Source organism: Mycobacterium sp. IDUB_5 (assembly GCF_055419565.1).
This window is the reverse complement of sequence record NZ_JBVAXX010000005.1, coordinates 562,033-674,848: the sequence shown is the minus strand read 5'-3', so window position 1 is coordinate 674,848 and position 112,816 is coordinate 562,033. Positions and strand designations below refer to the sequence as shown.

General features: G+C 66.2%; 96 protein-coding genes (1 of these 96 cut by a window edge). 49 read left to right on the top strand and 47 right to left on the bottom strand.

The window, feature by feature from the left end; translation table 11 throughout:
- From ACZY1G_RS19970 to ACZY1G_RS19955, 4 genes are all read right to left on the bottom strand, one after another.
- Positions 1 to 20,309, bottom strand: a 20,309-nt coding sequence (locus ACZY1G_RS19970; protein ID WP_463823400.1) for an amino acid adenylation domain-containing protein, incomplete at its 3' end; no start/stop codon positions are given.
- A 39-nt stretch (positions 20,310 to 20,348) separates the two neighbouring features.
- Positions 20,349 to 22,121, bottom strand: a complete 1,773-nt coding sequence (locus ACZY1G_RS19965; RefSeq protein WP_463816482.1) for an ABC transporter ATP-binding protein — start codon at positions 22,119 to 22,121, stop codon at positions 20,349 to 20,351.
- The gene (locus ACZY1G_RS19960; RefSeq protein ID WP_463823398.1) at positions 22,118 to 23,833 is read right to left on the bottom strand and encodes an ABC transporter ATP-binding protein; all 1,716 of its coding nucleotides are present in this window, start codon (positions 23,831 to 23,833) and stop codon (positions 22,118 to 22,120) included. Before ACZY1G_RS19960 ends, ACZY1G_RS19965 begins: the two co-directional genes overlap by 4 nt.
- Positions 23,830 to 24,069: an MbtH family protein gene (locus tag ACZY1G_RS19955; RefSeq protein WP_463816480.1), complete on the bottom strand. Its 240-nt coding sequence runs from the start codon at positions 24,067 to 24,069 to the stop codon at positions 23,830 to 23,832. Before ACZY1G_RS19955 ends, ACZY1G_RS19960 begins: the two co-directional genes overlap by 4 nt.
- Before the next feature lie 132 nt (positions 24,070 to 24,201).
- On the opposite strand from ACZY1G_RS19955, the gene ACZY1G_RS19950 reads away from it, so the two are divergent.
- The gene (locus ACZY1G_RS19950; RefSeq protein WP_463823397.1) at positions 24,202 to 25,146 is read left to right on the top strand and encodes a methionyl-tRNA formyltransferase; all 945 of its coding nucleotides are present in this window, start codon (positions 24,202 to 24,204) and stop codon (positions 25,144 to 25,146) included.
- On the opposite strand, the gene ACZY1G_RS19945 is transcribed toward ACZY1G_RS19950, so the two are convergent.
- Genes ACZY1G_RS19945 through ACZY1G_RS19930 form a run of 4 tightly spaced genes read right to left on the bottom strand, consistent with a single transcriptional unit; the run spans position 25,130 to position 28,906 of the window.
- Complete coding sequence (locus tag ACZY1G_RS19945; protein ID WP_463823396.1) at positions 25,130 to 25,936, bottom strand: ABC transporter ATP-binding protein; 807 nt, start codon at positions 25,934 to 25,936, stop codon at positions 25,130 to 25,132. The genes ACZY1G_RS19950 and ACZY1G_RS19945 overlap by 17 nt on opposite strands.
- Before the next feature lie 3 nt (positions 25,937 to 25,939).
- Complete coding sequence (locus ACZY1G_RS19940) at positions 25,940 to 26,995, bottom strand: FecCD family ABC transporter permease (RefSeq protein WP_463816477.1); 1,056 nt, start codon at positions 26,993 to 26,995, stop codon at positions 25,940 to 25,942.
- Positions 26,996 to 27,033: 38 nt separating this feature from the next.
- Positions 27,034 to 28,089 (bottom strand): FecCD family ABC transporter permease, encoded by a 1,056-nt coding sequence (locus ACZY1G_RS19935; RefSeq protein ID WP_463823395.1) that lies wholly within the window; start codon positions 28,087 to 28,089, stop codon positions 27,034 to 27,036.
- Between the two features lie 4 nt (positions 28,090 to 28,093).
- Entirely contained in the window at positions 28,094 to 28,906 is an 813-nt protein-coding gene (locus ACZY1G_RS19930) for a siderophore-interacting protein (RefSeq protein WP_463823394.1), read from the bottom strand.
- Positions 28,907 to 29,095: 189 nt separating this feature from the next.
- Between ACZY1G_RS19930 and ACZY1G_RS19925 the strand changes: the two genes are divergently transcribed.
- Positions 29,096 to 30,313, top strand: a complete 1,218-nt coding sequence (locus ACZY1G_RS19925; RefSeq protein WP_463823393.1) for an ankyrin repeat domain-containing protein — start codon at positions 29,096 to 29,098, stop codon at positions 30,311 to 30,313.
- Here the strand turns inward: ACZY1G_RS19925 and ACZY1G_RS19920 are convergent.
- Genes ACZY1G_RS19920 through ACZY1G_RS19910 form a run of 3 tightly spaced genes read right to left on the bottom strand, consistent with a single transcriptional unit; the run spans position 30,291 to position 33,786 of the window.
- Positions 30,291 to 31,271: an SIS domain-containing protein gene (locus ACZY1G_RS19920; protein WP_463823392.1), complete on the bottom strand. Its 981-nt coding sequence runs from the start codon at positions 31,269 to 31,271 to the stop codon at positions 30,291 to 30,293. The two genes, ACZY1G_RS19925 and ACZY1G_RS19920, sit on opposite strands and share 23 nt — an antisense overlap.
- The gene (locus ACZY1G_RS19915; RefSeq protein WP_463823391.1) at positions 31,268 to 32,485 is read right to left on the bottom strand and encodes a glucosamine kinase; all 1,218 of its coding nucleotides are present in this window, start codon (positions 32,483 to 32,485) and stop codon (positions 31,268 to 31,270) included. The genes ACZY1G_RS19920 and ACZY1G_RS19915 overlap by 4 nt, the downstream gene beginning before the upstream one ends.
- The gene (locus ACZY1G_RS19910; protein WP_463823390.1) at positions 32,482 to 33,786 is read right to left on the bottom strand and encodes a glycosyltransferase; all 1,305 of its coding nucleotides are present in this window, start codon (positions 33,784 to 33,786) and stop codon (positions 32,482 to 32,484) included. The genes ACZY1G_RS19915 and ACZY1G_RS19910 overlap by 4 nt, the downstream gene beginning before the upstream one ends.
- A gap of 171 nt (positions 33,787 to 33,957) precedes the next feature.
- On the opposite strand from ACZY1G_RS19910, the gene ACZY1G_RS19905 reads away from it, so the two are divergent.
- On the top strand, positions 33,958 to 34,782 hold the full coding sequence (locus ACZY1G_RS19905) for an alpha/beta fold hydrolase (RefSeq protein ID WP_463816470.1): 825 nt from the start codon (positions 33,958 to 33,960) through the stop codon (positions 34,780 to 34,782).
- Positions 34,783 to 34,882: 100 nt separating this feature from the next.
- Positions 34,883 to 35,188 carry a hypothetical protein gene (locus ACZY1G_RS19900; RefSeq protein ID WP_463816469.1) on the top strand — a complete coding sequence of 102 codons (306 nt, stop codon included), beginning with the start codon at positions 34,883 to 34,885 and terminating at the stop codon, positions 35,186 to 35,188.
- Positions 35,189 to 35,325: 137 nt separating this feature from the next.
- On the opposite strand, the gene ACZY1G_RS19895 is transcribed toward ACZY1G_RS19900, so the two are convergent.
- From ACZY1G_RS19895 to ACZY1G_RS19870, 6 genes are read right to left on the bottom strand one after another with little or no spacing between them, the layout of a single operon-like run.
- Complete coding sequence (locus ACZY1G_RS19895; RefSeq protein ID WP_463816468.1) at positions 35,326 to 35,841, bottom strand: DoxX family protein; 516 nt, start codon at positions 35,839 to 35,841, stop codon at positions 35,326 to 35,328.
- Positions 35,838 to 37,355 (bottom strand): acyl-CoA synthetase, encoded by a 1,518-nt coding sequence (locus ACZY1G_RS19890; protein ID WP_463816531.1) that lies wholly within the window; start codon positions 37,353 to 37,355, stop codon positions 35,838 to 35,840. Before ACZY1G_RS19890 ends, ACZY1G_RS19895 begins: the two co-directional genes overlap by 4 nt.
- Positions 37,352 to 38,125, bottom strand: a complete 774-nt coding sequence (locus tag ACZY1G_RS19885; protein ID WP_463816467.1) for an SDR family NAD(P)-dependent oxidoreductase — start codon at positions 38,123 to 38,125, stop codon at positions 37,352 to 37,354. The genes ACZY1G_RS19890 and ACZY1G_RS19885 overlap by 4 nt, the downstream gene beginning before the upstream one ends.
- 1 nt (position 38,126) lies before the next feature.
- Positions 38,127 to 39,707 (bottom strand): AMP-binding protein, encoded by a 1,581-nt coding sequence (locus ACZY1G_RS19880; protein WP_463823426.1) that lies wholly within the window; start codon positions 39,705 to 39,707, stop codon positions 38,127 to 38,129.
- 51 nt (positions 39,708 to 39,758) lie between these two features.
- Positions 39,759 to 40,496: a GntR family transcriptional regulator gene (locus ACZY1G_RS19875; RefSeq protein ID WP_463816466.1), complete on the bottom strand. Its 738-nt coding sequence runs from the start codon at positions 40,494 to 40,496 to the stop codon at positions 39,759 to 39,761.
- On the bottom strand, positions 40,493 to 42,070 hold the full coding sequence (locus ACZY1G_RS19870; RefSeq protein ID WP_463823425.1) for a virginiamycin B lyase family protein: 1,578 nt from the start codon (positions 42,068 to 42,070) through the stop codon (positions 40,493 to 40,495). Before ACZY1G_RS19870 ends, ACZY1G_RS19875 begins: the two co-directional genes overlap by 4 nt.
- Positions 42,071 to 42,270: 200 nt before the next feature.
- Between ACZY1G_RS19870 and ACZY1G_RS19865 the strand changes: the two genes are divergently transcribed.
- The 6 genes from ACZY1G_RS19865 to ACZY1G_RS19840 are packed head-to-tail and all read left to right on the top strand — an operon-like array spanning position 42,271 to position 49,625.
- The gene (locus ACZY1G_RS19865) at positions 42,271 to 43,116 is read left to right on the top strand and encodes an SDR family NAD(P)-dependent oxidoreductase (RefSeq protein ID WP_463816465.1); all 846 of its coding nucleotides are present in this window, start codon (positions 42,271 to 42,273) and stop codon (positions 43,114 to 43,116) included.
- A gap of 25 nt (positions 43,117 to 43,141) precedes the next feature.
- Positions 43,142 to 44,527 (top strand): aromatic ring-hydroxylating oxygenase subunit alpha, encoded by a 1,386-nt coding sequence (locus ACZY1G_RS19860; RefSeq protein ID WP_463823388.1) that lies wholly within the window; start codon positions 43,142 to 43,144, stop codon positions 44,525 to 44,527.
- A gap of 1 nt (position 44,528) precedes the next feature.
- Positions 44,529 to 45,710: an LLM class flavin-dependent oxidoreductase gene (locus ACZY1G_RS19855; protein ID WP_463816463.1), complete on the top strand. Its 1,182-nt coding sequence runs from the start codon at positions 44,529 to 44,531 to the stop codon at positions 45,708 to 45,710.
- Complete coding sequence (locus ACZY1G_RS19850) at positions 45,707 to 47,557, top strand: flavin-containing monooxygenase (RefSeq protein ID WP_463816462.1); 1,851 nt, start codon at positions 45,707 to 45,709, stop codon at positions 47,555 to 47,557. Before ACZY1G_RS19855 ends, ACZY1G_RS19850 begins: the two co-directional genes overlap by 4 nt.
- Positions 47,554 to 48,474: an SDR family NAD(P)-dependent oxidoreductase gene (locus ACZY1G_RS19845; RefSeq protein WP_463823386.1), complete on the top strand. Its 921-nt coding sequence runs from the start codon at positions 47,554 to 47,556 to the stop codon at positions 48,472 to 48,474. Before ACZY1G_RS19850 ends, ACZY1G_RS19845 begins: the two co-directional genes overlap by 4 nt.
- Positions 48,471 to 49,625, top strand: a complete 1,155-nt coding sequence (locus ACZY1G_RS19840; RefSeq protein WP_463823385.1) for a CaiB/BaiF CoA transferase family protein — start codon at positions 48,471 to 48,473, stop codon at positions 49,623 to 49,625. The genes ACZY1G_RS19845 and ACZY1G_RS19840 overlap by 4 nt, the downstream gene beginning before the upstream one ends.
- 4 nt (positions 49,626 to 49,629) lie before the next feature.
- Here the strand turns inward: ACZY1G_RS19840 and ACZY1G_RS19835 are convergent, their stop codons facing one another.
- The 4 genes from ACZY1G_RS19835 to ACZY1G_RS19820 are packed head-to-tail and all read right to left on the bottom strand — an operon-like array spanning position 49,630 to position 53,913.
- The gene (locus tag ACZY1G_RS19835; RefSeq protein ID WP_463816459.1) at positions 49,630 to 50,646 is read right to left on the bottom strand and encodes an acyl-CoA dehydrogenase family protein; all 1,017 of its coding nucleotides are present in this window, start codon (positions 50,644 to 50,646) and stop codon (positions 49,630 to 49,632) included.
- On the bottom strand, positions 50,643 to 51,833 hold the full coding sequence (locus tag ACZY1G_RS19830; protein ID WP_463816458.1) for an acyl-CoA dehydrogenase family protein: 1,191 nt from the start codon (positions 51,831 to 51,833) through the stop codon (positions 50,643 to 50,645). The genes ACZY1G_RS19835 and ACZY1G_RS19830 overlap by 4 nt, the downstream gene beginning before the upstream one ends.
- A complete protein-coding gene (locus ACZY1G_RS19825) occupies positions 51,830 to 52,768 on the bottom strand; it encodes an acyl-CoA dehydrogenase family protein (RefSeq protein WP_463816457.1) in 939 nt (312 codons plus the stop codon). The genes ACZY1G_RS19830 and ACZY1G_RS19825 overlap by 4 nt, the downstream gene beginning before the upstream one ends.
- Entirely contained in the window at positions 52,765 to 53,913 is a 1,149-nt protein-coding gene (locus tag ACZY1G_RS19820; RefSeq protein WP_463816456.1) for an acyl-CoA dehydrogenase family protein, read from the bottom strand. Before ACZY1G_RS19820 ends, ACZY1G_RS19825 begins: the two co-directional genes overlap by 4 nt.
- Before the next feature lie 45 nt (positions 53,914 to 53,958).
- Here ACZY1G_RS19820 and ACZY1G_RS19815 point away from each other — a divergent pair, with 45 nt between their 5' ends.
- Positions 53,959 to 54,762 carry a FadR/GntR family transcriptional regulator gene (locus ACZY1G_RS19815; protein ID WP_463816455.1) on the top strand — a complete coding sequence of 268 codons (804 nt, stop codon included), beginning with the start codon at positions 53,959 to 53,961 and terminating at the stop codon, positions 54,760 to 54,762.
- Here ACZY1G_RS19815 and ACZY1G_RS19810 read toward each other — a convergent pair.
- Positions 54,732 to 55,802 (bottom strand): NAD(P)H-dependent amine dehydrogenase family protein, encoded by a 1,071-nt coding sequence (locus tag ACZY1G_RS19810; protein ID WP_463816454.1) that lies wholly within the window; start codon positions 55,800 to 55,802, stop codon positions 54,732 to 54,734. The two genes, ACZY1G_RS19815 and ACZY1G_RS19810, sit on opposite strands and share 31 nt — an antisense overlap.
- A gap of 91 nt (positions 55,803 to 55,893) precedes the next feature.
- Between ACZY1G_RS19810 and ACZY1G_RS19805 the strand changes: the two genes are divergently transcribed.
- Positions 55,894 to 56,388, top strand: a complete 495-nt coding sequence (locus ACZY1G_RS19805; RefSeq protein WP_463816453.1) for a nuclear transport factor 2 family protein — start codon at positions 55,894 to 55,896, stop codon at positions 56,386 to 56,388.
- Positions 56,389 to 56,546: 158 nt separating this feature from the next.
- Complete coding sequence (locus tag ACZY1G_RS19800; protein WP_463816452.1) at positions 56,547 to 58,001, top strand: aldehyde dehydrogenase family protein; 1,455 nt, start codon at positions 56,547 to 56,549, stop codon at positions 57,999 to 58,001.
- A 26-nt stretch (positions 58,002 to 58,027) separates the two neighbouring features.
- Here the strand turns inward: ACZY1G_RS19800 and ACZY1G_RS19795 are convergent, their stop codons facing one another.
- The 3 genes from ACZY1G_RS19795 to ACZY1G_RS19785 are packed head-to-tail and all read right to left on the bottom strand — an operon-like array spanning position 58,028 to position 60,677.
- Entirely contained in the window at positions 58,028 to 58,330 is a 303-nt protein-coding gene (locus ACZY1G_RS19795) for a hypothetical protein (protein ID WP_463816451.1), read from the bottom strand.
- Positions 58,327 to 59,832 carry a class I adenylate-forming enzyme family protein gene (locus tag ACZY1G_RS19790; RefSeq protein WP_463823384.1) on the bottom strand — a complete coding sequence of 502 codons (1,506 nt, stop codon included), beginning with the start codon at positions 59,830 to 59,832 and terminating at the stop codon, positions 58,327 to 58,329. Before ACZY1G_RS19790 ends, ACZY1G_RS19795 begins: the two co-directional genes overlap by 4 nt.
- A complete protein-coding gene (locus ACZY1G_RS19785; RefSeq protein ID WP_463816449.1) occupies positions 59,829 to 60,677 on the bottom strand; it encodes an SDR family oxidoreductase in 849 nt (282 codons plus the stop codon). The genes ACZY1G_RS19790 and ACZY1G_RS19785 overlap by 4 nt, the downstream gene beginning before the upstream one ends.
- Positions 60,678 to 60,895: 218 nt before the next feature.
- Here ACZY1G_RS19785 and ACZY1G_RS19780 point away from each other — a divergent pair, with 218 nt between their 5' ends.
- From ACZY1G_RS19780 to ACZY1G_RS19765, 4 genes are all read left to right on the top strand, one after another.
- The gene (locus ACZY1G_RS19780) at positions 60,896 to 62,488 is read left to right on the top strand and encodes a methylmalonyl-CoA mutase family protein (protein WP_463823383.1); all 1,593 of its coding nucleotides are present in this window, start codon (positions 60,896 to 60,898) and stop codon (positions 62,486 to 62,488) included.
- 63 nt (positions 62,489 to 62,551) lie between these two features.
- Positions 62,552 to 62,953, top strand: a complete 402-nt coding sequence (locus tag ACZY1G_RS19775) for a cobalamin B12-binding domain-containing protein (protein WP_463816447.1) — start codon at positions 62,552 to 62,554, stop codon at positions 62,951 to 62,953.
- Positions 62,953 to 63,909: an LLM class F420-dependent oxidoreductase gene (locus ACZY1G_RS19770; protein WP_463816446.1), complete on the top strand. Its 957-nt coding sequence runs from the start codon at positions 62,953 to 62,955 to the stop codon at positions 63,907 to 63,909. The genes ACZY1G_RS19775 and ACZY1G_RS19770 overlap by 1 nt, the downstream gene beginning before the upstream one ends.
- Entirely contained in the window at positions 63,906 to 64,997 is a 1,092-nt protein-coding gene (locus ACZY1G_RS19765) for a CaiB/BaiF CoA transferase family protein (protein ID WP_463823382.1), read from the top strand. The genes ACZY1G_RS19770 and ACZY1G_RS19765 overlap by 4 nt, the downstream gene beginning before the upstream one ends.
- Here ACZY1G_RS19765 and ACZY1G_RS19760 read toward each other — a convergent pair.
- A complete protein-coding gene (locus ACZY1G_RS19760; protein ID WP_463816444.1) occupies positions 64,985 to 65,320 on the bottom strand; it encodes a 2Fe-2S iron-sulfur cluster-binding protein in 336 nt (111 codons plus the stop codon). The two genes, ACZY1G_RS19765 and ACZY1G_RS19760, sit on opposite strands and share 13 nt — an antisense overlap.
- Before the next feature lie 99 nt (positions 65,321 to 65,419).
- Here ACZY1G_RS19760 and ACZY1G_RS19755 point away from each other — a divergent pair, with 99 nt between their 5' ends.
- From ACZY1G_RS19755 to ACZY1G_RS19740, 4 genes are read left to right on the top strand one after another with little or no spacing between them, the layout of a single operon-like run.
- Positions 65,420 to 66,850 (top strand): class I adenylate-forming enzyme family protein, encoded by a 1,431-nt coding sequence (locus tag ACZY1G_RS19755; RefSeq protein WP_463816443.1) that lies wholly within the window; start codon positions 65,420 to 65,422, stop codon positions 66,848 to 66,850.
- Positions 66,835 to 67,650 carry an acyl-CoA dehydrogenase family protein gene (locus ACZY1G_RS19750; RefSeq protein ID WP_463816442.1) on the top strand — a complete coding sequence of 272 codons (816 nt, stop codon included), beginning with the start codon at positions 66,835 to 66,837 and terminating at the stop codon, positions 67,648 to 67,650. The genes ACZY1G_RS19755 and ACZY1G_RS19750 overlap by 16 nt, the downstream gene beginning before the upstream one ends.
- Positions 67,637 to 68,725 carry an acyl-CoA dehydrogenase family protein gene (locus ACZY1G_RS19745; RefSeq protein WP_463823381.1) on the top strand — a complete coding sequence of 363 codons (1,089 nt, stop codon included), beginning with the start codon at positions 67,637 to 67,639 and terminating at the stop codon, positions 68,723 to 68,725. Before ACZY1G_RS19750 ends, ACZY1G_RS19745 begins: the two co-directional genes overlap by 14 nt.
- 6 nt (positions 68,726 to 68,731) lie before the next feature.
- Complete coding sequence (locus tag ACZY1G_RS19740) at positions 68,732 to 69,496, top strand: enoyl-CoA hydratase/isomerase family protein (protein WP_463816440.1); 765 nt, start codon at positions 68,732 to 68,734, stop codon at positions 69,494 to 69,496.
- 10 nt (positions 69,497 to 69,506) lie between these two features.
- On the opposite strand, the gene ACZY1G_RS19735 is transcribed toward ACZY1G_RS19740, so the two are convergent.
- Positions 69,507 to 70,271 carry an SDR family NAD(P)-dependent oxidoreductase gene (locus ACZY1G_RS19735; protein WP_463816439.1) on the bottom strand — a complete coding sequence of 255 codons (765 nt, stop codon included), beginning with the start codon at positions 70,269 to 70,271 and terminating at the stop codon, positions 69,507 to 69,509.
- Positions 70,272 to 70,346: 75 nt separating this feature from the next.
- On the opposite strand from ACZY1G_RS19735, the gene ACZY1G_RS19730 reads away from it, so the two are divergent.
- The 5 genes from ACZY1G_RS19730 to ACZY1G_RS19710 all read left to right on the top strand — a co-directional run bounded on the left by ACZY1G_RS19730 (position 70,347) and on the right by ACZY1G_RS19710 (position 75,031).
- Positions 70,347 to 71,498: a thiolase family protein gene (locus tag ACZY1G_RS19730; protein ID WP_463823380.1), complete on the top strand. Its 1,152-nt coding sequence runs from the start codon at positions 70,347 to 70,349 to the stop codon at positions 71,496 to 71,498.
- A gap of 11 nt (positions 71,499 to 71,509) precedes the next feature.
- The gene (meaB, locus tag ACZY1G_RS19725) at positions 71,510 to 72,391 is read left to right on the top strand and encodes a methylmalonyl Co-A mutase-associated GTPase MeaB (protein ID WP_463823379.1); all 882 of its coding nucleotides are present in this window, start codon (positions 71,510 to 71,512) and stop codon (positions 72,389 to 72,391) included.
- A 79-nt stretch (positions 72,392 to 72,470) separates the two neighbouring features.
- On the top strand, positions 72,471 to 72,884 hold the full coding sequence (locus ACZY1G_RS19720; protein WP_463816436.1) for a Zn-ribbon domain-containing OB-fold protein: 414 nt from the start codon (positions 72,471 to 72,473) through the stop codon (positions 72,882 to 72,884).
- A gap of 43 nt (positions 72,885 to 72,927) precedes the next feature.
- Positions 72,928 to 74,073 (top strand): thiolase family protein, encoded by a 1,146-nt coding sequence (locus ACZY1G_RS19715; protein ID WP_463823378.1) that lies wholly within the window; start codon positions 72,928 to 72,930, stop codon positions 74,071 to 74,073.
- 55 nt (positions 74,074 to 74,128) lie between these two features.
- The gene (locus ACZY1G_RS19710; protein WP_463816434.1) at positions 74,129 to 75,031 is read left to right on the top strand and encodes an enoyl-CoA hydratase; all 903 of its coding nucleotides are present in this window, start codon (positions 74,129 to 74,131) and stop codon (positions 75,029 to 75,031) included.
- Positions 75,032 to 75,124: 93 nt separating this feature from the next.
- On the opposite strand, the gene ACZY1G_RS19705 is transcribed toward ACZY1G_RS19710, so the two are convergent.
- Positions 75,125 to 75,964 carry a mycofactocin-coupled SDR family oxidoreductase gene (locus ACZY1G_RS19705; protein WP_463816433.1) on the bottom strand — a complete coding sequence of 280 codons (840 nt, stop codon included), beginning with the start codon at positions 75,962 to 75,964 and terminating at the stop codon, positions 75,125 to 75,127.
- A 198-nt stretch (positions 75,965 to 76,162) separates the two neighbouring features.
- Positions 76,163 to 76,819: a TetR/AcrR family transcriptional regulator gene (locus ACZY1G_RS19700; RefSeq protein ID WP_463816432.1), complete on the bottom strand. Its 657-nt coding sequence runs from the start codon at positions 76,817 to 76,819 to the stop codon at positions 76,163 to 76,165.
- Positions 76,820 to 77,003: 184 nt separating this feature from the next.
- On the opposite strand from ACZY1G_RS19700, the gene ACZY1G_RS19695 reads away from it, so the two are divergent.
- Entirely contained in the window at positions 77,004 to 78,176 is a 1,173-nt protein-coding gene (locus tag ACZY1G_RS19695; protein ID WP_463816431.1) for an acyl-CoA dehydrogenase family protein, read from the top strand.
- Between the two features lie 27 nt (positions 78,177 to 78,203).
- Here the strand turns inward: ACZY1G_RS19695 and ACZY1G_RS19690 are convergent, their stop codons facing one another.
- The 7 genes from ACZY1G_RS19690 to ACZY1G_RS19660 are packed head-to-tail and all read right to left on the bottom strand — an operon-like array spanning position 78,204 to position 83,978.
- The gene (locus tag ACZY1G_RS19690; protein WP_463823424.1) at positions 78,204 to 78,977 is read right to left on the bottom strand and encodes an acyl-CoA dehydrogenase family protein; all 774 of its coding nucleotides are present in this window, start codon (positions 78,975 to 78,977) and stop codon (positions 78,204 to 78,206) included.
- A 23-nt stretch (positions 78,978 to 79,000) separates the two neighbouring features.
- Entirely contained in the window at positions 79,001 to 80,131 is a 1,131-nt protein-coding gene (locus ACZY1G_RS19685) for an acyl-CoA dehydrogenase family protein (protein WP_463823377.1), read from the bottom strand.
- Complete coding sequence (locus tag ACZY1G_RS19680) at positions 80,128 to 80,574, bottom strand: nuclear transport factor 2 family protein (protein WP_463816429.1); 447 nt, start codon at positions 80,572 to 80,574, stop codon at positions 80,128 to 80,130. Before ACZY1G_RS19680 ends, ACZY1G_RS19685 begins: the two co-directional genes overlap by 4 nt.
- Positions 80,561 to 81,790: a metal-dependent hydrolase family protein gene (locus ACZY1G_RS19675; RefSeq protein WP_463816428.1), complete on the bottom strand. Its 1,230-nt coding sequence runs from the start codon at positions 81,788 to 81,790 to the stop codon at positions 80,561 to 80,563. Before ACZY1G_RS19675 ends, ACZY1G_RS19680 begins: the two co-directional genes overlap by 14 nt.
- A gap of 2 nt (positions 81,791 to 81,792) precedes the next feature.
- Positions 81,793 to 82,122, bottom strand: coding sequence for a hypothetical protein (locus ACZY1G_RS19670; protein ID WP_463816427.1), 330 nt, complete (start codon positions 82,120 to 82,122; stop codon positions 81,793 to 81,795).
- Positions 82,115 to 83,446, bottom strand: coding sequence for an aromatic ring-hydroxylating oxygenase subunit alpha (locus ACZY1G_RS19665; protein ID WP_463823376.1), 1,332 nt, complete (start codon positions 83,444 to 83,446; stop codon positions 82,115 to 82,117). The genes ACZY1G_RS19670 and ACZY1G_RS19665 overlap by 8 nt, the downstream gene beginning before the upstream one ends.
- 4 nt (positions 83,447 to 83,450) lie before the next feature.
- On the bottom strand, positions 83,451 to 83,978 hold the full coding sequence (locus tag ACZY1G_RS19660; protein ID WP_463816425.1) for a carboxymuconolactone decarboxylase family protein: 528 nt from the start codon (positions 83,976 to 83,978) through the stop codon (positions 83,451 to 83,453).
- A gap of 338 nt (positions 83,979 to 84,316) precedes the next feature.
- Between ACZY1G_RS19660 and ACZY1G_RS19655 the strand changes: the two genes are divergently transcribed.
- From ACZY1G_RS19655 to ACZY1G_RS19620, 8 genes are all read left to right on the top strand, one after another.
- Positions 84,317 to 85,483, top strand: a complete 1,167-nt coding sequence (locus tag ACZY1G_RS19655) for an acyl-CoA dehydrogenase family protein (protein ID WP_463816527.1) — start codon at positions 84,317 to 84,319, stop codon at positions 85,481 to 85,483.
- Positions 85,483 to 86,247: an SDR family NAD(P)-dependent oxidoreductase gene (locus tag ACZY1G_RS19650; RefSeq protein WP_463816424.1), complete on the top strand. Its 765-nt coding sequence runs from the start codon at positions 85,483 to 85,485 to the stop codon at positions 86,245 to 86,247. The genes ACZY1G_RS19655 and ACZY1G_RS19650 overlap by 1 nt, the downstream gene beginning before the upstream one ends.
- Before the next feature lie 10 nt (positions 86,248 to 86,257).
- Positions 86,258 to 87,475, top strand: a complete 1,218-nt coding sequence (locus tag ACZY1G_RS19645) for a CaiB/BaiF CoA transferase family protein (RefSeq protein ID WP_463823375.1) — start codon at positions 86,258 to 86,260, stop codon at positions 87,473 to 87,475.
- Entirely contained in the window at positions 87,472 to 88,314 is an 843-nt protein-coding gene (locus ACZY1G_RS19640; protein WP_463823374.1) for an enoyl-CoA hydratase/isomerase family protein, read from the top strand. The genes ACZY1G_RS19645 and ACZY1G_RS19640 overlap by 4 nt, the downstream gene beginning before the upstream one ends.
- A complete protein-coding gene (locus tag ACZY1G_RS19635; protein ID WP_463823373.1) occupies positions 88,304 to 89,452 on the top strand; it encodes an acyl-CoA dehydrogenase family protein in 1,149 nt (382 codons plus the stop codon). Before ACZY1G_RS19640 ends, ACZY1G_RS19635 begins: the two co-directional genes overlap by 11 nt.
- A gap of 103 nt (positions 89,453 to 89,555) precedes the next feature.
- Positions 89,556 to 90,200, top strand: a complete 645-nt coding sequence (locus tag ACZY1G_RS19630) for a TetR/AcrR family transcriptional regulator (RefSeq protein WP_463816420.1) — start codon at positions 89,556 to 89,558, stop codon at positions 90,198 to 90,200.
- Positions 90,197 to 90,703: a hypothetical protein gene (locus tag ACZY1G_RS19625; protein ID WP_463816419.1), complete on the top strand. Its 507-nt coding sequence runs from the start codon at positions 90,197 to 90,199 to the stop codon at positions 90,701 to 90,703. Before ACZY1G_RS19630 ends, ACZY1G_RS19625 begins: the two co-directional genes overlap by 4 nt.
- Before the next feature lie 107 nt (positions 90,704 to 90,810).
- Positions 90,811 to 91,989, top strand: a complete 1,179-nt coding sequence (locus ACZY1G_RS19620; protein ID WP_463823372.1) for an acyl-CoA dehydrogenase family protein — start codon at positions 90,811 to 90,813, stop codon at positions 91,987 to 91,989.
- Here the strand turns inward: ACZY1G_RS19620 and ACZY1G_RS19615 are convergent.
- Together ACZY1G_RS19615 and ACZY1G_RS19610 are read right to left on the bottom strand one after the other, a co-directional pair.
- Positions 91,952 to 92,725: an emopamil-binding protein gene (locus tag ACZY1G_RS19615; RefSeq protein WP_463823423.1), complete on the bottom strand. Its 774-nt coding sequence runs from the start codon at positions 92,723 to 92,725 to the stop codon at positions 91,952 to 91,954. The genes ACZY1G_RS19620 and ACZY1G_RS19615 overlap by 38 nt on opposite strands.
- Positions 92,726 to 92,748: 23 nt before the next feature.
- Positions 92,749 to 94,203, bottom strand: coding sequence for an aldehyde dehydrogenase (locus ACZY1G_RS19610; protein ID WP_463816417.1), 1,455 nt, complete (start codon positions 94,201 to 94,203; stop codon positions 92,749 to 92,751).
- A gap of 191 nt (positions 94,204 to 94,394) precedes the next feature.
- On the opposite strand from ACZY1G_RS19610, the gene ACZY1G_RS19605 reads away from it, so the two are divergent.
- The 13 genes from ACZY1G_RS19605 to ACZY1G_RS19545 all read left to right on the top strand — a co-directional run bounded on the left by ACZY1G_RS19605 (position 94,395) and on the right by ACZY1G_RS19545 (position 104,474).
- Positions 94,395 to 95,660: an aromatic ring-hydroxylating oxygenase subunit alpha gene (locus ACZY1G_RS19605; RefSeq protein ID WP_463816416.1), complete on the top strand. Its 1,266-nt coding sequence runs from the start codon at positions 94,395 to 94,397 to the stop codon at positions 95,658 to 95,660.
- 5 nt (positions 95,661 to 95,665) lie between these two features.
- On the top strand, positions 95,666 to 95,998 hold the full coding sequence (locus ACZY1G_RS19600) for a hypothetical protein (protein WP_463816415.1): 333 nt from the start codon (positions 95,666 to 95,668) through the stop codon (positions 95,996 to 95,998).
- On the top strand, positions 95,995 to 97,233 hold the full coding sequence (locus tag ACZY1G_RS19595; protein WP_463823371.1) for a metal-dependent hydrolase family protein: 1,239 nt from the start codon (positions 95,995 to 95,997) through the stop codon (positions 97,231 to 97,233). The genes ACZY1G_RS19600 and ACZY1G_RS19595 overlap by 4 nt, the downstream gene beginning before the upstream one ends.
- 24 nt (positions 97,234 to 97,257) lie before the next feature.
- On the top strand, positions 97,258 to 97,707 hold the full coding sequence (locus tag ACZY1G_RS19590) for a MarR family winged helix-turn-helix transcriptional regulator (protein WP_463816413.1): 450 nt from the start codon (positions 97,258 to 97,260) through the stop codon (positions 97,705 to 97,707).
- Positions 97,708 to 97,778: 71 nt separating this feature from the next.
- The gene (locus ACZY1G_RS19585; protein WP_463823370.1) at positions 97,779 to 98,804 is read left to right on the top strand and encodes a 2Fe-2S iron-sulfur cluster-binding protein; all 1,026 of its coding nucleotides are present in this window, start codon (positions 97,779 to 97,781) and stop codon (positions 98,802 to 98,804) included.
- 9 nt (positions 98,805 to 98,813) lie between these two features.
- On the top strand, positions 98,814 to 99,560 hold the full coding sequence (locus ACZY1G_RS19580) for an SDR family NAD(P)-dependent oxidoreductase (RefSeq protein ID WP_463823369.1): 747 nt from the start codon (positions 98,814 to 98,816) through the stop codon (positions 99,558 to 99,560).
- A gap of 64 nt (positions 99,561 to 99,624) precedes the next feature.
- On the top strand, positions 99,625 to 100,884 hold the full coding sequence (locus ACZY1G_RS19575; RefSeq protein ID WP_463823368.1) for an aromatic ring-hydroxylating oxygenase subunit alpha: 1,260 nt from the start codon (positions 99,625 to 99,627) through the stop codon (positions 100,882 to 100,884).
- A complete protein-coding gene (locus ACZY1G_RS19570) occupies positions 100,881 to 101,219 on the top strand; it encodes a hypothetical protein (protein ID WP_463823367.1) in 339 nt (112 codons plus the stop codon). Before ACZY1G_RS19575 ends, ACZY1G_RS19570 begins: the two co-directional genes overlap by 4 nt.
- 17 nt (positions 101,220 to 101,236) lie before the next feature.
- Positions 101,237 to 102,082 (top strand): TauD/TfdA dioxygenase family protein, encoded by an 846-nt coding sequence (locus tag ACZY1G_RS19565; protein WP_463816408.1) that lies wholly within the window; start codon positions 101,237 to 101,239, stop codon positions 102,080 to 102,082.
- Positions 102,082 to 102,618, top strand: a complete 537-nt coding sequence (locus ACZY1G_RS19560; protein WP_463823366.1) for a carboxymuconolactone decarboxylase family protein — start codon at positions 102,082 to 102,084, stop codon at positions 102,616 to 102,618. Before ACZY1G_RS19565 ends, ACZY1G_RS19560 begins: the two co-directional genes overlap by 1 nt.
- Positions 102,619 to 102,699: 81 nt before the next feature.
- Positions 102,700 to 103,974, top strand: a complete 1,275-nt coding sequence (locus ACZY1G_RS19555; protein WP_463816406.1) for a cytochrome P450 — start codon at positions 102,700 to 102,702, stop codon at positions 103,972 to 103,974.
- Positions 103,971 to 104,162, top strand: a complete 192-nt coding sequence (locus ACZY1G_RS19550) for a ferredoxin (protein WP_463816405.1) — start codon at positions 103,971 to 103,973, stop codon at positions 104,160 to 104,162. Before ACZY1G_RS19555 ends, ACZY1G_RS19550 begins: the two co-directional genes overlap by 4 nt.
- 18 nt (positions 104,163 to 104,180) lie before the next feature.
- On the top strand, positions 104,181 to 104,474 hold the full coding sequence (locus ACZY1G_RS19545) for a DUF1330 domain-containing protein (RefSeq protein ID WP_463823365.1): 294 nt from the start codon (positions 104,181 to 104,183) through the stop codon (positions 104,472 to 104,474).
- On the opposite strand, the gene ACZY1G_RS19540 is transcribed toward ACZY1G_RS19545, so the two are convergent.
- From ACZY1G_RS19540 to ACZY1G_RS19515, 6 genes are read right to left on the bottom strand one after another with little or no spacing between them, the layout of a single operon-like run.
- Positions 104,458 to 105,264 (bottom strand): NAD(P)-dependent oxidoreductase, encoded by an 807-nt coding sequence (locus ACZY1G_RS19540; protein WP_463823364.1) that lies wholly within the window; start codon positions 105,262 to 105,264, stop codon positions 104,458 to 104,460. The two genes, ACZY1G_RS19545 and ACZY1G_RS19540, sit on opposite strands and share 17 nt — an antisense overlap.
- The gene (locus ACZY1G_RS19535; protein WP_463823363.1) at positions 105,264 to 106,082 is read right to left on the bottom strand and encodes an NAD(P)-dependent oxidoreductase; all 819 of its coding nucleotides are present in this window, start codon (positions 106,080 to 106,082) and stop codon (positions 105,264 to 105,266) included. Before ACZY1G_RS19535 ends, ACZY1G_RS19540 begins: the two co-directional genes overlap by 1 nt.
- Positions 106,082 to 106,972, bottom strand: a complete 891-nt coding sequence (locus ACZY1G_RS19530) for an alpha/beta hydrolase (protein WP_463823362.1) — start codon at positions 106,970 to 106,972, stop codon at positions 106,082 to 106,084. Before ACZY1G_RS19530 ends, ACZY1G_RS19535 begins: the two co-directional genes overlap by 1 nt.
- Positions 106,969 to 108,624, bottom strand: coding sequence for a thiolase C-terminal domain-containing protein (locus ACZY1G_RS19525; RefSeq protein ID WP_463823361.1), 1,656 nt, complete (start codon positions 108,622 to 108,624; stop codon positions 106,969 to 106,971). The genes ACZY1G_RS19530 and ACZY1G_RS19525 overlap by 4 nt, the downstream gene beginning before the upstream one ends.
- A 1-nt stretch (position 108,625) precedes the next feature.
- The gene (locus ACZY1G_RS19520; protein WP_463816400.1) at positions 108,626 to 108,841 is read right to left on the bottom strand and encodes a ferredoxin; all 216 of its coding nucleotides are present in this window, start codon (positions 108,839 to 108,841) and stop codon (positions 108,626 to 108,628) included.
- Positions 108,842 to 110,119 (bottom strand): NADH-ubiquinone oxidoreductase-F iron-sulfur binding region domain-containing protein, encoded by a 1,278-nt coding sequence (locus ACZY1G_RS19515; RefSeq protein WP_463823360.1) that lies wholly within the window; start codon positions 110,117 to 110,119, stop codon positions 108,842 to 108,844.
- Between the two features lie 39 nt (positions 110,120 to 110,158).
- Here ACZY1G_RS19515 and ACZY1G_RS19510 point away from each other — a divergent pair, with 39 nt between their 5' ends.
- The gene (locus tag ACZY1G_RS19510) at positions 110,159 to 110,641 is read left to right on the top strand and encodes a hypothetical protein (RefSeq protein ID WP_463823359.1); all 483 of its coding nucleotides are present in this window, start codon (positions 110,159 to 110,161) and stop codon (positions 110,639 to 110,641) included.
- Positions 110,642 to 110,650: 9 nt separating this feature from the next.
- Here ACZY1G_RS19510 and ACZY1G_RS19505 read toward each other — a convergent pair whose 3' ends face one another.
- The 3 genes from ACZY1G_RS19505 to ACZY1G_RS19495 form a co-directional block, all read right to left on the bottom strand.
- Positions 110,651 to 111,523, bottom strand: a complete 873-nt coding sequence (locus tag ACZY1G_RS19505; RefSeq protein WP_463816397.1) for an alpha/beta fold hydrolase — start codon at positions 111,521 to 111,523, stop codon at positions 110,651 to 110,653.
- 16 nt (positions 111,524 to 111,539) lie between these two features.
- Complete coding sequence (locus ACZY1G_RS19500) at positions 111,540 to 111,932, bottom strand: Rieske (2Fe-2S) protein (protein WP_463823358.1); 393 nt, start codon at positions 111,930 to 111,932, stop codon at positions 111,540 to 111,542.
- A gap of 112 nt (positions 111,933 to 112,044) precedes the next feature.
- A protein-coding gene (locus ACZY1G_RS19495) for an amidohydrolase family protein (protein WP_463816395.1) crosses the window boundary here: on the bottom strand, positions 112,045 to 112,816 show its 3' portion. It continues 371 nt past the right edge of the window; the window shows 772 of its 1,143 coding nt (coding positions 372–1,143); its start codon lies off the right edge, out of view; its stop codon occupies positions 112,045 to 112,047.

The window sequence follows — 112,816 nt, the reverse complement described above, 5'->3', positions numbered from 1 at the left end:
AGGGGTAGGAATGCTGCGCCGGTTTTGGTGGTGGCGATCAGGGCCACGATCAACTCGAGGGATCGGGGTAGTTGGATTCCGACGACGGTGCCGGGGCGGGCGCCGTGGGCGTGTAGGCGGGCGGCGTAGCGGTTCGACCATGCGTCGAGTTCGGCGTAGGTGACCTCGACACCCTCGAACGACAACGCAACAGCCCACGGTGTCCGAGCAGCCTGGGCAGACACCATCGCGGCCAGATCAGTTTGCGGCACAGTATGTTTCGTGTCGTTACGCTCGACGACGATGCGCGTCCGCTCCTGTGGAGAGAGGATGTCGATATCGCCGACACGGATGCCGGTGTCGCCTGCGACGGCGTCACACACCATCTTCAATCGTCGGCCGAGCGCGACCGCAGACTCCCGGTCGAACAGGTCGGCGCTGTACTCGACCGTCAGCGTCGCGCTGTCATCGGCGTGTTCTATCAGCGCCAGACCGAGATCGAACATCGCGGCACTGATCGCAGGTTCGTGCCAGCGGGCCGGGAGTCCGAAAGCCGTGGTGTCGTCATCAGTCCTGCGGTAATGACCGATGAAGACGTTGAACAGTGGGTTGCGGCCGGGAACGCGGGGTGGGTTCAGGGCTTCGACGATGCGGTCGAACGGCAGATCGGCGTGGGCGAACGCGTCGAGATCGTCGGTGCGGATGCGAGTGAGCAGCTCGGTGAAGGTCGGGTTACCCGAGACCTCGGTGCGCAGCACGACCGTGTTGACGAACAGGCCCACGAGATCGTCGAGTGCGGTGTCGTCGCGACCGGCCACCGGGGTTCCGACGACGATGTCGGTGCCAGCACCCAACCGGCGCAACAGAACCGCCACCGCCGCATGCAACACCATGAGCATGCTCGCGTGATGTGTTGCCGCGAGATCGCGCAGCGCGGCGGCGGTGTCGGCGCCCAACTCCACGGCAATGCTGCCGCCGGTGCCGGAGGGAGTGGCGGGGCGGGCGCGGTCGGTGGGGAGGGGGAGTTCGTCGGGGGCGTCGGCCAGGGTGTCGGTCCAGAACTGCAGATGTTCCTCGGCGGTCTGGTCGAGCAGGTGGTGTTGCCACAGGGCGTAGTCGGCGTACTGGACCGGTAGTGCTTCCCAGGTCGGTGACTGTCCGGAATGGCGTGACGTGTAGGCGTGTTCGAGATCTGTCAGCAGGGGTGCGTCCGACCATTCGTCGGTGGTGATGTGGTGCAGCAGCAGCACCACGGTGGTGGTGCGGTCGGGGTGGCGGATCACCGTGATGCGCAGCGGTGTCTCTCTACTGAGGTCGAACCGGTGGGCGGTGAGCCGCTCGATCTGCTCGTCGAGGGGTGTGGCGTCGTCGTCGAGGACCTCGACCGGAGCACCGGTGTCGGGGGCCAGGATGTGTTGGGCGAAGCCGGTGTCGTGTTCGGTGAACACCGTGCGCAGGCTCTCGTGCCGGGCGACCACATCGCCCACCGCGGCGACGAACGCCTCGACATCGAAGTCGGCCCCCACCGTGACAACCAGGGGATAGTTGTAGACCGTGCCGGTCTCGGCGAGCCGGTCGACGATCAGCATGCGTTCCTGGGCCGCCGAGACCGGCACGAGCGCCGGACGGTCCTGGGCGACCAGTTCCGGACGGATGCGCGCCCGGGCGGACGCACCGTCGATCAGGTCGGCCAACCCCGCCACCGTCGGATGGTCGAACACATCCCGCAGCGACAGCTCCACCCCGAACACCGACCGCACCCTGCTGATCAACCGAATACTCGACAACGAATGACCACCGAGTGCAAAGAAATCCGCGTAGACCCCGGCGATCGGAACCCCCAGGATCTCGGCGAAGCAGTCGCACAGGTCGTGCTCGGTTGCCGTATCGGGTGCGCGCCCGGCGTCGACCTCGGGAGCGATGTCGGGCAGCGCCCGCACGTCGAGTTTGCCGTTGTCGGTCAGCGGCAGGATGTCGACCACTCCGATGGCGGCAGGCACCATGTGTTGCGGCAGTAAGGTTTTCAGATGGTTCCGTAGTTGCGCGGGAACGTCCGCGGCGCCGGGTGCGACGACGTAGGCGATGAGCCGGTGCGACCCGGACGGGTCCGGGGTGGCGATCACCGCCGCCTGTGCGACGGCCGGGTGATCGTGCAGTGCGGCCTCGATCTCGCCGAGTTCGACACGGTAACCCCGGATCTTCACCTGGTCGTCGGACCTGCCGAGGTAGTCGATGTTTCCGTCCCGTCGACGACGGACGACGTCACCGGTGCGATACATGCGGTCGCCGGACCGGAACGGGTTCGCGACGAATCGCTGGGCCGTCAGGTCCGCCCGACCGCGGTACCCGTGTGCCAACCCTGCTCCCGAGATGTACAGCTCGCCGGCCACCTCGTCGGGCACCGGACGCATCCAGGCGTCGAGGACGTACACCCGGGTGTTCCAGATCGGTGCGCCGATCGTGGGTGTCGCGCTGTCGTCGGTGCCGGCGCCCAGGGTGTTGATCGTGTATTCGGTCGGTCCGTAGAGGTTGTACCCGTACGTGGTGTCGCTGTCGCGCAGTCGATTCCAGATCGTCGCCGATACCGCCTCGCCGCCCAGCAGCACGAGGACCGGTGGGTGCGGCGGATCGAGCAGACCCTGTTCGAAGAGCAGGCCCGCGTAGGTCGGTGTCACGTTGACGACGTCGATCTCGTGGTGCTGGCAGTACGCGACCAGAGCCTCGGCGTCACGGCGCAACTCCTCGTCGCAGATGTGGACTTCGTGCCCCTCGATCAGCCACAGGAGTTCCTCCCACGACATGTCGAACGAGAACGACACGGTGTGCGCGATGCGCATGCGCCGGCCGCCGGCCCTGGCGATCGCCGGGCCGAAGATCGCATCGCGGTGATTGAGGTGCATGTTGGTCAGGCCACGGTGCGGGGTCGACACCCCCTTGGGGGTGCCGGTCGAGCCCGAGGTGTAGATCAGGTAGGCCAACCCGTCGAGGGGCGGCGTGTAGCCGTCCCACTCTGCCTGTGCGCGAGCCACTGTCGTGGCGACAGCGGGATCGTCGAGTACCAGGTGTCGGCAGTTTCGCCCCGACAGCGCGCCGATCCGGTCAGCCACCGCGCTGGTGGTGAGCACGCAGGCGGGCCGGGCGTCGTCGAGCATCACCCGCAGCCGGTCATCGGGATAGTCCAATTCCAGTGGCAGGTACGCCGCACCGGTACGCAGGACGGCGAACAGGGCGACCACGGCGTCGATCGACCGAGGAATGGCGAGTGCCACCGTCGCGCCCTCGCCGATGTCGTTCTCACGCAGTGTCCACGCCAGCTGGTCGATCGCAGTCTGGAGGGTGCCGTAGTCGATGCGGCGATTCCCGCACACCAATGCGGTCAGCTCCGGCGACACCTGCGCCCGCTGCGCGAGGAGGTCGGTGACCGGTGCCGGCGGCAGCGGCCGATCTGTCGCGCTGTCAGCTGCCGAGAGCTGTGATCGCTCGTCGGTCAGCAGCAGCGGAACGCTGCCCAGGAGATCGGCTCCCCGCGCCAGTGCGAGGAATTCGAGCACCTGCTGCAACCGGTCGAGCAGTCGTTGGGCGTGATCACGGTCGACGACGTCCGGGCGGTACTCCAGCTTGACCCACAACCGTCTGCCCGGGGACGCAACCCAGGTCAGTGGGTAGTGCGAGGCGTCCACGGAGTCGTGTCCGACGATGCCGTGCTCGGTTTCCAGATCGGTGAAGGTGTCGTCATCGAGGAAGTTCTGCAATACGAACAGGCTGTCGAAAAGCGGTGTTCCCGAGGCGAACCCGTCCGCTGCGGACAGGGCGCGCTGGATGTCGCCCAGGCCGAGGTACTCGTGGTCCATCAGGGCCAGTCGGTCGGACTGCACAGCCTGCACGGCGTCGTCCAGTCGGCGCTCCGGAGACAGCCGCACCCGCGTGGGAACGGTGTTGAGGAACAGGCCGATGACGTCGGCGATCCCGTCGATCTCGGTCGGTCTGCCGGCGACAGTGGACCCGAACACCACGTCCGAGCTCGCTGTTTCGTAGCCGATCACCATCGCCAACGCAGTGCTGATGACCGCATTGAGCGTCACGCCGCATTCGCGTGCCCGGGCCCGCAGTGCACTGGTCTGGTCGGGGGACAGGAGGAATTCCAGCCGCAACGCGAGCGTCGGCTCGGTACCCACCGCGGACGGAACCAGCAACGAGGGGCCGTCCCGACCGGCCAGCGCTTGCACCCATCGACGAGTCGACTCGTCGGTGTCGCGCTCGGCGAGCCACGCCAGGTAGTCCGTGAAGTCGGCGGTGGCGACGGGGAGGTCGGCCGATTCGCCCTGGCGGGCCGCTGAATACGCGCTGAACAGTTCTCTGAGCAGCTGCTCGCGAGACCATCCGTCGAGAAGCAGGAAGTGATAGCTGAAGATCAGCCGGTCGCCACGCGCGGTGCGGACCACCGTGAACCGCGCCAGTGGTGGCGACGACAGGTCGAAGACGCGCTCGCGGTCCGCACGGGTGATGCGGTCCAGTTCCGAGTCGATATCCGCCGAGCTGGCCGCAGCGTCGGCCAGGTCGATCACCTCGACGGCCACCGGCGGATCGACGGCGATCGCGGCGACGGGTTCGGGCACCCCGTCGGCCCAGAATGCCGACCGGAGAACGGGATTGCGCTTCATCACCAGTGCGTAGGCGCTCTGCAGCGCGGCGACGTCGACAGGGTCGGCCATGTCGAAGACGTTCTGCACGATGTACACCGCGGCCGGTGAGTACCTCGCCTGGAAGTACACGCCCTGCTGCAGCGGCGACAGCGGCCAGATCGTCTCGACGGGGACGGGCACGGCGGTGAGTACCGCGTCGACCTGATCCTGGTCGAGTGTGACCAGCGGGAGGTCCGACGGCGTCACGGTGCGTTCGGCGCTCCCCGCAGCTTCGCCGAGCTCCTGCAGCACGCTGACCCAGTGGCCGGCGATGTCGGTGGCGTCGCGTTCGGAGAACTCTCCGTCGGCGTAGGTGAACACCGCACGCAACTGCGGGCCCGCCGCTGTGTCGTCGCAGTGGGCGTTGACCTCGAGCAGATACGGCGTGCCGAGGTCGGGGTCGGGATCGGTGCACAGTGTTTCCGGTGCCGGTTGCCAGTCGCCGTCCCCGTGCGACGACCGCCCGAGATAGTTGAGCAGCAGCTGGGGCGCCGGTAGCCGGCCCAGCGCGGCGGCGGTCCGCGGGTTGCAGTAGCGCAACAGCCCGAACCCGATGCCGCCGTCGGCGGCCGACCGCACCGCTTCCTTGACATCGCGCAGCGCCGTCACCAGATCGGTCTCGCCGCAGGGCAGTCGGACGGGTGCGATGGCGGTGAACCACCCGACGGTGCGGGACAGGTCGAGGTCCTGCCCCCAGCGGTCACGGCCGTGACGTTCGAGGTCGACGACCAGGGGTGCGTCGGCCACTCGACCGGTGGAACGCCGCCACCGGGTCACCGCGACCGCCAGGGCGGCCACCAGTGTCTCCGTCACGTCGGCGTTGGCCAGCGCGGGGACGGTGGTGAGAAGCGGCGCCGTCTCGGAGACGCCGAGTGTGACCTCGTGGTCGCGCGTCGCGCCCACCGTGAGTCCCACGGTCAGCGCATCGGGGTCGAGTTCCCCACCGGGAGCCAGCGTGGCGGACCAATGCTCGAACTCCGCGAGTCGAGACGCCCGCTGGGCCTCCTCGTTTACTGCGCGCGCATAGGCGCGGTACGTGGTCGGCACCTCGGGCAGCGCGTCGGCGCCGCGCCCGGGCTGGCGGCACGCTTCGGCGAGATCGTCGATCAGGATGTGCCAGGACACCGCGTCGACAGCCAGATGGTGGACCACGAGGACCAGGCGGCCCTGCGCGTCGGAGCCGCGGTCGAACCACACGGCCTGCAGGATCGCCGACGACTCAGGATCCAGGCGGTCAGCCGCGGCATTCGACTCGGCCGCGATGGCCTCGGCGAACTCGTCCTCGGTCAGGTCCGATGCATCGACGCGAGTGACTGGAGCGGCGCCGTCGGCGAGGGTCTCCAACGACCACAGGCTGGGTACCGGGCGCAGCAGGCGCATCCGAAGTGCGTCATGGCGGGCGACGACCGCGCGCAGGGCGGACTGCAGTACCTCGACGGTGAGGCCGGGCGGTGTCCGCAGTATTTCGCTCTGGTTGAAACGGGTGATGGTGCCGCCCAGTTCGGCCTGACGCATCACGATCGGTGTCAAGGGGACTTCGCCCGCCATCGCGGCCGGATCGACTGTCGCCGCCGGCGGTGCGTCTGGAGCAGCCACCTCGGCCAACGCTGCGGGGGTGCGTGCGGTGAACACCTGCTGGGGGGTGATGCGCATGCCGGCCCGTCGAGCGAGGTTGACGAGCTGGATGGCCACGATGCTGTCGCCGCCCATCGTGAAGAAGTCGTCGTGCACACCGACGGGCACGCGCAGGATCTGACTGCACAGGTCGGCGATCTGAGCCCCGGCTCCGCCCTGCCGCGCCTCGACTGCTCCGTTGGCGTGATGGGGAGCCGGCAATGCGGCGCGATCCAGCTTGCCGTTGACGGTCAAGGGGAGTTCCTCCAATGTGACAAACGTCGCGGGCACCATGTAACCCGGAATACTTTGTGCCAAAGCAGTTTTGATGTCCGTGATAGCGAGTGGTCGCGAAGTGACGAGGTATCCGACCAGAGTGGTCCGTCCCGAGTCGTCCGTGTGTACCGCGGCGGCGGCGTTACGGACCTCGGGCAGGGTCGCCAGTGCGGTCTCCACCTCCCCGAGCTCGATGCGATAACCGCGGATCTTCACCTGATGGTCCGAGCGCCCGACATAGATCAGCTCGCCGGTGGCAGTCCGCATCGCGGTGTCCCCGCTGCGGTAGAGCCGGCGGCCCCTGACGTCGTGCGGATCGGCGACGAACCGACTGGCGGTGAGACCAGGTCTGCCGACGTACCCGCGGGCGAGTTGAGCACCGGAGACGTAGATCTCACCGACGACGCCGACAGGCACGTGCCGTAGCTGCTCGTCGAGCAGGTGCATCGTCAGACCGGGAAGCGCGCCACCTATGACGCCGCGTTCGGCGGCATCCCGCGGTGTCAGACGACGGTGGGAGACGTGCACGCAGGTTTCGGTGATGCCGTACATGTTGACCAGCGCCGGCCCTGCGTCGTCACGGTCGAGCCATCCGCCCAGCCGCGAGGCGTCGAGCGCTTCGCCGCCGAAAATCACGTAACGCAGCGCCAACTCGGGGCGCAGCCGCTTCTCGGCGTCGACGAGTGGATAGAACGCCGACGGCGTCTGGTTCAGCACGGTCACCCGCTCCGCGGACAGCAATCGCAGGAAGCGTTCGGGGTCCCGTGCGTCAGCGCTGCCCACCAGGACCAGTCGGGCACCGTGGCGCAGGGCGCCCCACATCTCCCAGACGGAGAAGTCGAACGCCGCGGAGTGGAACATCGTCCAGACGTCGTCGGCGGTGAAGTCGAAACGCTGTGCTGCACCGGCGAAGAGCGCCGCGACGTTACGGTGGCTGACCTCGACTCCCTTGGGGGCACCCGTGGACCCGGAGGTGTAGATCACGTAGGCGGCATGATCGGCCAGTCCGGTCGCGGCAGCCGTGCCATGTGGTGGTGCGTCGTTCTCGGCGTCGGCGAGAACGACGGCAGGAACACCGACGTCGGGTAGTCGATGGTCTCCGACGGTCAGGACGCACACGGGCGCGGAGTCGCGGAGGATGTGACGCAGCCGCGGTTCGGGGGAGTCCGGATCCAGCGGAACGTACGCGCCGCCAGCCTTGGCGACGCCGACCAGCGCGACGATCAGATCACGCGAGCGCGGCAATGCCACGGCCACCCGCGATTCAGGGCGCACGCCCAGCCCCCTGAGGAAGGCCGCGACCCTGCTTGCCCGCGCGTCCAGTTCGGCGTAGGTCAGCGAACCGTCCTCATCGGTCACTGCGACGGCGTCGCTGTGCCGGTCGACCACATCCGAGAAGGTCTGGGCCAGTGTGTGTTCCGGTGCGTGGGTCGGCTCGGAAACAGTCTCGGTGACGGTACCCGGATCCAGCGCGGCGATCGGGGTGTCGGCGTCCTCGGCGCACGCGGCGAGGATCCGCTCGAGGTGATCGGCGTAGCGATCAGCCTGGTCGCGGTCGATCACCGTGGTGTCGTAGGAGATCTCGAAGGTCAGCTGGTCGCCGAGGTAGGCGACGACGGCCACCGGGTAGTGCGGGGCGTCGGCGCCGACGAAGCCGTCGAACGACAAGGCATCGGGGCCTGCCGACGATGCTGTGGCAGGGAAGTTCTCGACCACGACCAGGGTGTCGAACAGCTCCCGGGCGCCTGCGATTCTCGCCAGCTCGGTCAGCCCGAGATGGTGGGCGTCCAGCACGCCGCTCTGCCGGTCCTGCAGGTCGGTCAGCGCAGCACCGACCGTGGTGTCGTGCTGCCACGACATCACGACGGGAATGGTGTTGATCAGCAACCCGACCACGGACTCGACGCCCGGCAGATCACCGTCGCGACCCGAGACCGTGGATCCGAACACCACGTCGCGGCGATCGAGCAAGCGGCCCAACAGGATTCCCCAGGCGCCGTGCACGATCGCCGACATCGTGACGCCGCGGTCGCGGCCGAGGTGGGTGAGCGCGGCCGTGAGCTCGCCCGACAGATGCCGGGTGATGCTGCGGTGTTCGCCGCTCGCTGCTGCGCTCCGGTCGCCCAGCAGATGCGTGGGTGTCGCGTCGGCCAGCGTCTCGCTCCACACCGCGACGGCTGCGTCGTGGTCGCGAGCGAACACCGATTCGATGTGGTCGCGCAGCGTCACCGACACCGCCTCGAAGTCTGCCCGCTGCTCGACCACCGCGTTGTGCGCGGCCACGATGTCGCCGAATATCACCGGGTAGGACCACCCGTCGGCGATGATGTGGTGCATCGTCTGGATCAACCGGTGATCGTCGTCGGCCAGGGACACCAGGGTGTACCGCAGCAGCGGCGGCTGGGCCAAGTCGAAGGGGCGGTCCAGTTCCCGGCGGGCGATCTCGTCGAGATCTCCTGTCCTGGTCTGGATCTCGACCTCGACGTCGGACCAGATCACCTGTGCGAGACGGCCGTCCTCCAGCTCGGTGAAGCTGGCCCGCAACGCCTGGTGTCGGTCGACGACGCTCCGCACGGCCTGCCCCAGCGCGGCGGGATCGAGGGGCCCTGACAGCGTCGCGATCTGCTGGATGCGGTACGTGTCCACGGTGTCGGAAGAGGTCTCGGAGCCGCCGCCGAACATCGCGTGGAAGTACATGCCCTGCTGGAGCGGAAGAAGTGGCAGAACGTCCTGGACAGCGCCGCTCCGCTCCAGGGTGTCGACGTCGCTCTGGCTGAGCGCCACCAGCGGCAAGTCCGACGGGGTGCGGCCGGTGAGCGCCGAGCAGCGGGCGACGGCGTCAAGAGCGGCCCGCCACAGCTCGGCCAGCTCGCTGACGGCTTGCGCATCGAGTAGCTGCTCGGGGGAGGCCAGGGTGATGCCGAGCGATGGACCGTCGCTCGAATCCTCGGCGAGCACGGTGATCTCGAGAGCGACTGCAGGGTTCGTGGGGTCGACACCTTCCCGCAGTGCGCCGACGGCGGGCGCGGGGTCCCAGTCCCGGCCGGTCCCCCCGGCGAAGCGGCCGAGATAGTTGAACAGGATCTGCGGGGTCGGTGCGGTGAGCTCGGTGTCCGCATCCAGGTGGCGCAGCACGCCGTAGCCGATGCCGCGATCGGGGACGGTTCTGCGCTGTTCCTTGACGGCTTTCACCGCGGCGGCCAGGCGGTCGCCGGCGGCCAGCACGTCGGCCCACGCGAGATCGCCGGGATCCAGGCGCACCGGATAGATGGAGGTGAACCAGCCGATGGTGCGGGACAGATCCAGGGGGACGCCGACGGCGTCGGCTTCGCGGCCGTGTCCTTCGACGTTGATCACGGCGGCCGAGCCGGCAGCGCGACCGCGGGTGCGGCGCCACTGGTGCAGCGCCATCGCCAGAGTTGCGAGCAGTACGTCGTCGACAGCGCCGTGGAAGGCTGCCGGGACTGCCGACAGCACTGCGGCACTCGTACTCTCCGACAAGGAGTACGACTGTGTTGCCACGGTGTGCGCGAGGTCGACAGTCGGATCCAGTGGCCGCGAGCCCAGATCGGGGTCAGGGGTGGCGAGGACCTCGGCCCAGTACCCCGTCTGATCCGTGAAGGAGGCGGAGGTGCACAGCGCGTCGGCCCAGGTCCGGAACGGGGTCGGCTCGGCCTCGATGTGAATCGCCCCGCCGGACTGTGCCTGTGCCCATGCTTGGCGCAGATCGTCGGCCAGCACCCGCCACGACACGCCGTCGATGACGAGGTGGTGGATGACGAGCAGGAGCTGCCCGGGGTCAGACCCGGGGGCAGACCCGTCGTGCCAGACGGCCTGCACCATCACGCCGTCAGGGGGGGACAGCCGGGCTGCCGCGTCGGCGGTCACGGCGGCGATGGTGTTCTCGTCGAGTGCGGTGAAGGCGCGGCTGAGAATCGAGGCCGTGTCGGGCCCGCGCTCGGGAACGGTCAACTGCCAGCCGTCGGTGTGGTCCCGGAGTCGGGCCCGCAGCATGCCGTGCGCGTCGAGCAGGGCCGCGAGCATCTCGCGCAGGTGCGTCTCGGTCAGCGCGGGTGGAGTCGCCAGCACCATCGCCTGATAGAAGTTCGCCAACGGCGTTAGCGCCGAGGCGGTTTCGGCCAGCATCGGGGTCTGCGCGACATCACCGGTAACGACGACCGGGGTGGTGTCGACGGGACTTGCCGTGGCCTCGATGACCGCGGCGAGTGCGGCTACGGTGCGGCGCCGGAACACGTCGCGCGGAGTGACGTGCAGTCCCGCCGAGCGGGCCCGTCCGCACAGGGCGATCGAGGAGATGCTGTCGCCGCCCAGGGCGAAGAAATCGTCATCGGGGCCCACGGCGTCGAGATCCAGCACCGCCGCGACGATCTCGAGCAGCAACGCTTCACGCTCCGTGCGAGGCTCCCGGCTCTGAGTCCGGGTCGGAGCGACGGGCTCTGGCAGGGCAGAGGTGTCCAGTTTGCCGTTGACCGTCAGCGGCAGTGTGTCGACCACTCCGTAGCGGGTCGGCACCATGTAGGCGGGCAACACCGACGAGAGGTGTGCATGTAGTCGGCCCGCGAGTTCGACTGCGTCGATCGACGTGAGCGACGGAACGACATATGCGGCAAGTGTTTTCACCGGCGGGTCACCGGCTCGGGTGCGCACCACCACCGCGCAGCGGGCCACCTCGGGTGCGGCGGACAGCACGGTCTCGATCTCACCCAGTTCGATGCGATACCCGCGGATCTTCACCTGATCGTCGGCGCGGCCGAGATAGTCGAGCAGTCCGTCCTCGGGCCGATGCCGGACGAGGTCGCCGGTGCGGTACATCCGTCCGCCGGGAACGAACGGGTCGGCCAGCATCGAGGCCGCGGTGAGCGCAGGCCGGCGGTGATAGCCACGCGCCAACCCCGCGCCGGCGATGTAGAGCTCGCCGACGGTGCCGTCGGGCACCGGCCGTAGCGCACGGTCCAGCACGTAGGCGCGGGTGTTCCAGATCGGCCGACCCACGGTGGGTGTCACGCTCTCGTCGGTTCCGCCGCCGAGGGTGTTGATGGTGTATTCGGTGGGGCCGTAGAGGTTGTAGCCCGCGGTTCCCGGATGCTCACGAAGCACCGACCAGACGTGCTCGCTGACCGCCTCGCCGCCCAGCAGCACCAGCGCCGGGGTGTGGGTGTCGAGCAGCCCGGCGTCGAGTAGGTGGTGGGCATAGGTGGGGGTCACGTTGACGACGTCGATGGCGTGCTCGCGGCAGTAGTCGACCAGCGCAGGCGCGTCGCGCCGCAGATCTTCGTCGCAGATGTGCACGCGGTGTCCGTCGACGAGCCAGAACAGCTCCTCCCACGACATGTCGAAGGAGAACGAGACGGTGTGGGCGATGTCGAGCCGACTCCGACCGGCGCGGCGCACGGTCGGTGCGAAGATCGCGTCGCGATGGTTGAAGTACATGTTCGTCAACCCGGCGTACCCCGTGATGACGCCCTTGGGCGTGCCGGTGGAACCCGACGTGTAGATCAGGTAGGCCGGATGCTGCAGACGGTGCGCGCCGGTGGCGAAGTCGCCCAGTTCGGCGGCCGCGAGCGGATCCGATGATGTGGCCGTGAGGATGTCGCGCGTTGCATCGTCGTCGAGCACGACGACCTCAGCGCCGTGCTCGCGGCCGCACTCGGCGAGCTCGCGCTGGGCAGAGGTGGTGAGCAGCAGCGTGGGTCGGGCGTCGGCGACGACGGTGCGCAGCCGGCCAAGCGGCAGGTCGAGTTCCAGCGGCAGGTACGCCGCACCGGCCCGCAGCACGGCGAACAGCGCGACCACCATGTCCAGGGAACGGGGCAGGGCCAGCGCGACGAACGTCTCCGGGGCGGCACCGCGCTCGCGCAGGAAACGCGCCAGCTGGTTCACCCTCCGGTCGACGTCGCGGTAGGTCAGGTGCGCATCACCGAAGACGAGTGCGACGTCGTCTGGGCGCCGACGGGCCTGGTGCGCCAGTAGCTCGGCGATCGTGACCGGCTCGACAGGATTCGCGCCTCGATGGCCCTGTGGCGTCGCCGCGATCGGCACCTGACCCAGCGCGGTGGTGGGTGACTCGGCAAGTGTCTGCAGTACAGCCAGAAGGCGGTCGACCATCTCCTGGGCGCGCCGGTCGTCGACCACCCGGTATTCGAGTTTCACGGTCAGACGCCGACCCGGCGTCAGCACCCACGTCAGCGGGAAGTGGGTGGTGTCGTGGTAGTCGACGTCGACGATGCCGTGTGCGGCGTCCAGATCGACGAAGGTGCCCTCGCCGAGGAAGTTCTGCAGCACGACAAGGGAATCGAACAGCGCTGCACCGGAATCACCTGCCGCTCGCTGGATCTGACCCAGACCCAGGTGGTCATGGGCCATCATGGTCAGCCGCTGCTCGGCGATCGCACCGATCACGTCGGCCAGGGTCTTCGCGGGGGACAGGTCGACTCTGACCGGCACCGTGTTGAGGAACAATCCGATCGTCTCGTCGATACCGACGAGTTCGCCGGGTCGTCCGGCCACGGTGGTGCCGACGACGGTGTCGGTGGTGCCTGCGTGATACCCGGTCACCACGGCGACCGCGGCGGTCACAACGGCGTTGAGAGTGACTCCGAGAGCTGCCGCCGTGTCGGCCAATCCGGTCGTGACCCGCTCGTCGGCCGTGACGACGATGCGGCCCGGTTCGATGTCGGCGGGAGCTTCGGTGGGTCGGTGTCCGCTGGCCGACGTGGGTCCGTCGAGCCCCGAGAGCAGGTCGGCCCATGCGGTGAGCGCGCCGGTTTCACCGGTGCGTTCGAGCCAGCGCAGGTAGTCGGTGACCACACCCGGACGTGGCTCCAGGGCCCCCTGTTGTCCGTGAGAGTCGTACAGCGCGAACAGCTCTCGCAGCACCAGTTCTCGGGACCAACCGTCGAACAGGAGGAAGTGGTAGGTCAGCAGTATCCGGTCGTCGCCCCCGGGCAGGCGGACCACGGTGAGCCGCAGCAGCGGTGGGGCGCCGAGATCGAACGGCGTTGTCCTGTCTGCATCGATGACGGACTGCAGGGCGACGGCAGCGTCGGACGCGTCGCGGTCGGCCAGGTCCACCACGTTGATCGGCGAGGGGGGTTGGCTCAGCACGACCTGGACCACCGCGCTGGCATCGGCCGCGGGGCGGGCTTCGACGTGCTCGACGGTGCGAAACCCGGCCCGTAGCTGGGGATGGCGGGCGAGCAGCGCGGTGAACGCGGCCTGCATCGCCTCGACATCGATGCGGCGGTCGACGGTGAACACGTTCTGCGCGATGTAGGTGGAGGTGAGGTCATCGCCGAGCGTGCACTGGTAGTAGACACCGTGTTGCAGTGGCGAGAGCCCCCAGATGTCGTCGAGTGCCTCTGCCGCGGTCAGCTGTTGCAGGGTCGCTAGCGACAGGCGGACCGTTGCGAACGGTGGCGAGGAGTCCGTGTGTGTCGTCCCCTCGGCGGCCAGCGCGGCGATGCCGATTGCGGTGCGTCCCCGGAATACGTCCTCCGCGGTGACCGAAACGCCCTGGCGGGCAAGCCTGCTCGTCAGTCGGATCGCGGCGATGCTGTCGCCGCCTGCGGCGAAGAAGTCCGTGTCCGCCCCGAGCTCGGATGCGTCGGAGCCGAGGACACCGGCGATCGTCTCGACGATCACCTGCTGCCGCGCATCGGCGGCGACTGCTCGCGCGGCCGTCGACTGTGGTCGGGCCACCTCGCGAAGGGCCGCGTGGTCGCGTTTTCCGTTGGGCAGCAACGGGATGGCGGAAACGGCGGTGATAGTCGCGGGGACCAGATGAGCGGGGAGCTCACCGCGCAATGCTGCCTGCAGGTGTTCGGTATCCGGCGGCTCCGGCGTGAGGACGACCACCGCGGCCAGAATGGCACCGACACCGACGACGGCCGCATCGACCACGCCCTGCTGGCGCAGCAGCGCCGTCTCGATCTCGCCGGGCTCGACGCGGTGGCCGTTGATGCTGAGCTGATCGTCCGAGCGCCCCGCGAAGACCACGGTGCCGTCGGGCTGCCAGGCGCCCAGGTCGCCGGTGCGGTACACCCTCTGCCCGCCCGGCGCGGCGACGAACCGGGTTGCTGTCTGCGCCGGCCGATCCAGGTAGCCGCGCGCCAGTTGTGTTCCGCCTACGAAAATCTCGCCGATCACACCGCCGGGTAGCTCGCCCAGGTGCCGATCGAGGATGCGGACGAGCGCACCGGGTACCGGCGCTCCGAGGGTGACCGTGTCGGCGAGCTGCTCCCCGGCCAGAACGTCACCGGTCACCTCGGACGATCCGTAGGAGTTCACGACGGTCGCACCGGTACCGCGCAACGACGAGAGATCGGCGGCGGTGAGTGGCTCGCCGCTGACGATCCACCGGCGCACCGCGGCGACGTCGTCGCGGTGATCGTCGGCCAGGGCCGCCGCCAGCGACGGAACGGCGAGCATCTGGTGGACGTCGTGGTCGGCGATCAACCCGGCCAGAGCGCGCCCGTCACGAGCGGCGTGGTCGTCGGCGAGCACGGTGCACGCACCGGCCGCCAACCCTGCGAGCAGTTCGGTGGTGCCGTCGATGAACGACAGTGAACTCTTGGCCAGCCGACGCTCTGCCGGCCAGGCGCTCATCGCCCACCGCAGGCGGTTCGCCAGCGCCCCATGGGTACCGACGACCGCCTTGGGCTCCCCGGTCGAACCAGATGTGTACAGCACGGAGACCGCGTCGTGCGGACCGACCGGGGCGGGACTGACGTCGTGGTCCGACCGGTGGTCCGTCTCACCGACGGCGGCGACGTCGATCAGTGCGGTGGCCTGGGGCAGCGCGGGGTGGATGACGCCGCGACCGGCGGCGTCGACGAGCGCGGCGCGCGGGCGGGCGTGACCGATCATGAAAGCGATTCGCGCCGCGGGGTATCCGAGGTCGACGGGGAGGTAGGCCGCACCCGTCAACGTGATCGCCCACAGGCCTGCGACCAGGTCGGTGGACCGCGACATCGCCAGGGCCACCACGTCACCACGCCCCACGCCCGCCTCGAGCAAATGTGCGGCGATGGCGGCGGCACGGGAGCGCAGGGCGCCGAACGTCACAGCACCGTCGGCGGTCAGCAGCGCGACCTCGTGCCGACGCGTGCGTGCGGCGGCGTCCAGGAGCTCGGTGAGGGTGCCTGCGGCCTGCTCGGGTGACGAATCAGTTGCCGGGGCGATCGGGACACGGGCGCAGGGCACGTCAGGGTCGGCCGCCATGGCCGTCAGCACCTCGGCGAACACGGTCGCGACAGTGTCGGCGAAGTCGTCGGAGATGTCGCTGCGCGAGTTGGTGACGGTCATCGACAGCGCATCGCGCACGGTGATCATGACTGTCAGCGCGTAGTGGGGTGCTTCGATGACCCTGATCTCGCCGAAGCTCAGGTCACCACGGGAAAGGTCGGCGGAGCCGAGGTTCTCGATGACGACGAGCGAGTCGAAGAGTTCGTCGACGCCGGCGATGCGATGAGCCTCCGGCAGAGTGAGGTGATGGTGACCGAGCAGTGCCGCCTCCTGCTGGCCGAGGCGGGCGGCGACCGTACCGGCGGACTCCTCAGGTGCCCACGGGACGCGAACGGCGATGGTGTTCACCAGCAGCCCCACCATCTGCTCGATGCGGGGCAGATCTGCGTCGCGGCCGGACACCACCGAGCCGAACGTCACATCGGTGCGACCCGTCAGACGCCCGATGGTCAACGCCCACGCGGTGTGCAGGAACGTGCTGACGGTCACGCCGGCTGCGGAGGCGGCGGACGCGACGGTGTCGCGATCTCCCAGGCCACGCTCGCGCCGGCCGAATCCCATGGCGTCGTCGCCGGCCGTGCCATCAGCTGCCGCGACCCGGGTCGGCGCGTCGATGCCGGCCAGCACGGGCGCCCACGCGGCGTGATCGGCGACGGTGTCACGCTGAGCCAGCCACGTCGTGAAGTCCCTGAAAGATACTGCAGCAGTGGTGAACTCGGTGTCTTGGTAGGCAATGAGCAGGTCCCGTAGCACCAACGGCACCGACCACCCGTCGGCCACCAGATGGTGCACTGTCTGCACCATCGTGGTCCGCACGTCGTCGCGGCGCACGAGGGTGTACCGCGTCAGTGGCGGGCGGGTCAGGTCGAAGCCGCGGCGTCTGTCCGCGGCCGCGCACCGTTCGACCACGGCGTCGGCGTCTGCGCCGCGGGCGTCCACGACGCTGAAATCCGGTGCCGGAGTGTGGGCGTGCACGGCGACCGGCGTGCCGTCGGCGAGGGTGACGAACGCCGCGGACAGCGCGAGGTGGCGCGCAGCGACGACGTCGGTTGCCCGCTGGAAGCGTTCGACATCCAGTGGCCCGTGAATGTCGACGATCTGCTGCACGAGATACGGATCGGCGTGCCGGCTGAATGTCGAATGGAAATAGATGCCCTGCTGGACAGGCGTCAGCGGCAACACGTCGCGCAGCCCGGGATATCGCTGCTCCAAGTCGACGACGTCGGGATCGCTCAGTGCCACGCCGCCGAAATCCGACACGCTGTGACCGCGGACGTCGTCGCTGTCGGCGATTTGCTCCAGCAGCGTGATCCACCGCGTGGCCAGAGCATTCACCTCGGCGATGTCGAGCACGTGACCCGGCCAGCTGAAGGTGGCACGCAGCACCGGCCCGTCACCGGTGTCGGCGGCTTCGGCGTTGATTTCCAGTAGGCGCGGAAGCGGCATCGCGGGGTCGCGACCCTCCAGCACCCCGTGTTCGTCGAACGTCCACGGCCCGTCGGTGGCATCGAAGCGGCCGAGGTAGTTGAACAGAACCTGCGGTGTGGCCGCGAGCTCGGCCACGCCCCCAAGATGGCGCAGCACGCCGTAGCTCAGGCCGTGCGAGGGGACGGCACGCAGCTGGTCCTTGATCGAGCGCACCACCGCACCCAGGGCCGGGCCCCCGGCCAGCGCGGCGCGCCAGTCGGCACCGCCGTCGCCCAGCCGGACCGGATACAGCGTGGTGAACCAGCCGACGGTGTCGGACAGGTCGACATCACCGACCCGGCCGGCCTCGCGGCCGTGGCCTTCCATCTCGATCGTGACCGTGTCGGTGTCGTCGATCCCGCGGTCGGTGAGCCACTCGCGCAGCGCGAGGAACAGGGCGGCCACCAGTGCGTCGTTGACGTGGCCGTGGATCCGCTCGGGCACTGAGGAGAGCACCGCGTCGGTAGCTGCGGGGGACAGCGTGACGGTCAGGCCTTCTTCGGTGGCGACGGTGTCGCGCCGAGGGTCCAGAGGCACGACCGTCCAGCACTTTTCGTCAGCCGCATCGCCGGCGACGGTGTCGAGCCAGTAGTCGCGGTCGGCGTCGAACACACCGTGGGCGGTGGCCTCGGCGAGGTGTGTCGCCCAGGCGCGGAACGCGGTGCGGGTCGGTGGGAGTTCGAGCTCGGCGCCCGCGGCGAGCTGCCGGTGGCCGGCGGCGAAGTCATCGGCCAGGATGCGCAGCGAGATGCCGTCGACCACGACGTGGTGAGCGACGATGACGAGCCGGCCACTGGCGGTGCCGCAGGTCAGCCAACCGACCGCCACCATGATCCCGGCTGCCGGATCGAGAAGCTCGACCAGACGGTCGCGCATCGCCGGAACACCCTCTGCCAGAGGTGCGGTGAGGAGCGGGGTGCGCGGTGCGGTCGCGGGTATCTGGAGGCGGGCGGCCGCCCCGGGTGTCGACGCCCACAGCACCGGATGTCGGGCGAACACCGCGTCGACGAGCCGGCGGACGACGGCCTCGTCGAGATCGGGCGGGGTGATCAACGACATGCCTTGATAGAAGCCACGCATCGCCGTCGCGCCGGTTCCGCCGGTGTCGGCTACCTCGTCGAGCCAGTGCAGGATCGGCGTCGCGGGCAGGGGCCCGGTGGGGTCGATCGGCTCGACGTCGGCGGGCACCGGTGCTGCGTCGACGAGAAGCGGTGCGAGTGCGGCGACGGTGCGGTGGGTGAACAGGTCGCGGGGCCGCAGCGAGAAGCCATGCGCCCGGAGGCGGCCGACCACGCGGATCGCGACGATGCTGTCGCCGCCCAGTCCGAAGAAGTCGTCGTCGACGCCGATCTCGTCGAGGTCGAGAGCATCCGCGAAGGCCCGGCAGAGAACCTCTTCGCGGGGAGTGCGGGGTGCGCGCCGGCGGTGGTCCTCACGCACCGGCGGTGCGGGCAGCGCTGCGCGGTCGGTCTTTCCGTTGGCAGTCAGGGGGATCGCGTCGAGGGCGACGAAGTCGGTGGGCACCATGTACTCGGGCAGCCGGGACAGGCACCACCGGGACACCTCGCCGTGGAGGGCGGCATCGTGGACGGCGCCCGGTTCGGTGACCAGATAGCCGATGAGGCGGTCTGCGGCGCCCTGCCGGTGCACCGCCACCACGGCCCGCCGCACCGCGGGATGCTCGGCGAGGTGGGTTTCGATCTCTTCGAGTTCGATGCGACGACCCCGGATCTTGACCTGGTTGTCGGCGCGGCCGAGGAACTCCAGGGTGCCGTCGTCGGTCCAGCGGGCCAGGTCGCCGGTGCGATACATGCGTGCCCCGGTGGTGTCGAACGGGTTCGCGATGAATCGGGAAGCGGTCAGCGACGGGGCGTTGACGTATCCGCGGCCCAGCAGGAAGCCGGCGGCGTAGAGCTCGCCGCCGACTCCCGGCGGAACCGGTTGCAGCGCGTCGTCGAGGACGTAGAGCTGGGTGTGCGGGTTGGGTCTGCCGATAGAGGTCGCGATCCGTTCGGCGGTGTCCCGGTAGATCACATGCGAGACGCCGATGGTCGCCTCGGCCGGGCCGTACCCGTGGTAGAGCGTGGTGTCGAGCTGGCGCCGGAACCGGGCGAACAGGCCCGGAGTGAGGACCTCGCCGCCACACCACACGTGGCGCAGTGACGTCAGCGCCCCGGGCGCGCCGTCGGCGCTGTTGAGTCGGTCGAGTTCGAGCAGGGTGTCCAGCATCGAGGACACCAGGTAGACGAACGTCACCCGCTCGGTGGCGATCAGCTCGAGCAGATACTCCGGATCCTTCTCGGCGTCCGGGGCGGCGATCACCACGCGACCGCCGCTGATCAGAGGCAGCAGGATCTCGTTGACCGAGATGTCAAAGGACAGAGGTGCTTTGAACAGCGCGGCGTCATCGTGGCCGAATCCGAGGATGTGGTCACGCTGCCAGAGCAGGCGTTCGGCGATGGCCTCGTGGCGGATCATCGCCCCTTTGGGCTTGCCCGTCGACCCGGAGGTGAAGATCACGTAGGCGAGCCCGCCGGGCAGGATCGGCACGTCCGGGGGTGTCGTGGACTGGTCGTCGAGCCGCCGGTCGTGGAGGTCGAGCGTGACGGTGTCGACACCCCAGTCGCTGTGATCGGACGGGGTGATGACCGCGCATCGAACGCCGGCGTCGGCGAGCACCTGGCGGCGGCGCTGCGCTGGCCAGGTGGGGTCGACGGGAACGAAGGCCGCGCCTGCGATCATGGCGGCCAGCACGCAGACGACCATCTCGGCAGACCGCGGCAGACCGACGGCGACAACGTCTTCGGAGGTCACCCCGTGATCGAGCAGTGTGTGCGCCAGCGCGACGGTGCGCGCTTCGAGTTCGCGGTAGGTCAGCTGCCGGGTTCCGTCGACGACGGCCACCCTGTCCGGGGTCTGCGCCCACTGCGCGGTGATCAACGCGGGCACCGTCACACGCTGCTCCGGTGTCGTGTGGTTGTTCCACTGGTCGAGCAGATCGACGACGTCCAGCGACTCGGCGGTCACGAGGGCAACCTCTTCTTCGTGTGAGTGGTGCGGGTGGGTCTAGCTGTGGGCGCGCCAGGCGCGCCACAGCCGGGCATAGCGGCCGTCACGAGCCAGCAGTTCGTCGTGGGTGCCGCGCTCGACGATGCGCCCGCCGTCCATCACGAGAATCTGATCGGCAATGGCGGCCTGCGAGAGGCGATGCGCGACAACGAGTGTGGTTCGCCCTTCGGTGGCGGCCAGGGCGGCGGCATCGAGCTCTCCGGCGGCGGCGCTGCCGGCTTCTGCGGTCGCCTCGTCGAGCACGACGACGCGCGGGTCGGCGAGCACCAGTCGCGCCAACGCCAGATGTTGCGCCTGCGCTGCGGTCACGTCGATACCGTGTTCGCCGACGAGGGTGTCCAGCCCGTCGGCCAGTCCCTCGACCCAGTCGCGGGCGCCGACCCGGGCCAGCGCGTCGAGCACCTGCTCCCGGGTGGCCTCGGGTGCGGCCAACCGCAGGTCGTCGAGGATCGTGCCGGAGAACACGTGCACTTCCTGGGTGACCGTGGCCACCCAGCTGCGCAGCCGATCGTCGGGAATGTCGGCGACGCACACGCCACCGATGAGGGTCTGGCCTGTGTTCGGCACGAACAGCCCCGCGATGACCGCGGCCAGCGTGCTCTTGCCCGCACCAGTGGTGCCCACCAGCGCACATCGGGTCCCGGCCGGGATCGAGAGCGTCACATCCTGCAGGACAAGCGGGCCGGCTCCATACCGGAACGACACGTTGCGCACCTCGACGTCGGCCGAGGCCGGCTCGGCCGCCGGGACCGGCGGGGCGTCCTGGGGTGGGGGCTTCAGGTCGATCACTCCGACGAGACGGGCAAGGCACGCAGCGCCCGCCTGGATCTCGTCGAAGTTGTACATCATCATCCCGATCGGGTTGAAGAGCCGATGGAACATCAGCGCCGCGGCAGTCGTCTGCCCGACGGTGACGGTGCCGCTACGGACCAGCAGGAAGCCGACGATCAACGTGGCGCTCAGGCCGATGAATTCGGCTCGATTGACACGCCCTACGAACCTGGTGAACAGCCCGAAGACCGTGACTTCGACGTCGCGGGCGCGCGCCGAGGCGTTCTCGATGACGCGTAGATGCTCGTCGTGTACCTCGTAGGCGTCGATGGTGCGCGCCCCCTGAATGGACTCGACGGTGGCCTGGGCACGTTCGGCGAGCGCGATGCGCTGCTGTGCGTACAGCGGCGCCGATCTCGGCAGGTACCACAACAGTCCGGCGATGTAGGCCGGAATGCACAGTGCGCCAGCCACTCCCAGACGCCAATCGATTCCCGCCATCCCGATCACGGTCACGACACCGAGGAAGAAGGCATTGAGCATGTCCGGAAGTACCTGGGAGACGGCTTTGGCGACCGCGGCGACATCCGCGCCGACCCGGGACAGCAGATCTCCCCGGCCACTGTCCTCGATGGTCGTGGCCGGCAGGTCCAGTGCGTGGCGCAGCACGTCTTCTCGCAGGTCCGCGACGGCGGACTCACCCAGGCGGGCGATCAGGTAGGAGGACAGGCCCGTGCCGAGCCCGCCGATCACCGCGCTCACTCCGATCACCGCGGCCAGGCCGACGAGCCCGGCCGAGCGTCCCTCGTCGACGCGGTCGACCAGTGAGCCGAGGAGGTAGATCGGCACGGTCGCTGCTGCTGCCGCAGTCAGGCCGACCACAAGCGCTGCAGCGCTGGCCGCCTTGCGCCTGCCTGCTTCGCCGGCCAGCCACGTCCACGTCCGTCGCATCGTGGCGACGGGCAGGACCGGTGGTGTCGTCGAGGTGCTGATCGTCATCGGTGCACCAATTCCCGGTAACCGTGATGGGAGTCGACGAGATCCTCGTGGGTGCCTTCACCGCGCACCTGTCCGTCGTCGACGACGATCACCCTGTCGGCGGCCGCGAGTAGGGCCGGACTTGTGGTGAACACGATCGTGGTGCGCCGCCGCGCAACTCGCAGCGCGCGAATGCCGTCGGCGATCGCCTGTTCGGTCACCGCGTCGACAGCGGTGGTCGGGTCGTGCAGCACCAGGACGTCGGGGTCGGCAGCCAGGGCCCGGGCCAGTGTCCAGCGCTGGCGTTGTCCACCGGAGAGGCTCGCGCCCCGTTCGATCACCCGGTGTGCCAATCCGTCGGCGTGCTGGGCGACCACGTCGTGCGCGCACGATGCGGACAGCGCTGCGGCAATGATGTCGGGCTCGGCGTCGGCGCCTGACATCGCGAGATTGGATTGCAATGTGCCGCTGAAGAGATCACCGCGGTGAGCTTCGACGATCACGGCGCGGCGCCGCTGCCCGTACGGGATGTCAGACAGTGCACGGCCACCGACACGGACGGTGAGGCCTGCGCCGCGGTCGCGGTCGGCCAGCGCATCCAGCAACGTCGTCGCATCGCGCGGGTCGGCGGCCACAACCGCCACCATCTCGCCGTGCCGCGCACGGAACGTGAGGCGCCCGGCGTCGTCGAGAACGTCCAGCGCAGCGTCGTCGGAAGTGTCCGCGACGTCCGACACGGGGTCCTCAGATCGTCGGGCTGGTGCGGACAGGACGTCGGCGACCCGGTTGGCCGAGGCTCGAGCCTCGGCCACCGAACTCGGCAGGGTGGCCAGCAAGGTGAACGGCTCGGCCAGGAACTGGGCGAGGCCGACCACCGTGATCAGTTGGCCGAGGGTGAGGTCGCCGGAGAGGGCGAAATACGCGGCCGCGACGGCAACGGCCATCGCGCTGAGCGCGCCCGCGGCACCGGCCGCACCGGCGTGCGCGCTTTCCATGCGCGACGCGTGCAGCGTCGCCCGCAGCGAGCGCCGGCTCGCGACGCGGTATCGGTCTGCAGCATTGCGTTGCGCACCGATGCCCTGCAGGGGGCGCTGACCGCTGATCAGATCGGTGGCCAGCGCGGTGGCTCGGCCGATCTGCGACTGCTGCTCCTCGACGCGGCGCGCGATGATCGGTGCGGTGAGCTGCAACCCGATCATCACCACAGGCACCCCGACGAGCACCATCACGCCCAGGGGTGCATCGATGTGGAGAAGGACGGCACCGCACGCGATCGTGGCGACCGCCGCGCCGACCATGCGCGGCACGTAGTCGAGCAGATAGGCCGTTTCCTCGGCGTCGGTGGAAGAGATCGACAGCAGTTCTCCTGCTTGATAATCGGTGACCATGCCGCGGGGGTCGAGAATCCGGCGACACAGCTCGACGCGCAAGAGGTGGCCCTCCTGGGCTATGGCGGCCATCAGCAGGCGCGCACCCATGCGGTAGACGGAGGTCAGCACCACGAAGAGAGCGGCCAGCACCGCGATCCAGCTGACGATGGCGGTGACGGAGCCGGTCGCCACGGCGCGATCGACGATGACGCCGATCAGGATCGGGACGGCGACTTCGCAGAGCTGGTGCGCGGCGATGAGCACAGAACCGCCGGCCAGCCGCGTGCGCTGCCGTGTGACGGCGCGGCGCAGCACTGCAGGCCCCGACCACTGTGCGTCGCCGTCAGTCGACGGCGTACTCACGCCCGCGCGGACTCGGCGCGGTCCATCTGCTCGCGCAGCGATTTGGGTCGCATGTCGGTCCAGTTCTCCTCGACGTAGGTCAGTGCGCTGTCGCGATCGGTGCCGTCAGGCCCACCGAACACCGTGCGCCACCCGGCGGGCACCTCGGCGAACGTCGGCCACAGCGAATACTGTTCCTCGTCGTTGATCAGGACCACGAAGCGGCCGTTCGGATCGTCGAAAGGATTGCTGGACAACGTGTTCTCTCTCTCTGCGAAGATCCCTGTATCGGTTGGCGGCCGCACCGGTAGGGTGCGGGAACCGACCGACGGCATGCTATCAAAGGTTAGGCTAACCACAGTAGGCTAGCCGGAACCAGGGAGGTCGTCGTGCGCGTCGTCATGTTCGGATATCAGACGTGGGGCCATCGCACCCTGCAGGCGCTGCTGAAGTCGCGGCACGACGTCGAGCTCGTGGTGACACATCCGACGAGTGAGCATGCGTACGAATCGATCTGGGCGGACTCGGTGGAGGACCTGGCTCGCAGCGAGGGAATCGAGGTGTGGCTGGCGAAACGTCCCGACGCCGAGCTGATCGAGCGGGTGCGTGCGGTCGCGCCGGATGTGATGGTGGCCAACAACTGGCGGACAAAGCTCCCGCGCGACCTGTTCGCCATCCCGCGGCTGGGGACGGTGAACCTGCACGACTCGCTGCTGCCGAGATTCACCGGGTTCTCTCCGGTGATCTGGTCGCTGATCAGCGGCGCCACCCACACCGGTCTCACTGCGCACCTGATGGACGACGAGTTGGACACCGGCGAGATCCTGGTGCAACGCGCGGTGGAGATCACCCCGTCGAGCACCGGCACCAGCCTGGTCTACGACACGCTGGACCTGGTCCCCGAGGTTCTCGAGGCTGCGCTCGACGGACTGGAACATCAGAGCGTGCAACCTGTGCCGCAGAACCTCGCGGATCGCACGTTCTTCCACAAGCGATCCGAGCAGGACAGCCTGATCGACTGGCGCTGGCCCGCAGCCGACATCGAGCGTTTCGTCAGAGCACTGTCGGACCCATACCCCAACGCTTACAGCTACTTTCGCGGTGAGCGGCTCCGAGTGATCTCGTCGCACGTGTCGCGCTGCGTCTACGGCGGCACGCCGGGGCGGGTGTTCATCGAGGAGGACGGCGGCATGGTCGTCGTCGCCGGTGCCGACGCGTACCGCGGGCAGTCCAAGGGTCTTGTCCTCGACGTGGTGCGCACCGACGACGGCGTGAACCATGCGGCGCTGGACTTCTTCGGCAGGGGCGGCGGGTATCTCACCTCCCATCCGTGAGGTAGGGGGAGGCGCGCGGCACGATCAGCGGTGTGGCGGTCTGCGGGTCGTCGATGATCTGGCACGACAACCCGTACACGTCGGCGATCAACTCCGCGGTCACCACCGTGCGTGGGTCCCCGTGATCGACGATGCGTCCTGCTTTCATGACGACGATCTCGTCGGCGTAGCGGCAGGCGTGGTTGAGGTCGTGCAGCACGGCCACCACCGTGTGTCCGTGCATCCGGTTGAGCATCGCGAACAGGTCGAGCAGCTCCACCTGATGGGCGATGTCGAGGTATGTCGTCGGTTCGTCGAGAAGCAGGACGGGGGTCTGCTGCGCGAGCACCATGGCGACCCAGACGCGTTGGCGTTGCCCTCCGGACAGTTCGTCGACGAGCCGGTCGCCCAGGTCGCTCACCCCGGTCAGCGTCATGGCCTCGGTGACCGCCGTCTCGTCGTCAACGGACCACTGCCGCAACAGTTTCTGATGCGGGAAGCGGCCGCGGGCCACCAGGTCTGCGACGGTGATGCCTTCCGGTGCGATCGAGGTCTGGGGGAGAAGGCCCAGCCGGCGGGCCACCTCCTTGGTGTGCAGGCTGCCGATGTCCGTGCCGTCGAGGACGACCCGCCCCTCGGCCGGACGCAGAAGCCGGGCCAATCCGCGCAGCAGCGTGGACTTTCCGCAGGCGTTCGGACCGACGATCATCGTGATGCGTCCGTCCGGGATCGGCAGCGTCAGGTCGGTGACGATCGGTGTGTCGCCGTAGCCCAGCGACAGGTGGTCGGCGGCCAATCGGCTGTCCATCATGATTCACCGCTTCCGTGACTGGGTGACGAGGAGATAGATGAGATAGCAGCCGCCCAGGGAGACGGTGACCACTCCGACGGGTAACTCGTTGTCCGCGAACAACTGCTGGGCGATGACGTCACTGACCAACAGCAGCGCCGCACCCATGACCGCGGCGGGCATCAGCGCCACGCCTGGGCTCGCCGTCAACCGCCGGGCCAGCTGCGGTGCCGCAAGAGCGACGAACGTGATCGGTCCCGCGGCCGCGCACGCCACGGCGACCAGCCCGACGCCGACGACGAGGTAGGCAGCCCGCGCACGATCGGGCTTGAGCCCGAGTGCTCCCGCGGCGTCGTCGCCGAGTTGCAAGACCGGCAGCTGGGGGCCGAGGGCGACGAGAGCCGACACCAGCAGTGCCACACAGACAGTCATCGGAACCACCTGCGCCCACGTCAGACCGCTCAACGTGCCCTGCTGCCAGATGGCTGCGGTGACCGCGGTGTGGTGATCGATCTTGATCACGATCCACTGGTTGACGGAGTTCAACACCGCACCGACCGCGATACCCACGACGATCAGCCGATAACCGGCGACCCCCCGCTGGAAAGACAAGGCATAGACCAACACCGCGGTCACCAGTCCGCCGACGAGTGCGCCGGCGGCCACCGGGTAGTACCCCGCTCCGACGGTGGCGATCACGGCGAGCGCGCCGGTGTAGGCGCCGAAGTTGACGCCCACGATCTCCGGGCTGCCCAGCGGATTTCCGGTCACTGCCTGAAAGATGGCTCCCGACAGACCGAGTGCCGCACCGACCAGCAGGGCCATCAGCATGCGGGGCAACCGCCATTCGAGGATCACCACCCGGTCGAACGAGGTGTTGGAACCGGCCAGCACCGACACCACGTCCATCGGTGCGACGTGGTACTTGCCCAGACCCACGGCCAGCAGTGCGGTCAACAGCACTCCGGCCAGCATGAGGGTCACCGTGATCACGGCCCGTCGAGAGGTGCGCACCGTGACGGCGCCGAGGCGCAGCACGTTCTGCCGCCGACGCACCGGGTTCTTCATCGTCGTTGTCATATCGTCGTTGTCATATCGTCGTTGTCATATCGGTGATGTCATTCGTGCACTGTGGCCCGTCTGCGAATCAACCAGATCAGCACCGGGGCTCCGACGAACGCCGTGACGATGCCGGCGGGCAACTCGGACGGTGCGATCACCACCCGGCCGACGATGTCGGCGGCCAGGAGCACCGTAGGTGCGACCACGACGGCATAGGCCAGGATCCATCGCCAGTCGGGCCCGGTGAACCGGCGGACCGCGTGCGGCACCATCAGGCCCACGAACCCGATAGGCCCCGCGCCCGCGGTCGCCGCGCCGGCCAGCAGCGTCACGGCCACGAGGCTGAGCGCCTGGGTCCGAACGACGTTGCCCCCCAGGCTCGTGGCCAGATCGTCGCCGACGGCGGTGACGTTGAGAGAGTGGGCGACGACCAGGCACAGCACCGCGCCCGCCGCGATGAACGGGCTGATCGCCAGGGCGACCTCGAGAGGGCGACCGTCGAGGGCGCCGGCGTCCCAGAACCGCATGTTGTCGAACGCCCGCGGATAGCGCAATCGGACCGCGAAACCGAGGCCGTCCATGACCGCGCCGATCGCGACGCCGGCGAGTAGCACGCGCACCGGGGTCGCGGCCGCTCGGCCCGCCATTCCGATCAGGTAGACCAGCATCATCGCGAACAGGGCGCCGGCGAACCCGAACCAGATGTAGGTCCAGATGCCCTGGAGGCCCAGCAGTGCGATCGCGGTGACGATGAAAAGTCCTGCGCCGGCGTTGATCCCGAGCACCTCGGTGTCGGCGAGCGGATTTCGTCCCACTCCCTGGATGAGGGTGCCGGACAACCCGAGCGCTACCCCTACGAGGACGGCCAGCACCGTGCGAGGGATACGCAGGTCGCGCACGATCCACTCGTCGCCGGATGCTGGGCCGGTGGCGACAGTCAGTGCCTGCCACACCGTCGTCAGGGACACGTGCTGGGTGCCGATCGCGAGGCTGGCCACGCACAGCACGGCGAGCAGCGCGGTCGCGGCGGCGAGTCCGACAGCGTTTCGGCGCGCCGAAACACGGCGGGGGAGCGACCGGGGCGCGGGGTGTGCCGGGGCGTCGAGGACCACGCGGTTAGAGTCCGATCCGTTCGCAGACGTCGTCGAACTCCTCGAAGGCGACTTTCTCGTCCTTGCCGGCCGCCAGGGCCTGCTGGTAGACGATCAGCGCCTCGTCGCCGTTCTCGGCGAACCGGGCATCCCATGCCTCGGAGTCCACCCGCCAGTAGCCCGTGATGTCGTAGCGGTCGCGCTGCCATCCCCTGGAGCGCAGATCTTTGCGCACTGCGCGGGATTCGGCGGCCTCGCCGGCGAACCAGCAGTATCCGCGGCCAGGGGGCATGGGGAGGGCGCGCACCGCGTCGGCCAACATGCTGGGGCACGTACCGTTTCCGGTGCCGAGCAGCGGCAGCACGGTGACGCCGTCACGGCGGGGCAGGTAGTCGAGATCGTCGGACGTCGGCACCTCGGCGATGACGGTCGCGGTCATCCCGGTCGGCAGTTCCTCGACGATGCGAGCCGCCGCTGGAAGTCCGGACAGGTCGGTGATCACCACCTGCCACTTGGTGTCCGCGGGTGGCCGGTACCAAGCTCTGGCGTGATCGAGGACAACTCGCTGCCCGGTTTCCGCGGTGGTGGCCCAGGATGAGCCGGGTCCGTGACGGTGCAGTGCGATGTCGAGGGTGAGCAGCGCACCCTCGTGGTGGCGGACGGAGTAGTTGCGGCCCTCGCCGTCCGGGTGATCTCTCGGGGAGAAGTAGACCCCAACAGCCGAATCGGCGTCCGGCCTGACCTGAAGGGCGTCGGGATCGTCGACATGCAGCACGATGCGCCGCAGCCGGGTGCTCAGCGCGCGGGTGTCGACGACAGAGGCGTAGGAGTGCGACACATAAGTGAGGCTAACCTATGTTGCCTGTCGATGGCCCGCCCGGTGGGCGTCCCCGGTATGCTGTGGCCGGGCGCGCAGGACCGCCCGACGTCCGCTCGAAGAGGCTCAGCCTCCCTGCAGAACGACTGATCGGCCCCACCTCTTCTCTGCCCGATCTCGCGGACGCCGGGCCTGTGAGAGGAGGCTGTCATGGCCAGCGCACTACCCGACAATCCCTCGTTGCCTCGGCTGCGTGCCGACGCTCGCGCCCTGCAGCGGCGCGCCAGGGCAGGCGACGCCGACGCCGAAGCCGTCATCCGGCGCCACCACCCCCGACCTGACGTCGCGCTGCAGCGGGTCGCTCTCCACGACGCCCAACTGGCGCTGGCCCGCCGATACGGATTCCCGGGATGGCCGGCGCTCGTGCACTATCTCGAGGCGGCAAAGGACCTCAGTAGGGATCCGAGCGACATAGACGGCACCGCCCTCGGTGCGGCAGACCGGTTCTGCGCCCTGGCGGTGCTTACCTACACCGCAGACGATGCCCCGCCGCGGTGGGCGCAGGCTGCCGACATCCTCGCTGCCGTACCCACCCTGCCGGCCGAGCATATGTGGGCCGCAGCTGCGGCCTTCGATGTCGACGCTCTGCGACACCACCTGCGCACCGACACCGTATCGGCGTCCTCGAGCGGGGGCCCGCTACGGTGGCCGCCGTTGATGTATCTGTGCTACTCGCGTGTTCCGGTCGATGCGACCGTCGACGATATCCTCACCGCGGCAACGCTGTTGCTCGATGCGGGCGCCGATCCGAACGTCGGCTACCTGTGGCGGGGAATGGCCCCTCCCTTCACCGCGCTCACGGGCGTCTTCGGTGAGGGGGAGCAGGGGCCCGGACGGCAGCCGCGTCACCGTCACGCCCCCGACCTCGCAGCATTGCTGCTGCGCCGCGGTGCCCACCCTGCCGACCATCAAGCGTTGTACAACAGGATGTTTCGCCCCGATGACTCGCACCTGGAGTTGCTGTTCGACCACGGCGTGGCAGACGCAGGTCCGGGTCCGTGGGAACGCCGCCTCGGTGTGGCCATGGAGTCGCGTGAGCAGATGTGGCGACGCCAGGTGCAGTGGGCGGCCGAGCACGGTTACACCGACAGGCTTGCGCTGCTCGAGCGCCACGGCATCGACGTGTCTGGCGTCGACGTGCAGACCCGGGTCTTGCCTGACGATCCGAACGCCCGCGACGAATCGGGAGCCACCCCGCTGCACCACGCGGCCTGGGCGGGCGATCTCCCACTCATCGAGCGACTGCTCGCCTCCGGCGCAGACCCGTCAGCTGTCGACGGCCGCTTCGGAACGACACCTCGGCAGTGGGCAGAGCATGCCTACCAGGCCGAGGCCGCGTTGCTGCTCAGTCCGCTGACTCCCGACTGACCTGCTGCCACCGCCGCGCCGCGACCAGTTCCGGCACGAGAACTTCGGTGAGCAGCGCAATGTCGTCGTCGGAGTCGCCGGGGTAGCGGAGCACATACTGCGCGCCCGGAACGTCCCCGCCCACCCCGACGACCGTGCTGCCTCGCGCGGCAGTCCATTCGGCCAGCTGTGCTTCCCACGGCGAGCCAGAGAACACCAGTAGTCGGTAATCGGTGGTCTTGGTGAGGTAGACGTCGACATGGCTCCAGTCGCTGGTCTCACACGCCGCGGCGGGCAGTCGCGGTCCTTCGCGCACCATCAGCGCGCCCTGCTGGGCAGAACAGAGCCGGTGCGCCGGTGCGGCGAGGTAGGTGCCCGACGGTCCGAGCAGCAGCTCGGAAACCTCGGGAAGCCAGTCCTTTTCGCTGTCCAACAGATGTGCGCTCGCCGCAGCGGCGCCGTCTATCGATGCCGCGAGGGCGGCGGTACCGACGCCGAGAAGGTGGCATTCCAGGGCAATCAACAAGGCCAGAGTGTGCTGGTAGCTGCGGCAGGCGACGCCGCCGTGCTCGATCTCGGCATCGAGCGTGATGACCGTATCGCAGCGTTCGGTCAGTGGTGAGCCCGCCGTGTTGGTCAGTGCGACCGTGGTCGCATCACCACGAAGGCGGGTCAACGCATCCAGTGTCTCGGTGGAACCGCCGCTGGCCGAGGTTGCCACGACCAGCGTCTTCGGGCCCCAGTCCGGCAGCAGCGCCGACGAGGCGAGCTCCGCAGCGGCCATGACGCCGCGGGCGCGCAGTCGCGCGGCGGCCACCGTGCCCGCGTACGCCGACGAGCCCATGCCGAGCAGCACGACCCTTTCGGTGTCGGCGGGTACCACCGCCGTCCATGGGTTGACCTCCGACAGCATCAGCGCCAGCCGCGCCAGCACCTCGGGCTTGCGCTGCAGATCCGATACGAAGGCATCAGGCTTCACTGTCGCTCCTCAGAGGGTGGGGCGGCGTCATCGAGCAGTGCGGGCAGGGCCGCGTCGGGCACGTACATCCAGCGCGGAAGATGCTGTGCCGCATAGATCATCTCGCGCATCACCTGGATGAGACGTAGTGCGCGCAGCGGCCGCGGGTCGACGAGGTGTTCGTGCCCTGTGGTCTGCAGTCGCGCCGTGTACGACTCGAAAAACATCCCCCGCATCGTCGATTCGACCGTGTGAAGCTCTCCGGGGTCCAGCTCGGTGTACCGACGGGCCACGATCGCCACGTGCGCCAAGGACTGCATCATGCCGGCGACGTCGACGACCGCCGGGATGGGGTACATCCGTTCGGGCGCGGTGAGCACCGGATTGCCGTCGAAATCGGTGACGACGAGCCTCTCGTCGCTCCGCAGGATCTGTCCGACGTGCAGATCGCCGTGCCCGTCGATGACCGTGGTGCCTGTCAGTGACGACAGGACCGCCAGCTCTGCGGCCACCTCCTGCCGACGTGTGCGCAGAACGGCAGCGCTCTCGGATTCGGTGAGCGCACAGGCTGTGTCGAGCGTGGTGAGCGCAGCGGCGTGCCACCGGTCAGCGTCTGCGGAGCTGGCGGTCGATGCGGTGGACGCCAGCGCGGCGTGCATGTCGGCGATGAGCACTCCGAGCTGACCGGCCGTCGCCGCGGCCTCGCCCGGGCCGCCTCCGAGCGCCGCAGTGGTCATCACCTCCACGGCCCAGGTCCATCCGTCGACCGCGCCGGGAAGGTACTGGTCCACATAAGCCGCCACGGTTTCCGCGCCGTCGGGCGGCTGCCATGTGATCAGGCCCCACGGTTCCGGAATCCCTGTGAAGCCCGCTTCGCGGAGCGCGGTGATGCGTCGCGGCGCGGGGTGCGGGCCCTCCTGCAGGTGGACTGCCCATTTGACGACGGCCGCATCACCGACGATCACCGACTCGTTGGTCTGGTCGACGTCCATCGGCCGCTCACCGTCGGCCGAACGTGCTGTCCACGATCGCACCCGGAAGTTCCCGTGCTGACGTTGCCCCGGTTGCGCAGCAAGCACTTTCAACAACGCAACCGACGTGCCGTCGCCGGGACGTGCGCGCCGGGAGCTGTCGGTCATCGGCAATGCGGACCGGGCGGATCCGTCGGCTACGATGGCGAGTCGATGGCCGTCCGACAGGTCCAGCCAGTCCACCGGGTCGGGCAGCGCGGTCACCGGTGGGTGTTACCCACCCGTTCGATGACATCGGCGCCGACCCGCAGCCCGTCGCGCTGCCGAATCGCCTCACCGAGCGAGGCGAGGCGTTCGCGGAGCGCCGTGTCGGCCAGCAGACGGTCGGCGGCGGAAATGAGTTCGTCGTCGCTGAACCGGTAGGTGTCGAGCCAGATGCCCCAGCCGAGTTCGTCGACCCGCTGCGCGTTCTCGTACTGATCCCAGAACAGGGGAAGCACGATCAGCGGTTTGCCGAAGTGCAGTGTCTCGGTCACGGTGTTGTTCCCGCCGTGCGAGATGACCAAGTCGACCTGGGGGATGACCTTGGTCTGCGGGAGCATCTTCTCACCGACCATGTTGTCGGCCAGAGCGATTCGATCGGCTTGTGGCCCCTTGCTGACGATGTAACGATGCCGGGTGGTGCCCAGGACATCCACGAGCCGCTGCATGAGATCGACGTCGGCACCGCCGAGAGACCCCAGGGACAGATAGATCAGCGCGCTGTCGGCGGGCCGGTCGGCGACCTGCGCGGGAATTACGTAGGCCTCGTCGGTCTCGCGGACGCTGGAATCCATCCGGGTCCAGGTGCCGTCGAGCGGGCGCAGGTCCACGTAGTCGGCTTCGGCGGGATAGACGTACAGGTTGGCCGCGTTGTCGCGCGGCATGAACTCCAGCTCCGGCAGGGCTGCGGCACCCTGGTCTCGCGTCCAGGCGTCGAACTCGGTCCACATCGGCCGCAGGGTCCGATCGAATTCCTCACGGTAGGAACGCCATTGCGCGGGATCGTTGCTGGGCAGCCCGGAGAACGGCGGCGGTACATCGGCGCCGGGGACCTCCAACGGGCTGCAGGACACGATGCGGACGAACGGAACCCCCGCGGTCGTCAGCGCGGGGAACAGCACGACGTTGTCCTCGACGATGACGTCGGGGCGGTGCGTGGCGATGATCTCGCGCAGCCGCGGTTCGCAGTAACGGGCGCCGTCGATGAGCGCCTGGAACGTCGGTGCGATGAAGCTCGACAGCTGATCGATCGTGGGCTTGCGGAACTCGGGAGCCGTCTCGGCGATGAACTGGGTCCAGAAGGCGCCGGCGTCCTCGTCACCGGCATCCGGTGCGGGTTCGGCGAGATCGACGAGTTCCTCGACGAAACCGAGCGGCGCGATCTTTCCGGCCCAAGACGTTTCGGCCGCGAAGACGATCCGGTGTCCGCGGTCGCGCAGAATCGACGCCAGACCGATGCATTGATTGGTCGGGCCGTAGGCCGACTCCGGCCAGAACATGATGGTCAAAGGGAGCGGTGCCATGTCAGAGAAAGTACCCGGGGGTGCCCCGTGAAGGTCGGTGAAGCGACGCTGCGGTGATAGATCGCCGTCGTGGTCCCCATAGGAATCGTCAATGACAGGGCTACAGCGCGCCGATCTCAGAACGGGTTTAATGCAAGGACGCCAACAACCACACCGACGAAATGGACGTCAATGCCGATCATCACCACCTCCGACGGTGTCGAGATCTACTACAAGGACTGGGGATCGGGGCAGCCCATCGTGTTCAGCCACGGCTGGCCGCTGTCGGCCGACGACTGGGACGCCCAGATGATGTTCTTCCTCGGTCACGGTTACCGCGTCATCGCGCACGATCGCCGCGGGCACGGCCGCTCGAGCCAAGTCGGCGACGGACACGACATGGACCACTACGCAGACGATCTCGCGGCTGTCGTGCAGCATCTGGATCTGCGCGAGGCCATCCATGTCGGGCATTCCACCGGTGGTGGTGAAGTGGTGCGTTTCCTGGCCCGCCACGGGCAGGACCGCGCGGCGAAAGCGGCGCTGATCGCCGCGGTCCCGCCGCTGATGGTGCAGACCGACGCCAACCCCGGTGGGTTGCCCAAATCGGTGTTCGACGACTTCCAGACACAGGTCGCGACCAACCGGTCCGCGTTCTACCGGGCGGTGCCCGAAGGGCCGTTCTACGGGTTCAACCGCGACGGGGTGGAGCCCATCGAGGCGGTGATCGCCAACTGGTGGCGACAGGGCATGATGGGTGGCGCGATCGCCCATTACGACGGCGTGGTCGCCTTCTCGCAGACCGACTTCACCGAGGATCTCCGCCAGATCACGCTGCCCGTGCTGGTCATGCACGGCGATGACGATCAGGTGGTGCCCTATGCCGACGCGGGACCGCTCTCGGCCGAGCTGCTGCCCAACGGGATCCTGAAGACCTACCCGGGGTATCCACACGGGATGCCGACCACCCACGCCGACGTCATCAACGCCGACCTGCTGGACTTCATCCGCTCCTGAACGCGAGCGCGGTCTGCGCACGCCCGTCCGTAGGTCTTGTCCACGCCACTGTGGTTCTCGTCCACGGCGCTTTCGCCGATGCGTCCTTCCGGCGGCACTGGTGCAACGGCCGTTTCCGGCGACGGCGGGCGCGGGCGACGGAATCGATGTCACCGTCGCGCCGGACCGATTCGCGGCAGTGGTGGGCGCCGACGTCGATCCGAAGCTGATGGCGGTGCTCGCGGTGTCTCAGCGGCCGTTGGCCGCGGTGGCGTTCACCGAGCCCGCACCCGTGGCAGCGTGGCGGTCGCGGCCCACCTGGGCGGTCGTCTGCACATCGGACACCGCGATCAACCCTGAGGTGCAGCGCTTCGGATATCAGCGAGCCAGCGCGACCGTCACCGAAATCGACTCCTCCACCTGGTGATGCTGTCGCACCCCGGCGAGGTTGTCGCTTTGATCGAGACGATCGTGTCCGAACTGACAAGCTGAGCGGTCAGCGGCGCCAGACATCGAACGGGTCGCGTCCGGGCCGGAGGCCGTTCGGCCGACCGGGTCATCGGCCTATGTGCCAGCGGGTGGACGGAAGAAGATCACCAACTGGCCGATGCCGCCGGCCAGACCGAGCGCCACCGCGATGAGAAGACCCGGCCAGCCCTGGAGGTAGTCGAGCGCTCCGGAGTGCCCGAATATCGCGTAGTCGGCGCTGAGCTTGCCCGGCCCGACGCCTGCGACGGCTACCGCCGCGACGGCGAGGATCAGGTTGTACTCCCACCCCTCCTTGACGATGAAGAAGCCGTTGCGGCGGTGCACCGTCCACGCGGCCACGAGCATGAGTGCGACGAAACCCGCCGCGGGCACCGGCGTCAGCAAACCCACAGCAAGGCCGAGACCGGCGGCGACCTCGGTGGTGGCGGCGACGCGGGCATGAAACATGCCCGGCCGCATGCCGATGCTGTCGAACCACCCGGCGGTGCCCGGCAATCGCCCACCGCCGAAGAATTTGTTGTAGCCGTGGGCGGCCATCGTCAGGCCCAACGCGAGGCGAAGCAGAAGGACACTGGCGTCGAAGGCGGTCATGTATCTCCAATCGGGCGACGACTTCCGTCGAGGTCGGTCGAACGGGTAAACGTCTGGCGTAGAACGCGTTTGAGCACCTTGCCGTAGGAATTCTTGGGCAGGTCGTCGAGGTAGGCGTAGTGCTTGGGGCGTTTGAATCGGGCGATACGGTCGAGCAGGTGGGCGTCGAGGTCAGCCGCGGTGGCGGTTCCCACGATGAACGCGACGAGGATCTCGCCCCACTCGTCGTCGGGCACGCCTACCACCGCGGCCTCTTCGACCGCGGGGTGCTCGAGCAGTACCTCCTCGACTTCGCGCGGGTAGATGTTGCTTCCACCGCTGATGACCACGTCCTTGGACCGGTCGCGCAGGGTCAGGTAACCCCGGGAGTCGAAGCACCCCATGTCACCAGTGAGCAGCCAGCCGTCTCTCAACGTGGCTTCGGTGGCGACTGGGTTGTTCCAATACCCGCTCATGACCACGTCGCCGCGACAGACGATTTCGCCGATCTCGCCGGCGGCTGCTTCGGTACCGTCGGCGCGCTGGACGGCCACATCCACACCGGACCTGGCGTATCCGACCGAGCCGAGAGTTGCGTCATCGGCCTGCACGTGGTCGGCCCGCCGCAGGCCGGTGATCGTCATCGGTGCCTCGCCCTGACCGTAGAGCTGCACGAACACCGGACCGAACGCCCCCATCGCCTTCTTCAGAGAGTCCACGTACATGGGCCCACCGCCGTAGATGATCGTCCGCAGATTGGCCGGGCGGTCGCGGCCGGTACGGATCAAACGGCCGACCATCGTCGGGGCGAGAAAGCAACTGCAGCCGGGGTGCTGCTCACACAGGTCGAGAAACTCCTCCGGCTCGAAGGACTTCGATTGGGGAATCACCTGTCGCGCACCCCGCAACACGTAGGGAGCGATGTAGAGGCCGGAGCCGTGTGACATCGGTGCCCCGTGAATCAGGCTGCAATCGCTGTCCGGATCGTCGAAGTCTGCGAGATGTGAGACCGTCATCGCCATCAGATTGCGGTGCGACAACATCGCGCCCTTCGAGCGACCTGTGGTACCGCTGGTGTAGAACAGCCAGGCCAGCGACGTGGGATCGGTTCGCCGAGGTGATTCGACAGGTGTCGACGCCATACGGCGTCGAAAATCGTCGGAGCCGATCACCTCCACGGGAACAGCAGTTGTCCCAGCGAGCTCGGCGGCGATCCTCGGTGACGCGAATACCTGTGACACACCGGCGTCGTCGAGGATCTGGTGCATCTCCCGAACATGCAGCTTGTAGTTGATCGGCACGATCACGCATTCGGCCGCCCATGCCGCGAACATCAGCTCGACGATCTCGGGGCAGTTCTCGCTTGCCACCGCGACACGTGACCCGGCAGGCTGAGTGTGTCGCAACGACCCGGCCAGTCGCAGTGAGCGCTCGCGAAGTTCGCTCCATGTGTGGCACTGCTCAGTCCCGAGAAAGACTGCACCCCGTCGACCGTATCGGGCAGCGGCCTGGTCCAGGACGGTGAAGACATTCACCGCGGCAGCCATTCCGACGACAGAGCGAAATCGGAAAGATACTTGGTCGAGCTCCAGCCGCCGTCGACGACGATGGTCTGACCGTTGATGAAACTGCCACCGGGAGAACACAAGAACTCGATCGTGCTCGCCACGTCTTCGACAGTTCCCAGACGCTGATGCGGTGTCATCTCGGTGTTGATCTTCCGGAAGCGATCGTCTTCGAGTCGCTCGGCGACCATCGGGGTCAGCGTGACGCCGGGAGCCACGGCATTGCACCGGATGCCCTGGGCGCCGTACTGACACGCGATGTGGGTGGTCAGGGCAGTCAGACCGCCCTTGGCTGCGGAGTACGCCCCGCCTCGCAGTCCGCCTACGACGGCGAAGGTCGACGTGACGTTGATGATCGCCGATCCGGGGGCGAGGTGTGGGATCGCCTCTCGCGCGAGTCGAAAGGGGGCCCGCAGCATCAAACCCAGGAACGCGTCGAGGGATTCGTCATCGGTCTCGTGCACAGGCTTTGGTTTTCCGACGCCGGCATTGTTGATCACGAAGTCGATTCGGCCCCATCGGTCGATCGCGGCGTCGACGATGCTTCGAGGACCGTCGTCGGCGGTGAGGTCTACGGCCACAGCGGCCAACCGACCGGAATCGCCGACTGTGGCGGTCAGTTCGTCGAGGCGCCTCCGATCCCGGCCGGTTCCCAGGACTGCGATGCCGGCGGCAGCCAGCTTGACAGCAGTGCCGAAGCCGATTCCGCTGCTCGCGCCTGTGACGATCGCAACCTGCATCTCATCCACCTTCATGACCTAGCGTCGACCTGATCTGTTGCTTGAGCACCTTGCCCGCCGCGTTCTTCGGAAGCTCCGCCCAAAATTCCACCCGCTCCGGAACTTTGAAGGTGGACACCCCGCGATCGCGGAGGTAATCCCTCAGCTCGGTCAGGCCCGGCGCCGTCGTGGCTGTCGATGGCACGATCACCGCACAGGCTTGCTCGCCGGTCTTCGCGTGAGGCACACCGACGATCGCGACCTCTGCGATGCCTTGGTGACCAACCATGACGTCCTCGATCTCTTTGGGAGAAATGTTCTCACCATTGCGGATGATGATGTCCTTGGCTCGACCGGTGACCACCAGGTGGCCGTCGGCCCAGGTCCCCAGATCGCCGGTCCGGAAATAGCCATCGTCGTCGAAGGACTCTGTTTCGTCTTCGATGTGCAGGTAACCGACCAGCATTTGAGCCCCGCGGGCACGAATCTCGCCCGAACCCGATGTCGCCGCGGCGTGCTCGGCCAGGCGGATCTCGGCGATCCCCGGACGGCCGTCGGTCTCGGCGGCGAGGTCGGCATCGTGGGGCGAACCGACGGTGGTCACCGGTACTTCGGTGGAACCGTAGACGCGCGTCACCATGGCGCGCTCGAAATAGGCATTTGCTCTACGGATCAGAGACGGCGGAACAGACGCACCCCCGCAGATGAAGACTTTCAACTCGGGCAGCCTCGTGTCGGCGTTCTGCGCGGCGGTCAACAGCTGCTCGAGGAATGGTGTGGCGCCGGCCATGTGGGTACATCGTTCGGCAGTGATCAGCTCGACCCCAGCGGCGGCGTCCCACCTCTCCATCAGTACCGCGGTCGAGCCCAGTAGCAGCGGCGCCTCGAACGCGTATATGGAGCCGCCGATATGGGCGATGGGGGAGGGCACCAGGAAGGTGTCGCCGGGATCGACCCGCCAGTGGTCGCGAATCTGGGTGAGCAGTGCGTGCAGCGAATTGTGCGTGTGCATGACCCCTTTGGGTCGTCCGGTGGTGCCGGAGGTGTACAGGATCATCTGCACGGCGTTGGCGTCGAGCGTCGGTCTCGACGTCAGGGCCGGTTCGGTGAGAAGGTCGGCGTAGGCAATGTGGGGGCCGGGGTCACCGCGTACCACCACCACCTCGGGTGGGTGATCGCGTCCCTCCGTCACGCGAGTGAGCATGGCCGAGTGATCGTAGCCGCGGAATACGCCGGGTACGAATATCATTCGGATATCGGCGTCGTCTATGATGAACCCGACCTCGCGGTCGCGCAGCGACGGCAGAATCGGCGTGACAACCATGCCGGCCAGGGTCGCCCCGAGGTAGACGACCGCCGCCTCGTGCCAATTCGGAAGAGCGAACGCAATCACACTGCCTTCGGGCATTCGCGACCGCAGGACACCGGCCAGAGATTCGGCCCGCGTCTTGAGCTCCACGCAGTTGACCCGGACGTCCCCGTCCACGATGAGCGTGCGCTCGGGTGTGAGGCGGGCGGTCTCGGCGACCGCGTCTGCGAGGGTGTCATGCACCCAGAGGCCGTCGGCATGGGCACGCGCGGCGAGTTCGTCATCCCAGCGGATCGACCGCTGTCCCACTGTTTTGCGTGAGACGCCAGACTCGGGCACGCGTGACTATCCCTTGACCCGGCGCAACGTGGTCGAGTGCCGGAACCGAGGCGCGGCATGGGTGTTGATGGTGACCTGCGCGATGCCGCCTTCGGAGGTGCGGTACACGCGGCGCACCTCGAGTGCGGGGGCACCCGCATGAACCTTGAGGTGTGGCGCCAGTTCCGGTGTGACCGCCACCGCCCCGATGTCCTGCTGAACTTCGACGACGCTCACTCCGAAGAGATCTTCGATGAGGGGGAATACCGGACCGGTGTGGCGTCTGAGCATGCGGCCGACAGCAGCGTAGGACCGGTTGATGTAGTACTCGGTCCAGCAATACGTGTCGTCGGCATCGATGGCCTGCCGAAAGCCCAGCACAGCCAGCCAGTCTTCCCCCTGCGGCAGGGTGGTCCTCGCGGCGAGTTCGGCATCGACGACGGTCATCTGGATCGACTTGATGTCGAGGTCGGCCCCGCTCGCGACGGCGAGCAGGTCGTTGATCGTCATACTGTCCTGCGCATACGAACTCGTCGAGTCACGCGGTACCACCGTCGTGCCGGCGCGCGGGCGTGACGTCACCAGATTGTCGTCGCGCAAGCGGCGCAGGGCCTCGCGGACGGTGTAGCGACTGACTGAGAAACGTTCGCAGAGCTCGTGTTCGGTGGGTAGTTGCGATCCGATGGGGAACACCCCATCGACGATCTCCTTACGCAGAGTCTGCGCGACCTGGAGGTAGCGGTGCTCACTACGGGCCGCGGTCATGGCCGTGGGTCCGGGCGGAGTGCGACGACACTGCCATCGCCGTCACACGAGACGTACAGCACGCCATCGGCTCCGGCGGCGATCCCTGCGAACGGACCCTGCGGGCCGGAGAAGGGCGGCATTCCCTTGAGGGGTTTCGGGGTGACACCTGGCGGTGGCCCGATGGCCAGTCCGGTGGCGATCGTCGAGCGTTCACCGGTCGTGAGGTCCACAGCAATGACCGTTTTCTGGCCGGCATCGGTGATGAGGACTCGGCCGTCGACGACGACCAGACCTTGCGGTCGCTCCAAGCCGTCGACGACCGTCTCAGTTCCCGACGGGCTGACGCGCAGAACTCGACCTGCGCCGGATTCGGCGACCAGCACCGCACCATCGGCCGTGCTCGTGACGCCTACTGCGGTGTCGAGCCCTGTTGCGATCGTCGAGACACCGCCGGAGTGATCGATCAACAGAACCCGCCCCGTGCCTTGCTCGACGGCGACCACCCCACCCAGGGCGGGGGTCAGTCCGTAGAGTTGGTCGAAACCATCTGCGAGGACGTCGCTTTCGCCTGATGTGGGGCGATAGCGCGCAATTTGTCCACCCGATGTGGTGACCATGAATTCATCGATCGAGGCCGCGGCCACTCCGCGGATGAAGCCCGGATAGCCGGGTGTGAAAAGCATACCGACCGTCGTCAGTCCGCCGTCGTGGTCGTGCACGTAGAAATAGGTACCGTCAGCTACATACAGGCGACCGTCCGCTCCTACCGTCAGGTCCAGTGGCCAGTTCAGACCGCCGGGCAGTGCGGTGTGGACGGCGCCATCGGAGTGGATCTCGCTGATCTCGCCGGTGAAGTTGGACACGAACAGGCGTGCCCCCGCACCCGCGCCGACGATCGTGCAGTTGTCCAGGCCCGGTGTCAGTTGGGCGAGAACGGTGTGGGTACCGGTCCGCGGGTCGATTCGCAGCACCTGCCCCGTCGCCACCTGCGTCGAGACGATGAACCCCTCAGCGTCGAACTTCACCGAATCGGGAACGCCGAGACCCGTTGCGACGGTGTGCACTTCGCCGCCGCCATCGGGGTCTATGCGCCAGATCTCGTTCGCGCCCATCACCGGGAAGTAGAGCAGCCCGTCCGGACCGACCTCCATGGCGTTGGGGGAAGGGACGTTCTCCAGGAGGACCCGCGGTGGCCCGCCCCCGAGGTCGAACTCCAAGAGCCGTCCGCCTTCGCGGCACTCGCCCACGAAGAGCCGGCCGCGGTGAAAAGTGATGCCGTTGGCTGACGGTATGTCGTCGCGCAGCACCCGCGTCTCGCCGGTCGGATGGCGCACACTGACCCGACCGTCCATCACCTCGGTGGCGTAGAGGTTTTCGAAGTCGTCGAATGCGACGTCGTCGGGCGCGACGATGTCAGCACCGGTGCCGCTGATCGTCGTCAGCTCGCCGTTCGTGATGTCGAGCGCGGCGATCTGACTGCCCGTGACCTGAGCGATGTAGACGCGTCCGTCAGGTCCTGTGCGCAGGCCGTTCGCGCCGAAGAGGCGGCTCGGCGCAGTGAGCTGCCGCACCTCCCACCCTTCGGCCGCCATCGGGAACGCCGACGCCCCGTAGCGATCACTGTGTCTGCCGGTCACAGCACGGACCATAGCAATCACGTGTAGTCCAGACAATAACTACATGCTCGAGGGGATCGACCTTGACGGGTGCATATGCGCTGCGGAATAGTATTCTCTGAATGCAAGAGCGCCATATGTTGTCCGGACAATTGACGAAAGCGATTATGTCTGCGGTGAACGGCCTACTCGGCCTCGACGGTCGCATCGTCGTGATCTCGGGAGCCGGCGGTGGCGGCATCGGTACCGCTACAGCAGCCATTGCGGCCGAAGCCGGAGCCACTGTCGTCGCCGTCAGCCGCTCCGCCGAGAATCTCGCTGAGCAGATGGGCCCCTTGATCACGCGTGGGCTCTCTGTCGTTCCCGTGGCGGCCGATATGTCAACGGACGACGGCATCGCCGCGGCGATGGACGTCGTGCGACGAACGGACGGCGAGCTGTACGGCCTCGTCAACGTCGCGGGCGGCGCGGCACCGTCGACGTGGATGCCGTCGACCCGGGTGAGGCGATCGGACTGGCGGGATCTCTTCACCGCGAATCTGGAAACCGCCTTTTTCGCAAGCCAGGCCGTTGCCGCCGAACTGCGTGCCCGCGGCAACCCAGGCTCGATCGTGTCGATCTCGTCGATCAGCGGCATGAACACCGCGCCGTTCCACATCGCGTACGGAACCGCGAAGGCCGCTGTGGTGGCGATGACCCGCACGATGGCACTGGAACTCGCCGCCGACGGTATCCGCGTCAACGCGATCGCACCGGGTGTCACCGAGACCACGGCGTCGGCGACTTACGTCGACGCCGACCCTGACCGGGACCGTGCCGCCATCGCGATGGGCCGCCGTGGACGCCCCGACGAACAGGCGGGGGCCATTCTGTTTCTGCTCTCAGACCTGGCGAGCTACGTGACGGGCCAGACGCTCCTTGTCGACGGTGGCCTGGATTTGAAGTGGAGCCATCTGGCCGCCGATCACACCTCGCTGTTCCTGGCCGACGATTCATTTCGCGCAGAGATCAGCCGACCATGACCACGGGCGAAGGAGACACACAGCGATGACCGACACCAGAGACGACGTAGTCCGCGAAGTCGTCGAGGAGCTGTCGTCACCGATGACGATCGGCGTCGACGCCTATGTCTCCGAGTCCTACGCCAGAGCCGAGCGGGACAAGTTGTGGCGCAAGGTATGGCAGCAGGTGGGGCGGGTCGAGGAGATCCCCGAGGTGGGCAGTTACCTGACCTACGGCATCCTCGACGACTCGGTCATCGTCGTGCGCACGGGCCCCGACACGTTTGCCGCCCACCACAACGTCTGCATGCACCGCGGTCGCAAACTGGTGGACGTTCCGGACGGCGCCAAGAACGCCTGCGGCCGCACCAGAAAATCCTTCGTCTGCGGCTTCCACGGCTGGAGTTACGGTCTCGACGGCGAATGCACCCACATCCGTGAGCAGGATGATTGGCAAGGTGCACTGACTCCGGCCAACACGCGCCTTGCGCGGGTCCACGTCGACACCTGGGGTGGCTGGCTGTTCGTCAACATGGACACCGATCCGGAACCGTTGGCCGATTTCCTGTTCCCGGCGGCGAAGATCCTCGATCCCTTCGGACTCGAGAACATGCGGTTCAAATGGCGCAAGTGGCTGAACTTCGACTGCAATTGGAAGGTCGCGCTGGAAGCCTTCAACGAGACCTACCACGTCTTCACAACCCACCCGGAGTTCAACAAGTTCGGCGAATTCAAGGGATGGGCCAAGGCGCAGGGCCGACACAGCAACATCGGTTACGACGCACCGAAGGGGATGGACGAGACCAAGTCGAAGATTCGACTCGGGTCGGGTGATCCGCGCATCTCCACTGCCGAGATGCAGGTCTACACCATGGAGGAGACGAACGCGACCACCACACGGACCCTGGTCGACGCGGCGAAGCGTCTGGTCGACGAACTCCCTGAAGGCACTCCGGCCGACAAGGTCCTGGAACACTGGCTGACCTCAGCACGCAATGACGACGCGGCCCGCGGTGTCATCTGGCCGACCATCCCTGCCGAGATCCTCGGACAGAGCGGCACGGCGTGGCAGCTCTTCCCCAATTTTCAGATCGGCCAGGGCCTGACGAGCGCGCTGTGCTACAGCGCGCGGCCCGACCCGAGCTATGACCCCGACAAGTGCATCTTCGAGGTTTCCGTTTTCGAGCTGTTCCCGAAGGGCGAGGAGCCGGAGACGCAATGGGTGTACACGCCGGTGGGTGACCCGAACTGGCTTTCCGTACTACCGCAGGACTTTTCGAACATGGCCGCGGTGCAGAGGGGGATGAAGTCTCTCGGGTTTCCCGGCACCAAGCCGAACCCGTACCGCGAGCGCAGCACGGTGAATTTGCATTATCAGTTGTCAAAGTACATGGGCACGGGAGCGCCCCGAGAACTCAACGAAGGAGCTTGACATGAAGGTGAATCTCGGTACGGGAGCGCAGAATTCCCACGACTGGGACCGTGTGCTCGCAGGCAATTACTCCAGCCCGCCCGACACGCCGGATTGGCAGTGCGTCGAAGGAGCGCTCGCCCTCGGCGACCTCGCGGAGCCGCTCGGCTTCGACGGCATTTGGTTCCCCGAGCACTGCGGCACCCCCTATGGCATGACTCCCAACCCCATTCAGGCATTGACGTACTTCGCCGGCCGTACCGAGCGCGTCGGTCTCGGGACATTCGTGGCGGTGGCGCCGTGGTGGAATCCTGTGCGTCTGGCACACCAGATCGCCTACCTCGACATCGTTTCCAAGGGCCGGTACAACACCATCGGGATCGGCCGCGGTGTGTCGAAGTCGGAGTTCGACGCGGTCGGCGTACCGCGGGAAGAAAGTCGCGAACGGTTCAACGAGTGTCTGGACATCCTCGAGCTGGCCTTTAGCGGTGAGCGGTTCTCCTACGACGGGGAGATCTTCTCCTTCCCGGAGATGTCGCTGCGGCCCGAACCCGTCAGCAAGGACCTGTTCTCGCGGATCTACAGTTCTTCGTCCACCGCGGAGTCGCTGGAAATTCTGTCCCGACGGGGGATGGTGCCGTTGTTCGTGGGGAACAAACCGATCTGGGATGCAGGCGCGGAAGTTCGGAAGGTCAACACTTTCCGTCAGGAAGAGGGGTACGCGCCCTGCCAACCCAAGAACGTGATGTTCATGTACTGCACCGAGCACGAGCCCGATGCGGCGCAGACCGATGAATGGATCTGGACGGCGAACCGGGACGTCACCGTCCACTACGGCTTCGCCGATGCGTCGAACTTCAAGGGCGTGAGAGGGTATGAGGCGTACGCGGCTCGCGAGGCAGGCGCCACGGCCGTGTTGGCCGAGGCCGTGCAAGACAAGCCGGAACCGGGTACCAAGAAGATGCCGGGTTACCACGCATCGAACTTGCTGATCGGCACACCCGAGACGATCTTCGCGAAGTTGCAGGCCGCACAGGAAGCCTGCTCCTTCTCCGAGGTGACCCTCGTGCCGCAGTTCGGCACGATGCCGTACGCCGATGCGATCGAAAGCGTCAAGTTGTTCGCTCGGGAGGTACTGCCTGCCGCACACGAGATGGCCGCCCCGCTGCACGAGGCGGCGCTACCGGCGCCGGCGCTGACGTGACTGCCGGTACCACGAACTGCGGTCCCACTCCGACGCCGGATGACATCGACATCCCGGCGCTGCGGGCGAAGTACGAGGCCGAGCGAAAGAAGCGCCTTCGCTCCGAGGGCTCGAACCAGTACGTCGAGACCGGTGGGGAATACGCGGAATTCGCCGAAGTAGACCCACACGCGCCGCGGGTGGAGCGCGAACCCATCGACCTGGACATGGACGTCGCCGTGCTCGGTGGGGGCTTCGGTGGTCTGCTGTCGGCGGTTCACCTGAAAAAGGCGGGCGTGGAGGACGTCCACGTCATCGAGATGGGCGGCGATTTCGGCGGGGTCTGGTACTGGAACCGCTACCCCGGTATCCAGTGTGACAACGAATCCTATTGCTACGTACCGCTGCTCGAAGAGCTCGATTTCATCCCCAGCAAGAAGTTCGCCGACGGTGCCGAGATCCAGCAGCATTGCCGCAACATCGGCAAGCATTTCGGCCTCTACGACGGCGCCATCTTCTCCACGCAGGTGCGCACCCTGATGTGGGACGACGACATCGAGCGTTGGCGCATCACCACCGATCGCGGTGACGACCTTCGAGCACGATTCGTGGTGATGGCGTCCGGCCCGTTCAACAGACCCAAGCTGCCGGGCATCCCAGGAATCAACGACTTCACCGGACACAGCTTTCACTCCTCGCGGTGGGATTACGACTACACCGGTGGCACGCCGGCCGACCCCGTGCTCGACAAGCTCGCCGACAAAACCGTCGCGATCGTCGGCACCGGTGCGACCGGCGTGCAGATCGTGCCCTACCTCGGCAGATACGCCAAGCACGTCTACGTCGTCCAGCGCACACCGTCGACGGTCGACGAGCGCAACAACCACCCCACCGACCCTCAGTGGGTGCAGTCACTTCAGCCGGGATGGCAAAAGGAACGGCAACGCAACTTCCACTCCTGGACGTTCGAGGGCATGGCCCTCGGCCAGCCAGATCTGGTCTGCGACTTCTGGACAGAGCTGGGGCGCAATACCGCCGCGCGTGTTCTTGCTCTCGAGGATCCGGCGTCGATGAGTCCCGAGCAGTTCATGACTCTGCGCGAGGAGGAAGACTACAAGCTGATGGAGCGGCTTCGGCGCCGCGTGGCCGACCTCGTCGAAGACGAGGCGACTGCGGAGGCGCTCAAACCGTACTATCGATTCCTCTGTAAACGGCCGTGTTCCAACGACGATTACCTCCCGACGTTCAACAGGCCCAACGTCACATTGGTCGACGTCTCCGAGAGCAAAGGCGTCGAGAAGCTGACCGAGAACGGCTTCGTGGCCAACGGCGTCGAATATCCGGTCGACTGCATGATCTATGCGAGCGGATTCGAGATCACCACAGAGATCAGCAGGCGTTACAGCATCGATGCGATTCATGGGCGCGACGGCGTGTCCCTGTACGACTACTGGCGCGACGGGTTCAAGACCCTGCACGGCATGACCAGTCGCGGCTTCCCCAACCAGTTCTTCACCGGATTCACTCAGGTCGGAATATCCGCGAACATCGCTGCGAACTACGAACTCCAGGGCGAACACATCGCGTACATCATCGCCACGGCGCTCGCACGCGGGATCACCACTGTGGAACCCGCCCAGGAGGCTCAGGACGCGTGGTGCGCCACCGTCAGGGAGACGGCGATCGACAACTCGGCCTTCGACAACGCCTGTACACCAGGCTATTACAACAACGAGGGCGGCGGCGGAGGCCAGGGCATCGTCAGCCATCTCGGCGAGCCTTACGGACCGGGCTTCTACGCGTTCGGAGATCTGCTGGCAAAGTGGCGCTCGGACGACGCGATGGAAGGCTTGGTCCTGGGCCGATGAGCTCCGAGCTCCGATACGACGACCGCGTCGCCGTCGTCACCGGCGCCGGCCGGGGCCTGGGCCGGGCGTATGCACTCATGCTGGCGTCCCGCGGGGCGCAGGTGGTCGTCAACGATGTCGGTGGCAGCCTCACCGGGATCGGGACAGATCACCGGCCCGCCGAGGATGTGGCCGGCGAAATCAACGCCCTGGGAGGGGAGGCCATCGCGTCGACTGAGTCGGTGGCCACCCCGGCCGGTGGTCGTGCGATCGTCGACGCTGCACTCGAGCATTTCGGCCGCATCGACATCCTCGTTCACAACGCCGGAAACGTCCGTAGGGCGCCGCTGCGCGACATGTCATACGACGACTTCGACGCCGTGCTGGACGTGCACCTGCGCGGGGCGTTCCACGTACTCCGGCCGGCTTTCCCGGTGATGTGCGATGCGGGCTACGGCCGCGTGGTGTTGACGTCCTCGATCGGCGGGCTGTACGGCAATCACGGTGTGGCCGGTTATGCGGCTGCGAAGGCCGGGGTGATCGGCATGGTGAACGTGGCGGCGCTGGAAGGTGCGGAGCACGGTGTGACATGTAACGCGATCATCCCGGCGGCAGTCACCCGAATGGCGCAGGGGCTCGACACATCGGCCTACCCGCCCATGGATCCCGAGCTCGTCGCGCCCGCCGTGTGCTGGCTTACTCACGAAACATGTTCCGCTACAGGGGAATTGTTCATAGCTATCGCGGGCAGGATCGCCAGGGCCTTCATCGGGGAGGCCGCAGGCGTGCACCGCCCATCGTGGACCGTCGAAGAGGTAGCCGAGCGCAGCGACGCCATCCGGGACGCCACCCAGCCGGTGGTGTTCCCCGTCGTCCCGTCCGGGCACGACGACCACATCGGCTACAGCTTCGCTGCCGCGACGGCCGCCGCACGATGAACAGCGGACCGCTCGCGGGCGTTCGCGTCATCGATCTCACTGCCGTGGTGATGGGGCCCTACTGTACGCAGATCATGGCCGACATGGGTGCCGACGTCATCAAAGTCGAACCGGCCGACGGCGACAATGCGCGCTACATCTCGGTCGGCCCCGCCCCGGGGATGAGCGGCGTGTTCGTCAACGTGAATCGTGGAAAACGCTCCGTGGTGCTCGATCTCACCACCGACGACGGTAAGTCCGCTCTGCGCGCGTTGATCACTGGAGCGGACGTCTTCATCCATTCGATGCGTGCCCGGGCCATCGCGAAGCTCGGCTTCTCGTATGACGACGTGGTCTCCCTCAACCCGGCAATCGTGTACACCAATTGCTATGGCTATGGCCGACGCGGGCCGAGCGCCGATCTTCCCGCCTACGACGACACAATTCAGGCCCAGTCCGGGCTCGCCGCTGTTCAGGGACTCCTGACCGGTCAGACCACCTACGTCGGAACGATCGTGGCGGACAAAGTCGCGGGGCTCACCGCGCTGTACGCCACGATGATGGCTCTGTTTCACCGGGAGCGCACCGGCGAGGGGCAGGAGGTCGAGGTGAGCATGTTCGAGACGATGGCCACATTCATGCTCGTCGAACACGCCAACGGCGCGATGTTCTCGCCGCCGCTGAGCCCGGCGATCTATCCGCGGACGGTGGCACGTAATCGAAAGCCCTACGCCACCAGGGACGGCCACGTCGCCGTCTTGATCTACAACGACAAGCACTGGAATGCGTTTGTCGACCGCGTGAAGCCACCCTGGATCGCGGAGTACGGCGAGGCGTTTTCTTCTCTGGAACGTCGAGCCAAACAGATCGACCTCATGTACGGACTCATCGCCGAGACCCTGCTGGAGCGCACGACCGCAGAGTGGTTGACCTTGTTCCACGAGCTCGAGATCCCGGCTGCACCCATTCAAACGCCTGCGGAGCTCTTCGACGATCCGCACCTCCAGGCCGTCGGTCTGTTCGAGACGGTGCAGACGCCACACGGGCCGCTGCGGATGCCCGGGGTGCCGACCTGGTTCTCCCGCACACCCGGTCGCATTGCTGGGCCCGCGCCGGAATTGGGCGCCGACACCGCAGAGGTTCTCGCGGAATTGGCGGCGAAAGAAACGTGAACGGTCAGCGGTACCGGCGGGACAATCGTCGACGGTGTTCCGCGGGAGCGCCGAACAGCGCCCGATTCAGTGCCGCTCTCTTCAGGTAGACGTGCAGCCCGCTCTCCCACGTGTATCCGATGCCGCCGTGCAGTTGCATCGCCTTTCCTGCCACATCGACCGCCGTTTCGCACGCATACGACTTGGCCATCGAGGCTGCGACCGATGCGTCGACGTCGTCGGCCACCTGCGTGACGGCTGCGTCGACCAACACGCGCGCTATCGACAGCCGGACCAGCATGTCGGCGCACGCGTGCTTCACCGCCTGGAACGATCCGATCGGTCGGCCGAATTGTTGACGCACCCCGGCGTAACCAACCGTCGCAGCGAGCATCGCCTCACCGATCCCCAAACTGTCACAGGCGATTGCGACAGCTGCTCGATCCCGCAGTCGGGCGGCGGCAGCCTCACCGTCGAGCCGCCACACCGACGCCGCGTCGACGAACATGTCGTCGGCTCTGACGACGCCCACGCTCCGTGTCTCGTCGAGCAGGGGCTGTGGGGCGACGGTGAGTCCGCCGGCGTCGATGAGCACCGATGCTCCGTCGTCATCGGCGAGGACCAGCAGATGGTCGGCGCCGACTGCGTCGAGTACGAAATCGGCCCTGCCGGACAACCGAATTCCAGCGGCGTCGCGACGAAGCCGGAACAGATCACAGACCAGTGCCGCCGTCGACGTGCCGGCGCCGACCGCAGTGAGTAGACCGTCTCGAGCGTCAGACGGTGCCGACAACTGCAGAGCACCGACGGCGAGCACGGTTCCCAGGTACCTACTGGGTGCGGACGCCCGGCCCAACTCCTCGAGCACGATCGCCGTCTCGAGGAACGACGCCGCAGCGCCACCCAGGGCTTCGTCGATTTCAAGGCTCAGCCAACCGGCGTCGGCGAATCTGGGCCATTCGACCTCACCGCCGGTCGAGGTGAGAATCTCGCGTGCGACTGCGCGAAGCTCGTCGTGAAGCTCGGTGAATTCCGAGGTCATGAGCTCACCGGTTCACGCGGGAGGCCGAGGCCCCGTTCCCCGATGATGGTGCGCTGAATCTCGCTGGTGCCTCCGGGAACAGTCCACTCCCAGGAGCCGATGAAGTCGAGCATCCAGGCACCTGATTCCCATCCGCTCGACATCGGCTTCGTCAGCACGGTGTGGGCTTCGAGGCCGCTGACGTCGGCCGCGAAATCGGTCATCCGCTGCAGCAATTCGCTGTAGTAGAGCTTGACGATGGACGGGTCTGCTGGCCCGCCACAGCCGTTCTCCGAGTTGTGCACCACCGCGCGGCACATCGCTCGCAGCCCGGTGAGTTCGGTCTCGAAACGAGCCAGGGAGTCGCAGACGGAGCCATCGTCGATCAGTCGAGAACCGTCCGGCTGGATGGACCTACAGTCCTCGACCAGCCGCCGGAAGCCGGCGTTGCCGAGACGCTCGGCGAGCTCCAACATGGTCATGCCGCGCTCTGCGCCCAGGGTCGCCTGTGCCACAGCCCATCCCGCGTTCTCGGCGCCGACGAGATTCTGAGCGGGAACGACCACGTCGTTGAGGAACACCTCACAGAAATGTGAGTCACCCATCGCGTTGCGGATCGGTCGCACCTCGACACCTGGGGTCGTCATGTCCATCAAGAAGTACGAGATGCCCTTGCGTTTCGGGGCATCGGGATCGGTGCGGGCCAGCAGCAGGCACCAGTCGGCGTAGGCGCCGCCGCTGGCCCAGAGCTTCTGCCCGTTGACGACGAAGTCATCGCCGTCGCGCCGCGCCGACGTGCGTAGGCTGGCGAGGTCGGATCCCGCCTCGGGCTCGGAAAAGCCCTGAACCCAGATCTCACCGTCGAGGATGGCCGGCAGATGTCGCTGACGCTGGGCGTCGGTGCCCGCCATCAGCAGGGTGGATGCAGCGTGGTGGATTCCGACGAAGGCCAAGACGAGTCGTGGGGCGTCGTGTGCAGCCAATTCCTGATACAGCACGATTTGTTGGTCGACCGGCATACCACCACCCCATGCCGCCGGCCAGTGCGGTACGGCGAAACCCGCGCGGTGCAGCTCGGCGAACCACCATTTCTGAAACGCCACGAATTCACTGTCAGCGGCGCCGGTTTGGGACGTGCGCCAATCGGTGGGTACGTGCTCGACACACCACTGGCGCACGTGCGTGCGGAAAGCGTCGAGATCGGTCACCGGACGGATTCCCCGACTGTGTCGTAGAGGCCCACCAGGCCGGTCCGCCGGACGCGCGAGGTCAGGATGTCGCGGGTCGCCGAGAGCCCGAGCGGCAGGCGCCGAAGTGGTTGACTGTGACGCGAGAGCCACGACAGCGTGGTCTCGTCGCAGAACCCGATGGCGCCGTGCAGCTGGTGGGCGACGCGGAAGACTACCTCGGCCGCCTCCAATGCGGCGGTTCGCAGCGCGAGCGCATCATCGAGGGCCTCGGCCCGCATCTCGCCGATGCTCCACAGCGTGTACTTCGCCAGCATCTCCAGCCCAGCCCGTTCCACCTCGGCGTCGGTGAGCTGGAATTGCACGCTCTGGAAGCGCGACAGAGGTTGTCCGAACTGCTGACGCAACTGAACGTGGCCGATGGTGAGTTCGATTGCCCTGTCGAGCATCCCAAGGAGTGTCCAGCACGGCAGAGTCAGTGCCAGGGCGAGGTCGGCCGTGCCGTCGTCGTCCAGCGGCGCAAGGTCCACGGTGCTGACGAAAGCGGCACCGGGCGCCGACTTGGCGGTGACGAGATGGCGGTGGCCGTCCAGCGACACCGCAGCCCACCGCATGTCTGTTCCGCCGATGACAGCAGCCGGCCGGGCGCCGGCGACGACGGTGAGACCGGCGACGTCGAGATCGGGCGGGCGGGCCAGCCGCCCGGCGACGGGATAGGGCAGAGCCCAATGCCCGGCGCTGCGGCACACTGCCGCAGCGGCTTCCAACGAATCGGCGTCGTCGCGTGGCGCAAGGTCGAACACGCCGAGCTGCTCGAGGACCGGTCCGACCAGCGCCCCGCGGCTGTACGGTTCCTTCTCGGCGCGCTGCACCAGCAGGTCTCCGCCCGCGGCTTCGAACGCGCGAAGAGCTTGGCGGCCGAACTCTCTCGCCTCGTCGCTCATGTCTACGATCATCGGGTCCTCAGCAGTGAACGAGAGAGAAGGATGCGTTGCATCTCGATGCTTCCCGAGGACACGGTCGACGCCTGCGCATACCGCCAGTGATCCTCGACCTCGGCGCGGAACAGCTCGGCGGTGTCGTCGGCCGCCGCCACGATTTCCATGAGCACTTCGGCGCTGTCCTGGTCGAGCTTTGTCACAGCTATCCGATAGGCGGCCGAGTCGGTGGGACTCACCTGCCCGCCGGCCTGCAGCGCGATGAGTCGGTAAGCGAGCAGCCTGGCGCGGCGGCAGTGTGTCAGCATTCGGGTCCACCGACCATGCAGCTCCGCGGGCAGGTGATCCCACTGGTTCCCCAGCGCCGACGGCGCGAGGTGCAGGAGCCGTTCGCATCGGGCGTAGCGGGCGATACCGACCCGTTCGAAAGCGAGTACATCGGAGACGATCGACCAGCCGTCGTCGACAGATCCGAGCACATCTGCCTCGGTCACCCGTAGGCCATCGAAGAACACCTCGTTGAGGTGGTGCGGCCCCATCATGCAGCCGATGGGCCTGACAGTGACCGCAGGGTTCGACATGGGCACGAGAAAAATCGTCAACCCGCTCTGCTTTCGGGCGCCGTCGGCGAGCTTCGTGGTGCGGGCGAGCAGAAAGCACCACTGAGCCATGGTCGCGTAGGACGTCCAGATCTTCTGACCGTTGACGATCCAACCTTCGCCGTCGCGGGTTGCGCTGGTACGCAAGGACGCGAGGTCCGACCCGGCCTCGGGTTCGCTGAAGCCCTGACACCAGATCACCTCGCCGCGCGCGATGGCCGGCAGGTGGGCCGCTTGCTGCTCCAGGGTGCCGTGGCGCATGATCGTCGGCCCCACCCAGTTGACCCCCATGTACTGCGCGCCCCGCGGTTCGTGATGGGCCCACATCTCTTCTCTCACCACGGTCTGCTCCCAGATCGAGGCGCCGCGGCCACCGAACTCGGGTGGCCATGCCATGCACAGGAGGTCGCGTTCGGCGAGCAGGCGGCAGAACGCTTGAGCCGTCTCGAGGTCGGCGGGGTCGGCGGTGAAGGCGCCGAGGTAGTCCTCGGCCACGTTCTCCTTCACCAGGCGCCGAAGTTCCTGACGCAACGTCGTTGCCGCGCCGCCTATTTCGAAGTCCACCTCACGATCGTAGGGCAATCCTTATAAGGATGGTAGTTTTCCACCGTGACATCCTTCGGTCGTGAGCGCACCCCGCGGGGCCGCGTCGCCGAAACTGTTGCGGCCGAATTACGGCAGCGCATCCTGGCCGGGACGACGACCACCCATTTGCCCACCCAGGACCACCTGGTCAACGAGTTCGGCGTCAGCTATCCGTCGGTACGAGAGGCGCTGCGGATCCTCGAGACCGAGGGCTTGATCACCATCAGGCGGGGGAGCCTGGGGGGTGCGCAGGTGCATCGTCCGGACCAAACCTCGGCCGCCTATCACCTCGGCCTGGTGCTCCAAGGTGCGGGCGTCGCCCTCGGTGACCTGGCCGAGGCCCTCCTGCGGCTGGAGCCCCAGTGCGTCGGAGACGTCGCGCGCCGACCGGATCGGATGGCCGTGGTCGTGCCGGCGTTGACCGCGAACGTCGATGCGTCGGCTGAGGTGGTCTCCGATGGCGTCGCGTTCACACGCATCGCGCGAGAGTTCCACGACCTCGTCGTCGCATTCACGCCGAACGAGACGATGCGCTACGTCGTGAGCAGCCTCGTCGCGCTGTGGTCTGCTCAAGAAAGACAGTGGGCGGACGTGATCAGCAGTCGCGGTAGGTATCCCTCGCCAGCCGCCGCCCGCGGCGCCGTACGAACCCACCGCCGACTGGTCGACGAGATCGCCGCCGGCCGGCCGCAGGAGGTGGAGCGACTGAGCCGGCGCCACCTCGCCGCCGCTCAAGCGATTGTGCTGGAGCGCCGCACCGACGACATCGTTCTCGCCGCTCCGGCACGGGATGCGCGTCAGTCGGGTGGACTCGGCACGACGCCCTGAGCCCGGGTGAGAGGCAGGTCGTTGTAGGTCGCGATACCGGGTGCTGCAGCGACGACGGCCGGAATCGCATGAATCGGCGGCATCGCCGTCATGATGTGGCCCAGCACCATGAACTCCTCGAGTGTCGTCGCCTCGAAGTAGGGGGGTGGGAGGAAGCCGACCTGCATGGTGACCGTGGGTCGCCCGTCGATGGTGATTTTCCAGCCGTCCGGGCCGAGCTGCCAATCCGGTGTCAACGATTGCCCTTTACGCCAACGCACATTGACGTCGACGATGGTCTCCCCTCCGCGAAGACCCTTCCAGCTTGCGTGCACGCCGGCGACACATCCGGCGGGAATGGTCCACGAGCCGAGATCGAGATCCTCTGTCGTCTGTGCATATTCGGCATCGCAGCGGATCTCGTCCAGTTCGACGCCCAGCGAATCGGCGATCAGCCGAACCGCTTCTCCGAAGATCGCGGTGCCCTGTGAGGCCTTTGGCGCCAGCCCGGGATCGTCGATGGGACAGCCGAATCCGACCGGCTTCTCCGTTTCGGGGGAGTCGTAGAACGTGGTGTCGGCCGACTCCTGGATGGTGACCTTGTCGACGCGATCGCACGCGTTCGCTGCCACGATGGCCAGTAGTTCGGCAAAACCTGGGCTGACGCCTGACCCGAAGATCGTCGCGCCGCCTCGGGCACAGGCCTCGAGGATCTGATCACGGCCATCGCCCAGATTGTGCCCGGTGATGAAGGACGCAGTGGCCACGACGTTCACTCCCGCCGAGAGGATGCCCACCAATTCCTCGACGTTGGGCCACATCGCGTTGTACACCACGCAGTCAGGCTTCAGCGCGAGAAGTCCGGCGACGTCATCGGTGGCGGCGACTCCCAACGGCGGGCCGCCGCACAGTTCGCCGACGTCGCGGCCGACCTTGTCTTTGGACCACGCGTAGCACCCGACGAGCTCGAATGCCGGATTCTCGACAATCGCCTTGACCGAACTTTTGCCGACATTGCCGGTGTTCCACTGCACGATGCGATAGCGTTGACTGCTGGGCACTTGCTCAGCATAGGGACCGGCGGGCCGTGACGACGTCAATCCGACGAATTCCACGCTAACGGCACGACATGAGTATCCGGGGAGACCCGCCATGGACGACGCAGCGCGCCTACTCGAGATCGAAGCGATTCACCAACTCAAGGCTCGGTACTGCCGCTATCTGGACGGCAAGGATTGGCTCATGTGGCGAACCGTCTTCGTCGACGACTTCATCAGCGACACCAGCGCGGCGGGGGGCATAGTGATCAACGGTGCGGACCGTTTCGTGTCCTATGTGCGGAGCACTCTCGGGAAGCCTTCGCAGCTGACCGTTCATCAGGTGCATGCCCCCGAGATCGATCTGCTCTCCGCCACGACCGCGAGCGGGGTGTGGGCCCTCAACGACATCGTGCGGCTGGCGCCCGGGCTGAGCCTGAACGGATTCGGCCACTACCACGAGACCTACGAGAAGGACGGTCAGTGGCGGATCGCGTCGTCACGGCTGACCCGCCTCCGGGAAGACGTGGTCACGCCTTTCGTGTCGATTCACGTGTCCGAGCGGCTCAGGAACCTCGGAGCGAAGGCCGCTCGGCGGGCGGGTCGGTGATCGGGGTGTTGACCGCTGCCCCTCAGCGATGCTAAGCAGGTGCTCAGCAAGCGGTGATTTTCGTGTCGCACGTCTGGCACCTCTACATTCTGTGATCCACCAAATCGCTTGCACGAAACGGTTTCAATGAAACGTCGAGTCAGAAAGTGGAGGCCAGAATGACTTTGGTGTCAGTGTTGGACCAGATTCGGAATCGACCGGGCACGGGCGAGGTGATTCCGATCATCGATCCGGTGACGGAGGAACAGATCACCGAGTTCACCGACTGTGGTGCCGGAGCGGTCGACGACGCGGTCGTCCGTGCTCGAACTGCTTTCGACGCGGGGGTGTGGTCGGGACTGCCCGGGCGCGAACGGGCCAAGATCATGTGGCGTATCGCGGACTTGATCGACGAGCACGCCGCCGACTTCGCCGAGATCGATTCCGCCAACACCGGCATGATGAAGTTGCAGTCCGAAATGGTGGTGCCCACGTGCGCCGAGTTCTTCCGTTACTACGCCGGCTGGTGTTCCAAGGTCAACGGCACCGCCTATGACGTGAGGACCACAGGAATCGCCACGGACAGCTATGTCGATTTGCATGCATACACGCTCAAGGAGCCGTACGGCGTTGTCGGGCTGATATTTCCGTGGAACGGGCCGATCTTCAACGCGTGCGCCAAAATTGCACCTGCCCTGGCGGCCGGCTGCAGCAGCCTGGTCAAACCCGCTGAAGAGACCCCACTTTCGGCCTTGTTGCTGGACCGGTTGATTCACCAGGCCGGGGTGCCCGAAGGTGTGGTCAACCTCATCACCGGGTACGGCCACACCGCTGGCGCGGCTATCAGCGCGCACCCTGGTGTCGAGAAGGTCGCCTTCACCGGGTCCACTGAGGTCGGCAAGGAGATCGTGCGGGCCTCGGCCGGCAACCTCAAGAAGGTGATGCTCGAACTGGGCGGCAAATCGCCGGTCCTGATCTTCGACGATGCCGACCTGGACCAGGCCATCTTCGGGGCGGCGATGGGCATCTTCGTCCACTCCGGGCAGGGGTGCGTCTGCGGTTCGCGGATATTCGTCCAGCGCGGTGTCTACGATCGCGTCGTCGAAGGTATTGCGGGAGTGGCGAACTTCATGAAGTACGGCGGTCCGACTGAAGAGGGCGTCATGAGCGGACCGCTCATCAGCGCCAAGCAACTCGATCGGGTGATGGGATTCATCGAGGAGGGCAAGCGAGACGGCGCCGAGGTGGTGACGGGAGGTCACCGGCTCGACAGGAAAGGCTATTTCGTCCACCCCACCGTGCTGACCAATGTGACTCCCGACATGCGCCTGTACCGGCAGGAGATCTTCGGCCCCGTGGTGTCGATCATCCCGTTCGACGACGAGGACGAGGCCATCGCGATGGCCAACGACACCGACTACGGACTGGCGGGCACGGTCTGGACGACCAACATCAGCAGAGGGCATCGGTTGGTCAAACGACTGCAGGCGGGCAGCGTACAGATCAACTGCCAGTTGATCTTCGACCACGATGTGCCGTTCGGTGGCTACAAGCAGTCGGGTTGGGGCCACGAATTCGGCAAGGAGGGCCTCGAGGGCTACCTGAAGACCAAGTCGGTGTGGACTCAGCTGTAGCGGAAGCGCCGTGGGCGCCGCTGACGTCAGTCGCTTGCAGGCAGCGGCTTTGCTTCTTTGATCGTCAGCGGCGTTCCACCGATGCTCAACGTGCCTGCCCCAGCTTTCGTGACCAGGACCTCGGCACCGGTGTCGTCGACGTAGCGCTTGCCCATGAGGGTCCCGTCGGACAGATCGGGATCGATTGTCAGGCCGGCGTCGACATCGCCGCCGAGCGGCACCACAGGGGCGCCACCGACGCGAAGGTCCTCGAGGCTCTCGGCGCTGCGAACCACGATCACCTGGGTGTCGCACACCTGGCTCTGCAGGCGGGTGCCGTTCTTGATCATGCTGACTCCTTGGTGTGGGCGGCTAGTTCGTCGACGAGTACGCGGCGGAGCACCTTACCGGTTGCGTTCGTGGGGAGTTCGTGACGGAACACTACGCGGTCGGGGGTCCTGGAGCCGCGGAGTCGGGCACGAACGTATGCCCGTAGGTCGTCGCCATCCGGGGTGTGGCCGGGCGTGGCGACGACGACCGCGACGATGATCTGTCCCCACTCGGGGTCCTCCAGACCCACCACGGCGCAATGGCTTACGTGCGGGTGCTCGACGAGGACGTCCTCGATCTCGGCGGGCGCGATGTTCTCACCACCGCGGATGATCGTGTCGTCGGACCGTCCACCGAGGAACAGATAACCCCCGTCGTCGAGCATCGCGCGGTCTTTGGTGGGAAACCATCCCTCGGCGTCGAGCAGCGAGCCGACATCGGTGTAGCGGCCCGATACCTGCTCGCCGCGCACGTAGAGTTCACCCGTCTCGCCCGCGCCGAGCACGGTGCCGTCCTCGGCACGAATCTGTACCTCGATGCCGGGGACCGGGCGGCCCACCGAACCGAGACGACGCAGCACGTCGTCGTCGGTCGCGGCGAGCGCCGCGCGGTGGTCCTCGGGGGTGAGCACTGCGATCGTCGAGCTGGTCTCGGTGAGCCCGTAGGCGTTGACGAGCCCCACGCCGGGAAAGACGGACATTGCCCTGCGCACCAGCGGCAGCGCCACCTTCGAGCCGCCGTATGCGAGGGTGCGCAGGCTCGAGGGGGCCGTGAGTTCGGCTGCCGATTCCTCCAGCACGTCGACGATCCGATCCAGCATGGTGGGTACGACCGTCGCGGACGTCACCCGTTCCTCGTTGGCCAGGCGGATCCATTCGCGAGCGTCGAAGTTCCTCAGAAAGACCATCTTTCGACCGGCGTACACGTTGGACAGTGCCGCGCCGACACCGGCGATGTGGTAAGGCGGCACGCAGACGAGTGCTGCGTCGCCCGCCTCCGCGGAGTCGAACTCGACGGTCCCGGTGACGTAGCTGGTCAAATTGTTGTGGGTGAGTTCGACAGCCTTGGGTGCCGACGTCGTGCCCGAGGTGAACAGGACGACGGCCACCGAATCCGGATCGGCGAAGCCGGAAAGCGGTTCGGCGACTCGGGCGGCAGAGAGGAAGTCGGTGGACGTCATGACTCGTTCGCCGTCGACGACGTCGCGGTATTCCTCGTCGACCACAATGAGTGGACCGGGCAGCCGTTCGATGAGCGCGCGAACACCGTCGGTGGAGAGCCGGTAGTTCAGCGGCGTCACGGCGACGCTCGCGCGCGCGGCGCCGAACAACAGAAGGGGGAGCATCTCCGCGCCCGTACCGACATAGGCCACATGCCGGGCGCCGGCGCCGCTGATCACGCTCGCGGCCCCGTCGGCGAGTCGGCTGAGTTCGGCTGTCGTCCAGCGGACGTCGCCGGAAACGAGCGCCTCGCGGTCGGGCTGCGAGGACTCCGCCATTTCCAGCAGCAGCGAGATGGTCACGGGGTGCCCTCCACCTGCGGTGGGTCGACGAAGATGTCCCACTTCGGGTCGTCGCCACCGCCGTAGGGCGACAGGTCGGTGATACCCGACTCGACGAGCACGTCGGCGTCGATGAAGCAGCGACCGTTGGCGCGAGCCGGGGGCATCGTCAGGATGGCGGCCGCGGCGTCGGCCATGATCTGCGGGCTGCGCGACGAAGCCAGCAAGACATCACCGTTGGCGAGGTTCGACACCGCCGACGTCGCGATGTACGTCTGCGGCCACAGGCAGCTGAATCCGATTCCGGCGTCGGCATTTTCGGAGGCCCAGCCGAGTGAGAGCAGTGTCATTCCGTACTTGGAGAGCGTGTAGGCCGGATGCGCGCCGAGCCAGTGGCTACTCATGTTCAGCGGCGGTGCGACTGTCACCACGTGGGCGTGGGCGGACTTGCGCAGGTGGGGGAGTGCCGCCCTGGTCAGGAGGAATGCGCCGCGGACGTTGATGTCCATCATCAGGTCGAACTTCTTGGTGGACAGCTGTTCGGTGGGATCGGTCGCGATGGCGCTGGCGTTGTTGACGACGATGTCGACGCCGCCGAAGTGTTCGACGGCCTCGTCCACGGCACGCGCGACGTCGTCCTCGTTGCGAACGTCACCCACGACGGCGAGTGCTTTGCCGCCCGCCGCCTCGATGTCGGCGACGGCGGTGTGCACCGTCCCAGGCAGCTTGGGGTGCGGCTCACTGGTCTTGGCGAGCAGAACGGCGTTGGCGCCGAGTCTGGCTGCGCCGAGGGCGACTGCCAGACCTATACCGCGGCTGCCGCCGGACACCACCAGCGTCCGGTCGGCCAGTGGAAGCGGACTCACCCTTGCATCTCCCTCCGCTCGTTCACCCTTGATGCTAGCAAGATGATAGTGGCATTCTCATTTCTGAAAACACAATGCTCGCTATCGACCATGCCGAGGGTTGGCTGTTCCCGGCGTGATGTCCGCGATGCGCTGAACCTGGCGATGCGAGTGCGCCGGGGCCATCATGGCTCCTATCGGTATTGGCATTCTCATTTTTTGCAAGTACGTTATCCTCGATGAGCGAGCATGCCGGCCCGCGGGTGGAGACCCCGTCGGGCATCCCGCTGGAGGCCGTGTACGGCGCTGCCGACGTGGCGTCGGAACCACCTCCGCCCGGTGAATACCCCTTCACCCGAGGCAACTTCGCGTCCGGCTATCGGGGGAAGACCTGGACGTTCCGTCAGTATTCTGGGTTCGGTACCGCGGAGGAGTCGAACGAGCGATATCGGTACCTGCTGGATCAGGGTGGCACCGGCCTTTCAGTAGCGCTCGACCTGCCGACCCAATGTGGCTACGACTCCGACGACGACGAGTACGGCGAGGAAGTCGGCCGCGTCGGCGTCGCGGTGGACACCCTGGCCGACGCAGAGGTCCTGTTCGACGGGATACCACTGGACCAGATCAGCACCAGCTTCACGATCAACGGCACCGCCGCGATCCTGTTGGCGTTCTACGTCGCGGCCGCCGAGAAGAAGGGCGTGCCCCGCGAGAAGCTCACCGGCACCATTCAGAACGACATTCTCAAGGAGTACGCGTCGCGCGGCACATGGATCTGGCCGCCGGAACCGTCGTTGCGGCTGATCGCAGACACCATAGAGTTCTGTGCAGCCGAGGTGCCCCGCTTCAACGCGATCTCTGTGGCCGGCGCGCACTTTCGAGATGCGGGCGCCAATGCGGTGCAGGAGATGGCGTTCACGTTGGCCGACGGCGTGACGTATTGCGACACCGTGGTCGAACGAGGCCGGATGACGATCGACAAGTTCGCCCCCCAGATCTCGTTCTTCTTCTACACGCACGGCGACTTCTTCGAGGAGATCGCCAAGTATCGAGCGGGCCGTCGCCGCTGGGCGACCATAGTGCGCGAGCGCTACGGCGCAACCACCGACAAGGCGTCGATGTTCCGCTTCGGTTGCGTGGCCGGCGGGGCGTCGCTCTATGCGCCACAGGCGCAGAACAATCTGGTGCGCGTTGCCTACGAGTCGATGGCTGCCGTACTCGGTGGTGTCCAGTCGATGTTCACGGCGGCGTGGGACGAGCCTTTCGCGCTGCCGAGCGAGGAGTCGGCGACACTGGCCTTACGCACCCAGCAGATCCTCGCCTACGAAACCGGTGTGACGAAGGTGGCGGACCCGTTGGGCGGGTCGTACTTCGTCGAGGCGCTGACCGATGCGACCGAGGCCAAAATCGTCGAGATCATGCACGACCTCGAAGAGCACGGGGGGATGGTGCGTTGCATCGAAGACGGCTACCTGCAGGGCCTGATCGCTGACGAGGCGTTCAAGATCCACCACGAAGTCGAATCGGGCAGCAGGCCTGTGGTTGGGGTGAACAGGTTCGTCACCGACGAGGCCGCTCCTGACATCGACACCTACGAGCTGAATGCCGACGGCCGCGATCTGCAGTTGAAGCGGCTGGCGAGGGTGAAGGCCGAGCGCGATCCCGGGGCTGTGCGGGACACGCTGGCCGCGCTCTCGCGTGCGGCCGAGCGCAGCGACGACAACCTGATGCACGCGCTCATCGATTGCGCGAATGCATACTGCACGATTGGTGAGATGGTGGCGGCGCTGAAGGCGGTATGGGGAGAGTTCCAGCAACCGGTGGTGTTCTGATGAGCGCTTGCGCGAAGAAGCGAGGAGCCTGATGAGCGCTTGCGCGAAGAGGAGACAGGCCTGATGGGCACGCGTGTACTGGTGGCCAAACCCGGTTTGGACGGTCATGATCGGGGCGCGAAGATCGTCGCACGCACCCTGCGCGACGCCGGTTTCGAGGTCATCTACACCGGTATCCGGCAGCGCATCGAGGACATCGTGTCGATCGCGCTGCAGGAGGACGTGAAGCTCGTCGGGTTGTCGATCCTCTCGGGTGCACACGTGGGATTGACTGCCCGAGTGGTCGACGCCTTGCGTGCCGCTGACGCAGGCGACATCGCAGTCGTGGTGGGGGGCACCATCCCGCAGGCCGACGTTCAGAAGCTGCTCGATGCCGGTGCAGCGGCGGTGTTTCCGACAGGAACCCCACTCGACACCCTTGTTCGCGACGTGCGTGCGCTCACCGAGAACGACGGAGAACTGTGATGCGCCTCGGCGTGATGATCGGCGCCGAGCGCGGCGACTCGAACCGTAAGGTCGCCAAGCTCGTCTCCGACATCGAGTGGGCCGAGTCCGCTGGTTTGGACACGGCGTGGATGCCGCAGGTGCCCAATGACTTCGACGCGCTGACAATGGTGGCGTTGATGGCCGGCCGTACCACCCGGATCGAACTGGGTACCGCCGTCGTGCCGCTGCAGGCGCAACATCCGATCGCGTTGGCGCGCCAGGCATTGTCGGTGCAGGCGCTGGCCGGCGGACGGTTGACGTTGGGCGTGGGGCCGTCGCACCACTGGATCGTCGGCGACATGTTGGGCCTGCCCTACCAAAAGCCCGCCTCCTACACGCGTGACTATCTCGAGGTGCTGCACGCTGCGTTCGACAATCCCGGTCCGGTCGACGTCGAGAACGAGACGTTCACGGTGCACAATCCGCTTGATCTACCACCGGTCGCGCCGATGCCCGTTCTGGTGGCGGCGCTCGGCCCGGTGATGTTGAAGATCGCCGGCGAACATGCTGACGGCACCGTGCTGTGGATGGCAGACGAGCGAGCCATCGGTGATCACATCGCGCCGAAGATCAATCACGCTGCAGCAGGGGCGAACAGGCCGCCGCCGCGGATCGTGGCAGGTATCCCCGTGTGTCTTTGCGCGACCTCCCAGATCGAGGAGGCGAAGGAGCGGGCCAACAGGATTCTCGCCGAGGCGGAGACGTCGCCCAATTATCAGAAGCTGCTCGACAGGGGCGACGCGCGAACCGTCGGGGATCTCTGCGCAGCCGGTGACATGGAGGACATCCTGCGGCGCTTCCGCTCCTTCGCGGACGCGGGGGTGACCGATCTCTCGGTGCGGTTGCTTCCGATCGGAGACACCCGTGAAGAACTCATCGCATCGAAGTACAGGACCAGGGAGATGATCGGCGAACTCGCCCAGGCTGTGCGATGAGCTCGACGGACAGCCGGGCGGAGACACTGCCCACTGCCGGTCCGCTGGCGGGCATCCGGGTCCTCGAAGTCGGCCACATGCTGGCCGGCCCCTATGCCACGATGATGCTCGCCGACCTCGGCGCCGAGGTCACCAAGATCGAACCACCGGGCGGGGACATCTCACGACAGGTGGGGGACAGTTACTTCGCGAGCCTCAACCGAGGCAAGCGCAGCGTATGCCTCGAACTGGGCAGTGACGCAGGACAACGACGGCTCGGTGAACTGGTCGCGGAATCCCATGCGCTGCTTGTGAATCTGAAGCCATCGAGTATCCGCAGGCTCGGGCTGACCTATGACGCGCTGCGGTGCCACAACGACAAGATCGTCTGCGTGGCGTTGACCGGTTACGGACTCGACGCGGCCGACGATCCTGCCTTCGACTATGTGATCCAGGCCGTGACGGGAATCGCCTCGCTGACGGGGGATCCCGATGGACCCCCCACGTTGCCCGGCTATTCGTCTGCGGACAATTCCACCGGCCTGACGGCGGCGATCGGCTTGCTCGCCCAGATCGTGTCGGGGCGTGGCGGACAGATCGACGTGTCGTTGCGCGACGTGATGCTCTCTCAGTTGAACTATCGCGCGTCCGCGTATCTCAACGACGGTGTCCAACCGCGCCGTCAACCGAACGGTGCACATTCGTATTACGTTCCTGCGCAGTTGTTCGCGACCGCGGACGGCTATCTGGCGCTCTTCGTCACGCACGACGCGTTCTGGCGTTCGTTCTGTAAAGAGGCCGGAATCGCGGGCTTTCCGACGATGGCCGAGCGGGCGGCGCACCGCGAGGAGGTGCTGGCGGTGGTCTCGGCCGTACTGGCGACGGATTCCGCAGCGGGATGGGAGGTACGGTTGCGGCCACTCGGCATCCCGGCCGCTGCGGTGCGCACCTTGCCCGAGGCGTTGCGGGACACGCCGGAGGTCATTGTTCGCTCAGGGCAGTTCGACCTCGTGCGTAGTTCCATCCGGGTCGTCGGCCACGATCCGCAGTACCTTCCACCGCCGACGTTGGGGCAACATTCAGGTGTCGCCGAGGCTCAGTCCTCGTAGTCGACGGTGACGTGGCCTTCGTCCGGCACGGCCTGGCAGGTGAGCACGTAGCCTTCGGCGACCTCGTCGTCGGTCAGTGCGTCGTTGACGCGCATCGTGGCAGTGCCGTCGGTCAGTCGGGCCATGCACGTGCCGCAGTTGCCGGCCTCGCAAGAGAACGGCGGGGTCAGGCCTCCCCGACGTGCGCACTCGAGCAACGTTTCACCGGCCTGTCTGGACATGGTCGTCGTCTTGCGGTCCAGGAGGATCGTCACATCCCCGGCGGCGAGTTGCGCCGCGTGTTCGCCACCGGTGTGGGGGGTGGGTACGGATTCTGCAGTCATCGAGACACTCCTGGCGTCGTCCTTCTGGTCGAATGAGAATACTATTCTCTTTTCAGGATAGGATATTCTCAACGGGTTGAGTCGGGAGGTCGGGCTGAGGTGATCGAAGGATCGCACGCCATCGGAGCGCCCGTGCTCGCTTTCGGTGATCGTCGATACTCCCGCGCTGACCTCGACGCACTGGTCGGCGGAATGGCGACCGAACTGGAACATCGTGGAGTGCGCGCCGGGGACCGCGTGGCTCTGATGTCGTCCAACCGGCCGGAGTTCGTCGTCGCGGTGCGGGCCATCTGGTCGCTCGGGGCGGCAGTCGTACTCGTCAGTGCGTCATGGAAGAGGACCGAGGTGAGTTACGCGCTGTCCCTCACCAGTCCGTCGCACGCAGTCGGGGACCACGAGGTGCTGGCAGAGCTCATGCCGATGCTGCACCTCGATGACCATGTCACTGCGAGATGTCGGGAGTTCGCGCCGGTGGATCCGTCGTCCGACGCGCTGCTGGTGTTCAGTTCGGGGACCACCGGTATGCCTAAGGCGGTCAGGCACACTCACGGCGCATTCAGTCAGGCCGTCGCCCATTGGCGGACAGCGCTGGCTTTGTCGTCGAAGGACCGGATGCAGATCCTGACTCCGCCCTCGCACATCCTCGGTCTGCTCAACATCGCCACCGCACTCGACGTCGGTGCGTGGATTCGCCTGCACCCCCGGTTCGATGTCGATGTGATGTTGCGCCACATCGAGTCCGATCGCATCACCGTCGAGATGGCCGTCGCCCCGATCGCTCTGGCGCTGGCTGCGCATCCGAGGCTGGAGGACTTCGACCTGTCGTCACTGCGCTACCTGATGTGGTGCGCGACGCCCGTCGCGCGCAGCGTGGCTGACGAGGTGACCCGGCGCACGGGCGTGCGTTGGGCTACCGCCTACGGCGCAAGCGAACTGCCCGTCATTTCCTGCAACGCGCTAGATGGGGGACACCTCGACACCGTGGGTCGCGCCGTTCCGGGAGTTCAGATCCGCGTGGCTGCAGCCCAATCCGCCGACCCGGCAGTGCCTGTAGAGGTGGGGCCTGGAGAGGTCGGCGAAATCGAGGTGCGCTCACCCTCGGTCATGGCGGGCTACCTGCCCGACGGGGAAACTGCCGCAGTGCTGGTCGACGGCTGGTACCGCACCGGGGACGTGGGTTACCTCGACAGCGAGGGCTGGCTCCGTATCACCGACCGCGCGAAGGAGATGATCAAGGTCCGCGGCTTTCAGGTCGCCCCCGCCGAGATCGAGAGCGTGCTGCACGAACACCCTGCCGTCGCTGACTGCGCTGTGTTCGGGGTACCCGACGCGGCACACGGTGAGGCGATCGTCGCCGCCGTGTCACGCTGCGCGCCCGTGGAAGACCACGACCTGATCCGGTTGATCGCCGATCGGCTGGCTTCCTACAAGCGGCCGAGCCGCATTCTCTTCGTTTCCGACATCCCCCGTCTCCCCTCCGGAAAGGTGTTGCGCCGAGTGCTCAAGGAGCGTTTATGGACGTCCGACTGACAGCTGAACAGCGACAATTGCGCGACGCCGCGGCCAAACTGGCGGACGATCTCGGGCCGGGCTCGGTGGCTGATCTCGCGGACGACGGCCGCATCGCGCGGCTCGAGCGCGCGGTGAACTCGACCGGATGGCGATCGCTGCGGTCCGATGGGGCGACAGGAGTCGAGGTCGCTCTCGTCGTCGAGGAGTTCGCCAGGCGACTCGTCGACGTCCCTTTCGTCGGCCCGGTCCTCGACGACGACCTCTCGTACCGGCTCGGTCGCGAAACTGAACGTCTCGCAGGTGAAGTCGACACAGTCGATGTGACGAAGAGCTTCGTGGGCGCGGTCGAGTCGCCCCCCGAGCTCGCCGAGCTGGCGCCCGAGGACGCGGCCCGGTGGTACGCGCTCGCCCTCACGGCGACGACCGCAGATCTGGTGGGCGTCGCCCGCGGCGCACTGACCTTGGCCGCGGACTACGCAAAGGTCCGCGAGCAGTACGGATCGCCCATCGGTTCATATCAAGCGGTGCGGCATCTGCTCGCAGAGGGTCTCGCACTCATAGAGGGAAGTGTCAGCGTCCTTCGCCACGCCGCGTGGGCTGTCGATGAACTGCCCTCGGCCGAAGCCGTCGAGGCGGCGAGGATCGCCAAGCTCTACAGCCAGCGTTCGGCGCGCACGGTTTGTGAGACGTCGATTCAGGTCCACGGCGGGATCGGCAACACCTGGGAATGCCTTGCGCACGTGTATCTGCGCCGGGCGCTGGTCGCGACGGAATCGTGGCCCGTGAAGCTGGAGGAGTTGACCATTGGACTTTCGTGACTCACCAGCGGAAGCCGCTTTCAGGGATCGGCTGCGGCTCTGGCTCAACGAGCAGAAAGGCCGATTCCCCACCTCGGGCGACGAGTACTGGGCCAAGGCGGCGGAGTGGCACCGGGCTCTCTACGCCGCGGGGTTCTTCGGCATGACCTGGCCCAAGCAGTATGGCGGGCAGGATCTTTCGGCTGTGTACGACGTGATCGTCGACGAAGAGATCGCCAAGGCCGGGGCACCCGCCCGGCCCAGCCTCGGCTACCTCGTCGTCGGACTGAGTCACCACGGAAGTGAAGCTCTCGCCCGGCGTTTCCTTCCCGGCATGATCAACGGCACCGAACGGTGGTGCCAGGGGTTCAGCGAACCAGGCGCCGGTTCGGATCTCGCGTCGTTGACGACGACGGCGGTGAAGGACGGCGATGAGTACGTCATCAGCGGCCACAAGATCTGGACCAGCTACTCCGATATCGCGGATTGGTGCCTGCTGTTGGCCCGCACCGACAAGACCGTGCCCAAGCACAGGGGTATCTCGGCGTTCATCGTGTCGATGCACCAGCCCGGCGTCACACAGCGTCCGTTGAAGATGATCAGCGGTGTGACCAAGGAGTTCGGCCAGGTGGAGTTCGACGGTGCGAGAGTGTCGGCCGACAACATGGTCGGCGAGCCGGGGGACGGGTGGAAGCTTGCGATGACCGTCGTCAGCCACGAGCGTGAACCCTCGACGCTGGGCTTCTCCGCTCGCTACGGAAAGATGGTGCGGCAGTTGTCGATGCACACGGACGGACCGGCATCCGACGAGTTGTCGTGGGCATGGGTGCAAACGGAGATGCTGCGCCTGCACGTACGACGGCGATTGTCGGAGCAGATGGACGGCATCACGCACGGACCGCAGGGATCACTCGACAAGCTGTTGATGACGTGGGTTGAACAGTGTGTCGGGCATGCCGCGCTCGCTACGGTCGGTACGCACGACCCCGAGATGTTCGGCGCCTACATGTACAGCCGGGCCCAGAGCGTCATGGGCGGAACATCACAGATCCAGAAGAACATCATTGCTCAGCGCATTCTCGGATTGGGAGCTTAGGACGACATGTACGACCTGCCAGCAGAACTCGACGTCGCCGCTGACGGCGGACTACGCATCATCACCCTGAACCGGCCGGACGATCTCAATGCGGTCAACGACGATCTCCACGTCGGTTTGGCGAAGGTCTGGGCGGCTCTCGACGAGGACGCCGAGGCGCGCGCGGCAGTCATCACCGGCGCGGGGCGGGCTTTCTCCGCGGGCGGTGACTTCAATTACCTCGACGAACTTCGCAGTGACGAAGCGTTGCGACAGAAGACGATCAAGCACGGGCGAGAACTGGTGATCGGCATGGTGCGGTGTCGTATACCGGTTATCGCGGCTGTCAACGGCCCTGCCGTCGGGTTGGGGTGCAGCCTGGCGGCACTGTCGGACGTCGTCTACATCGCCGAGACGGCGTTCTTCGCTGATCCGCATGTGCAGATCGGGCTGGTGGCCGCTGACGGAGGACCGCTGGTGTGGCCGTCGCAGATCAGTCTGTTGCACGCCAAGGAGTTTGCGCTCACCGGTGTGCGCATCAAGGCGCAGCGGGCCGTGGAACTCGGTTTGGCCAACCACGTCGTCGCCGACCCGCTGACCGAGGCGATCGCGTGCGCGAGGAAGATGATGAGTTTGCCGCAGCAGGCGGTGGAAGCCACCAAGAGGTTGATGAACATTCAGCTCGAGAAGTCGGTGATGGCATCGCTGGACTACGCCAACCTGGCGGAGTACGTGTCCTTCGGCACCGCGGACTTCAACCGAATCGTCGACGGGTTGATCGCCAAGAAATGACCTGCCGCCCTCACTTCGGGGGGAAGCGCAGCGCGCCGTCGAGCCGGATGGTCTCACCGTTGAGGTAGTCGTTCTCGACGATGCTCACCGCGAGCTGCGCGTATTCAGAAGACCGGCCCATTCGCTTGGGAAAGGGCACCTGGGGACCCCAGTACTTCTCCAACTGCTCGCCGGCCTGGCCGTACGCCGGGGTGTTGATCGTTCCGGGAGCGATCGTGACGACGCGGATGCCTAGCGGCGAGAGATCGCGTGCGGCCACGAGCGTCATGCCGAGTACGCCACCCTTGGCGGCGGCGTAGGGGAGCTGGCCGATCTGCCCTTCGTACCCGGCGATCGAGGCGGTGTTCACGATGACGCCGCGGCCGCCCTCGTCGAGGGGTTCGGTCTTGGCGATGGCCGCGGCCGACAGCCGCATCACGTTGAACACGGCAGTCAGATAGAACTCGATGGTCTTCTTGAAGCCGTCCAGATCCAGTGCGGAGCCGTCTTTGCCGACCAAGCGCCCGCCGGTGGCGGGACCACCGTGGGTGTCCACCGAGATGCGGAGCGGGCCAAGAGATTGCGCCTCCGCGATGGCCGCGAGGACGGAGTCCTCGGAGGTGGCGTCGGTTTTGACGTAGCGCACGCCGAGTTCGTGTTCGAGCGCTTTGCCCTTGTCGTCGGCCATGTCGGCGACGACGACCTTCGCGCCCGCGGAGTGGAGACGGCGGACTGTCGCCTCTCCCAACCCTCCGGCCCCACCGACCACCAGCGCGGAGTTTCCTTCGATGTGCATGTGCCGCCTTTCGTGCAACTGTCGCTCTCGGAGTATGAGAATATCATTCTCATACTCCGTCGAAAGGGACAGACCATGCCCGAAGCAGTGATCGTTTCGGCCCTTCGCACGCCGATCGGCACAGCGATGCGGGGCACCCTGCGGGACACCGACGCCTACACCCTTGCCGACCACGTCGTGTGCCATGCAGCGGCAGGTCTCGACCCGGCTGCGGTGGATGACGTGATCCTGGGCGAAGGCCTGTATGGCGGCGGCGTCGTCGCTCGGCACGCCGCGATCACGGCGGGCCTGACGGGTGTGCCGGGGCTGGCGGTGAACAGACACTGCGCTGCGGGTCAGGCCGCCGTACAGGTTGCCGCCGCGAGCATCCGCGCCGGTATGGACCAACTCGTCATCGCCGGTGGAGTGAATTCGGCGTCAACCTCGCCACGCTTCACGCGCAAGGCGAGCAGCGCGAAGGACGCCGAGACGGTGGCGTGGTTTCCGCCGACACACCCGGACAGTCCCGAGGCTCCGAACATGGACATGTCGATCACGGTGGGGTGGAATTCCGCGGTCAGGGCCGGCGTGACCCGCGAGGAGATGGACGAGTGGGCGTTCAATTCGCACCGAAAGGCGATCACGGCGATTGACGAGGGCCGGTTCACAGCCGAGATCGTCGGGATCGACACTCCATACGGGTATTTCGACACCGATGAACACCCGCGCCGCGACACGAGCCTGGAGAAGTTGGCATCCCTGAAGGTCCTGCATCCGGAGATCGACGGGTTCTCGATCACGGCAGGCAACGCAAGTGGGGCGAACGACGCGGCCGCCGCGCTCGTCGTCGCGAGCGACCGGTTGGGTCTGCCCGCGCTGGCCACAGTCAGGGCGTGGGCGTCCGTGGGCGTGGACCCCGCCTTCACCGGACTCGCTCCGGTCGAGGCCATTCCGAAAGCACTCAAGAGGGCCGGGCTCTCGATCCCCGACGTCGACCTGTTCGAGATCAACGAGGCATTTGCCGCGATGACCGTGGCCACCGTCAAGATGCTCGACATCGATCCCGACATCGTCAACGTCGGCGGCAGCGGTTGCTCATTGGGGCACCCTGTCGCAGCCAGCGGCGCTCGCATGATCGTCTCGTTGGTCCATGAACTCAGACGCCGCGGTGGAGGCATCGGCGTCGCAGCGATGTGCGCAGGGGGCGGGATCGGTTCGGCGACGGTCATCGAGGTTCCGGCTCCTTAGACTCACGCCCGATGACCATCGACGATCTCGTGGCCGCGGCACGCAAGGGTTCCTTGCGTGCGGCGGGTCGGCTGTTGACCATGGCCGAAAGCAGCAGGCGCGACGAGGTTCTCGAGGCGCTGGACGCCCAACCCATTCGAGTCATCGGTATCACCGGTCCGCCGGGTGCAGGTAAGTCCACCACCATTGCCGCTCTGGTGTCCGCCTATCGGCAACAGGGAAAGCGGGTTGCGGTGCTGGCCGTCGACCCGTCGTCGCCGTACAGCGGTGGTGCACTGCTGGGGGATCGTATCCGCATGGCTGCGCACATCGACGATCCCGACGTGCTCATCCGCTCGCTGGCCACCCGGGGGCACCTCGGCGGCCTTTCCGAGGGTGTGCCCGCTGCCGTCAGGGTTCTCGCCGCACTGTCGTTCGACATGGTGCTGGTCGAAACGGTGGGCGTCGGGCAATCCGAGATCGAAATCGCGGCCGTTGCCGACCCCGCCATCGTCGTACTCAATCCTGGTGCGGGCGACGCGATCCAGGCCGCCAAGGCGGGTCTGCTCGAGGTGGCCGACATCGTCGTGATCAATAAGGCCGACCGCGACGGCGCCGATCAGACCGCGCGAGACCTGCGAGCCGAGACCGACGTGCCGATCCTCAAGATCGTCGCCGTGAAGAACGAGGGCGTGACCGCGTTGGTCGAAGCCGTCGACACACACCTGCGTGCCGACGATCCAGCGCGTCGCACCGCACGTGCTCGGGCCCAGCTGCTCTCTCTGGCGCAGAGCGTCCTGCGTTCCCACCCCGAGCTCGACGACCTCGCCGCCCGGGTCGCCACGGGCCGTACCGATGTGTACTCGGCAACGAAGTCGCTTCTGCGACAGTCGGATCCGGCGGGCAATCAATGATGAGAATGATATTTCCATTTATGAGAAGCGATGCTGTACGATTTCGCTAATGTGTTAGCCCGTAGTGTGAGGAGGCTTCGTGCGAAAGGCGCTGGATCCTGCGATCTCGACCTGGCCGGCCGACGAACCGCAGTTGATCGGAACTGAGTGCGGGGCATGCGGAGCGACGGTGTTCCCCCGCCAGAGTCACTGTCCGAAGTGCAGTCGGTCCGAAACCACCGACGTTCTTCTGCCGCGGCGCGGGACCGTCGTGGCCTGGACGACTCAGGGTTTCCCTCCGGGCGCGCCCTACATCGGCCCCACAGGTGAGGACTTCGTTCCCTACGGCGTGGGTCTCGTCGAGTTGGGCGATGTCGTACGCGTCGAGGGGCGGCTCACCGAAAACGATCCGGGGCAGCTGTCGTGCGGCATGGAAGTCGAGCTCACGATGATTCCGCTCACGACCGACCCCGACGGCAACGAGATCGTGACCTTCGCCTTCCGGCCGGTGTAGCAGTGGGCGGTTGCGCGAAGAGCAGAAAACAGGGAGAGATCGCATGACGAACGACGTCGCCATCATCGGCGTGGGCATCCACCCGTTCGGTCGATTCGACAAGTCCGCTGTCGAGATGGGAGCCGAGGCGATCCGGTCTGCTCTGGCGGACGCCGGTATTACCTGGCAAGACGTGCAATTCGGCTTCGGTGGCAGCTACGAGGTCTCCAATCCCGACTCTGTCACCCGGCTCGTCGGGCTCACCGGCATCACGTTCACCAATGTGTTCAATGCCTGCGCGACCTCGGCGAGCGCGATCCAGCAGACGGCCGACACCATCCGGCTGGGCAAGTACGACATCGGCATCGCCGTCGGACTCGACAAGCATCCCCGCGGAGCGTTCACTGACGATCCTGCGAAACTCGCACTGCCACAGTGGTATGCCGAAAACGGTCAATTCGTCACCACGAAATTCTTCGGGATGAAGGCCAATCAGTACCTGCAGAGGCACGGGATCTCCGAGGAGACGCTGGCCAGGGTCGCGGCCAAGAACTTTCGCAACGGTGCGCTCAACCCCAATGCGTTCCGGCGCAAGCCGATCTCCGAAGAAGACATCATGGCTTCGCCGGTACTGAACTACCCGCTGCGGCAATTCATGTTCTGCGCCCCGGACGAGGGTGCCGCCGCCGTCATCATGTGCCGGGGGGACATTGCCCACCGCTACACCGACAAGCCGGTTTTCGTACGCGCCAGCGAAATCCGGACGCGTCGCTTCGGTGCCTACGAGGTACACGCGACGTCCGCGCCGCTGGAAGAAGATGTGTCGCCGACGGTGTACGCCGCGCGGGCCGCCTACGAGGCTGCGGGGATCGGACCGGAGGACGTGGACGTCGCGCAACTGCAAGACACCGATGCCGGCGCCGAGATCATCCACATGGCGGAGACCGGGCTGTGTGCCGACGGCGATCAAGAGAAGCTCTTGGCTGACGGTGAGACCGAGATCGGCGGATCGCTGCCGGTGAACACCGACGGTGGCCTGATTGCCAATGGCGAACCGATCGGCGCATCAGGTCTGCGGCAGATGCACGAGCTGGTACGCCAACTGCGCGGCGAGGCCGGCGAACGGCAGGTGCCCGGCGCCCCCCGGGTGGGCTTGGCGCAGGTCTACGGTGCACCGGGCACCGCCTCGGCCACCATCGTGTCGTTGTGATCTCACCAAACACTCTCGGGCACAACGTCATCACATTCTGAAAGGCGCGTGGCCCATGGATGATTACCGCTTCATCACGTACGAGACGCTCGACCAGGGCACCATCGTCCGCATCATGCTCAACCGGCCGGAGCAGCGCAACGCCCAGCAGCGCGGGCTGTTGGTCGAGCTCACTGCGGCGTTCCTCGCGGCCGAGGCCGACGACACGGTACGCGTGGTGATTCTGGGCGGCAACGGACCGATGTTCTCCTCGGGTCATGATCTTGGATCGAAGGTGATGATGCAGGAGTATCAGCCCGGCCCCGGCCAGCATCCGAGCTTCACCGAGAACGGAGCCACCCGTGAAGGTGCAGAGAAGATGATGCTGCAGGAGTGGCACCACTTCTTCGAGAACACCCGCCGGTGGCGCAACCTCCGCAAGATCACGATCGCGCAGGTCCACGGTGAGGTGTACGCCGCGGCCTTGATGCTCATGTGGGCCTGTGACCTCATCGTGGCCGCCGAGGACACGACTTTCGCCGATGTCGTCGGGACTCGGCTCGGCATGTGCGGCGTCGAGTACTTCGCCCACCCGTGGGAATTCGGAGCTCGAAAGACAAAGGAGCTCATGCTCACCGGAGACTCACTGCCGGTGGACGAAGCGCACGCGCTGGGCATGGTGTCCAAAGTGTTCCCGGCCCACGAGCTGGCTGACCGAACCTTGGAGTTCGCCCGGCGCATCGCCAAGGTGCCGACGATGGCGGCTCTGCTCGTGAAGGAATCGGTCAACCAGACTCAGGACAATCAGGGCTTCTACAACGCGCTCAACGCCTGCTTCACGTTGCACCAACTCAACCACAGCCACTGGTCGCAGGTGCACGGCGGCGGATTCCCGGTCGCCAACGAGAGCGACGGCGTGCCGAACTGGCGCGATGCGCCCCCTGTCGTACCCGCTGCCAAGAACAAGGTGAGGGACTAGCAGCTCGTATCAGTAGCTTCTCGTGACCGTACTGTGACGCCGAGACGCGCTGCGCGGTCTGCGATCTCGTGATCGCAGACCGTCAGGCGTCCGCTACTTCAGGCAGCTGCCGGCATCGATCGGCAGCGTCACGCCGGTCAGGTAACGGCCCTCGTCGGACGCGAAGAACAGCACGGCATTGCTGACGTCGATGGGGTCCACCCAGGGGATGGGCAGCGTGTGGAACATCTGACAGATCGGTGCCATGTCGTCGGCTCCCGGGTTCTCCAGGTCGGGCCGAAACATCTTGAACGTGGCGTCGTTGTGCAGCATCTGGGTGCTCACGTGAGTGGGATGCACAGAGTTCACCCGAATCATGTGTTGGCCCAGCTCCACTGCGAACGCACGCATCAAGCCGACGACGCCGTGCTTGGCCGCAACGTAATGTCCGGTGTTGGGATATGCCTTCAGGCCGCCCACAGAGCTCGTCAGAACGATGGAACCGCCTGCACCGCCTGCGATCATGTGGGGGACTGCCGCCTTGACGGTTTTCCAGACGCCCGTGAGGTTGGTGCCGATCATGTCGTTCCAGTCGTCTTCACCGGTCTGGTCCAGAGTCGCTCCGCCGTTGCCGATGCCGGCGTTCGCGACGACGATGTCCAGCCGCCCCAGCTGCTCGACGCCGCCGTCGACCGCCTCCTTCAAGGCTGCGTAATCGCGCACGTCCACCTCGGCGGTGACGATCCGGCGGTCGAGATTCTTCACCAGGGAGGCTGTTTCGGCCAGGTCTTCGGGCGTCGACGCCGGGATGCCGCCCGGCGCGGTCATCGGCTTGCAGACGTCGACGGCGATGATGTCGGCGCCCTCTTCGGCCAATCGCACCGCGTGGCTGCGGCCCTGGCCCCGCGCCGCACCGGTGATGAAAGCGACCTTGCCCGCCACCCGTTGTGACATCTGTTCCCTCGAATCCGTTGAAGATCGCACATGCTGTGCACCTGCTCAGCACTCTGTCACCGCATGTCGGGTCGTGTCAACGGCGTGGGACGATGAATTGCTGTTGTGACGTGATCGAGGCGCGGGCCAGCCGAGAGTGCTTCTCGGACAGGGGGTGACGCTACCGTCGGTGAATTCGCCGACGGTCGAATTCGAGAGTCAGTCCTCGGATGCGAATCCGTGCGACACGAAATCCCATACCTCATCGGCAGAGATCGGCGTCGTCGCCACGTCTTCCGAACCGCTGCTCTGAGCGACGAACATCACCGTCTGCATCGTCATCGCGGCGATCCGCTTGGGGTTCACGCCGGGGCGCAACTGACCGGCCGCCGCGGCGTCCTCCATGAGTTCGGTCAGCAGCATCACGAGTGGAGCGTGCGCGACCTTGACTTCGGACGGATGCGTGACGAGTAGGCGAGGTGCGAAATCCGTGAACAGGGGACGCTTCGCGACTGGGTCGGGCCGGGAGGATTCGAACAGGAGTTGGATCGCGACCTTCAGCCGCTCCAGCGGATCGGCATGATTGGTCGTCGCTGCGCGAATCTGCTCGGCCGAGCGGCTCAGCGCGTCTTCGAACAGGGCCAAGAGCAGTTCGTGTTTGCCGTCGAACTGGAGGTAGAAGCTGCGAAGCGACTGTCGCGAACGGTCGACGACCTCTTGCACCGTGAAGTCGGTGCTGCCCTTCTCGATGATGATCGCCTGAGCGGCATCGAGGAAGCGCTGAACCCGTTGCGCCGCACGCACTTTCGCCGTCTTGATGGAGCGTTCGACCGCGCGCTGCTTCCAGGCCGGCTCTTCGCTGGGGCTAGTAGTCATCGACGCCTCTGACCTGGGCCGATTCGGGAGAACATGGATGAACTATACCGGAGAACGGCATTGAACAGTGCGCTACGCCCAGCCGAGACCCGCGTGTCAGAGATTGTAACTTTCCCACAACGAGAATAGTATTCTCTGAAAGTCCGAAGGAAAAGACTGACGCTTAGGTACGGAATGGACGCTCGTGCAGCTGACCTTTGATGACGACGTCGAGGCCTACCGCTGCGAGTTCGCCGCCTTTCTCGACGAACACGCCCCGTCCGATGCTGACGGCGTCCTTCGACCGCATTCGTCTGCGCACATGCCGGACTGGGCTCGCGCTTGGCAGCGTCTGCTCTTCGACAACGGGTGGCTGGTGCCGGGGAATCCGCCGGCATTCGGCGGTCGTAACGCCACGCTGATGCAGCAGTACGTGCACCAGATCGAGCTGGCCCGTCGGCGGATGGTGTCGAGCTTCAACCCGCAGGGCGTGGGCATCATCGCCGCGTCTCTGTTGACGTTCGGCACTCCCGAACAGCAGGCGAAGTGGGCAGTGCCCATCCTTCGCGCAGAGATCACCGCTGCCCTCGGCATGAGTGAGCCGGGTGCCGGCTCGGATCTGGCGTCGCTACGCACGACCGCTGTGCGGGATGGGGACGAATTCGTCGTCAACGGCCAAAAGGTGTGGACCTCGGGTGCCCACGAATCCGACGTGATCCTGACTTTCGTGCGCACCGACCCCGCGGCTGTCAAGCATCGTGGCATCAGCGTTCTCCTGATCCCGACCGCCTCGGCAGGCGTGACATGTCGGCCGTTCGCCTCCGCTGCCGACCGCGACGACCTGGACTTCAACGAGGTGTTCTTCTCCGACGTCCGGGTGCCTGCGGCCAACCTCGTCGGTGAGCTGGGCAAGGGCTGGAGTGTCGCCACCGGGTCGTTGGGCCATGAACGGAACATGCTGTGGCTCAGCTACGCCGATCGGCTGCAGGACCTGGTAGACGACTGGCACCCGACGTCTGTGATCGAACGGGACCGGTACGCGACGCTGGTGATGGACAACCATGCGTTGCGGCTGATGGGCTCCGCTGCGCTCGCGCGCGCAGCTCGCGGTGACGAGGACGTCGCCTCGCTGTCTGTTCTCAAGGTTCACGGAGCTGATTCGGTGCAGGCCGCCACCGAGCACGCGCTCTCCGGGCAGGGCGCTGACGGGCTGAGGCAATCCGGCATGTCGGCGCCCTATGTACCGCTCAATCACGACCACTACTCGGGGAGTTGGGCCGACCGCTACATCCGGTCGTTCGCCGGAACCATTGCCGGTGGCACCTCGGAGATCCAACGCAACATCATCGCGCAACGCGTACTCGGTTTGCCCCGTTAGCGGCCCGCGCCGCCACCGGCGCCACCGCTACAGTTCGGCCAGCCTCGGCACCGAGCCGCGGGCACGCAGGCCGGCGCCGGCCTTGATGGTCAGTTCCCCCGAGCTGCCGAGCAATCCGTCGAGAACCAGCACCCGCTTCACGTGGTGGTGCAGAGCGTGTTCGGCGGTGAAACCGATGCCGCCGAGCACCTGCTGGCAGTGCCGGGCAGCTGTGAGGGCGGCCCGGCCGGCGGCCGCTTTGGCAAGTAACGCAGTCAGATCCGGGTTGTCGACTCCCGGCAGGGTCAGGGTCGCCTCGGCACCCTCGATGGCGACCAGCGCGTCTGCCAGTCGGTGTCGAACCGCTTGGAAGGACGCGATCGGTCTGCCGAACTGCGTGCGATCCAGGGAGTGGCGACGGGCCAGCGCCAGCATGGCCCGCGAACATCCAATCAGCCACCAGCCCAGCGCCCGACGGCCTTCTGCGAGGCGCAACAGCTCGCCTTCATCGGTCCGGCGCAGGGGTAGCCCACCCATGACCGCGCTCGCCGTGCCGTCGGCGTGCCGATCCCACACCACCTGAACATTTCCCGCGAAGGGCAGTGCGGGGGACCCGCCGAGCTCGCGACGGCTGGATCGCAACACCACGTCGTTCACTATCGACGCGTGCGCCCCTGTCTCGCCGAGCAGGCGGAAAACCACAGGAATGATCGTCTCCGCCGACTCGGTGAGCATCTCGGCCCAGCCCAACTCGGCGAGCGCGCGGTCCAGATCGCTGCCGGACGACGACTGCATCGTCTTGTGCAGGGTCGCCTCGAGCATCTTCAGTTCGTCTGGATCCACGATCACTCTTTCCCAAGGTCGAGCAGGCGACGCGCGACGATGTTTCGCTGGACCTCGGCGGTACCACCGTAGATGGTCGATGCGCGAGAGTAGAGGTACTCCGTGCGCCACTCCGTGTCATCCAGATCGATTGCCTCCGGGAGTAACTCGAACACGGTGTCGTAGAGGCGCTGCTCTGCGCCCGACAGCAGGAGTTTGTCCACGGAGGTCTCTGGACCCAGCTTGGCCCCGTCGTCCAATCGTCGTTGCGTGGCCAGAGAACGGCATCGGAGCGTATGAAGAGCCAGATACGCCTCTCCCATGTCGCCGTCGACATCGCGGCCCAGATGCTTGACGTCGAGGACGAGCGCATCGAGTCGGGAGTAGAGATAGGCGATTCGCTGCCAGAAGCAGGTCGAGCGCTCATAGGGCAGCAGGTCCATGGCGAGTTGCCAACCGTCACCTGGGTTTCCGAGCATGCGATCGGCGGGCACCACGACGTCGTCGAAATACACCTCGCAGAACTCGTCCACGCCGTGCATCGTCTGCAGCGGTCGAACATCGATGCCGGGGCTGTCCATGTCGACGAAGAACGCGGTGAGGGCCTGGTTCTTCGGAGTGTCGGTGCCCCCGGTGCGGGTCAGCAGAATGCACTTGGACGAGAACTGCGCATAGCTAGTCCACACCTTCTGTCCGCTGACCACCCAGGAGTCTCCGCGTTGCTCCGCTCGGGTGCTCAGCGAGGCCAGATCGCTCCCGGCGCCGGGCTCGGAGAACCCCTGACACCACGTCTCCCGTCCGGACAGCAGGCGCGGCACCATCTCCGCGGCCAACTCCGGGCTCGCGTAGTCGATCATCGTGGGCGCCAGTACTTCGAGCATCGAATAGGGGCCCGGTTCGTCGAGGCGCTGGCCCACGATCTCCTCGCCCACGACGGCGCGCAGAACAGCGGGTCCGCCGAAACCACCGGCCTTTTCAGGCCAGCCCCACCGCATCCAACGGGCGTCGTAGAGTGCTCCGAGCACGCGTGTGTGCTGCGCTTGATGAGCTTCCAGCGAGTGGTCGGCCGGGGGAGTCAAGTCGTTCTCATCGAGCCACTTGCGCAGTCCGGATCGGAACTCTGCGACGCTGGGAACGCCGGCGAACGTCGTCACCCTGCCTCCGGCCTGCCGATGGCGTGTGGACGGCCCGAGTCGTGGTCGCCGTTGCGCCGGATGAATGTCATGGCGCGGGCCTTCAGACGCCATCCGTCGTCTGTGCGGAGGTAGCTGTCACGGTAGTAGCCGATGCGCATGTCGTGCGTGGAGTGCTCGACGAAGCACAGTGGTTGGGTACCGGTTGCGGTGTCGGCGCCGTCGTCGAGGTCGACAAGTGCCGTCCCCGTCATGAACAAGCCGCTGGGGGCGGCCGCGACGAGCTCGGGAAACCGCGCCAGGCTGTAGGTCGAACCGAACGCGCTGTAGGTGCCGTCCGGCGTGAAGACCGTGACGAGTCCGTCGACGTCTCCCTGGGTGATGGTGACCGCGTACTTGGCCAACAGCTGATGGATTTCGACGAGGTCGTCGGTGCGCGACGGCCGGGTCCTAGAGGTTGTCATGTCGGAAGACCTTTCCGCCCTTCATAACGAAGCCGACGTGTTGGGTGACGCTGATGTCCTGCAGAGGGTCACCCGGGACGGCGATGATGTCGGCCAGCAGGCCTTCGGCGATGCGACCCCGGTCGGTGACGCCGATGAGGTCGGCGGCAACGACAGTCGCGGCCCGCAGCACGGCCGCCGCGGGCATGCCCCAGTCGACGAGCGTGACGAGCTCGTCGGCGTTGCGGCCGTGCGGGATGGCGGGCGCGTCGGTGCCGACCGCGATCTTCACGCCGGCCTCGTAGGCTGCGACCAGCGACGTGCGCGCCTTGGGGAACATCTCGGCAGCCTTGTCCTGCAGTGCTTTCGGAGCCTTCGACACGTCCATTGCCTCGGCAAGTCGACGGGTGGTGACGAGGAAGCGGTCGTGCTCGACGAGCATCTGAATGGCCTCGTCGTCCATGAGGAATCCGTGTTCGATGCAGTCGATGCCGACCGCGACGGCGTGCTTGACGGCCTCGGCACCATGTGTGTGGGCGGCCACTCGCAGTCCGCGTCGGTGCGCCTCGTCCACGATTGCGGACAGTTCCTCGTCCGAATAGTGTTGCGCACCAGCCTCTCCGGTCAGAGACATCACTCCGCCCGAGACGCACACCTTGATCAGCTGGGCGCCGTGCTTGATCTGGTAGCGCACCGCCTTGCGGATCTCGTCGACGCCGTTGGCAATGCCTTCCTCGACCGTCAGCTCGAGCGCACCGGGCATGAAGGCGGCGAACATCGTGGGGTCGAGATGCCCGCCCGTCGGCGTGATCGCATGGCCCGCGGGCACCACGCGCGGCCCGTCGATCCAACCGGCGTCAATGGCCTTGCTCAATGCGACGTCGAGCAGATAGCCACCCGTCTTGACGAACAGCCCCAGGTTGCGGACCGTGGTGAAGCCCGCTCGCAGCGTGCGGCGGGAGTTGCCCACGGCGCGAAGCACACGGGTGGGCGGGTCGTCCTGCACTTGAGAAAGACCCGGGTTCTCCCCGCGGCCACCCATGAGCAGGTTGACCTCCATGTCCATCAGACCCGGCAGCAGGATGGACTCTCCGAGGTCGAGCACCTCGTTATCCGAGCCGTTCGGGACGTCCCCGCCGATGCCGACGATCCGGTCACCCTCGATCCTGACGACGGCCGGTCGGATCACCTCACCCGCGTCGACGTCGACGTAACCCGCAGCCTTGACGGTCAGCACGACTAGACCACCGGCTCCTTGACCAATTGGATGTAGGCCGCGCCACTGTCGAGCACACGCGGTTGCTTCCACACCTCGATGGGGAAGCTCACCATGACGATGGACTGTCCGAGGTGGACCAGTGCTTTGGCGTCCTCGGGCATGCCCGCGAGAGGAAAGCGTTCGTCGACGTAGACCATGATGTCCTCGAGACGCGCCATGCCGGCGTCGTACAACTCCTGCATCTCGTCCATCGTCGATGCGAGACGCTTGGCGTAACGCTCCTCCTCGGTCGGCAGGCACCATTCTGCGAATCGTTCGAGATCGGCGAACTCCGCGGGCAGCTTAGACATGTACGCGATCCTTCTCGTCTGTCGTAGCGGCGTGCACGCCGTTGGTCTCGGCCAGAGATGCCTTGTACCGGTCCACGTACTTGTGAGCGGTCATGTGGAGATGTCGCAGCAGAATCTCCTGATCGCAGAGCGGGAACTCTGTGACGGCCCGGGTGCCGATCTGGGTCTGCGTCGCCTCGAGGGTGTTCGCATCCTGGAACGCGTACTCCTTGAAAGTGACCGCCGCGAGCTCCTGAGAAAGCCTCTGGCGCAGGTTCTTCGGCGGCACGAAGTACAGATCTGCCTCGAAGATGTGAGAATCGACGCCGGTCGGCCAGTAGTTGTAGGTGAGGTACCAGCCCGGTGCCCAGAACAGCAGCGTCCAGTTCGGAAAGAATTCGAACGAGTCTGTGCCCCAGGTCTTGTGCCGGCCAGGGTTGATGGCGGGCGGCAACTCGTCGGGCAGAATGCCCTTGATGTCCGGCCGGTCCCAGGGGCCGAAGAGACCGCTGTGCAGTATCTGCTCGATGGGCTTGACCATGTTGATGTCCTTGGGCGGGGACATGCCGCCCCACGACGACACCATCGAGTGATCGCCCTTGATGTCGTAGGCGAGCGCCTCGAATCCGAACTTGGCGAGTTTCTCGGCCTCCGCCTTCTCGGCCTGCTTCATGTGCAGGATCGGCGCGTGGTAGAACTCCGTGAACGCGTCGATGAACAGCTTCCAGTTCGCCTTGACTTCTGACCGGTAGCTGTAGTGCTCGGTCATCTCGTGGAACGGGTAGCCCTTCAGGCCCTCGCCGAACTCGCCCAGGTATTCAGCCAGGGGCTGGGCGTCGTCGTCGAAGTTGACGAAAATGAAGCCCTCCCACACCTCGCACCGCACCGCCTTGAGCGGGTAGTCGGCCTTGTCGATGTCGAAGAACTCGCCCTCTTGCTGAATGAAGGTCAGGTCGCCCTTCAGGTCGTACCGCCATGCGTGGTATTTGCAGACGAACTGGCGGCAGTTGCCGGAGACCTCTTCGCCCGGGTAGTCGTTCCAGACCAACTTGTTTCCCCGGTGCCTGCACATGTTGTAAAAGGCCCGGATGGTGCCGTCCTTGTCCTTGTTGACGATGATCGAGGTTCCCTTCCCCACCGAGGGCATCTCGCGCGTGAAGTAGCTGCCCGTCTTGGGAAGCAGCTCGACGCGACCGAGGTGCAGCCACGTCTTGCGGAAGATGGCTTGTTGCTCCAGCATCCAGTGGTCAGGATCGATCGAATCGGTGTAATCCACTGGTGCCGTGCCCAATTCTGGCCAGTTCTCGGTCCAGCTACCCGCCTCGGGTTTGGGGAAGAATGCCACGCGATCAGTTCTCCTTCTTGGGTTCCACACCGAATGTGTTCAGGGCCATGGCCAGCATGTTGTAGCCGCCAACTGTGAAGACGAAGTCCATCAACTCGCGCTTGCCGAGGTGTTCGGACAACGCTGCCCACGTATCGTCGCCGACACTGGCACCGTCGACGAGTTCATCGACCGCCGCCAACACGACGCGGTCGAAGCCTGCGGCGCCCCTGATGCCTTGTGCCGTCGCGATGTCGTCCGCGGTCAGCCCAGCATCGGTTCCGATCGCTACGTGCTCGTCCCACTCGTACGCACACGCGGTGCGGTGGGCAACCCGCAGAATGGCCATCTCGCGGACCCGCGGGTCGAGGGTCGAGCGCGTGAGCAGGTAGAAGCTGAAATTCAGGAACGGGCGGGTGAGGTCGGGATGATTGACCAGGGTGCCGATCGCGTTCCCTGCTGCTGTGGGGTTGCGGAGTTCTTCAGGCATCATCCGCAGTGCGGTCAACACGGCGTCGTCCCACTCGGCAGCAGGCAACGGCGGTATGCGCACGGCTTCTCCTTCGGGGAGTGTCGGGGTTACTGGGCGCTCCGAGAATTGCATTCTCATATTCGACTAACAGATTTTCACGTCGACGCTCGATCGTCAACGGTGGGGTGCGTCGAGTTCACCGCATCCGCTGCAGGCCGCACCCGGGAATCCCCAGGCATGTGCCCTTATGGACCGGCCTGGCGGTTGATTCTCCGCAAACGAGAGGATAGTTTTCGTCTACTGGTCGGGTGAACCCTGACCGCCGGCGTGGAGGTGCTGCGGCGTTCTCCGTCGGGCCGAGGTGGCCCGCGGCGGCATCGGACCGCCCTTCGACGAGGAGAGATTCAGTGACCGGTGGGATGAACTTCGCACTGACCGAGGATCAGGAGCTGATCCGTAAGTCGGTGGCCGAACTGGCGGGGCGCTTCGACGACCAGTACTGGATGGACAAGGACCAGCGTCACGAATTCCCCCAGGAGTTCTACGATGCCGTCGCCTCCGGAGGTTGGCTCGGCATGACCATCCCCGAGGCATACGGCGGTCATGGTCTCGGCATCACCGAGGCGACCATCCTCGCCGAGGAAGTGGCCCGCTCCGGCGGCGGGATGAACGCAGCCAGTGCGATTCACATGTCCATCTTCGGCATGCAGCCCGTGGTGGTGTTCGGGTCGGAAGAGATGAAGGCCGCGACCCTGCCCAGAATCGTCGACGGCGATCTTCACGTCTGCTTCGGTGTCACCGAACCCGGTGCAGGCCTTGATACGTCGCGCATCACCACGTTCGCCAGGCGTGACGGGGACTCGTACGTGGTCAACGGACGTAAGGTGTGGATCTCCAAGGCCATGGAGTCCGAGAAGATTCTGTTGCTGACCCGGACCACGCCCTACGACGACGTCGCCAAGAAGACCGACGGGCTGACGTTGTTCCTCACCGATCTCGATCGCGACCACGTCGACGTGCGGCCCATCACGAAGATGGGGAGGAACGCGGTCAGCAGCAACGAGTTGTTCATCGACGACCTCCGCATTCCGGTCGCGGATCGCATCGGCGAGGAGGGTAGGGGCTTCGAGTACATCCTGCACGGTCTCAATCCGGAGCGGATGCTGATCGCAGCGGAGGCGCTGGGCATCGGGCGGGTGGCCTTGGACCGTGCAGTCAGATACGCCAACGAGCGCGTCGTCTTCGATCGACCGATAGGCATGAACCAGGGCATCCAGTTCCCCCTGGCCGACTCGCTGGCACGACTCGATGCCGCGGAGCTCGTCTTGCGTAAGGCCACGTGGCTCTACGACAACGGTCGGTCCTGCGGCCGGGAGGCCAACATGGCCAAGTACCTGTGCGCGGACGCCGGATTCGATGCAGCCGACCGTGCCATGCAGACGCACGGCGGCATGGGTTACTCCGAGGAGTACCACATCTCGCGCTTCTTCCGTGAGTCCCGACTGATGAAGATCGCCCCGGTGAGTCAGGAGATGATCCTGAACTTCCTGGCCTCGAAGGTGCTTGGCCTGCCCAGGAGCTACTGATGGGTGCCAATCCGCTCTTCGACCTCACGGGTCGGTCCGCTCTCGTGACGGGCGCTGCCGGCGGGATCGGCTCGGCGGTCGCGGGAGCTCTCGCCACTGCTGGTGCGTCGGTCTTCGTGACCGACCTCGACGAGAACGCCGCGGCCGAGGTCGCCAACGGAATCAACGATCGGGGAGGCAGAGCCGGGAGCGCGGGACTGGACGTCGCCGACCGGGAATCCGCCGACGCCGCGGCCGCACGGGCGGCGGCAATGACCGGTGGTGTGCTCAATATCGTTGTCAACAATGCGGGAGTGACCGCGCCCGCGATGTTCTCGGACATCACCGAGGACAATGTCAACCGACTGCTCGACATTCACGTGATGGGCGCCTTCCGCGTCACCCAGGCGGCGCTTCCGTTCCTCGCAACCGATGGCACCGGGCGCGTCGTGAACGTGACCTCGGCGGCTGGTATCACCGGCACGCTCGGGCAGGTCAACTATTCGATGGCCAAAGCCGGAATCATCGGATTCACCAAGTCGTTGGCCCGCGAGCTCGCACGCAAGAACATCCTTGTCAATGCGTTGGCGCCGCTGGCTGCGACCCCGATGACCGAGACCATTCGCACCAACGAGAAATTCGCCGCGAACATGATGCGCCGAATCCCGTTGCAGCGCTGGGCTGAACCGGACGAGGTTGCGGGCGCCTTCGTCTTCCTCGCATCCGATGCCGCGTCCTACATCACGGGTCAGGTGCTGCCCGTGGACGGCGGCATGGTGATGTGACCGGCGCATCGTGACCAACCTCGGCCCCCTCGCGGGCATCACGATCGTCGCCATGGAGCAGGCCGTGGCGGCCCCCATCTGCACGCGGGTGCTCGCCGATTTCGGTGCCCGCGTCATCAAGGTGGAGAACCCGTCCGGGGGAGACTTCGCCCGCGATTACGACGACGTCGTCAACGGCCCGGGCGGTCTCGGTGCGCATTTCGTCTGGTGCAACCGGGGCAAGGAGTCGATCACGCTGAATCTGAAGTCGCCGAACGGGATCGACGTCCTGCACCGTCTTCTCGACGGAGCCGACGCGTTCGTGTCGAATCTCGCGCCCGGTGCCACGGCCCGGCTCGGGCTTGGCCGAGCCGATCTCGCAGCCCGCCATCCCAATGTCATTCCGGTGGAGATCGACGGCTACGGACCCGGTGGTCCCATTTCCCACAAGCGTGCATACGACCTTCTCGTGCAGGCGGAGTCGGGCTCCTGTGCGGTGACTGGCCACCCGGGTCTGCCGGCCAAACCGGGGCCGGCGATGGCCGACTTCACCACCGGTCTCTACGCCGCCCTGTCGATCATGGCGCTTCTCGTGGCCCGTGGGGGACGCGCCGAGGGGGTGGCGCCGGCGGTGGAATTGAGCCTGTTCGACGTCATGACCGACATCATGGGATATCAACTGACGTACACCCAGCACACCGGTGTCGACCAGGTGCCGTTGGGCGTCAGCGCACCGGCTGTCGCGCCGTACGGATCGTTCCCCACCGGAGACGGCCATACCGTCGTGCTCGGCACCACCAACGACCGCGAGTGGCAACGTCTGGCCAAGGACGTCATCGGCCGACCCGATCTAGCCCTTGATGCGCGATTCGCGACGAACGCCGGTCGGTGTGCGCACCGGGAGATCCTCGACGAGGCCATCGGATCATGGTGCGCCACACGCGAGCTAGAGGATATCCAGGAGATCGCGGACGCTGCGGGAATCGGCAACGCGCGGTACAACCTGCCATCCGACGTGCTGAGCCACCCCCAGCTGCGCGCACGCCGCCGCTGGCGTCAGATCGGCTCGCCCGTCGGCAGTATTCCTTCGCTGATGCCGCCGCCGGTGATCGACGGCTACGAGGCCCCGATGGGCGCGGTACCGGGGCTGGGCGAACACACCGATCTCGTTCTCGCCGAGCTGGGCCTGACCACTGAGGAGATCGCGGCGCTTCGGGACGAGGGAGCGATCGGCCCGGTGTACCGATGACCGATGAGCCCGTCCTCGTGGACGACGACGCGAGGGGCGTTCGCACCGTCACGCTCAATCGGCCGCTCCGCAAGAACGCGCTCGACGCCCGCGCCTGGTGGGAGCTCGCCGACGCGTTGCGGGCCACTGCACGCGATCCCGCCGTTCGGGTCCTGGTGCTCACCGGTGCGGGTGGGGCGTTCTGCTCGGGAGCCGACATCGGCACCGGCGAGGACATCCATCCCCGCTACAAACTGCAACGGCTCACCGATGTGGCACTTGCTCTCCACGAACTCGCGGTCCCGACGGTGGCGAAGGTGACTGGGATTGCGGTCGGCGCCGGCTGGAACCTCGCCCTCGGATGTGACCTCGTGGCGGCCACCCCCGAATCGCAGTTCTGCCAGATATTCGCCAAACGCGGACTGTCGGTGGACCTCGGTGGGTCATGGCTGCTGCCGAAGCTGGTCGGCCTGCAGCAGGCGAAGCGCCTGATCCTGTTGGGAGACATGATCGATGCCGACGAGGCTCGTGCACTCGGTCTGGTGACCTGGGTGCGTGCGGCCGACGACATCGACGCCTTCGTCGACGGTCTGGCCGGTCGGTTGGCGGCTGGGCCGCCGTTCGCGTTGGCGCAGAGCAAGGCTCTCCTCAACGATGGCGCGAGTAGCACGTTGCAGTCGGCACTGGCGAACGAGGCCCGCGCTCAGCCCGGAAACTTCGCGACGACGGACGCGGCGGAAGCGTATGCCGCGTTCGCAGCCAAACGTGAGCCGACTTTCTCTGGCGAATGGGCGGTTTCACCTCCGTCGCCGCCGAGACCCCTGCCTGACGCCAGCGAAAGGAACACCCATGCGCCGTGACCTCTTCGACGAAGACCACGAAGCATTTCGTGCTCTGGTGCGCACATTCGTCGAGAAGGAGGTTGTGCCGCACTATCCCAGCTGGGAGAAAGGTGGTCGGCTACCACGCGAGGTGTTCGAGCGGATGGGTGAGCTCGGCCTGCTGGGTATGGCGATCCCGGAAGAGTTCGGCGGCGGTGGTACGAGCGACTACCGGTACAACGTCGTGCTGCAGGAAGAGGCGGCGCGGGCGCTGGTGACGCTGTCCACCGTGCGCACGCAGATCGAAGTGATCCTGCCGTACTTCCTGCACTATGCGAACACCGAACAGCGCGAACGCTGGTTCCCGGGTCTGGCGGCTGGCTCGCTGCTGACGGCCGTGGCGATGACCGAGCCGGGCACCGGTTCGGATCTGGCGGGCATGCGGAGCACCGCGGTGGTCGACGGCGCCGATTACGTCCTTAACGGCGCCAAGACGTTCATCACCGGCGGCATGCAGGCCGATCTGGTGGTCGTGGTGGCACGCACCTCCATCGATCCGGACAACCGCCGCAAGGGCCTGACCCTGCTGGTCGTCGAGGACGGTATGCCAGGCTTCACCCGGGGGCGCGAGCTCGAGAAGATGGGGTGCAAGGTCCAGGACACCGCCGAATTGTCGTTCGTGGATGTCCGGGTCCCGGCTGCCAACGTGCTCGGCGAGGTCGGCGAGGCCTTCGGCTATCTAGGCCACAACTTGCCGCAGGAGCGTCTGACGGTGGCGGTCGGGTCAGTTGCGCAGGCGCGATCTGCCATCACCGCAGCAATCGATTACACGAAGGACCGCAAAGCTTTTGGTTCGTCGGTGGCGTCCTTCCAGAACACTAAGTTCGAGCTTGCCGCGTGTTCGACCGAGGTGGAGGCGGCACAGGCGATGCTGGACCGCGCCGTCTCGTTGCACGTCGAGGGGCAGTTGTCTGGCGCCGACGCGGCCAGGGTCAAGCTGTTCTGCACCGAGATGCAGCAGCGCGTCGTCGACCGTTGCCTTCAGTTGTTCGGCGGCTACGGCTACATGATGGAGTATCCGATCGCGCGGCTCTACACGGACGCCCGTGTGGCCCGCATCTACGCCGGCACCAGCGAGGTCATGAAGGTCATCATCGCCAAATCGCTCGGCCTGTAGCGGCGGCCACCACGCAGCCACCGGGTCCGAAAAGAGACCCTTGTCACAGCGGCCAAACCTACCTACTGTGTGTTCACTAGGTTGGTTCGACGGTGGGAGTGTGGTGAGCGACCAGAGCCTCGAGGTGGTGACGGGGGACCGCTCGACACGCCCCTACGCGTCTCTGTTGGCCAAGGGTGAAGACCGCCGAGTGCTCATCCTCCAGGTCGCCGAACGGCTGCTCGCCCGCAACGGCTGGCGCAACACATCGTTGGCGCAGATCGCGAAGGAAGCGGGCGTGAGCCCTGCGGGACTCTTGCACCACTACGCGTCCAAGGAGCATCTGCTCAATGCCGTGCTCGATGCCCGCGATGCCGACGACGACCAGCACGCTGACCGGATGGGTGACCTCATCACCGAGATCTGCCGAGTCGCGGAACGTTTCGATCGTCAGCCCGAACTGATCGGCACCTTCACGGTTCTACTCGCCGAGAACATCGCTCCCGACGCGCCGTTGCACGATCGTCTGGTGAGGCGCCAACACGCGGCGGTGCGCATCGTCACCGACTTCATCCGACGTGCGCAAGACACTGGTGTGTACCGCTCTGACTTCGACCCGGCCATCAAGGCCGTCGAAATTCTCGCCTTCATCAACGGAATGGAGTCCGCATGGTTGCTCGATCCTTCGATACCCCTGGTCGAGGTCTTCACGGGGTACGCGCAGACGCTGGCCAGAGATTTCGAACCCGTCGACAGGAGTGCGCGATGAGGTACCGGCTGGACGTGGTGGGGCCTTCGGTTCACGACGTCGTGAAGTGCGCCGGCGGCTTCATCGTCGACCGAGTGATGGCTGGGTGGGACGTCACGGTGCTCATCGACGGCGCGGAGGATTTCCGAGCCCTGGAGATTCTCGGCGTCGCGGTTCATGATCTCGAAGAAGCGCTGGCGATGTGGGCGGATCAGCCCCACCCGCACACCGTGGCGGTCGCGGCAGAGTTGTTCGCTGCCGACGCTCGCGTCCGACAGGGCGTGCTCGAGGCGCTTGACCATGGACTCACGGAAGTGACTCTGTGGGGGGAGCGTTGTCCCGCCGAACTGGACGACACCGTGGATTCTGTTCATCACCAATTGAGTGCTGCCGCACGCGCTTTCAAGGCGCAGGCCTTACGGGCCATCGACCCGGGATTCGCCGACATCGGCGCCTCGGAGATGTTTCGGAGCGGCGCAATGATCAAGCCCTCGGTGGCGGCGGACCTCATCCCCGCCAGCTGACACGCGCGCGCCGCGCGTGATCCTGAGACGATCCTTCGCGCGCTCTGTTTCGGAGGGCACTTGTTGCCAGGCCTTCACAAATATTAAGTACTTGATATCATCGGCACATGAAACTCGTGTTCGATCACGAGATCGAGGCGTTCCGAGCAGAATTCAGTGCCTTTCTCGATGCACACCTGCCTTCGGCAGCGGAGGCTTCCGCAGAGCGCTCTCGCTCCACCGCGCACGTTCCGGAATGGGCGAGGCGCTGGCAGCGACTGCAATTCGACCACGGCTGGCTGGTGCCGGGAAATCCGCCAGAGTTCGGTGGCCGCAATGCCGGAATCCTCGAACAGTTCGTCCACCGCGAGGAGCTGAACCGGCGACGGCTGTACCACGCGTTCAATCCGCAGGGCGTCGGCATCGTCGCGGCGTCGCTGCTGTCGTTCGGAACCGAGGAACAAAAGGCGCGCTGGGCGGCGCCCATCCTGCGGGCCGACATCACGGCGTCATTGGGAATGAGCGAACCGGGGGCGGGTTCCGATCTGGCCGGCTTGGCCACGCGCGCCGTTCGCGACGGTGACCACTTCGTGGTGAACGGTCAAAAGGTCTGGACGTCCGGAGCGCACGACGCAGACGTGATCCTGACCTTCGTGCGGACCGACCCGACAGCCCCGAAGCACAAGGGGATCAGTGCCCTGCTCATTCCGACGGGCAGTCCCGGAGTGACGCGCCGCCCGTTTGCGAACGTGTACGACCGCGACGACCTCGACTTCAACGAAGTCTTCTTCGCCGACGTCCGCGTTCCGGTGGAGAACCTCATCGGGCCGCTACACGAGGGGTGGCGGGTGGCGAACGGCTCGCTCGGCCATGAACGCACGATGATGTGGATGTCGTTCGCCACCCGGTTGGATCAGACGCTGCAGGGCGTTCGGCCGCGAACCGCCCTGGAGCGGGATCGCCTGGCCACCTCGGTCATGGACCACCAGGCGCTGCGCCTCCTCGGCTCCAGGGCGCTTGCGCGGGCCTCCCGTGGCGAGGTCGATGTGCCCGGTCTGTCCGTTCTGAAGGTGCTCGGCTCGGAAGCCGAGCAGCGGGCCTACGAGGACCGGCTGGACGCGGGCCAATCGGATTCTCTGACCGACTCCGCTCTGTCTGCGCCCGACAATCCCTACGCCCCAGGTCAATTCACCGCCAACTGGTTCACGCGGTACCTCGGCAGTTTCTCGGGCACGATCGCCGGAGGTACGTCGGAGATCCAGCGCAACATCATCGCCCAACGAGTTCTCGGGCTGCCAGCCGCGTGAGATGGTCGATCTGCAGGTAGATGGCATACAGCACCACCGGCGGCAGGACGATGAAGGGGACGTTCTCGGCGATGAACTTGAATCCCAACCCGAAAGCGCCTTGGCCGATGTCACTGAAGCCGGCGCCGATCTCGGAGACGAAGTAGACGGCGGTGCTGCTCATCAAGACGGCGACGCCGGCGAACGTCAACCACAGGCACCGGATACGCGACTCGGTCGGCAGTCGCGGACGGATCAGCCGCGTCCACATTACGAGGAGCAGAGCGCCCGTCAGCACGCCGACCACCTCGAGGGCGAAGACCCATGGATTGCCGCTCACGTAGCGGGTGTCGGCCAAGCCGTATTGCCACCACAGCCACTTCCAGCCGGGGTCGTCGGTAGGTGTCCACAACCCAAGAGGGTGGCCGATGAGGAACATCAGCTCGTACCCGATCTGGCTACCCGCGGTGTAGGGGAGATAGAACAGGACGAGTTCGGCGGCCCTGTCGAGGGACGTCCGGTTCTCACCCGGGGCGTTCCACAGGATGACCAGGGGGAGTAGAAGGACAGGAACGCCGAAGATCAGGTTGACGACGACGTCGGTGGTGAACGTCGGTGCGATGACGCCGATGTGGACCCCGATGGTCACCCCGAGGAACACGGCGGCCGTGAACAGTCCGGTGGCGAGATAGATGCGCCCGCGGTGCGGCGCGACCGGTCGGGCGAAGTTCGTCTCCCGGCGCACCGACGACATCATTGCGCCTGTCTCGTTCTCCGCCGTCACGCTCTGACTGCTCCGGCCACCGCGATGGACTTCGTGTGGGTGTAGCCGTCGATGCCCTCGCGGCCCAGTTCGCGTCCGTAACCGCTGCCCTTGACCCCGCCGAAGGGAGCGAAAGGATCCATGGGATAGCCCTGGTTCACGCCGAACGTACCCGTCCGAATGCGTTCTGCGACAGCCATTCCGCGGTCGGCATCATCGGTGAACACGGATCCGGCCAGGCCGTAGTCGGAATCGTTGGCGATCGCGACGGCCTCGGCCTCGTCGGAGTAGGCGATCACAGTCAGAACCGGACCGAAGATCTCTTCGCGGGCCACGCGCATCGAGTTGTGCACGTCAGCGAACACTGTGGGACGCACGTACCAGCCGCGGTCGACGCCCTCTGGCAACTCGGTGCCGCCGACGACGAGTCGGGCGCCCTCGCGTTGGCCGAGGTCGATGTAGTCGCGTACCAGTTCCTGCTGTCGCCGCGAGACCAACGGCCCGACGTGAGTGGCGTCGTCGCGCGGGTCGCCCACCCGCAGGCCGTCGACCTCGGTGGCCAGTGCATCGATGAACTCGTCGGCTCGCCGGGCCGGCACCAGCACGCGGGTGAGGGCGTTGCAGATCTGGCCGGCGTTCGACAAGCTGGCCGACCGAACGGCGGTTGCGACGGCGGCGGGATCTGCGTCGTCGAGGGCTATAGCTGCCGACTTGCCGCCGAGTTCGAGGCTCACTCGTCTCAGGCCTGCGGCGCAGGCCGCTGCAACCGACTTACCGGCACGGGTTGAGCCCGTGAACGAAACTTTGTCGACTCCAGGGTGTTCAACCAGGTACTCGCCTAGATCCCGTCCGCCGGGCAGCACGCTCACCACGCCGGCGGGCAGGTCGGCCTCGGCGAGGATCTCGGCGAGGAGAAGCGCGTTCAGCGGCGTCTCGGGGGCCGGCTTGACGATGACCGTGCACCCCGCGAGCAGCGCAGGGATCAGCTTCGTGACGATGAGGAACTGGGGCATGTTCCACGGCACGATGGCCACCGCCACGCCGACCGGCTCGCGCAGCACGCGGATATCGGAGCCGTACATCCCACCGCGATCCTCCCGCCACGGGTACGTCTCGGCGAGGTCGCAGAAGGCGTTCATCATCGTCCACGGCAGCGCCACCTGAGCGCGCTTGGCGAAGCTGATCGGCGCACCGAGCTCCGAGGTGATCGCCTCGGCCATCTCAGTTCGCCTCTGTCCGTACAGCGTCGCCAGTCGGCGGATGACTGCGATGCGTTCTGCGGGTGTCATCCGCGGCCAGGGGCCCTCGTCGAAGGCTGCTCGCGCGCACGCGACCGCTGAGTCGGCGTCGCCGGGCTGCGCAGCGGCGACGCGCGCCACCTGCTCTTCGGTGGATGGAGACACGACGTCGATGTGTTCAGTGCCGCTGGGATGCAGCCACTTTCCGCCGATGAACAGCTCGCCATGGTGCATCCAGGATCTCCGTTTCGCCGCCGTCGACGCGGCAGTGTCAACTACTTGTGATTGCCGGGTCCAGCATATACGGTCAGGTTCGACGGCTGGCCTGATTGCCGATAGGTGTCAGGTGGCTGACGGAATACCCGCGGACCGACTGGGGCGTTGCGTGACATGCGTGCGGCCGGTCGCGTCGACAGGAGGATCTCGTGGCGCGCTTCCCCAAACCGGCTGAGGGCAGCTGGACCGAGCACTATCCGCATCTGGGCACCGGTCCGGTCTCGTACAAGGACTCAACGGATCCCGAGTTCTACGAAGTCGAGCGCAAGGCGGTGTTCAAGCGCGCCTGGCTGAACGTCGGCCGCGTCGAAAGCCTGCCGCGCAAGGGAAGTTACTTCACGAAAGAACTCAAGGCTGCCAACACCTCGATCATCGTGGTGCGCACTGCTGATGGTGCGGTGAAGGCCTATCACAATGTGTGTCGTCATCGCGGAAACAAGTTGGTGTGGAACGAGATGCCGCGCGAGGAGACCAGCGGCGTGTGCCGTCAGTTCACCTGCAAGTACCACGCGTGGCGGTACGACCTCGAGGGCAACCTGGCGTTCGTGCAGCAGGAGGAGGAGTTCTTCGACCTGGACAAGAGTCGATACGGCCTCGTCGGCGTGCACTGCGACGTCTGGGAAGGCTTCATCTTCGTCAACTTCGCCGCCGAGCCGGAGCAGTCACTGCGCGACTTTCTGGGGCCGATGATCACGGCGCTCGACGGATACCCGTTCGGAAAACTCACCTCGCGGTTCACCTACCGTTCCGAGGTCAAGGCGAACTGGAAGCTGTACATGGACGCGTTCCAGGAGTTCTATCACGCCCCCGTGCTGCATGCGAATCAGTCACCGACGGCCTACTCGAAGGCTGCTGCCGAGGCGGGTTTCGAGGCGCCGCACTATCGGATCGAGGGCCCGCATCGACTGGTGAGCACGTCTGGCGTCAAAGCGTGGGAGATGTCGGACGAGATGCGCAAGCCGATCGAGGACATCTGTCGGAGCGGGCTCTTCGGCCCCTGGGAGGCAGCAGATCTCGGGCCTATGCCCGTCGGTCTCAACCCCGCCAAGTGTGATCCCTGGGGGCTGGATTCCTTCCAGCTCTTCCCCAACTTCGTCATCTTGTTCTGGGGGCAGGGCTGGTACCTGACGTACCACTACTGGCCGACGTCGGTCAGCAGTCACACCTTCGAGTGCACCCTCTACTTCCCCGAACCCCGTACACCGCGTGAACGCATAGCCCAGGAGCTCGCTGCCGTGTCGTTCAAGGAGTACGGCTTGCAGGACGCCAACACGCTCGAGGCCACGCAGGCGATGATCGAGACGGGAGTGCTCGACGATTTCGTCCTGTGCGACCAGGAGGTGCTCATCCGCCACCTGCACGTCGAGACGGCAGCCTGGGTGCAGGACTACCAGCGCAAGACGGCGGGAGTGTGACGATCGTGGCAACGTCCCTGCTGCCTCCCGAATTCGCCGATCTCGAGCAATTCTCCGACTGGTGTCTGGGCACCGAGCAGGAGCGCTATGCCAAACGGCTGGCGAGCTCGATGACCGAGCTGATTGCGTTCTACGATGCGATCACAGCACGCGCGGAAGAGGCCATCTCCTACTGCGACAAGTTCTCGCTCGACGAACTTCCCGAGGATGTTCTGAACCTGATGCACATGCTGTACTCCATGATCTCGGTGTCGTTTCCAGTTGAATGCTGGAAACAGCCACGTGTCCCGGACACCGGTGCGACGTCGTTGGATTGCGTCATCGAGCCCGTCCCGTGACGACTGTTCTGCGTGCGGCCCGCTGGGCCGACGTGGCGGCGGGGGAGGTGCGCTCACCGGCCGTACTCGTCATCGAGGGTGAGCGGATCCAGTCCGTCAATCCCGACGTGCTCCCCGATGACCCGGCGGAGATCATCGATCTGGGGGACGTCACGCTGCTGCCCGGGTTGATGGACATGGAGCTGAACCTGCTCATCGGCGGCCCCGGTGGGCCCGAAGGCTTGCCCAACCCGATGCACGGGGTGCAGGATGATCCCGCCTACCGGACCCTTCGCGGTGCCGTGAACGCGCGAGCGACCCTCGCCGCCGGATTCACGACGGTGCGCAACCTCGGCCTGATGGTGAAGACCGGTGGCTACCTCCTGGACGTCGCGCTCATGCGGGCCATCGACAACGGCTGGCACCCCGGACCGCGCATCTTTCCCGCAGGCCATGCGGTCACTCCCTACGGTGGCCACCTCGACCCCACTGTGTTCCAACGGCTGGCCCCGGGCATCATGCCGCTGTCGGTGGCCGAGGGCATCGCCAACGGTGTCGACGAGGTTCGCGCCTGTGTCCGGTATCAAGTGCGCCACGGTGCCAAGTTGATCAAGGTGTCGGCCTCGGGCGGGGTGATGTCGCACAGTACGGCCCCTGGGGCGCAACAATATTCGGACGAAGAATTCGTGGCGATCGCCGACGAGGCGCACCGGGCCGGGGTTCGCGTCGCCGCTCATGCCGTCGGGGACAGTGCCATTCGCGCCTGCATCCGGGCGGGCATCGACTGCATCGAACACGGCTTCCTCGCGACCGACGACACGATTCGAATGATGGCCGACACCGGCACCTTTCTGGTGTCCACCACGTATCTCACCGAAGCGATGGCGGTCGACCGGATAGCCCCGGAACTCCGCAAGAAGGCGGAGGTGGTTTTCCCGCAAGCGCAGGCGATGCTGCCGAAGGCGATCGCCGCGGGTGTGCGCATTGCCTGTGGGACCGATGCTCCGGCCATTCCGCACGGGCAGAACGCCAAGGAGATCGTGGCGTTGGTGCGGCGAGGGATGACGCCCATGCAGGCCCTTCGGGCCGCCACGCTCACCGGTGCGGAACTGATCGCCGCCGACGACGAACTGGGCCAGCTCGCCCCCGGCTACCGCGCCGACGTCGTCGCCGTGCCGGGCGATCCGTCCCTCGACATCGCGGTGACCCTGGACGTGCGCTTCGTGATGAAGAATGGTGAGGTGTTCAAGCGCTGACGCGGGAGAGGTAGGGCAGGGGCCATGGAGCAGACCGACAACATTCTCTGGTTGCTCAAGCAGGCATGGTACTTCGCGCTCACGACCGTGAACGACTCCGTCAGCGAGCATGGGGTGAGTACTGCGCAGATCGGCCTCTTGCGCCAATTGGCTTCCGAACCTGGACTGTCCGGCGCCGATCTGGCCCGTCGCCTGCTGATCAGTCCCCAGGGCGTGCAGTTGGCGCTCAAGGAGCTCGAGCGTCGTGAACTCGTTGAGCGCAAACAAGATCCGCAGCACGGTCGGATACTGCAGGCGTTCCTGACCGACGAGGGCCGCACTGTGGCCGAAGCCGTGGTGAGCGACGCCATCGCCGCTCACGACAGGGTGTTCGGGGTGTTGAGCGCGGCAGAGCAGAAGACGCTGAGGGAGCTGCTGGGGCGGGTTGTCGAGCAGGGCACGGGTCACCGGCTGCATGCCGACCACATCGAGTAGAAACTGATCACGCAGGACCCGAGTGGCGGGTACTTGAGTTTAATGACAAGTACTTGATAACATGGTCGACGATGAGTCAGCACACGGAGGGATTTTCGTCACTGCGCATTGCGCGCGTGGTGCGGGAAACGGCAGACGCAGTCTCGCTGGTCCTCGACGTGCCGACGGACCGATCTGCCGACTTCGCCTTCCGTGCCGGGCAGTTCTTGACCGTGAAGGTCGATCTCGACGGCCAGGAGCTTCGGCGCTGTTACTCCATGTCGTCCGCGCCCAGCGAGGCCATGCTGCAGATCACCGTCAAACGTGATCCCGGCGGCATGGTGTCGAACTGGCTGAACGACAACGCATCTGAGGGCGCCGAATTGCACGCGGCCCCACCGGAGGGGCGCTTCACCCTCGGTGACGACGAATCCGTCGACGACTTCATCGCATTCGCCGGCGGCAGCGGAATCACGCCCATCTTCTCGCTCATCAGGACGGTGTTGGAGAACTCGACCCGGCGGGTGCGATTGTTGTACGCCAACCGGAACCGCGACGCGGTGATCTTCGGCCCTGCGCTCGAGCGTCTGGTGACGTCACACCCCGACCGAATCTCCATCGTCTACCACTTCGATCAGGATGCCGGGATCCTCCCCCAGGGCGTCGTCGATGACTTCATCGGCTCGGGCGATCATGGCGATTACTACATTTGCGGCCCTGGTCCGTTCATGGAGACCGTGGAGGCCCGGGTACTGGCCGCCGGCGTCTCCGCAACGCGCGTGCGCCTGGAACGCTTCACGGCGGCTCCGGTGGTGCCCGACGCACTGGGCGGTGCGTCCGTGCAGGCCGACGAGATCGTCTTCGTCCTGGATCGCAAGACGACCGCGACGTCGCACCGCTCGGGAGAGACGCTTCTGCAGACAGCTCGGATGGCCGGTCTCAAGGCGCCGGCGTCATGCGAGACCGGTTCCTGCGGAACATGTATGGCGAGGGTGATCGAGGGTAGCGCCCGGATGTTGAACAACGACGCGTTGGACGACGACGAAGTGGCGGAGGGGTGGGTCCTGACGTGTCAGTCGCTGCCCGCGAGTCCGACGCTTCGCGTCGTCTACGAGTAGGAGAGGGTGATGACCGGACGGGTTGCCGTGGTGACCGGGGGTGCCTCGGGCATGGGCGAAGCGACCTGCCACGAGCTGGGGCGCCGCGGCCACTCGGTAGCGGTCCTGGATCTCGATGTGGTTGCCGCACAGCGGGTTGTGGACGCGCTGCGTGCCGACGGAATCGCGGCGGTGGCAGTCGCCGCCGACGTCAGTGATCACGACGCCGTCACCCACGCCTTCACCATGATTCGCACCCAGCTCGGCCCGGTTAACATTCTGGTCACCAGCGCCGGCGTGGTGGACTGGACGCCCTCGGTCGACATCACCCCGACGGCCTGGCAGCGCGTGATCGACGTCAACCTGACCGGGACCTTCTACTGTGCCCAGGCCGCGCTGCGCGACATGATCGACGCCGGGTGGGGCCGCATCGTGATCATCTCGTCGTCCAGCGCTCAGCGCGGCTCGCCGGGCATGGCGCACTATGCGGCCTCCAAGGGGGCCTTGATTTCGCTGACCAAGTCCCTTGCGCGCGAATACGGTCCGATCGGCATCACGGTGAACAACATCCCGCCCTCGGGCATCGAGACGCCCATGCAACATCAGGGTCAGGCGGCGGGAAATCTGCCATCCAACGAGCAGATGGCGGCCAGCATCCCACTGGGTCGCCTCGGTACCGGCGACGACATCGCTGCGGCGGTCGGCTTCCTCTGTTCCGAGGAAGCCGGGTTCATCACCGGCCAGACGCTGGGTGTCAACGGTGGATCGGTGATGTGAGTGCGACGCAGAGACGGACGGCGCAGAGACAGACGGCGCAGAAACAGACAAGGAGGAGGTTGGCATGGCTGAGTGGCCCAAGCCCGCAGAGGGATCGTGGACCGAGCACTATCCCGAACTGGGTACCGGCCCAGTCTCCTTCCGGGACTCGATTTCACCGGAGTTCTACGAACTGGAGCGCGAAGCCGTCTTCAAGCGCGCCTGGTTGAACGTCGCCCGCGTCGAAGAGCTGCCCCGGGTGGGCAGCTATCTGACCAAGGACATCGCAGCCGCGAAGGCGTCCGTGATCGTGGTGAAGGACCGTGACGGCGCGATCCGGGCGTTCTACAACGTCTGTCGGCATCGCGGAAACAAGTTGGTGTGGAACGATTTTCCCGGCGTCGAGACCAAGGGCACCTGCCGTCAGTTCACGTGTAAGTACCACGGTTGGCGTTACGGGCTGGACGGGCAACTGAATTTCGTTCAACAGGAGTCGGAGTTCTTCAGACTGGACCGTGCCGAGTACGGCCTTCGACCGGTTCACTGCGACGTCTGGAACGGGTTCGTCTTCATCAACTTCGACCCTGAGCCCGCTCAGACACTGCGTGAGTTTCTCGGGCCGATGATCACCGCGTTGGATGACTATCCCTTCAAATTGATGACCGAGCGTTACGACTTCGTCGCGCACAACGACAGCAACTGGAAGATCTTCGCGGATGCCTTCCAGGAGTACTACCACGTGCCATCGCTGCACAGTCAGCAGGTGCCCACGGAGGTGCGCCGACCCAACCAGACGTTCACGTGCGGTCATTTTCAAATCGACGGCCCGCACCGGTTGGTCTCGACCGCCGGCACCCGGCGGTGGTTACTGGCACCCGAGTTCATGTATCCCGTCGAAAGGGCAACGCGAAGCGGACTGGTGGGCCCGTGGCGAACACCGGAAACCCACCAGTCGGCTGGACTCAACCCCGGCGGCATAGAACCCTGGGGCATCACCAATTTCCAGATATTTCCCAACTTGGAGATCTTGATCTACCACGGTTGGTACCTGCTCTACCGCTATTGGCCGACCTCGCACAACACCCATGATTTCGAGGCGTACAACGCGTTTCACCCAGCGCGCAGCGTGCGGGAGCGCATCGAGCACGAGGTCGCTTCGGTGGTGCTCAAGGAGTTCGCGCTGCAGGACGCCGGCATGCTCAGTGGAACTCAGGCCGCGCTGGAGTACGACGTCGTCGACGACTACCCACTCAACGACCAGGAGATCCTGGTACGCCACCTCCACAAGGTGTCGGTCGACTGGATCCAGAAGTACGTTGCCGAAAAGGAAGCGGTGCGAGTGTGAACGGGGCGGGCCGGCTGCCCGGTGCATTTGTCGACCTCGAGCGGTTCGCCGAGAAGTGGTGTCTTGCCACCGAGCCCGAGCGCTGGACGATGAGGCTTGCGACCCCCATGTCGGATATTCACGACTTCTACGACGCGTTCTCCCCACGGTTCGAAGAGGCGATCGATTACTGCGACGGGTTTCCGCTCGACGATCTGCCCGATGACGTTCTGAACCTGCTGTACCTGATCTATTCGATGATCATGATCTCGATGGCGGTCGAGGTCTTCGGAACACAGAAGCCGGCTGATTCGGCGGACGCCGTGATTGACCGTGTCGGAGCACCGGTGCCATGAGGAATGAGGATGGCGGCGTGACTGTATTGACGATCGACCGGCTGACCGATTCGGTCGGCGCCCGAGTCTCCGGCGTCGACGCCGAAGGCCTTGCCACTGATGACGACTTGCGATCGGCGATCGTCGACGCGCTCGAGGAGAACGGCGTGCTGGTGTTCCCCGGGCTCGGTCTTGCGCCCGAGACCCAGGTGGCGTTCGCCCGGCGGATCGGCGACGTCGACCACTCGTCGGACGGACACCATCCGGTCGCCGGGATCTACCCGGTGACACTGGACGCCACCAAGAACGCGTCGGCGGCCTTCCTGCGGGCGACCTTCGAATGGCACATCGACGGCTGTACGCCTCTGCGCGGCGAGTGTCCGCAGAAGGCGACTGTCCTGACGGCCCGGCGGGTGGCAGACAGCGGCGGAGAGACCGAGTTCGCGAGTTCGTTCGCAGCGTATGACGCTCTCACCGAGACGGAGAAGGCGACGTATGAGCAGTTGCGTGTCGTGCACTCCCTGGAGGCGTCCCAGCGACGCGTCGAGCCTGATCCGTCACCCGAGCAACTGGCGAGGTGGCGGGCTCGTCCGACTCATGAACACCCGTTGGTGTGGACGCATCGCGACGGCCGCAAATCGATGGTGCTCGGCGCCTCGGCCGATCACGTCGTGGGAATGGACCTCGACGAAGGCCGCGCACTGCTGGGCGAATTGCTAGCCCGCGCAACCCGACCCGAGTTCGTCTACCGCCACCGGTGGGAAGTGGGCGACACCGTTATCTGGCACAACAACGGAGTACTGCACCGTGCTGCGCCCTACGACGCGGATTCGCCGCGCGAGATGCTGCGTACCACAGTGCTCGGTGACGAGGCCATCCGCTGATGACCCCACCGCGCATCGCACCCTTACCGCCCGAGGATTGGGACGACGGCGTGCGCGACGCGTTGAGCCCGCTGTTGCCGACCGCTCGGGCGAACCCGCAGCACGCGGGCAACGTCTTGGCGACGCTCGTGCGGCATCAACCCTTGGTGAAGGCCTACCTGACGTTCAACGCCTACCTCCTGCTCGACTCGACGCTGCCGGTGCGAACGCGAGAGGTCGCGGTGTTGCGGACCGCGCTCGTCAACGGATCGGATTACCTCTGGAGTCACCATCTTCCGATCGCAGAGCGGGCGGGGATCACGTTCGAGGTCGTCGACGACATCCGGACAGGTCGCCCCTCCGACCCGGTCGACCGGACCGTCGTGGCCGCGGTCGACGACCTGCACGAGGGTCACGCCGTCGCCGACGACACGTGGAGTGAGCTGGGCGTGCACTTCGACGACGCCCAGCGTCTGGACCTCCTGTTCACGATCGGGGGCTATCAGATGCTCGCTTTGGTGGTGAACACACTCGCCGTAGCGCCCGAACACGATTGACGGTCGGCCGCACGTATGAAAATGTTATGCGCACAGATGAGAATCGTATTCTCGCTGAGCGAGATCGGGGATGGAGCGCACATGGCGGAAGATCTGACATCGGTCGACTTCTTTCGGGACGACCGACTGGTTGCCGATCCGTACCCCTTCTACGAGGCGCTGCGGACCAAGTGCCCGGTGAGCCGGGAGAACCACTACGGCGTCACGATGGTGACGGGTTGGCAGGAGGCGGTCGACGTCTACAACGACGCGGACACCTTCTCGTCGTGCATCTCGGTGACGGGGCCCTTTCCCGGCTTCCCTGTGCCCCTCGAGGGTGACGACGTCACCGATCTGATCGTCGAGCACCGCGACGAGATCCCCTTCAGTGACCAGTTGCCCACGCTGGATCCGCCGACGCACACCAACCACCGGGCCCTCCTCATGCGGTTGATCACGCCCAAGCGTCTCAAGGAGAACGAGGACGCGATGTGGCAGATCGCCGACGATGTGCTCGACGAGTTCATGGCTCCGGGTGAGGGCGACTTCATCTCCGGGTTCGCCGCACCCTTCACGCTGCGTGTCATCGCCGATCTACTGGGCGTTCCGGACGAGGATCGCCCCGAGTTGCTCGATCGGCTGGCTCGCGGCACCCACGGGAGCGGATTGGGCAACGCCGACAAGGCGATGAAGAAGACCCCTCTGGAATACCTGTACGACATTTTCGGCCAGTACGTCCAGGATCGTCGCGCGAAGCCCCGCGACGACGTGCTGACCGGCCTGGCCACCGCCACCTTCCCCGACGGAACCATGCCAGAGGTCGGTGACGTCGTTCGCGTGGCCACCAACGTCTTCTCGGCGGGCCAGGAGACGACGGTCCGATTGCTCAGTACCGCGATGAAGGTCATGGGGGATCAACCCGAGATCCAGCAGCGGCTGCGGGACGACCGCAGCCTTCTCGGCAACTTCATCGAGGAATGCTTGCGCATCGAGAGTCCTGTGAAGGGTGACTTCCGGTTGTCCCGCGTGCCGACTGAGGTCGGTGACGAAAAGATCCCGGCGGGAAGCACTCTGATGGTCATCAACGGTGCTGCGAATCGTGATCCGCGGCGGTTCGAGAATCCCGATGCCTTCGACCCGGACCGCAAGAACGCCCGCCAGCATCTCGCCTTCGGCCGGGGGATCCACAGCTGCCCGGGAGCGCCACTCGCACGGGCCGAGACTCGTGTCGGTCTGGAACGGTTGCTCGATCGGACAACTGACCTGCGCATCAGTGAGAAGCACCATGGGCCGACGGGACAACGCAACTACCAGTATATTCCGACCTACATCCTGCGCGGGTTGACCGAGCTGCACATCGAGTTCGACGTCTCGTGAAAGTCACCGTCGACGAGGACCGGTGCGCGGGGCACGGCATGTGTCTGACGCTCTGCCCCGAGGTCTTCGAACTGACGGACAGCGGATGGGCGGTTGCCGTGGGCGACGATGTTCCTCAGGATGCCGAGCCCGCCGTCCGTGCGGCCATCGACAGCTGCCCCGAGCGGGCTATTCGCGAGATCGACTGACACAAAGGGAGATTCACTATGTCTGAAACGCCCAAGGGGTACGTGATCATCACCGAGGACGTCCAAGACCCAGCGGGAATGGCGGAGTACGGCAAGCTTGCCCGCAAGGCGATGTCCACGGCGAAGTTATTGGCGTTCAGTCCCGCCGTCGCGACGCTGGAGGGTCAGTGGCACGGGACCCAGACCGTTCTTCTCGAATTCGAGTCGGTCGACGCGGCGAACGAGTGGTACCACTCCGAGGATTACCAACAGGCGGCAAAGCTGCGCCAGGCCGCGGCTGACTGCAACGCGGTCGTCATCTCGGGTCTGTAGGCCGCTGCCCGAACACCTCGACGGCGGCGCCGAGGATGCCCAGGTCGACGCCTAGCTCGGAGACGTTGTGGCGCAACGTGGCAACGTCTTTGGTCAGGAAGCTCCCCACCGCGGCCACGAAAGCATCGACCGAACCCGACGAAAGAACCATCTCCATCGCTTTGCTGCCGGAGCTGCCGTGGGGCAACGCTTGGAGCAGGCCCTTCTGTGAAATGCCGAGATGCGCACCCACTCGGGTGGCCGCGTCGATCAGGCCGACCTGAGCCGCGAAGAGGACGTTGTTGAGGAGCTTCATCGCTTGACCGGCGCCGATGCCGCCGACGTGGAGAACGGGATCGGCGTAGGCGGCGAGCACCGGTCGGACCCGGGCCACCGCTGCCTCGTCACCGCCGACGAACAGCGTGACCGACCCCGCCGCGACATCGTGCGGTCCACCGCTGACCGGGGCATCGACGGTCGCGACATCATCCCGCTGCGCAGCCAAAAGTGCTGCCGTGCTCGGGCTCCCGGTCGTGTGCACGACCAGAGACGAGCCGGGTTCCATCCCGGCCAGCAGGCCCCCCTCAACACACACTCTTCGGACCTGATCGTCGCTGAAGACGTTGACGACGACGACCTCTGCGGCCGAGGTGACGATCCTCATGTCCGATTCCGGGCGTCCACCCAGATCCTCGATGGCCCGTGCCCGGTCGTCACTCCGGCTCAGGACGGTGACGTCGTGGCCGGCGCTAACGAGCCGACGCACCATGGGCGCGCCCATCCGACCCGCGCCGGCGAACCCGACGTTCATCAGCGCGGGTGGTCCATGGCGTGAAGAGCGCTGTCGGCGACAGCGAAGACGGTGCCCTCCGGGGCTGATGCACCCTCTGCGAGACTCGCCGCATGCCGGACGTCCTTCTGGAGCAAGGCTCCCGCGATCGGCGCGAGCGACGCGAGGGTGCCTCCGGCCCGACCGATGCTGTGGATGGCTTTGCTCTCCGCTGATCCCCGGGCCAGCACCTCGCACAAGGCGGTTCGTGGAACACCGAGACTCTCACCGAGTTCCAGCGTGCTCAGCGCCGCACCGAGATTGGCGCTGAACAACAGATTGTTCAGTATCTTCGTCACCTGGCCGCTGCCCACCGGCCCGAGGTGCACGACCGCATCGGAGAACGTGGCGAACACCGGGCGGCACTTCTCGACGTCGGGGTCGGTGCCGCCGGCCATGACGAGAAGTCTGCCCTCGGCTGCGGCCGGTCCACCCCCGCTGACCGGCGCGTCGACTACTGAAACACCATGGCTGCCAGCATGTTCTGCGATCAACCGGCAGGTATCCGGGTGCACCGTGCTGTGAATGGCGACGGTGGCCCCCGCTGCGAGACCGGCGAGCACACCGGTGGGACCTTCGAGGACCTGCCGAACGTCGTCGTCACCGACCACGCAGAGGCAGACGAGATCGCTGACCGCGGCCAGCTCGGCGGGGGAGGAGGCGGTCTGCGCCGCCGTGTCGGCGAACTGTGCCACGGACTCGGGACGCCGACCCCACAGCGTGAGTGGGAAACCGCCCTCGACGATGCGGCGCGCCATGGGCGCGCCCTGGCTCCCCAAGCCGATGAACCCGACGCGCATCACAGCGCCTCCACTTCGTTGTCGGTGCCGGCTTTGTTGTCGGTGTCGATCAAGCACCGGTCGGCAAAGGACAGCACCCTCTGGTGGTAGTCCACGGCCGTCAGTCCGACGCTCAGATTGTGTCCGCTGTCTCGCATTTCGTTGATCGTCACGCGGGGTGACCTGACGAAGAGTGCCGAGATGTCGGACAGTGCCTCCGGCGACGTCTCCCACACGCGTTCGTGTTCGGCGACGCTGAACTGGACAGGTACCGCGACCCGGGAGGCGGCGTCGGCGAAGCCCCGGTCCGTCCATCGGGACGTGACGTCGGCCTCGTAGGCGGCGCCCGGCGCCGCGAGCTGCCCGCTGAGCACCTCGGCGGGATACAACTCGGTGGGTTGCCACAGCAGGTCGCGTAACCCAGTCGGCCGCGACACCGTGGTCGCCTCGCCCATGGCTGCTCGAACCCCCGGAGCGAAACGAATCCCCGTGCCGGCTATCTCGACTCCCACCACGTCGTCGCGGATGTCCTCACCCGCCATACGCAGTGCGAGTTCGCATCCTGAGGAATGGGCCATCACGAACAGACCGGCGCCGCCGTCGCCGGCGACGATCGCGTCCACCGCGCCGCAGGCCAACTCGAGTCGCCGTTCGCCCTCTGTCATCTCGTCCTGGTAGAGCGCCGAGGTCCCGTAACCGGGGCGGTCGAGTGCGATCACCGTGAATCCCCGAGTTGCGGCTGCGCGCATCAACGACAACCGCGGCTGGCCGGGGCAGTCGAAGTACCGGGAGGTGACGCCGCCGCCGTGCACGGCCACGATCACCGCGCGCGGCTGCGGCACTCGAATGGCCAACGCCGACATCGGGATGCCGTCGACCATGATGACGCGGGGGCGGGGGCCGGAGTTCACGCGTCCGTCCTCAACAGAATCGCACCGCTGGGGGTCAGTCCGCCGGTGCTCACCACCGCCACTCTGGCATCGGTCACCTGGCGCTCACCTGCCTCCTCGCGCAGCTGAACGACCGCCTCGTGCAGGAGACCCATACCGTGGGTCCGGCCGTGGGACAGCTGGCCGCCGTGAGTGTTGAGAGGGATGAGGCCGTCGCGTGCGATGTTGTGGCCACCGTCCAGGAAGTCCTTGGCCTCGCCGATGCCGCAGAAGCCGAGCGCCTCCAGCCAGGACAGGCAGTTGAACGTGAACCCGTCGTACAGCTGCGCGACATCGACGTCGGGTGGCCGCATCGAGGTTCTGGTCCACAGGTGGGCGGCCTGCCCCAGCACCTGAGGCTCGTGGGTCAACGTCGACTGATCCCAGTCGGTGCGCTCGACGATCTGCGTGCCCACTGCCTCGAAGAACACCGGCCTCGGCCGCATGTCACGCGCGACGTCGACGGCGGAGACGATGACGGCCACCGCCCCGTCGCAGGGAACGTCGCAGTCGTACAGACCGAACGGCGTGGTGATGAGCCGGGCGCCCAGATAGTCGTCCATCGTCAACGGATCTCGGTAGATGGCCGTCGGGTTCAGTGCGGCATTGGCCCGCTGGTTGAGCGCGATCCAGCCCAGCGTCTCACGCGTGGTGCCGTACCGGTGAAAGTGCCGCTGCGCGTTCATCGCCAGAGTGTGCGCGGCCGAGGTGGCACCGAAGGGCACCTGCCAACTGGTGGTGCGTGTCCCACCCGGTGGAGACGCCTTGCCCTCTTTCATCAGCTGGCCGAATGTGGCTTCCCACAGCGTGCGGAAGCACAACACATGGCGAGCCATGCCGGTGGCGACCGCCATCATGGCCGCGATCACCGAACCACCGGGTCCGAAGGTGTCCATGCCGCCGTTGATCCACGTCGGCCGCAACCCGAGAGCGCCCTCCAGTGCGCTCACCCCGCCTTCGCCCATGCCTGCCACGTCGATCCCCGGGTACGTCGACAGCCCATCGATGTCGTCGAAAGTCAGGCCCGCGTCTGCGACCGCCGCCTCACATGCCTCCACCGTCAGCGCCAGCGGTGCCACCATCAGTCGGCGTCCCATCCGCGATGCGCCGATCCCGGTGATGGCCGACCGGTCCTCGAATTTGGCCGTCGTCGTCGCGCGTCGCACATGGCGCGGGAACTCGCGGGGCTCGATCTCGTCGACCGCTTGCGGGGCGGGGGCGCTCTCCGTTGACGGGCGGAACAACGGCAACCACACGTCGGCGAGTTGATGGAACACCACCTCGACGGTTTGACCGACTTCGAGATCCTCCGGCACGCAGTCGACGATGTTGGTGGTCAACCGAACTCGGGGATCCTCGGCAATTGCCACCTGCGCGATGACGTACGGCGGGGGCATCGCGGGAGAACCGAAGCGATGGTTGACGGTGAATGCCGACAGACTGGCCATTCCCGACACGACCCTGACGCCCAGATCTCTACTACGGCAGTACCGGCAGATCGGGGCAGGCGGATGAATCAATGCCTGACACGACCGACATTCCTGAATGCGCAGTAGACCGTCAGCGCCAGAGGTCCAGAAATACTCATTGGCCACGGTCACCTGCGGTAGCGGACGGCCCGGTTCGTCGGACACGTCAGGTCGCCGTCCCGTCCTGCTGATCGATCTCGAAGATCGCGTGCGCGGGGCAGTCCAGCAGTGCGCGCACCACCGCGTCGTGGTCACTCTCGGGAACCGTGCCGTTGCCGATCAACGAAGCGTAGCCCCAGTCGTCGAGCGAAAAGTACTGCGGTGCATGCCGTGCGCAGGTACCGAAACCGTCGCACAAGGTCCGGTCCATCCGGATTCTCACCTAGAGTGCCTCCACTTCGAAGGGGCGCAGGTCTGTGAACGCGCCCGCCCGGCAGGACTCGCAGGACTCGTCCACGTGCTGCCCGACGATCTGCGGGAAGTTACGCAGCAAGGTGGCAGCCATGTTCGTCGCCGCGTCCAATGTTGCGCAGGCACCCCGCCCCCGAAGGACGACCGACCATCGCTCGAGGCGGACGAGGTCCTCCGGCGTCGCCCTGCCATCTCGCAGTGCGGTCGTCACCGCCGACATCGCCGCGGTGCCGTTGAAACACGACCCGCACTGGCCCGCGTTTTCGCGGTCGAAGTACGCCATGACCGAGGCCGCGACGGCGACCGGGCATTCTCCGGTGAGGATCGAGATGGCTCCGCAGCCCAACCCGCCCCCGAGTCGGCGCATCGACTCGTGATCGAGGCTGGCGTCGAGGACGTCGGTGTTGAACAGGCCGGTGAAGTAACCGCCCATCAGGACGCCGATGACGTCATCGTTCGACACACCGTGGTGAGCCAGTACGTCGGCGAACGCCACTCCGTGCGGAAGTTCGTAAAGCGCAGGCGGTTTGTCTGCACCGGTGACAGTCGCCAGGAAGGTGCCGGGTGAGGCAGAGGTGCCCACCGCGCGGAAGGAATCCGCGCCGTGGCGCAGCAAGAACGGTAGGTTGGCCAGCGTCTCGACATTGCTGACCAGGGTCGGGTGTCCGCTCACACCCCGTTCAAAAGGGCGCGGTGGCTTGTCGGTGGGTTTGGCCGGACCACCGTTCACCGCTCGGACCGCGGCTGTTTCTTCACCTGCTATGTAACCGCTTTCGACTGTCAGGACCGAGATCGGAAGGTCGACGGGTGCGGTGTGAATGGCGTCGCGGAGGGCACGTGACGAAGCGGCGTCGGAGAGGTAGAGACATGCTCGCTCGGCGGACACGATGCGGGCTGCCAACCGGATACCGTCGAGCACCAGGTGGGGCCGGTGGCGCATCAACCACCTGTCCTTGATCGAAGCTGGTTCTCCCTCTTCGCCATTGGCCAGCATCACGGTGGGGTGGCCGGAGTGGCCGGATTCCCGCACGGCTCGCATCTTGACCGCCAACGGGAATGCGGCGCCACCGCGGCCAAGTAATCCCGACAGGTCGATCTCGGTGAGGAGAGCATCCGGATCATCGAGCGGCTGATAACCGCCGGTGTCGTCGTACTGCGCGAGATCTTCCGTGCCACCGGTGGTTCGTAGCAACCGAGGCGCGATGTCCGGCCAACATGCCACGTGCAACTCTGGCGCTGCTGCCGTCATGGGTGCCCCTCCGTCGTCGGCGCCGATAGGGTGGCGGAGGTGAGGACTGCTGTGGTGCGTGTCGACGTGGACCCGACGGGCCGACTCGAACCATCCCGGCTACGCGAGGCCATGGCGTCCCTTCGTGACTCGGTGTCGGCTGTCGGGGCGAGCGTGCTCGATGTCGACCTCGCGGCGCTGCCGCCCGGTCGTCGTCAGGTCGAGATCCTCATCGCCGGCGATGATCCCAGTCAGCTGCAGGACACGGCTCTCCGCCTGTGCGACAGCTGTTTCGGCCGACTCGGGGCGACACCGACCCTGGGTGCGCTCACCTACGTCAGCCGCGGTACCGACGACGATGCTCACGGCGTGCTCGCAGGAATGGGACTGACGGGTGTGGTCGAGCGCTGCCCGGACCCACGCGGGTGGGACATCGTGACCGTGACGCTGCCCGAGGCGGCGCTGGCGCGGGTGCCGGAGAGCCGGGTGCACACTGCGCTGGAGGCTTCGCTGAACTGTGAGGTCCGCATCGTCACGAGATGATCCCACCGCCTACCTGCCGAGGAATTCGAGGATGGCGGGCGCGGCCTGAACCCAGGTGTCGAACAGGCAGAAATCCTTGTAGCCACTCGCGGCGAACTTCTCGCCGGCACGCTCCCAGGCATCCTCCGGCCACGGGGGATCCATCAGTTGCGAACCTTTGATCAGGCAATTGATCTCGAGCGACGTGCGCTTGGGGTGATCCCAGTCGTCTTCCCCGCCACGGATGATCAACGTCGGCACCGAGATGTCGGCGAAGAGGCCGTCTTCGACACCTGGAATCGTCTGACCCGGCTTGGGCACGAAGGCATTGAGCCAACGCAGCATCACCTTGAGGAAGGCGTCGGCGTCCAGGTCGCGTATCCGCTTCTCGTTGGCCGGGTTGGCCGCGATCCGGTCCTGCCACTCACCGATCGTCAACAACCCGTCGATGCCCAAGCCCCGGACTGCCAGGATGCTCGGGATGATGTAGTGCCCTCCGAGCGCGAACGAACCGTACACGCCGCCGACGATGTTCCAGACCACCAGCTTGGTCACCAACTCCGGGTACAGGATGGTCGTGATGATCGAATCGCGGGCACCCCCGGAACCGCCTGCGATGATGCACGGACCGACGCCGAGTTCGGTGACGAGGTGCATCAACGTTTCGGCGCGCATGTGAGATTCGCTGTAGCCGTAAAACTGGACATCCGAAGCACCACAGTTGGGTCGGTCCCACAGCAACACCCGATAGCCACCGCGTACCAGTGCGTCGGCCAACGGCCTCAGCCCGGGGATGTCCTTGCTGAATCGGCCACCAGGGGTCAACGCGATCACGTCCCCGGCATCACCGAGCATCTCGTAGACGACGGCACCGCCGTTGATCACCATTCGTTCGACCGGCATGTCCTGGCTTCCGTTCTCAGGCCTGTACCAGCACGTCGTCGCCGACGACCCGCACGGGGTATGTCCGAATGCTCCATTCCGGTTTCACCGCGGTGGTGCCGGTGGCGAGCTCGAAACCCCATTGATGCCAAGGGCAGAAGATGTATTCGTGATCGCGGACCATCACTGCGTCTCCCGGCGCCGACTCGTCCACCACGTTGCGTCCCCGGGTGCGTCCCGAGCACAGTGGGCCGCCCTCGTGCGGACAGTAGTTGGCGATGGCGTAGAACGTACCGCTGACGTTGTAGACGCCGACGCCGTGCCTGCCGATCGGGACGAGTTTGTGGGTCCCCGGCGGAATGTCGGCCACGGTGGCCACGATGTGCTCACGGCCCTGCGCGAGCCTGGCCGGTTCGACGTGTTCTGTCACTGTTGCCAATTCCCGGGTCGCTGCGCTCCTGCCCGCCGCAACCTGTTCCCGGGTCGCTGCGCTCCTGCCCGCCGCAACCTGTTCCCGGGTCGCTGCGCTCCTGCCCGCCGCATCAGAACACCCTGACCTGACCCTCGAGGGCGGGAACGGTGTCCGGTAGGTGGTAGGTCTGGATTCCGTTGCGGAACATCACCTGCTCGCGGGCATACGCGGGCAGGTGCTTGACCAACCAGCGGGGATCGTCGAATGTCCAGTGCGGATAGTCAGAGGAGTACAACAGGATCTTCTCGCATTCCATCCACTCGAGGGCCCTGCTCAACTCTGTCTTGTCCTCGGGGTAATCCAGTGGTTGGGTCGTGAACTTGATGTGTTCCTTGACGATCTCGGACGGTTTGCGGGTGATCGTCATCCACTTCTTGCGCCGCTCGTAGATGGCGTCCATCCGCCACATCAGCGGCAGGATCCAGGTGAAGGCATGCTCCACGAACACGATTCGCAATGTCGGGAATCGGTCGAAGGTGCCGTCGAACACCAGACTCATCACCTGGTTCGCTGCCAGCAGTGAGTAAGTCACCATGAAGTCGTGGTTGTAGCTGGGCAGCCCGACCGGCGGAAACGGCAATTCCTCGAAGTGGCCACGGGACAGATGGCAGCTCACCGTGATGTCGTGTTTGGTTGCCGCCGCCCACAGCGGGTCGTACTTCGGGTCGCCCCACGACGGCCGCGGTTCGGCCTTGATGAGTACCTGGGCCATGAATTCGTGCCCGGCCCACTTCTCGATCTCCCTCGCGGCGGCTTCGGGCTCCTCGATGTTGGCGCAGATCGAACCGCGCCATCGTTCGTGCCAGTTGTTGTGACCGTCCAACCAGTGGTTGGCCTGCCAG

Coding starts and splice junctions, on each gene's coding strand:
- ACZY1G_RS19705 (WP_463816433.1), bottom strand. CDS start 75,964: ATGTCACAACGGGTGGCGGGCAAGGTCGCTTTCATCACCGGTGCGGCG.
- ACZY1G_RS19905 (WP_463816470.1), top strand. CDS start 33,958: ATGCCGATCATCACCACCTCCGACGGTGTCGAGATCTACTACAAGGAC.
- ACZY1G_RS19910 (WP_463823390.1), bottom strand. CDS start 33,786: ATGGCACCGCTCCCTTTGACCATCATGTTCTGGCCGGAGTCGGCCTAC.
- meaB (WP_463823379.1), top strand. CDS start 71,510: ATGACCATCGACGATCTCGTGGCCGCGGCACGCAAGGGTTCCTTGCGT.
- ACZY1G_RS19945 (WP_463823396.1), bottom strand. CDS start 25,936: ATGATGGACAGCCGATTGGCCGCCGACCACCTGTCGCTGGGCTACGGC.
- ACZY1G_RS19770 (WP_463816446.1), top strand. CDS start 62,953: ATGCGCCTCGGCGTGATGATCGGCGCCGAGCGCGGCGACTCGAACCGT.
- ACZY1G_RS19715 (WP_463823378.1), top strand. CDS start 72,928: ATGACGAACGACGTCGCCATCATCGGCGTGGGCATCCACCCGTTCGGT.
- ACZY1G_RS19650 (WP_463816424.1), top strand. CDS start 85,483: ATGGGTGCCAATCCGCTCTTCGACCTCACGGGTCGGTCCGCTCTCGTG.
- ACZY1G_RS19560 (WP_463823366.1), top strand. CDS start 102,082: ATGACCCCACCGCGCATCGCACCCTTACCGCCCGAGGATTGGGACGAC.
- ACZY1G_RS19855 (WP_463816463.1), top strand. CDS start 44,529: ATGAAGGTGAATCTCGGTACGGGAGCGCAGAATTCCCACGACTGGGAC.
- ACZY1G_RS19805 (WP_463816453.1), top strand. CDS start 55,894: ATGGACGACGCAGCGCGCCTACTCGAGATCGAAGCGATTCACCAACTC.
- ACZY1G_RS19575 (WP_463823368.1), top strand. CDS start 99,625: ATGGCTGAGTGGCCCAAGCCCGCAGAGGGATCGTGGACCGAGCACTAT.
- ACZY1G_RS19700 (WP_463816432.1), bottom strand. CDS start 76,819: ATGACTACTAGCCCCAGCGAAGAGCCGGCCTGGAAGCAGCGCGCGGTC.
- ACZY1G_RS19750 (WP_463816442.1), top strand. CDS start 66,835: ATGGACGTCCGACTGACAGCTGAACAGCGACAATTGCGCGACGCCGCG.
- ACZY1G_RS19765 (WP_463823382.1), top strand. CDS start 63,906: ATGAGCTCGACGGACAGCCGGGCGGAGACACTGCCCACTGCCGGTCCG.
- ACZY1G_RS19540 (WP_463823364.1), bottom strand. CDS start 105,264: ATGAACGTCGGGTTCGCCGGCGCGGGTCGGATGGGCGCGCCCATGGTG.
- ACZY1G_RS19730 (WP_463823380.1), top strand. CDS start 70,347: ATGCCCGAAGCAGTGATCGTTTCGGCCCTTCGCACGCCGATCGGCACA.
- ACZY1G_RS19505 (WP_463816397.1), bottom strand. CDS start 111,523: ATGCCGGTCGAACGAATGGTGATCAACGGCGGTGCCGTCGTCTACGAG.
- ACZY1G_RS19615 (WP_463823423.1), bottom strand. CDS start 92,725: ATGATGTCGTCGGTGCGCCGGGAGACGAACTTCGCCCGACCGGTCGCG.
- ACZY1G_RS19840 (WP_463823385.1), top strand. CDS start 48,471: ATGAACAGCGGACCGCTCGCGGGCGTTCGCGTCATCGATCTCACTGCC.
- ACZY1G_RS19690 (WP_463823424.1), bottom strand. CDS start 78,977: ATGCTCGAGGCGACCCTGCACAAGACGATGCAGTCGTCGTCCGGCAGC.
- ACZY1G_RS19845 (WP_463823386.1), top strand. CDS start 47,554: ATGAGCTCCGAGCTCCGATACGACGACCGCGTCGCCGTCGTCACCGGC.
- ACZY1G_RS19740 (WP_463816440.1), top strand. CDS start 68,732: ATGTACGACCTGCCAGCAGAACTCGACGTCGCCGCTGACGGCGGACTA.
- ACZY1G_RS19710 (WP_463816434.1), top strand. CDS start 74,129: ATGGATGATTACCGCTTCATCACGTACGAGACGCTCGACCAGGGCACC.
- ACZY1G_RS19870 (WP_463823425.1), bottom strand. CDS start 42,070: ATGGCGGCCGAAGGGTGGGAGGTGCGGCAGCTCACTGCGCCGAGCCGC.
- ACZY1G_RS19515 (WP_463823360.1), bottom strand. CDS start 110,119: ATGACGGCAGCAGCGCCAGAGTTGCACGTGGCATGTTGGCCGGACATC.
- ACZY1G_RS19760 (WP_463816444.1), bottom strand. CDS start 65,320: ATGACTGCAGAATCCGTACCCACCCCCCACACCGGTGGCGAACACGCG.
- ACZY1G_RS19800 (WP_463816452.1), top strand. CDS start 56,547: ATGACTTTGGTGTCAGTGTTGGACCAGATTCGGAATCGACCGGGCACG.
- ACZY1G_RS19640 (WP_463823374.1), top strand. CDS start 87,472: ATGACCGATGAGCCCGTCCTCGTGGACGACGACGCGAGGGGCGTTCGC.
- ACZY1G_RS19610 (WP_463816417.1), bottom strand. CDS start 94,203: ATGCACCATGGCGAGCTGTTCATCGGCGGAAAGTGGCTGCATCCCAGC.
- ACZY1G_RS19635 (WP_463823373.1), top strand. CDS start 88,304: ATGCGCCGTGACCTCTTCGACGAAGACCACGAAGCATTTCGTGCTCTG.
- ACZY1G_RS19965 (WP_463816482.1), bottom strand. CDS start 22,121: ATGACGATCAGCACCTCGACGACACCACCGGTCCTGCCCGTCGCCACG.
- ACZY1G_RS19780 (WP_463823383.1), top strand. CDS start 60,896: ATGAGCGAGCATGCCGGCCCGCGGGTGGAGACCCCGTCGGGCATCCCG.
- ACZY1G_RS19555 (WP_463816406.1), top strand. CDS start 102,700: ATGGCGGAAGATCTGACATCGGTCGACTTCTTTCGGGACGACCGACTG.
- ACZY1G_RS19585 (WP_463823370.1), top strand. CDS start 97,779: ATGAGTCAGCACACGGAGGGATTTTCGTCACTGCGCATTGCGCGCGTG.
- ACZY1G_RS19775 (WP_463816447.1), top strand. CDS start 62,552: ATGGGCACGCGTGTACTGGTGGCCAAACCCGGTTTGGACGGTCATGAT.
- ACZY1G_RS19925 (WP_463823393.1), top strand. CDS start 29,096: ATGGCCAGCGCACTACCCGACAATCCCTCGTTGCCTCGGCTGCGTGCC.
- ACZY1G_RS19735 (WP_463816439.1), bottom strand. CDS start 70,271: ATGCACATCGAAGGAAACTCCGCGCTGGTGGTCGGTGGGGCCGGAGGG.
- ACZY1G_RS19655 (WP_463816527.1), top strand. CDS start 84,317: ATGAACTTCGCACTGACCGAGGATCAGGAGCTGATCCGTAAGTCGGTG.
- ACZY1G_RS19620 (WP_463823372.1), top strand. CDS start 90,811: ATGAAACTCGTGTTCGATCACGAGATCGAGGCGTTCCGAGCAGAATTC.
- ACZY1G_RS19860 (WP_463823388.1), top strand. CDS start 43,142: ATGACCGACACCAGAGACGACGTAGTCCGCGAAGTCGTCGAGGAGCTG.
- ACZY1G_RS19590 (WP_463816413.1), top strand. CDS start 97,258: ATGGAGCAGACCGACAACATTCTCTGGTTGCTCAAGCAGGCATGGTAC.
- ACZY1G_RS19895 (WP_463816468.1), bottom strand. CDS start 35,841: ATGACCGCCTTCGACGCCAGTGTCCTTCTGCTTCGCCTCGCGTTGGGC.
- ACZY1G_RS19885 (WP_463816467.1), bottom strand. CDS start 38,125: ATGCAGGTTGCGATCGTCACAGGCGCGAGCAGCGGAATCGGCTTCGGC.
- ACZY1G_RS19580 (WP_463823369.1), top strand. CDS start 98,814: ATGACCGGACGGGTTGCCGTGGTGACCGGGGGTGCCTCGGGCATGGGC.
- ACZY1G_RS19545 (WP_463823365.1), top strand. CDS start 104,181: ATGTCTGAAACGCCCAAGGGGTACGTGATCATCACCGAGGACGTCCAA.
- ACZY1G_RS19875 (WP_463816466.1), bottom strand. CDS start 40,496: ATGACCGCGGCCCGTAGTGAGCACCGCTACCTCCAGGTCGCGCAGACT.
- ACZY1G_RS19670 (WP_463816427.1), bottom strand. CDS start 82,122: ATGTCTAAGCTGCCCGCGGAGTTCGCCGATCTCGAACGATTCGCAGAA.
- ACZY1G_RS19795 (WP_463816451.1), bottom strand. CDS start 58,330: ATGATCAAGAACGGCACCCGCCTGCAGAGCCAGGTGTGCGACACCCAG.
- ACZY1G_RS19680 (WP_463816429.1), bottom strand. CDS start 80,574: ATGACAACCTCTAGGACCCGGCCGTCGCGCACCGACGACCTCGTCGAA.
- ACZY1G_RS19835 (WP_463816459.1), bottom strand. CDS start 50,646: ATGACCTCGGAATTCACCGAGCTTCACGACGAGCTTCGCGCAGTCGCA.
- ACZY1G_RS19940 (WP_463816477.1), bottom strand. CDS start 26,995: ATGACAACGACGATGAAGAACCCGGTGCGTCGGCGGCAGAACGTGCTG.
- ACZY1G_RS19625 (WP_463816419.1), top strand. CDS start 90,197: ATGAGGTACCGGCTGGACGTGGTGGGGCCTTCGGTTCACGACGTCGTG.
- ACZY1G_RS19535 (WP_463823363.1), bottom strand. CDS start 106,082: ATGCGCGTCGGGTTCATCGGCTTGGGGAGCCAGGGCGCGCCCATGGCG.
- ACZY1G_RS19825 (WP_463816457.1), bottom strand. CDS start 52,768: ATGATCGTAGACATGAGCGACGAGGCGAGAGAGTTCGGCCGCCAAGCT.